Raw genomic sequence first — 115,343 nt, 5'->3', positions numbered from 1 at the left:
CTTTAGGTTTTGTACATGATCGCGGTGTGTGGCTAGGGTTGGCGCTTGGCGGCCGGTTTGCAGGGCGTGCAGCATGGTGTCGACTTCAGCCTCGCTGAATACCGGCTGCTGGAATGACTGGATGTAGCGGATAAAGCCACTGCCCTGGGTGACGTTGGCAGGCACTTCTGTTTTGAACGTGCCGCCGCCGACGAAGGTGATGACCGAGTGCAGATGCTCGGGACTGACGCCTAGGGTGGCTTCCAGAGCTTTGAGGTGCTTGTAGTTCTGCCGCAGCGGGTTCTGGAGTTTGAAGCTGCGCTTGTAGAGCTTCTGCGTCCACTGCGCCTGCTTCTCGCTGCCGAAGATCCAGCCGCTCATGTTCTTCGTTTCCAGTACGAAGATGCCGTAGGGCGAAAGGAATACGTGGTCGATCTGCGTGGTGCCGTCCGGCGTGTTCAGGGTGACGTTGTGCAGGCGGCGGTAGGTTTGCTTGTCCAACTGCCAATGGGTAAACAGGCGCACCAGCAGTTCGCCGATCTGCCCCTTGGCCCAAGGTGATTTGAGCAGGCCGATCAGCAGGGCTGCCGGGATGAACCAGGTCAGCATGCCCCAGACCTGGGCGACTATCGGGCTGTAATCCATTTTCTTCCTTGAGCAAAGCTGCTTGATGGCTGGGCGGGCAGGCGTGCCGAAATCCAGTTGACTGGCACTGGTCTGGATAATGGCTAATTGCTTTCAATCGCTCAAGGGGATCACGACCATTGTCCTATGGCGCGATGACGCACTAGAGGCTGACTAGCTCGGCTAGGGTGCTCAGCGTGCTATCTGGTAACGCGTGCTGCGCCCACCACCGGGAAGTCGCTCGATGCAGCCTTTTCCCAGCAGGTCGCTCAGATGACGGGTTGCGGTAGCTTTGGATACCTTGGCCACGGCTTGGTACTGCGCCGCGCTGATACCGTTCTCGAAACCGCGCTCGCCGCCATCGAGCAGGCGGTTAAGCACTTTGATCTGCTCCTTTGGCTGCGGTGTGCCTGCCAGAAGCGCGCCTTGACCAGCATACGGTTGATACGAGCAAGGGCTTGCTCCAGGTTATTAAGCGATGTTCTGAGAAACCACTGCAGCCAGGCGGTGATGTCCAGGGTACCTTTCTGGCTAGCTTCAAGGATGCGGTAATAACCAGCGTGATCATCAAGGATGCTCGCGGACATGGCATAGAAGCGAATAGCCTGCTGCTCGCCCTGAGCCAATGCCTGGTCGGTAATGGCGCGCGTGAGGCGGCAGTTGCCGTCATCGAAGTGGGTAGGGTAACGAACCAGAAATGGGCGATGCCGGCGCGCAGAAAGGGATCAAGGCTGGCATCGCTGCGGCTGCTCTCGAACCAGGCCAGAAAGTCCGCCAGTTGCGCTTTCAGCCCGGCGCGAGGAGGGGCTTCGAAATGTACGGTAGGGCGGTCGATACGTCCGGAAACGACTTGCATGGGCTCTTCGCCACGCAGTGCGCCGATTTGCAGTGGTCTGGCCAGCAGTTGGTCATCGCTGGGGAATAGCCAGTGGTGCCAGGTGATGAGTCGCTGTTCGTCTAGCAGTTTTTGGTGCAGGCGGGTGGCATCGAGCAGCAGTTCCGTCAGACCTTCGGAACGTGAGGTGGTGCGACCTTCTTCGCTCAGCCCCAAGCGCCGAGCCAGTGATGAGCGTACCGAACCGACATTCAACTGCTCACCCTCGATGGCTGAAGATGTGACGATGTTCTGCAGCATGGCATCCAGGCTGCTCTGCACTTAGCACCGAGCATCCCTAACAAACGTCCCTGAGCCTGGCTGCAGGCGCGCAGCAGCGGTGCAAGCGCTTCGGCTTGCCAACTGAACTGTTGCCAGTTGGGCTGCTGCCAGATCCAGAGCGGGTCATTCATAAGGGGTGTTCATCTATGAGCCGATTAGCGAGCCTATTCGGCTCACTGTCCAATTTCCAACCGGGCTGGCCTGGCTTGAGTGGCATGCCTAATCAGTGCTCCTGGTTCAACTCTTGAAGGCGCTTTAGTACTTCGTTTCGACACTGAGGATAGAAAATCCAATTCTTGTACTTGGGGTTGTACTCGCCTCCCAGCTCATTTCGCCAGGTTTTAAGCAGCTCAGTGATTTGTGGGTTGAATGACCAGGAGCGCACGGCAACTGAGCCTGTAGGCAGTATTCGGGCGGATAACCACATCCCCATAATCGTATAGCGGTGCTCGGTACATTTGGCTTGGGGATCAGCTGAAGGGAGCTTGGCTGCAATGGCTTGCCAGTCAATTGCCGGGTGCGCAGGTAATGGGGGCGGTTCGGGAAAGATCCAGGATTTGTTGCGTGTCTGCTCCAATACATGGGCTTTCACCTCTTCTGAGGGAATTGGCTGCTTGTTGAGCAATAGTTCACTGAGGTTAATCTCGACGGTGTTGATGCCGGCGCTTCTGATCCGCTCCAGTTTTTCGACGCCAATGAATGAGGTGACCGCTACCTCGATGAATAGCTGACTGCCATCTTTCAGGTGGGCGACCAGATCTGGCTGGAATCCTTGCTGTGGGACCTCCTCTGCCACCCTTTCGAAATCCCACCAGCTGCTTTTGTCTTCGCTGTCCGGCCAGACACCAGGCATAGGTGGCAGCTGCAGACCGAGCTGGTTGCGGATGACTTCTTTGGCGTACAGGTGCAGCAGGCTTTCGCGTTGGATGAAGCAGCTTTCCTTGTTCGAGTGGTGGGAGAAATGATGCTCACGGATCAGGCCTTTGCGAGCGACCACCGGCTCACCGCAGCATGCGCATGAGCAATTGCACGCAAGCCCACGCATGGCGTTTTCAATGGTTATCAGTTGGCCGTTTGGATTGAGTGCAACGAACATGCTCATGGGTTAAGCCTCTGGTGTTAAGACGGCTTCAAGAGTCATGATTCGAGCTGGTTAAAACCTCCCCCGAACCCTACATAAAGGGTTCGGGAGGGTTCATGGAGATGCTTAGGTCCCTTTATTTTCGGGGCATAGGGAGGGTTTGTGCTGAAAGTAATGCGTTGTCTGGATGAAGAGCTGCGGCAGTCGCCTGCACCAGATGTAAAAGCCTACAAGGTGATCCGAGTTTTGCTGGAGGCCAGCATTAATGCCCTGGAAAAGGGCAACCAGGACCCTCAGACGTTTGACCGCGCGACCTTGCTAGATATATGCGACCCGAAAGTGAAAGCGGCCGGGCGTGACCCTGCGCGTTGGCTGCCAACCACCGCGCTGGAAACATTCCTAGACTCCCGGATGAACTCGATTCGGAAACGTGCAGAGCAAATGGGCTTGAAGCATTTACCGGTGATCGCAAGCAGTGATGCGAAGGGCGGGGCAGGTAACCAGCGAGTCTACTGGCTTACAACTCAGCCGATTGAAAACAGTGATGGCGGCTTGCTTACAGGGCAGGCATTTCGACAGATCATCTACACCAGGACGGAAAATGGTGAGGTTAAGCCAGCCCTGTTTTTACGGCTTATTTTCCGCGAGGGTGTGCTGGAGAACCGCAGTTGGCGGGGTGTGATGATGCTACTCACAGTGCTGCTTGGTATGGGGTTTCTGTCGCTTTGGGTTTTTGCATCGCTATGGAGTCTTTCCGCAATTGATCAGGCGCTTACGCTACGGCAGCTCGTCATCAGCGTTTTAGTGGGCTTTCTGGCTTGGTGCATATGGCGTGGTGTACATCAACCATGGGTTGAGTTGGTAGACAACCGAGTCGTAAAGGCACCGGCTCCGTTGCTTTCATTCAAGGAGGATTCTGCCGAACTCGAAATGTACCGTGATGATGAGAAGAGGCCTTGGACAAGGTTCGTGCGCTTTTCAAGTGACTGTCCCTTCTGTGGTGGCCGGATTTTGTTAGCAGAAGGAAGGCCAGATCACCCAGTGCCTCTTGTTGGTAGGTGCGGTGAAAGTCCACACACGCACGTGTTCAGTTTTGATCGGGCCAGACTATCAGGGGTCTATATCGGCCCAAGGCTTCAGGCTTAGGTTTCAAGTTCCAAGCTGATCGCAATGAGGAGTGTTAGGCACGCGCCAAAGCCAGAACTGGCGGGCGTTTGCGTTGTGCACGGCACGCCTATGCATGCATTGAGTGCCGTCTCCAACCCCCGTGCAGACTGCTTTCCGGGCCAACGGAGTGCCGCCCCCTTTTATCTTGCCCTCCGCTTTTTCCGTGCTTTTGTGTTCCTGAGCAGGGCAAACAGGCAGGGTGATGTTAAGGATCTCGCAGCCGCTGGGCGGTAGCCGAGGGCAGAGGTATCCGCGGGTCCGCGGTGCTTGAATGCGCAGGCTGAGCACACGCTATCGACATCTAGAGCGACGCGATAATGGACAGCTTATCGACATGAGTCCGAGCACAAGAGCTGCGCCAGAACGATCATCCCGCCGACAGACAGCGGAAAGAAGTGGCGACTGTCGAATGACTTCGGGTTGATGCTGCTGAGCAGGAGCAATTCATCGCCAACCAGGCGTTGGTAGGTTCGCCAGGCTGGCAACGCGCGACCCTGTCGATCTCTGCGCAAGAGCCTGGCAACAATGACGCCATTGATGCGCGCCCACCTGGCCCTCTTGCATACACATGCGCTGCGGCACGATCGCCGCCGACAACGGTGCGTTCGTCAGCAGGTAGCCGTGTTGCGCAGCCATTGCATTGCCTCCGGTGGTAGGTGAACCACCATCAGATTGCTAGGAGCCGGTGCATTGGCCGGCGAAGTGCGATACAAGCCTGCAGACACGTTGTCGGACGTGTTGTAGACCAGCTGCGGTGGCGGCGTTGCGAGCGTTGCCCAACCCATGGCGAATATGCTGCCTGAGGGCAGTGTCAGCGGTCGCCATGCCTGGTGAGTCCCCGGCGTCATGACGTGGCCTGCTGCTTCAGCACTTCGCGCTGCATTTCCGCCGTGGTCACGCCGCGGTCGAAGGCCGCCAGCTTGATCCGTGTGCGCAGCGCCGGCGTCACGTCCAGCGTCAGCCGGGCGCTGTAGCGCTCGACCTTGCCGTGGTCGACTGCGCCTTGGCGTATCCAGGCTTCGGCCTGGGGATCTGCCAGTGGACGTGCACCGATACCGATGCGCTTGCTTCTCATGGCGACCACCTCAGCAACTCGTCGACCAGGCTGCTGACCTCGCGTGCAGCAGCGCTATCCGGTGCCAGTTCGCGTGCCAAGCGACCGGCTGCCACGCTCTCGGCGAAGACGATGCGTTGGCGCACTTCGGCCTGCAGTGCCGGTAGCGGTTGGTCGGCCAAGGCGCCGCGCGCTTCGCGGCCGATCACCGTGGTGCTGACGCGGCGGTTGATGGCAAATGCCGCGCGCAGCGTGGGCCTGAACACCTGCGCCTCGCGGATCAGGTTGACCATCTCCGCGCTGGCCCATAGGTCGTAGGGGCTGGGCTGCACCGGGATCAACACGCGATCTGCCGCCAGCAACGCGGAGCGGGCGAGGGCGGCGATGCGCAATGGCCCGTCAATGATCACGTGATCGGCGCGAAGAGCCAGCTCCGGGGCTTCCTGATGCAGCGTCTCGCGCGCCAGGCCGACGGCGCTGAACAATCTTGGCAAACCTTGCTGGCTGCGCCGCTGCGTCCAGTCCGGCGCCGAGCCCTGCGGGTCGGCATCGAGCAGGATGACGTTCTGCCCGCGCAGGGTCAGTTCGCCGGCGATATGGGTGGCCAGGGTGGTCTTGCCCACCCCGCCTTTCTGGTTGAGCAGGGCGACGATCATGGCCGGATCTCCCCGGCCAGACTGCCCCGACTAGCACCTGTTCACACACAGGCGCTGCCCCAATAACAAGTTAGAGTTTTTAAGTTAGTTAAGTTAAGGGAAGCTGGAAGCCCCGCCAGCCGTGGCCTGCAGCGGAGTTCATGCGCCTAATAGCACGAGGGTGATGCGCCTGATAGCACGTGCCGGCGTGCGCCTGATAGCACGACTGCATTCACAGCTTTTCCCAAAGTTATCCCCGTGCCGTTGACGGCACGCGCCGGAGATCCGGTCGCCTGGTGGGCAAGCGCTGCGATGTTTCAGCGGTTTCCGAGGCAGGAGAGGGCGTCGCTCCGAAGCTGGGCGCAGGCGGCTCCAGATAATCTCGCCGAGGGGATGCGTTGCGATCTGCGGCGCGTCGTCCTCTTGCTGGTGTTAGCGCCGATGGTCGCCCCCGGGTCTGTGCGCGTTTGCAGGGAACGGCCTAGGAGCGCGTTGAAACGCTTCAGATGACTTGGGGGGCGCAGATGGGGTAAAGCGGCTGGAGCGTTCTAAGGGGCTCTGGAGGCGTTTCTAGCCGCTGTCGGTAAGCGTAGCTCAAGGGTGAACAGGCGGGCCTCACTGGTAGACCCTGGCCTGTTCGTGTGCGAGCTCGCGTCTCGCAGTCTCGCCCAACGGGCGGCATATGGCGTGTGCGGCTGCAGTCTCCGAAGATGCGGTTCTACGGCTTTCTGCAAAACCGGAAAACCGCATCGGCGGATTTCCGTAGCTCCGTAAAAGCGCAGGCCCGCTTCCCCACCAATCCGTAAATCCGTGGATACGGACCGATGGATTTGGGCAAAACCGTAAGACCGTAACGGTCTCAATCAAATTGGCAGCACAACGTGGTTGCTCCAGGATGATCGCCGGGGGCGCGTCCCCGAGCATCAGCCTTACGGGTGGGGCGCGCGGGTGGCCGGCTGGACAGGGGCGCAAAAAGACACCGGGTCGCCCCGGTGCCTTCCGCTGTTAGCGATTCCAGAACACGTGCACCTGCTCGAAGCCGGTCTCCAGGGGGAACACGTCGCCGCCGTACTCCATGTCGCAGGCCATGGCGCGGTAGTCGATGTACATGGCCAGGTGCTGCGGAATGCTGGTGGTTTCCTCGGTCAGTTCCTGGGCGTAGTCGGCCAGCGAGCTGTAGCAGCCGCAGTAATCTTCTTCGGCTGCCTTACGTGCCTGCTCAAGGTTGCGGATTCCACGGTCATCTGGCCACCCATTCCATGAACATCTGACCACCGATTCCACGCTGATCCGGCCACCCATTCCACGCGCATCCGGCCACTGATTCCACGGCCATCCGGCCACTCAACCGGGCAGGCAGCTACGCAGGATTTCTTCACTACCATCGACCTCTTTTTCGAAGCAGAGAGGTCGTCGTGGAGCGTTTATCCATGCGTAAGATTCGCGAAGTACTACGTCTCAAGTTCGAGGTCGGACTATCAGCTCGCCAGATTGCGGTCAGCGTGCAGGTCGGTCGTGTCACCGTCGGCGACTACCTCAATCGTTTTGCCGCCAGTGGTCTCAGTTGGCCCTGTTCGTTGTCCGATGCCGAGTTGGAGCAGCAACTGTTCCCGCCGGCCCCGGCGGTTGCCAGCGAGAAGCGGCCTTTACCCGATTGGGCATGGGTGCATGCCGAACTGCGCCGCCCCGGGGTGACCCTGGCGCTGCTCTGGCAGGAGTACCGCCTGAGCCAGCCGCAGGGCTTTCAGTACAGCTGGTTCTGTGAGCATTACCGAGCCTGGCAGGGCAAGTTGGACGTGGTGATGCGTCAGGAGCACCGCGTCGGCGAGAAGCTGTTCGTCGACTATGCCGGCCAGACGGTGCCGGTTATCGATCGCCACAGCGGCGAGATCCGCCAGGCGCAGGTGTTCATCGCAGTGCTCGGCGCGTCCAGCTACACCTTCGCCGAAGCCACCTGGTCGCAGCACTGCCGGACTGGCTAGGCTCCCATGCCCGCTGCTTTGCCTTCCTCGGCGGCGTGCCGGAGATCGTGGTGCCGGACAACCTGCGCAGCGCGGTAAGCAAGGCCCATCGTTACGAGCCGGACATCAACCCCAGCTACCGCGACCTGGCCGAGCACTACGGAGTGGCGGTGGTGCCGGCGCGGGCACGCAAACCGCGCGACAAGGCCAAGGCCGAAGTCGGCGTGCAGGTGGTCGAGCGTTGGATCCTCGCGGCCCTGCGCAACCGTCAGTTCTTCTCCTTGGACGAACTCAACAGCGCCATCTCCGTGTTGCTGGAGCGGCTCAACCAACGCCCGTTCAAGAAGCTGCCGGGCTCGCGCCAGACGGCCTTCGACAGCCTGGATCGTCCGGCGCTGCGCCCCCTGCCGGTGCAACCCTACGTCTACGCCGAGTGGAAGAAGGCGCGGGTGCACATCGACTACCACGTCGAGGTCGATGGGCATTACTACTCGGTGCCGTATCAACTGGTGAAGAAGCACTGGAGGTGCGCCTGACGGCGCGCACCGTCGAGTGTTTCCACGCCAACCAGCGAGTGGCCAGCCACCTGCGCTCAATGCACAAGGGCAGGCACAGCACGCAGGCCGAGCACATGCCCAAGAGCCATCGCGAGCATGCCGAGTGGACGCCGCAGCGGCTGATCCGCTGGGCCGAGCAGACCGGGCCGAACACCGCCGGCGTGATCCGGCACATCCTCGAACGGCGCATCCATCCGCAGCAGGGCTACCGGGCCTGCCTGGGCATCCTGCGCCTGGGCAAGACTCATGGCGAAGTGCGCTTGGAGCTGGCCTGCCGACGCGCCCTCAGCCTCGGCGCGTGCAGCTACAAGAGCCTCGAATCGATCCTGTGCCAGGGCCTGGAAAGCCTGCCGCTGGCTCAAGCCAACCTGCCGCTGCTGCCGGACGACCACGCCAACCTGCGCGGCCCCGGCTACTACCACTGAACCCAAGGAAACTCACCATGCTGCCCCATCCGACCCTGGACAAGCTGCAAACCCTGCGCCTGCACGGCATGCTCAAGGCGCTGAACGAACAACTGAAAACCCCGGACATCGACAGCCTGAGCTTCGAGGAACGCCTCGGCCTGCTGGTCGACCGCGAGCTGACTGAACGCGACGATAAGCGCCTGAGCAGCCGCCTGCGCCAGGCCCGGCTCAAGCACAACGCCTGCCTCGAAGACATCGACTACCGCAGCCCGCGCGGGCTGGATAAGGCGCTGATCCTGCAACTGAGCGGCGGCCAGTGGCTACGCGACGGCCTCAACCTGATCATCGGCGGCCCCACCGGCGTGGGCAAAACCTGGCTGGCCTGCGCCCTGGCCCACCAGGCCTGCCGGGACGGCTACAGCGTGCGCTACCTGCGTCTGCCGCGCCTACTGGAAGAGTTGGGCTTGGCCCATGGCGACGGGCGCTTCGCCAAGCTGATGAGCAGCTACGCCAAGACCGACCTGCTGATCCTCGACGACTGGGGCCTGGCGCCGTTCACCGCCGAACAGCGCCGCGACATGCTGGAGCTACTGGACGACCGCTACGGCCAGCGCTCGACCCTCGTGACCAGCCAAATGCCCGTGGACAACTGGCACGAACTGATCGGCGATCCAACCCTGGCCGATGCCATCCTCGACCGCCTGGTGCACAACGCTTATCGGATCAATCTGAAGGGTGAATCAATGCGCAAACGGACGCAGAAATTGACGACGCCAGCCAACCCAGACTAACAATGCCACCCCTGCGTCGCTGCGCTCCGACTGCCCGGCCGGATGGCCGTGGAACAGGTGGCCAGATGGCCCTGGAATGCCTGGCCAGATGAGAGCGGACTGGGTGGCCGGATGGCGTGGAATCCGCACTCAAGGTCATTGAAATGAGCGAGCAGGGCGCCGCCGAACTCGGGGTACTCCTCAATGAAACACGCAATCTCATGGGCGTTTTCGAGACCCTCATATTCGCCGAGGCGGTAGCCGTCGAAGCTCTCGAAGTCGTGGATGGCGTATTCCTCTGCACTCTCGACCGGTGAGGCTGCCAGCATGGCACTGACCTGTGCCTGGATTTCGTCCAGCTCCAGGGTGGCATCGATCCAGACGCCATGCAGGTGACCGGCGTTGTAGGCGGCCAGGCCGGCAACGTAGATCCTCATGGCTTTCGCTCCTTCGTCTTCAGGGTTCTGCGCTTGCGCTGCGCATGAACCCCTGCCGACTAGGGCGACTAAGGCGGTCGTGAAAAAATCAGGAAAAATCGTGGAGGCTCCACCCAGCGCAGCGGCCGGGTGGAAACCGTCTATTTTTCTTGGTTTTGAGGGGGGCAAGAACCCCTGCTTTTACATGGGACAGAACATCTTCGATCCGGGTGTAAGTCCGGCGCTGGAGATGAGCCAGGCGTAATCATAACGCTGTAGAGAAGAATGGCCAGATTTGGCAGGCGCTAAATGACTATGTCACGAGCGAGGAGGGCATATCACTAACCTGCATCCAGAACACAAGACGCTAGAGAAGGAAATCTATCGATTGACCTTAAAGTTTGGGAAGTGGTTTTCGAAGTGAAACATAAAGGCTTCCTTGCAGCGTCGTTGTTAAAAAATGGGTTTATAAATAAGGGGCAGTGAGACGCAAATTTGATCCCAGCTGCCTCAAGCTGAAAAGTGTAATTAATATGCGCTAACTGCCTTTCTATACTTGGTCATTGCGTAATCGTTTTGATCAGATCCTTCTGTTACTTTTTTTAGAGCTTCAGAGCATGTGGCTGCCAGTTTCGACGATGAAGCGCTGTTTTCTTTTAAAAGGTCGTGCCAATCTAAATATGCGTATATTGGTACGTCTGAATGATTGGATTTAATTTCAAAGGTGTTTGCTTTGCAGGGTAAACCAGATCTCCGCAAGCTCTTTAGGATTGTGTGACTGACAATCATTTCAACTGTCGAGTAGTGATTGATCATGCAGAAGGCATTCAGGTAGCTATAGAGCAATCCTGTTGGGCTAGCGCCGTCGTTGTGGCAAGGGGATCTGAAAGCAGGATCTACCGCTAGGCGCGATACCTCGCATGAAGATCGGCCTTTACCCTCATAATCTGGGGGAAGCGCATCTGAAAAAACGGTACGGAGCATCCACTTCGACCACCAAGGGTGGATACGAAGATATGCAACCGCATGCGATTCTTTCTCCACGCAGAGATGCACAACGCCATCGTCGAAGACATCCATCTCTATCTGAGATTCAGGAGTGCCGACCCATCCCAGTTCGCGGCAGAAAACCTTGGCTCGTAGCTGGAAGGCTGAACGCAGTAGTGCGGGCGATGGTCTGCAGGTGATACGGAAACCAGAATGCTGTACGTCGAAGTGGAACGAGCTATTTAGCGAACGACTACACTTAATGGACATGAGTGACCCTTTAGGTTCCAGGAGGAAGCCTTAGGGTCATCTGCATAAATTGAAAATATCACCTATCCGGTCGGCTAGTTGAGCTTCTGCTTGTAATTTGTTAACGGTTAGGCGTAAAGCTAAAAATAGTAGAGTGAGGTCCTCATGCTCAAAGGATATGGCATGATCCGCATCCCGGATCTGTATTACAGACAACTCATTGAAGTGATCAATGATTGCATTTTGTACAGGGGTGTAGAATCGATTGAAAAAGCTTTAAGTTGGACGATGGAAATTACGGATTGCACAGGAATAGTTTATTGTGAAGTCGGTTCGTCGAATAGCGAGTTAAAGAGATTTGTGAATTGCTCTTATAGTGAGGATTGGGTTAAGGAATACTTTGGTCATGGTTTTCATCAGGTTGATCCAGTAATTAGCAAGGCGCAAAGTCGCTACGGATTACACTCCTGGCCTGGACAAACTGGCGAAATACCAATGGAGCAGAAAATTTTTCTTGAGGCAGCTCAAGATTATGGGTTAACAAGTGGGCTTGTATGTAGCGCGGCGCGCTCTGGAGAAGAGGATGAGAGATCATCTATCTGTTCGATGGCTATTAAGGATGATGGTAAAGAAACGCAGTTGAGTCAATTTGTTCTAGAAAATATCGTTCCGGCTTTACAGGTTGCTGCTGGAGAGATATTTGATGAGCCAGCGGAAGATTGTCCGTTATCACTGCGTGAGGTGGAGGTGCTTCGCTGGGTTGCTGCAGGGAAAACATCTTGGGAGGCTGGTGCTGTATTGAATATATCGGAAGCCACTATAAAATTTCATCTAAGTAACGTTTATCGTAAGTTAAATATAACGACTAGAGCGCAAGCAATTAGTCATGCGATACAAATGGGCTGGTTATGAGTATTTTGCTTGCGCCGATTGACTGTGCTAGCATCGGGGGCAAAGCTTTAGGTGTCTCGATGCTTAATCACATAAAGACTATGTTTCGATTTACTAAGCCCCAGCTAGGCAGGATTGCGCTTGGTTGGGGCTTTGTTTTGGGGTGTTAACTTTCAAAAAGTAAGTGGAATAGTCTTTATGAGACCAGATATCATTAATAGAATTGCTTCGGCGAAGAATGAAGAAGAGCTTCAGGGGATTAAGGTTGAGCTCTTGGGGAAAAATGGTTTTCTGCGTAGCGAGCTTGCTAAGCTGGGAAGTCTGCCTGTCGACGAGCGAAAAGCTAAAGGGCTTGAGCTGAATCGCGACAAAAAAAATATTGAAGAGAAAATTAAGCTCCGACAAGAGCAACTTGCATCTGTCGCGTTAGCAAAGGTTCTAGAGGTCGACCGCATTGATGTAACACTTCCCGGTACGCGGGCTGGGACAGGTGGACTTCATATACTTACGCAGACTATAAGCAGGCTTGTTGAAATATTTAAAGGTCAAGGCTATGAGCTTGTGACAGGGCCGGAACTTGAAACCGATGAGTTAAATTTTACTTCGCTGAACTTTCCTCCTGATCACCCAGCGAGGGATGCACAAGATACCTTTTGGACGACGGATGGCCGGCTATTGCGGACTCATACTAGTCCAATGCAGGTACGCTACATGCTTTCTCATCGTCCGCCATTTAAAGTTGTCGCTCCAGGCAAAGTATTTCGGAATGAGGCAACGGATATCACACATGAGGCCCAGTTCCATCAGTTGGAGGCTTTGGTTGTAGATCAGCGGATTACGATGGGTGATATGCGCGGTGCGATCGCATCCATGGCCAAGGAGCTATTCGGTGATGGAATAAAGACACGCTTGCAGCCGTCATATTTTCCTTTCGTTGAGCCGGGCGCTGAATTTGCCATCTGGTGGGAAAATCCACGCACAGGTCAGAGTGAATGGCTTGAACTCGGCGGTTGCGGGATGGTGCATCCTAACGTACTGCGGTCTGTTGGGTACACAGATGTCACCGGATTCGCTTTTGGGTTTGGTGTAGAGCGTTTGGCGATCATAACTCACGGTATACCGGACATACGTTATTTTCATCACAACGATATGCGTTTCCTTCGTCAGTTTACAGGGGGCGTCGTATGAAAATACTATATTCGTGGCTGTCGGACTGGTTAACTGAACTGCCAGAGATCGACGCGCTAAGTGAGATACTAACCAGTATTGGGCTTTCGGTTGAACGCGTCGAGAAAGTACCAGGCTGTGCTGTCACTGTGCGCTGCGTCGAGGTGGTTGAGACGGATGTCGATACTCAAAGAGCAGATACAGTTCATCTTACTATAAGCGATGGTTCCGTACCGCCGTTCATCGTTACCGAGCAGGGGTTTTTTAATGTTGGAGATAGGTTGGCCTATGATTTTTCGAGGTTTGGAGAGGCCGGTCGACAAAGAAGAATCTGTAAGTTTTCAGACCTTTGGAGTAACTTGCCAGATGAATTAATCCGGATAGGTGTAGATGTATCGATTGGATCGTCGTTAAAAGAAATATGGGTTGATGACTACCTAATAGAACTGGAACTGACCCCTAATCGTGCTGACGCGCTGTGTGTCTTGGGTGTCGCTAGAGACTTATCGGCGAAGCTAGGCAGTGAGGCGTCTTTCCAGCAGTGTCTAGAGAATTACAAGGCGGGCAACGCCAAGCTTCCAGAACTACTGTCGCTAGTTCCGATACATACTTCCCATTGCTCTGGCTGCATCGCAGCGACGGTACCGAAGATTGTGGTCGGACCATCAAAACTCTCGATGCAGAGAAGGCTGATGCTTTGTGGGTTCACGCCCATAAATAATGTTGTCGATGCCTCGAATCTAGTTATGTTAGAACTAGGGCAGCCTTCTCACTGCTATGATGCGTCTGGCGTCTCTGCTTTGACAATTCGCAACGCTACCAGCGGTGAACGGTTGGTAGTGCTTGGTGGAGATGAAATAACGCTGTCACCAGATGACATAGTAGTATCAACTTCTATGTGTGAGCGGCCGCTTTCATTGGCCGGGGTTATTGGCGGTGAAAAGACTAAGATTAATGTGGAAACGACCTCTGTTATTTTAGAGGTCGCGACATTTGACCCATCAACAATAAGGCGCATTGCGCGACGACACAAGATGGGGACTGATGCCAGCTATCGTTTTGAGCGTGGGGTCGATCCCAGCATTAAGCAAATAGCGCTGGCCCGTCTTGTTGCTTTGTTATCGAATGGCAGAGATGTTCCTATCAAGGTTTGGGGAGGCGGATCAACGGCAGAGTTCCTACGCGAGCCTATTCAGTTCCGACCTTCGCAGGTCGAATTCCTTGCTGGTTTCGATGTAAGTCTAAATACTCAAGCGCGATTATTAACCGCTCTAGGTTGCAATGTAGAGTCCACTTCTGAAACCTGGTTCGTCACGCCACCTTCGTGGCGATATGACTTGGAAATCGAAGCTGATCTTATTGAAGAGGTTTTGCGACTTGTTGGGTATGACAATATCCCTGAGACTCGGGCTTCTGTAGATTATGTGCCGGTTCAGAATGATTTGTTGCACGAAGGCTTAAAGCGCGCGCTCGCTGTTTTAGGGTTCCAAGAAGTTATAAACTATGTCTTTATTGCTCCCGATACTTTAGACCAAATGGGTGAGCAAGGGCCGTATGTAACGCTCGAGAGTGCTCTAAATACCCGTACTTCGTTGCGAACGACTTTGTTGCCGGGATTGATTGAGGTGGCGAAGCGGAATAAGGCTGAATCTAGCCTGGCGATATTCGAAGTTGGAAATGTTTTTGTTGGTGATAAAGAGGAGGAGCGCCTCGCCTTGCTCATTAGAGGGGGCTGGCTCGGTTCAACTTGGGGAGGGTATCATCAAGCCGATTTTTCTATTTTAAAAGGAGTTATAGAAACTCTCGCTACGCTCCAAGGGGTGAGAGCCGAGGTGGTGGCCTCAGTGAACGCTATTCCTGTGCTTCACCCTGGCGTTTCTGGTGAGATTCGATGGGGAGGTAATTGCATTGGCTGCATTGGACGTTTGCATCCTAAAATCGAAGGGCAGTATAAGACAGGCCCTCTTTATATCGCTGAGCTTCGTTTGCCACTACCCAAGCAGCAGTCTCTGTATCGGGAGTTTAGCCGCCAGCCAGCCATTGAAAGAGACCTAGCTATAATAACTCCAGCGAATGTGCCGTTTGCGGAGGTTGAGCGCCTTGTTCGCGATGCTTCTGGAGAAGACCTAGATCAGATCTTGCTATTTGATCGGTATGAAGGTGAGCAAATAGAATCTGGCAAGATTAGTCTTGGCTTGCGCTTGGTCTTCAGGCGACAAGACAGATCTATGCGTGATGATAGCGTTGATATTTTGGTTAACTCTATCGTTGCTGCGCTTTCGGCGTCAGGCCTTGAGCTTCGCTAGAACTGTAACCAATCGGTCGGGCCAGAGCACCTCTCTGAGGTCGACTCTGGCCATTTTGTTTCGGTTATATGCCAATTGGCAGGTTACTGGCGAGACTTGTGAAACGGACTCAGTGTTATTATTTTCAAATGACGTGCACCATTTTCATCCGTTATTTGCATTCGGGATGCGGACGGATCCACATCTGAGAGCCAATCAGTTTTTCACGGATGCGAAACGTTGGTTCGCCTCAAGGCACAAGCGTCAGTTCGTAGTAGTCACTGCAGACGGACAAGATGATGATCTGCGCTACTTATTAGGCCGCGCCGGCGCTAAGCAACTAGGCAGATCAGAGCGAATGCAGCTTTTGCAGAACCCATCATCGCTTACTCAACAGGGGGAACAACTGACTCTCTCTAATTTTGATGAGTTCTTAGCTGTTTGCGCTTCGGCGTTCGAATATAAACCGGAATATCTCGATGCCTTGTTCAAGGAGCGGTCACGCGTTATGAGTTCACTAGTGGCTGGTAGGCTTATCTATAAAGACAACACTCCTGTCGGTGCAGGGATTGCCATCAAAACAGGTTCTGCTATTACGCTAGACTGGATAGGAACAAGTCCGCTTTACCGAGGGCAGGGGATTGCATTGAACTGTGTTCGGAGTCTTTGTAGTGATGTTCTTTTCAGGGGGGCTAGCCCTATTGTTCTGAGTTCGACGCTGGCTGGAAGAGGTGTTTATGAAAAAGTTGGTTTTTCTGAGTTTGGGGATGTTCGCTTGCACCTTGTTTCTATAAGTACAGGTGCTTAAACTTGCGGGTCGGTTGAGGTCGGGCTTTGAGGTGAAAGTTTTTTAGGCTTTAGTTGGCTAAACCATAGCGAATGATAAAGGCCTTTAAGTGCTAATAGCTTGTTATGCTTTCCGCACTCAACGATACAGCCTTTCTCCATGACATAAATGATATCTGCATCAACGATAGTTGATAGGCGGTGTGCAATTGTCACTCTGGTGGTAACTTCGCTGAGATTCTCATTTAGAGAGCGAAGGACCTCCGCCTCGCTGACATTGTCCAATGAAGCGGTTGCTTCATCCAAGATTAATAGCCATGGTTTTTTAATCAAAGCCCGTGCAAGACCAACTCGTTGGCGTTCGCCACCTGATAGTAAGCAGCCCTGCTCGCCGATTGGTGTGTCTATCCCCAGGGGAAGCGAGGATACTAAATCTTTAAGGCCTGCTTGCTTGATAGCTTCAGCAATTTGCTCCCTTGAAGCCCCAGGTAATCCCAGCGCTATATTATCCGAGAGAGACATGTTAAATAGAGATATATCCTGAGTTACAATACCGATGCCGTTTCTGAGGGCGATAATGTCCAGGTCTCGTATATTCTGTCTATTAAGCTGAATGACTCCGTCCGTAGGATCGTGCGCTCTTACAAGCAATTTTGCAACGGTAGACTTTCCACTTCCGCTCGGGCCGACTATTGCGATGTGTTGACCTGCTGAGATGGACATGGTCAGGTTTTTTAGCAAGACTTTATCTTTTGTGTATTGAAAATTCACATTCAAAAATTGTATGCGGTTGAATGGAAAATCAGGCTTAATTGCTTCTTTTTTATTTTCTACTTGCTGTATTTCTTCGAAATAACTGTGCATTTGGTCAATGTCGGCCAAAGATTGTCTCATTTCTTTGTAAACAAAACCAAGTAGATTTAGTGGGGCAAATAATTGTGCGGTGAATACCGTCAGCATTATAAGTTCACCAGTTGACATGGTTTCTTGATTTACATCATGTGCTCCAAGCGCTAAAAGCGTGGTAATCGTTATGGCAATAATAATTGCCTGTAGCGAGGTTACTATTGCTAGGCTGCGACGATCGTTTACTCGTGCTTCTACCCATTCTTCTAACGTCGCATCGACCCTATTAATGGCCCAAGAAACTAGGTTGAAAAGGCTTATAGTTCGATGGTTTAGTATGCTCTCCGTAATATTTGCCCCTGCTTTTGAATTGTGCTTGTTTACGTTTTTGATATATTTTGAGCGCCATTCGTTTCCTTTATATGAGATTGAAAAGTAGATGCAGACCCCGGTCATCGCAATGATTGAGTATATGGGAGATAAAAGTGTGGCTGTCACTAAAAGAATGAGAGCAATTTCTAGTAGTGTCGGTATTCCACTAAATATAAGGTATCGAAGGGCAAAGCTAACGCCATTGGCGCCTCTATCGATATCTCTGGCAATTGCTCCTGGTGAGCGTGTGGAGTGAAATTCCTCGCCTAACCCAAGGATGTAACGGAAAACCTTTTTGCTGGTGTCTCGTGCAATATTTTCACTGGTTTTTGTAAATAATAAGTCACGAATCTCAGCGAATATCGGTGCGGAGGCGCGGAGAGCTCCATAGATTCCTATCAGGAGAATGACTAATTTGAAATCTGCTGGGTGAGAGTTGAGCGCATCGATAATCTCTTTCAGGCTCACAGCTATGAAAATGTTGGCAGACTTTTCTAGAAGCACGATTGAGGCTGCGATCACCAATAGTTTTGGTGATCGAGCCAATTCAGAGAGAAGCAGAAGTAAAATCTTAAAGGGATGCTTGCGGGCTTTTCTAGGCATATAGAATAGTGCTGCGCAGAGATTATCTAGATGCGTTGTTTATCTGCACTCCTGGGCACAAGAGGTCGATATGATAGCCAGTTACCGCATCCCCAATTGCGACGTGAATACCTTCTATTCCTTCGTTGATCTGAGAGTTAACTCTATAGTCAATTTCATCAGAAATCGATTGGTTTACACCTACCGCAAATTCCGTTAATTGGCTGCCTCGCTCCCCGCCGATCTTGCGCACAAAATCCACGCACTCCCGATTTTCAATTTTAAAGGAGACGATCTCATTGTTATCTGCAACCAAGTTGACTGTCTTCGCAGCAGCGATTTCCTTTAAAAAATTGCTCACATCGTCTCTTGAGCCTTGGTAGGGGTCTTTTCCTGTTGGGCGAAGAACTGAAAGTGCACCTGCAATTTGGAGTTCGCCTGATATATGGAAGGGGCATGGTTCGTTTTTCTTGATGTGAGCAAAATGCACTTCGAAAAATTCGGCCACAGAAGCCACGTAGGGGCTATTAATGTCTTTCCTGAGCGCGAAAGGCTTCGTCGTGCCGTCAAGCGTGACTGTACAATCAGCCCCATTACCGGATAACTGAATGTCCTGAGTCGTCTCAAGAAAAGAAATTACACCCTTCTGCTTGGCAAGAGCTGCTTTGAAATTACTTTTGCGCATGAGGTCGAGGCTGTAAATAGCACTTTCGATGCTGTCATCAAAAACATGAGCCGCACAGAATATCATTTTTGTATTAGGGTTTTGCGATGCTAGTACAAATGTTCGCCTTGCAGCATCGTCGGAGAAAGAGATCGATACGACTGTATCAGGAAAGGCCTCCATTGTGCGTATGTCTGCGCCGCTTATTCCTCGCTCAGATACTGCTCGTAAGAACTCTGAATTATCTCCTACGACAACAATGTCATCAGTATCGAATAGGCAACGAAGTTGTCCGAGATTGCTCATCTCCAGTCTCCGGATTAGACTTTTGGGGTACCGGGGGGGGGGGAGCCCCCCCGAGTACTTTCACACTTCAGGCGCCCAGACGAGAGGCGGATAGCTGAAGCCGGCTTCACTGGTCATATCGGGTTTTTGCTCGTTCATGGCGAATACTCCATTGACTTTAGTGAGGGCGGGAAGAATTTCGCCGCCACCATCAGACTCGCTTAGATAGATCTTGCAAGCAACTAACTGAACGGTTAGTGTCCGGTTGCTATCATGGTGTAATTTTTACAGTTGTATGTCTTGTTAACTGTTTCTTATCGCTGCATGCAATGTCAGCATTCCCTTACATCCTTATGTTTTTGATTTTTCGTCATTAACAGTTGATTGGTGCCGTAATTAGTCTCTGTCCATTGTCTAGTGGGTGGTCTGTCCCGAGCTGAGTGGACACTGACTTAAGGTGGATAATGCCCACCGCAAGGAGTGTTCATGACCCAGACCAGACGACGTTTTCCCGAATCCTTCAAACGCGAGGCGGTAGATCAGGTGCTTGCCGGTACACCGCTTCGTCATGTCGCTGAGACGCTCGGCATCGCTGAAGGCCTGCTGGGCAACTGGAAGCGCCAGTACGAACAGCAAGGTAACGATGCCTTTCCGGGCAATGGCAAGCAGCGCGGTGAGAGTGCGGAGCTGCGTCGGCTACGCCAGCAACTGGCTCAGGTCACCATGGAGCGCGATGTTTTAAAAAGGCGCTCGCCATCTTCTCGAAGCCCACGAAGTGAAGTTCCGCGCCATCGAGGCGTTGGCCGGTCGCTATCCCGTAGCGCCGATGTGCCGGCTGCTGCGTGTATCCCGCAGCGGCTTCTATGCCTGGCAGCAGCGGCCACCTTCGGCTAGAGAGATGGCGAATCGGCGTCTGAGCAAGGAGATCCGCACCATCCACCATGAGGTGAATGGGATCTATGGCCATCGCCGCATCAAGGCCGAGTTGGCGGCCATGGGGCATGCGTGTGGTCGACACCGGGTTGCTCGACTGATGCGCGAAGCCGGTCTGCGCGTTCGCTCGCGCAAGCGCTGGCGGCTGGTTTCCATCAGTCGTCATGCTCTGCCGATTGCCCCGAATCACGTGGATCGCCAGTTCGCCTCGGATCGCGCCAATCGGCACTGGGTCTCGGACATGACCTACGTGCGGACGCCCCAAGGCTGGCTGTATCTGGCCGTCGTGCTCGATCTCTATTCACGCGCCGTCGTCGGTTGGGCGATGCACCACCGGATGCAGCAGGCCTTGGTACATGCCGCGCTGGAGATGGCCGTGGCACGCCGACAGCCGAAAGAAGAGGTGCTGCTGCACTCGGATCGTGGCAGCCAATACTGCGCGTACGACTACCAGGCCTTGCTTCGGCACCATCGCATCATGGCCCAGCCATTCACGTCCGGGGAACTGCTGGGACAACGCCGCGATGGGGAGCTTTTTCCGTTCGCTGAAGGCCGAGCGGGTGTACCTGACGCGCTACGCCAGCTACCAGGAGGCAAAAACCGACCTGTTCGACTACATCCGCTTTTTACAATCACCGCCGACGCCACTCGACGTTGGGCTATCTCAGTCCGATGGAATTTGAGCGGCAAAATGCGAGCAGTAGCTCTTAACTACCTGTCCACCAGTTCCGGGGCAGACCAAATCATCCTTGCCCTCCCGTAGGCAGAGGACAAATCTATGAACACCATTGCTACCTAACCCAGAAACAACAAGGGCCGCAGTCGCGGCCCTACCGTGCAGCTTTAAGCTTACTGCAGCCAGCTCTCAACAGTCTCGGCGCCATACTGTTCTTTCCAAGCTTTCAGTACCTTGTGGTTGCCGCCTTTAGTTTCTACAACTTCACCGTTATTTGGGTTCTTGTAACGCTTCAGAACACGCTCACGACGAGCACCTTTCACCGGCGCTGCGGCGGTCTTGGCGGCATTCGGATCGAGGAGGGCGATAACGTTGCGCAGGGAGTAGTTGTAGTCGGCCAGCAGGGCGCGCAGTTTGGTTTCAAACTCGATTTCACGCTTGAGTTTCTCGTCGCCTTTCAGGGCTTCGAGGCGCTTTTGCTGCTCGGCGATTTGGGCTTCCAGAGCTTTGTATTCGGCAATGATTGACATTGATATTTCCCTAGTTTTTGGGGTGTGTCGAAGAGATATTAAGTAGCTACAGGGTATTAGAAACGACAGGTCGAAAGAAGCTTACATTGTGCCTGAATCGAACGCACAAATACGATAAAGCGCGCCGACTTTCCTAGTCTCTCGATGACTGTTTTTGGCCCAGGCTGTGTAAAAACGTGTCCAGCGACTTTGCTATGCTGCCGGCGGGCTTCATAGGTGGGTAACGTGTCCGACTACAAACACATGAGCGCTAAACTGAAGTCCTACCTGGAGGGTGGATCTGTGTAGCAGGCAAACCAGGGAAATGCTTGCTGCAGAGTATTAGTGGATATCTGAACGTTCCGAGGATGGATAGATGACTGCATTGACGAGTGAACGCGTATTGGAAATGGCAATGAGCAACCCGATCAGCCTGGAGCTGGCCCGGCGCCTGACCGAGCTGGATATTCCGGAGTGCATGTTGACCGCGGGTTGCCTTTTCCAGGCGGTGTGGAATCAGCGCGTCGGGCGTCCAGCAGGCTGAGGAGTGAAAGATTACGACGTCATTTACTTCGATCAAGACTTGTCTTGGGAAGCGGAAGATCGGGTTATCGATCAGGTGCAACAAGCATGTGGTGACCTGAATGCGAATATCGAAGTACGCAACCAGGCTCGGGTTCACCTCTGGTATCAGCAGAAGTTCGGACGGAGCTATCCTCAGCTTCAGTCAGTGACCGATGGCGTCGACCGATATCTCGTCACGGCGACCTGTCTCGGCATGGAGATTGCGACGGGCAGGTTGCACGCCTCATATGGTCTTGCCAAGCTGGAGGCTGGACTGCTGCGCATCAATCCCCTAAACCACCAGCCAGACCTATTCCTCCAGAAGGCTCTAAGCTACCAGGAACGCTGGCCGTGGTTGAGGCGAGTAGAGGGGTGAGCATAGCCCACGCCCTTGCTATGCTGCCGGCGGGTTTCATAGCAGGGGCATTCCATGAAGCGTTTCATCCAGGGCGAATGTCGAGGCCAAAGCACGCTACTTCCCGAGAGCCTGGATGACTACGTGGCGGACATCAACCCGGTGCGGGTGGTCGATGTTTTCGTCGATGAACGACCTTGGCCAGCTGGGTTTCGAGGGTATCGTCCCGGCTGAAACAGGTCGGCCCGCTTACGATCCTGCTGACCTCCTGAAGATCTACATCTACGGCTATCGTAATCGCATCCAGTCCAGCCCCCGTCTCGAACGTGAGGCTCAGCGCAACCTTGAGTTGATGTGGCTGACCGGGCGTTTGATGCCGGACTTCAAGACCATCGCTAACTTCCGCAAAGATAACGGCAAGGCAATCCGCCGCGTCTGTCGGCAGTTCGTGGTGCTGTGCCAGCAGCTTGGCCTGTTCTCTGAAGCACTTGTGGCCATCGATGGCAGCAAGTTCAAGGCGGTCAACAACCGCGACCGCAACTTCACCAGCGCCAAGCTTCAGCGGCGAATGGAGGAGATCGAGTCCAGCATCAATCGCTACCTGAGCGCACTGGATACCGCTGATCGTCAGGAACCTGCCGTGGCGCAGGTCAAAGCCGAACTCCTCCACGAAAAGATCGCGACCTTGAAAACCAAGATGCAGGAGCTCAAGGAAATCGAGGTTCAGCTCAACGAAACACCGGATAAGCAGATCTCCCTGAGCACCCGTTCGGCACGTTGAAGTCTTGGATGGGCGCCACCCGCTTCCTCACCAAGACTCTCGACCGAGTGAGTACCGAGATGAGCCTGCATGTGCTCGCCTACAATCTCAAACGCGTGTTGAACGTGCTGGGCAGCGGTGCCCTGATGGCAACGATGAAGGCCTGAGGCCTGTTTTACCATTCTTGCCGCCCTCCAGCAGTTGCACCGAAGCCGAAAGTGCCATAGCAACCAGAATCACCGACTGCGCCTGATTGAGCCCCCGAGGGCCTCCTGGACACTGAAAAAATCACTCAGCAGCTGATTGCCATCGCTTGCTGCGTTTTTACACCGTCTGGGCCGCTCTCGGCCTGTTCTAGGGCGCCTGCGTTATGGGTGCGGCCCAAAAAATTGACGACATGTGACCGTTAGCGCGAGCCGGTAGGCCGGCTCGCGAACATCCGCTTTACAGCTCCAAGGAAAGGGGGGCGGCCGACTGGCTGCAGCACCTGAGTGAGCATATGTGCTGGTGGACACGGCTGAGGAAGCCCACTTCGAAGGCCCTTCGTTCGATCGCGCATGGCAGTAAGTCGCGCTCGGCGATCATTACTGCCCAGAGCCAGCCGCTGCGGGCGTTGTCGAGCCAGGTCTGGGCCAGCTTCACGCCCTGATTGAACGCCTCCCTGCAGTCGGCAGCCCAGATGATCTCGACACCTGGATGGCCATCCTGAGGTGGCAGGCATGTCATAACACCCTTGCTCATCTGGCACCTCCTCGAACCTCGGAGAGGGCTCGGCGATAGAGCACGACCATCTCATCAAGCAGGTCCAGGGCTGAGTAAGCTGCAATTCGAACTCGCAGATCTGCCGGTTGCAAACCGTCGGGTTCAGCCAGTTGATCCAGCAGATTGCCGAGCATTACGCCGCGTAGTTCAGCCGCAGCTTCAGTGGGTAGAGGAGAGCGTTCAGATTCATGCAGCGGGCTTCGCTGCAGCGGAAAAGGTACAACGGAGGATTCGAGCTCAGCCATGGCACACCTCCAGATCAGAGGTGGACAGAAAGAATAGCAGCCCAAGGCGGAGCTCTCGGGTAAAAAAGGGGTAGCGCATTTTCCTTATGCTCCTTGGTTCGATTAAGGAGCCGCCACCAATCGTTGCTACACAATATGGAGGCGGACCGCACGGGGGTAGCAAACCGGGAACCAAGGGAACCGGCCAGGCAAAAGCCTGCCCCGTACGGCCCGCCATAGAGACGCGGTAACGCAGTGCCGAGGCACTGGCTACGCGCTATGGAGCTGCCGCATCTTGGTATCCCAGGTTGCTACACCCGGTCGTGGGATTGACCACGACGGGCGCACTCTAGCCCGAGGGTTTCAGGATGGCAACCAACTGTGGCGTAGTTCTAATTTACTATTGCTTGAGACTTCTGAGCTTCTTGCGTAAAGGAGAGTTGGCTCTGAGGTCAGAATCTTTGATACTGGCACTCGGCCTGTACTGAGCAGAGGGTAGTTTTGATGGCAAGGAAGCGCAGAGGAGGAGTCAAACCGAAGGCATCAGGAGGTCTTATCATCGGCGCCATTCTGCTAGGTTTGCTCGCCTCCATTCCAAAGCAGGCCTGGATGGTGATGATTGGAGTAGCGATTATCGGCTTTGGTGTATGGCTTATTGTAAGGTTCGCTGATAAACCCTCGGTTCCCTCCCCCACCAAGCCGCGGCACGCGGTAAAGTCTGTGAAGGCCGCACGGTCAGACTCTATCGGGGACCTCCCGTCCCGCGGTTTGACATTTTCTCTAGACGAGGTGGAGGTGGTTCCTTCGGAGCCGAGCTCTTCTACTCGCACTATGGGCGTTGCTTCGTATCAGGCCCCAGTGCCACTCCCTGACAAGGCAGACAGCTCTGGGCTCTTCACCGTAATGCTTGAGGTGACTCAACAGCCGTCTCATCGCATCCCGACCGCGCCTGCTGATTTGGCCGCTACGCACGCACGCTGGGTATCTCAGGGCGAATTCATCGAGGTAGCTGGAGAGAAAATCTCAGGCGGGATGGTTTATGTCGGCGAAGATCGGAACAGCCGCTATGGTTCCTCGGAACCGAGCCTGATCAACCCCAAACTTAAGGTGGCGCGAAGCGTTGTGGATATCGCTGAGCGCCTCACGTCCTATTGGCCGAGTTACGACAGCATTTCCCCTGAGGCGCGTCGCGCTTATCTTCAATGGCTGTCCAGCGGCCGCAAGGCTCCGAATGCCAACATCGGCTATGTCTTTTTATTCTTCTATGGTCTGGAGCGCAGGGCCTTTGTCGACGCAAAGAAGGATCAAACTGCGGTGGCCGAGATTCCTTCCATCATTGCTGAAGTTGAAAGGCTGCTCTCCATTTACGGTGGCAACCATTCCTTCAACAATTATGCGAGTCGCTTCGTGGATTTCCTCCGTCAGGGCACGGTGCCTGCTCGACGCTATCTGGCAACACCGCCAGCACCTTTGCCTTATGGCTATGAAATGCCTATCGAGTTGCGTATCGGTTTGGGGCAGTTGGCCGTCGATAAGCAGCCGCTACCGGCAAACTGGGCATTGGCCTGGGTGCTATCCGATCACAGTATCGGAAAGCGGACCCCTGTAACTCGCTGTGAGGATGCATTTGCCCGTTTGTTTCACATGCGCTACGAAGAGCGGTACGGTGCAGGAATAGTCCTCCCGCAGAACAAGACTCGGTTGAAGTTCCAGTACAACACCGCCTCTGCCGGGCTACCTTCCCAGGACCTGGGTGGTCTATCCGGGCTTCCGGATGTCACTGCCACTTCCGTTGCGCGGAAGAAACTGCAGCAACTGGTCGACGAATGTACGGTGCAGTTGGAGCCATACAGCCGCTATCTGGGGCGTAATCCCGGTGCGACAGATGCACTTGAGGGGCTCCTGCAGCTACCTATTAGCCTTTGGCCTGCGAGTGCCCGGCTGGAGCTTGATGAGTTGAAGCAACGCATCGGCGACGGCATGGTGGTCATGAGTTTTAGCGAGTTGGCGGGGCGGTTGAAAAGCGCAGGGGCCTTGTCGCGAGACAAAGTCCTCACGCTAGCTCGGGCTTTGGAGTCATTGCACATTGGTATGGAGCCGGATGTGCTGGCTGGCAGCAGAACGCCCAAGTCCGAGGACCACGTGGCGCTTTTCGCGACCACCGTTGAAGATGGTGATCTACGGTCTTCTCCGGCGTATAGCGCAGCGTCTGTGACGTTGGATTTAGCTTGCGCTGTGGCAGCCGCCGATGGTGACACTTCGCCGAAGGAAATCATGCTGCTATCCCAGCATGTCGACTCTTGGAGTCACTTGAGCGGTGCACATCGAAAGAGGCTGAAAGCCCATCTGCGTCTGCAGCTCAGCCAGCCTCCTACTTTGCAGAGTCTTAAGAAGAAGTTGGAGCCGCTGGCCGAATCGGCGAAGAAGGCAGTGGCATCGTTCCTAGCCCACTTGGCACAAGTGGATGGAGAGGTAAGCCCTGCAGAGGTGAAGCTGCTTGAGCGCGTCTATAAGGTTTTACAGTTAGATCCTCAATCGTTGTACAGCGACCTTCATATTGCTGCTAATGGCAGCCCTGTTGGCTCATCGCAGGTTGTCCCGGCTATTTCAATCGCGACCAAGTCCAGTGGTCCGGGCGGCTTTACTTTAGATCATGAGCGGATTGCCCAACTGCAGCGTGAAACCGAACAGGTTTCAGCGCTGTTGGCTCAAGTCTTTGTCGATGAGTCTGTTGAGCCGGATACTTCTCTGGAGGAGGCAGGCGAAGACTCCTCTGGCGTGTGCGGATTGGATGCCGACCTGTCCGCCTTCTTGCGCGTGCTTGTATCTCGTAATGAATGGACGCGAGACGAGCTTGAGGCGGTGGCGAGCGATATGGACCTCATGCTTGATGGGGCTCTCGAGCACATCAATGACATGGCCTTCGAACACTTCGATATGCCCGTTACCGAAGGTGAAGATCCTTTCGAAATCAACCCAGACATCATGGAAAAACTACCTCTATGAGCAGCATCAGAGCCAAGGATCGCGATGCGGTCATTCAATCCCTGCGAGCTGGCGTTGTTCCGCGGGCAGGTCAACACTTGATTCAGGTCGGGCGTGCCGGTGAGCTTGAAGCGCTCATTCGTGACGTTGAGCGTCTGGCCGAGAGCGGCTCTGCTTTTCGAGTGGTGATCGGTGAGTACGGTGCAGGGAAAACGTTCTTCCTGAACCTGGTGCGCTCTATTGCAATGGAACGCAAGCTCGTCACTATGCATGCTGACTTGAATCCGGATCGCCGTCTGCATGCAACCGGCGGACAAGCTCGTTCGCTTTATGCCGAGCTTGCGAAGAACATGGCTACTCGTACTAAGCCAGATGGCGGAGCCTTGCAGGGAATCGTCGAGAAGTTCATCTCCCAAGCTAAGACTGAGGCGAAGGCGTCCGGTAGAGATATTGAGGTAGTGATTCGTGATCATCTCGCCCAATTGACGGAGATGGTCAATGGCTACGATTTTGCCGAGGTGATCGCCGCTTACTACAAGGGCTTTGAAGAAGGCAACGAGCAGCTCAAGGCCGATGCGATTCGTTGGTTGCGTGGCGAGTTCACCACCAAAACCGATGCGAGATCTGCGCTGGGTGTGCGAACCATTGTCGACGATGCATCCGTCTACGATCAGCTCAAGCTGCTGGCTCGGTTCGTCCGATTGGCTGGTTTTAGTGGTCTGATGGTGTGCCTTGATGAGTTGGTCAATCTATACAAACTCTCGAATACTCAGGCTCGCAACGCCAACTATGAGCAGATCCTACGCATCCTCAACGACTCATTGCAGGGCTCTGCTGAAGGGTTAGGCTTTGTGCTGGGGGGGACGCCCGAGTTTTTGATGGATACCCGCCGTGGCCTATACAGCTATCCGGCCCTGCAGTCGCGTCTGGCTGAGAATAACTTCGCCAAGTCTGGGTTGGTGGATCTTTCCGGGCCGGTTATCCGGCTCGTCAGCCTGACACCCGAAGACTTTTACGTGCTGCTTCAAAAATTACGTCACGTTTATGCCGGGGGTGACAGTCAACGGTATTTGCTACCTGACGAGGCGTTGCCGCTGTTCATGGGGCACTGTAATCAGCGATTGGGAGAGGCATACTTTCGAACACCGAGAACGACTATCACAGCATTTATTAACCTCCTAGCGGTGCTGGAGCAGAACCCTGGTGCTGACTGGCGAAGCCTTCTCGGAGCTGTAGAAATTGCGCCGGATAGAGGCGGGGAAGCCGATACCCAAGTGGATGCTGATGATGAGCTTGCCACCTTCCAGCTCTGAGTCCGCTGGATTCATACTGCTTGAACCCAGAATCCAACGCTGGATTTGGTCTGAGGGCTGGACTTCCCTGAGAGATGCTCAGGAACGCGCTATTCCAGCCCTTCTCGGAGCTGATCAGGATGTAATCATCGCGGCCGCGACGGCCGCGGGGAAAACCGAAGCTGCTTTTCTGCCCATTCTAACTAACCTCCTGCAGGATCAGGACTCGCCCGGCGCAGTGCTGTATATCAGTCCGCTTAAGGCATTGATCAACGATCAATGGGATCGGCTGGAAAGGCTTTGCGATGAACTAGAGCTGCCTGTTATCGCTTGGCATGGAGACATATCTGCAAGCCGTAAACATCGGTTCCTAAAGTCTCCACAAGGTATTCTGCTGATCACTCCAGAGTCACTTGAGGCGTTATTCGTTAATAGGGGAACCAGCCTGGCGGGGCTATTTGCTAATCTGCGTTACCTAATAGTGGATGAGTTGCATGCCTTCATTGGTAGTGAACGAGGTAAGCAGCTGCAGTCGCTCATGCATCGCGTTGAGTTGGTCATCGATCGTCCTCTGCCCAGAGTAGGCCTTTCCGCGACACTAGGAGACATGACGCTAGCTGCGGGCTTCCTGCGACCCAGCGCGCCCCAGTATGTATCGGTGATTGAGTCGAAGGGGTCTAGCCAGGTACTGAAGGTTCAAATTAGAGGGTATGAGGAGACTCATCAGGACGTGTCTGGGGTGCCTGAGGGAGAAGAGGTATTTTCTGCAGATCATGCGATTGCAGAGCACCTCTTTCAGGTATTGCGGGGTAGTAACAACCTGATCTTTCCCAACAGCCGCTCTCAAGTGGAGTGGTTCGCTGATAACCTCCGGCGGCGTTGTGAGCAGGATGGCGTTCCTAACGAGTTCTGGCCGCATCACGGGAGCTTGGCCAAAGACATCCGTGAGGAAACCGAGAAAGCCCTGAAAGCAGGTGACCGCCCTGCTACTGCAGTTTGCACGACGACACTGGAACTTGGGGTGGATATTGGCAGCATCAAAACGGTAGCGCAGATTGGGCCACCGCCATCGGTTGCTAGCCTCCGTCAGCGTTTAGGACGATCTGGGCGACGCCCCGGTGAAGCGGCCATTCTCCGAAGCTATTGCAAGGAGCGGCAGTTAAAGGCTGGCTCGCCATTATCAGATCGATTGCGCCAGGGCCTGGTACAGAGCATCGCTATGATCAGGCTGCTGATGCAGGGTTGGTTTGAGCCACCTCGCGTTCAGGGCGTACATATGTCGACGCTTGTACAACAATGCCTCTCGGTGATCGCCCAGCGAGGAGGGGCAACGGCAGCAGAGCTATGGCGAGTGCTGGTTCGAAATGGCCCATTCAATGGGGTGGAGCAAGATGGCTTCCTCAGTTTGCTGCGGGCCCTAGGCGATCACGATTTAATTACTCAGGAGGCCTCGGGTCTCCTGCTGCCCGGTGTGCTAGGGGAGCGCCTAGTCAACCACTACGATTTTTATAGCGCTTTCGTAAGCAACGAGGAATTTCGGCTGGTTTGTGATGGCAAGCCGCTTGGAGCATTACCGGTATCCAGGCCTCTGACCATTGGCCAGCGCATCATCTTTGCGGGGCGTCGTTGGCGCGTCATGGACGTAGATAACGAGGCCAAGGTTATTGTTGTGAGGTCTGACCCTGGTGGCGCTCCACCGTCCTTCGATGGTCTTGGAGCTCGTGTACATGACCGTGTCAGGCAAGAGATGAAAGCAGTTCTACTTGAGACGGAGGCCTATCCATATCTCGATGTCCAAGCTCAAAAGCTATTGGCAGAGGCTCGTAGCTCATTTACAGAGCTTGGTTTAGCGAACTCGAGCATGGTCGAGAGTGCTGACAAGACGTACCTTTTCACCTGGCAAGGGGATTGGACGAATGATGCCTTAGCCATTTTGCTGACCCATCTAGGGCTTCCGAGTGAAAATACCGGCTTGGTCATTGAGATCCTAGGGGAGCGGATTGCACTTGAAGCGAAGCTGCAAGAGATAGCAGGCTGGTCTATTGATGATGCAAGCGTTTTGAGCAGCGTACAGAACATGGCCCAGGAAAAATGGGACTGGGCGCTTCCGCCTACGTTGCTCATGCTTTCGTACTCTACAATGCACTTGGACTTCGAGGGAGCTAAGACTCTTGCAAAGTCGCTGTCGGCTTGATGGGCACCGCGAAGTGTTTGCCCTTGATATTAGGGTTGGTCTTTGGCAAACCCAAGGGGGAAGATTCAGGTAGCATACCGATTCGGCGTGATGTCCACGTCGTCTCATGACCCTCTTAGTTAGAAGCAGCCGCTGACGGTAATGATGACGGTGTTGGCCAGTAATGTTCACGCAAAATTCTTTTGACCACTTGGGTTTAGGCGGCTTGTTGATGATCGAGTGGGAGTGATCCCGCTGCGGTAAATGAAAAAACCGGCTTCGGCCGGTTTTTTCATGGCTCGGATAAGTGGGCTCGCTTAGCGAGCCGAGCGCTGGCGCTCCCAGCAGCGATAGTGCTCGATCAGCGTCTGTTCGACCGGGCGATAGGTGATGCCCAGTTCGTCGATGCTGCGCTGGTTGTCGATGGCGAAGCGAATGCCCAGGTGCTTGCGCAGGTAGTCGCCATCCAGTCCGAAGAGCGGCCCGATCAGGCGGATCAGCCCGTTGGGCAGGCTGTAGGTGGGGAGCATCCAGGGACGGCGATGGTGCGGGCGAACGATCCTGGCCACCTCGGCGAAGGACAGCATGCGTTTTTCCGCCAGGATATAGCGCCCCTGCGCGTTGCGCTTGTTGGCCGCGGCGATGTGCGCCTGCGCCACTTCGCGCACGTCCACTGTGGTGATGCTCAGGTCGGGCATGCCATAGAAGAAATAGCCCCTGAACATCTCGTCCAGCAGGAACAGGCTGCCGGAATCCGAGGCAGGCGTCAGCGACGGGCCGAGGATCAGGCCGGGGTTGATCGTCACCAGTGTCCAGCGATCCTGGCGGGCGCAGATGGTCCAGGCTTCCTTTTCGGCTGCGGTCTTGGCGTAGTGGTAAGGATTGTTTTCCAGGGTGCTGCTGCTGTTGAAGTAGGCCTCCGAGAGGGTCTGGCGCTGCATCTGCATGACATCTATGTAGTCACCGAAGATCGCCCCGACGGTGGAGGTCATCACCACCCGTGTGACGCTGGGGGTTCTTTCCACGCTGCCCAACACGTTGCGAGTCCCTTGCAGGGCTGGTTCGAGCATCTGCCTGCGGCCATCCTTGATCTTCTCGGGGAGCAGAAATGGCGAGGCGACGTGGTGCACGACCGAGCAACCCCGCATGGCGCTATCGAAGGCCCCATTTGCCAGCAGGTCGGCCTCGAACAGATGCAGGCGCCCCGGAAATTCCTTCTGCAGATTCAGCAACGGCTGCAGCTTGGCTGCATTGCCAAGGCTGCGCACCGTGGCATGAACGCGGTTGCCGGCAGCGAGCAATTGCTGGATCAGGTGGCAGGCGACATAGCCGCTGCCACCAGTGACCAATACGGTATCAGCCATGGCGTAACTCCTCTTTGGCGCGGGTCGGTTCGCACAGCCATCGGCCCTGCGCGTGAGCGCGCGGGCTTTGGCCGCGATGGAGCGAGCGTCGTTATCAGGCAGCGCAATGCTGTGCCGGCTAGCTTATTCAGGCGCTGGCCAGGTCGATAAGGGGCGTAAGGGACGGAAAAGGGGGCTTAGACGGACAGCGAATTGGCGTTATCGGACTTCGCGTCGCGATATTCGGCTCTGCGCCCTGGGTTCTATGCTCGGTTTTGGGTCGTTTCCCCTGTTCTGGCACCAAACTTATTCATTGCTCATAATCATTTTTGTGCAGAAAAGGCGCTTTATATCTATTTTTTTTCTTGCCTAATCCTTATTAGGCTGGATGATCCTTCTATCATCATTTTTGAGCATGGACATGAGCGTGCTGAGAGTCGCCTTATGAATGACCTGCCCGCAGATCCTATCGGTGCCGCCTGGTTGGCTCAGGCGTATAAGGTGCTGCCGTTAGGGCAACTGCCAGTGATCAGTCAGGTGGGAGGGCGGCGCGCCACTCTGCTAAGCGAAGGCGTCCGTCTGGAAACCTATACCGAGTCCATGCGGCCGAATGCAGAGGCTGCTGCACACCTGCAGTTTCACCTGCGACATGAGGTTCCTCATCTGGAGTTTCTGACGCGTCTGTTCGAGCGGACTGGGCCAGGGGTCATCCAGACCTGGGTGACGGCTGAGCCCACCGGGCAGTACGCACGCCGTGCAGCCTTTCTCTATGAGTGGTTGACTGGAGATGCTCTTCAGGTGCCCGAGCGTTTGGGGGGCAATTACGTTGATGCCATCGACGCCGGGAAGCTGGTTGCAGCGAGCGCTGAGCGAGTGATCAAGGTGCAACGCTGGCGAGTGAACGACAACCTGCCCGGCACGCGCGCATTTTGTCCCATCGTGGTTAAGACCGAAGCGCTGGAGCAAGCGGCTGCGCTGGATATTCCGCGTTTGCTTGGAGAGTTGACGGACGAGTTCGGTGAAGAGCTGCTGCTGCGAGCGGCGGTATGGATGACCTTGCGCGAGAGCAAGGCCAGTTTCGCCATCGAAGGCGAGGGTGATCGGGTTGGCCGGGTGCAGCGCTTCGCTGATGTGATGGCGCGGCGTACCGGCCAGGGTGAGGTGCCATTGAGCGATGCGGCATTGGCTGCGTTGCAGCAGGAAATACTGGGAGATCGATCCGTCATTGCGCATTTCGGTATACGCCAGTCTCCCGTGTTCGTGGGCGAGACGTTGCGTTACCAGGAGGTTGTGCATTACGTCGCGCCCACGGCTTCTGAAGTCGGTGCGATGCTCGAAGGGCTGCGTGTGTTCCTCGAGCGAACCGAAGGGCAGTCGTCGGTGATGCGCAGTACCGTTGCCGCGTTCGGTTTCGTGTATATCCACCCGCTGGCTGATGGCAATGGCCGTGTGCATCGTTTTCTGGTCAACGACATTCTGCGGCGTGACGGCATAATCCCGGAGCCAATGATCCTGCCCATCTCGGCGGTGATCATGGACGATGCGGGCGAGCGGCGCAGTTATGACCGAGTGCTGGATGAAGTCTCCAGGCCTTTGATGCTGGCCGTGCGCGAGCATGTCGAGTTCGAGCTTACGCAAACCACCTACCCCGATGGTGTGGTGTCCAATTTCGTTTTTCACGCTGCCGACCAGGCCAGACCTCTGTGGCGATATCCCGATCTCGGGACGCATGTGATCTTTCTCGCCAACATCATCGCTCGGACGCTGAGTGAGCAGATGCGCGAAGAGTCCCGTTACCTGCGCAGCCATCTGCGGGCACGTGCGGCATTGAAAGAGGTGGTCGAAATGCCCGACCACCAGGCTGATCGCCTTCTGCGTTCCATCGAGCAGAACAGTGGCCAATTGAGCAACGTGCTGGCCAAAGAAATGCCGATCCTCACACGTCCGGGGATATGGGCCGAGATCATCGATGCCGTTTCTCAGGCATTTCAGGAGGATGGCGCTGATATGGCAGTGATCGATCTATATCGACCTGGCAAGCCCAGCGGCGGCTGATGGCGAGATTTGCGTCGCGCCAGCCCGCCTTAACCAGGCCCACCAGGTGCATGAGCAACTGGCCACAGCCCTGGTCGAGCAGGCCGTGGCTTAACCAACAGCCAGAAGTGCAGGGATGCTCCTTCGTGCCTTGCCTTCTGCAGAACTACCGACGGCTTGGTAAGCAGGGCTTACCGCGTCCGATTCGACAGCCAAAAGACTAAGGAACGATCTCATGGCGACATTTGATGAACGGCAACAGGCTTGGGAAGAATTTCTCCAGCGTTGGCCGCTGCAAGCGCTGAATAAGCTGAACTTGAGCACCTACAACAAGAGCGGTGACCACGATACCTTCACCTATTGGCTGGAGTTCGGCCCAGGCCGGCTGCTTGGCTCGATAAAAGGGGGCGACTCGTCCAAGCTGGGTGTGTACGAACGCAAGAATGAGCCCAAGGGGGCGCGTGCTCATGTGCAGGCCGGCGAAGTCTATTCCTGGAAAAAGAAATACGGCTCTTCTGTCGATGAGGCCTTTGCCACCATTCGTTCACGTCTCGTCGAGGTTGCCCGAGCAGCCAGCAAAGGCGATTTGCAGCGCATTCAAGCCATCGATCTGGAGCATGTGCTGAAGTGGAAGGTCGCGTTCATCTACCAGAATCCCGATGCCCCTTGCGTGCTGCCGATCTACAACCACAAGCGTCTTCTTGAAATTGCAGGCGAGACGGATAGGCAGGTGACTCAGGCCGAGCTTTATGCACGGCTGATGAAACGGCGCGGTGACACGCCGGTATTGGCTTATGGCTTCGATCTGTGGAAAGCCGCTGAGGTGGCAGAGCCTGACGATGAGGAGGTGGAGAGTTTGGCGGACGGGCGCGTGATCGAGGAGATGGGCAAACCACCCTTGAACCAGATTCTTTTTGGGCCGCCGGGTACGGGCAAGACCTACGCCACCATCGATCATGCCTTGCAGATCCTCGACCCGGTTTGCTTCGCCAGCAATCGAGGTGACGATGCGCAGGCGCGTAGGTGCTTGAAAGACCGCTTCGATGAGCTGGTCGAGGAAAAGCGCATTCGCTTCGTGACCTTTCATCAGAGCTTCAGTTATGAGGACTTCATCGAGGGCCTGCGTGCCAGCACGGAGAACGGGCAGATTCACTATCGCCCGGAAGATGGAGTGTTTAAACAGATCGTGGCGGATGCCCAGTCTGTCGACGGAACGCCCAGCCTGGACGAGTTGCTGCAGCAGTTCGTCGAGCAGGTGGCGGAAACCCCGATCACGCTGGAAACCTCTCGTGGCAAGCGCTTCTCGGTCGAGCATCGCTATGGCAACTCGACGCTGACCTGCATCCCCGAAGCCTCCAGATCCGAACGAGAGTTGCCCGCCAACATCGAGCATGTGCGCCAGTTACTCAATGGCGTACGGCCTGACAACCTCTATTGCGAAAGCTATGTCAGAGGCATCGCTGACCATATCAAGGCGGCGCTGCCGACAAGCCCGGCGGCGTCTTCCCATGGCCAGGCGCGCAAGCCTTACGTGTTGATCATCGATGAAATAAACCGGGGCAATGTGTCGCGTATCTTCGGTGAGCTGATCACCCTGATCGAACCCTCGAAACGCCAGGGGCACGAGGAGTGCCTGCCCATCGTTTTGCCCTACTCGCGTAAGCCATTCAGTGTGCCGGACAACCTTTACATCATCGGCACGATGAATACCTCCGACCGCTCCTTGGCAGGCCTGGACATTGCCCTGCGCCGGCGCTTCGTGTTCCGTGAGATGCCACCACGGCCCGAGCTGTTGCAGGGCGTCGAGGTGGCGGGGGTGGAGATCAGCGAACTGCTGTGGGTGATGAACCAGCGCATCGAGGTCTTGCTCGATCGCGAGCATTGCCTGGGGCATGCCTATTTCATGCCGCTGAAAGACAAGGACTTTACGGATGAGCAGGGGCTGGCCGCGCTCGCGCTGATCTTCCGCAACCAGATTCTGCCGCTGTTGCAGGAATACTTCTTCGAGGATTGGCAGCGCATCCAGTGGGTGCTCAACGACCATCGCAAGCCGCAGCAGGATCGTTTCGTCGTGCAGGGCGAGCAGAATATGGAGGCGCTGTTCGGCTCCATCAGCGTGCCGGCGCAAGGCCAGACGTGGCGAGTCAATGAGGCGGCGTTCGAGCGGCCTTCGGCCTATGCCGGGATCATCGGGGCCAAGGTTGGAGGCGAGATGCCGGCTGCCGAGCCTGTGGAGGCGGATGCGTGAATCCATGTGTCACGGTGCGTGAATATGCTCGCCTGACCACGGCACAGGTCGCTCACGGTGACCTCGATTGCGCGCAGATTTCTGACAGTGCATTTAAGTGGCTATGCGAGCAGAGTGCTCGCTTCAAGCGCAGTGGCGCCACGCTGCTGCAGGTTGAGGGGCGCTGCGATCTTCGCTGGGATTCCTACGTGGGTGTGCTGGAAACACCCTGCGGCACGAGGCTGGAGATTCTGCCCAAGCACCACGAGCAGGGCGATTGCGTGGGCAAGAGCCGCGCGTTGCTGCGTAAGCTCATCGCTCATGCCTTGCAGCTGAAACCGCGTGAAGCCTCGGTGGCGAGCCTGGAGTTGTTCGATGCACCGCTTAGTGAGTGGGTGATGGGACAGTTTCTGGCGGAGCTGGATCGGCTGGTCAAGCGCGGCATGCGCTTCGACTATCGGCGTATCGAAGAGGAACAGCGGTTTCTGCGGGGGCAGCTCGACGTGGTGGCGCAGATGCGTCAGCCGCCAGGGCGTCAGCATCATTTCCAGATTCGTCATGACGTATTCCTGCCGGATCGCGCCGAGAACCGCTTGCTCAAGCTGGCGCTGCAACAGGTGGCCAAGAGTACCCGCGATGCCGCCAACTGGCGCCTGGCTCACGAGTTGCGCGCCATGCTCGTCGAGGTGCCGGCCAGCCAGCAGGTCAGCGAGGATCTGCGTGCCTGGAGTCGTGACCGGCTGATGGCCCATTACCAGGCGGTCAAGCCCTGGTGCGAGTTGATCCTCAAACAGCAGATGCCGCTTGCCGTGAGCGGCCAGTGGCGTGGTGTGAGCCTGTTGTTTCCGATGGAAAAGCTGTTCGAGAAATACGTTGAGGGTTGGTTGGCGAAGGCATTGAAGCCCGGCGTGCAACTGCAGCCGCAAGCCAACGAGCAGCATCTGTGCGGGCACAGCAGCGGGCAGATGTTTCGCCTGAAACCGGACTTGCTGATCGATGCGCCCCGGCAACGCTGGATTCTCGATACCAAGTGGAAGCGTATCGATGCCGGCAAGCCGGAGAGGAACTACGAGCTGAGCCAGGGGGACTTCTACCAGTTGTTCGCCTATGGCCATAAATACCGCCGAGACGGCGAGGTGCCTGGTCTGGCCCTGATCTATCCCCGGTGGTCACGCTTCGAGCAGGCGCTACCGGTGTTCGACTATGGGGAGGGCATGGCGCTTTGGGTGCTACCGTTCGATCTGGACGCTGACTGTTTGCTGGGCAGCCTGTCAGCGGGGCTTCCTGTTACTGCACCAGTGGAGTTGATCGCATGAGCTCGTATCATCCGCCGCTGACCCTGACCGCGCCAATGCTGGCGCTGGTTGCCGAGATCAGCGAGCAGGTGGGGCGTCTGGCTGCGCAGCAACAAGCAGCGCTTACTCCGCAACTGCGTCGCGGTAATCGTATTCGTACCATCCAGGCGTCGTTGGCCATCGAGAACAACAGTTTGAGTGTCGAGCAGGTGACGGCGGTGCTTGAGGGCAAGCGGGTGCTGGGGCTACCGCGGGAGATTCAGGAAGTGCGCAATGCCTTCGCAGCCTATGACGCGATGCCGGGCTGGCAGCCGCATAGCCAGTCAGATCTGTTGACGGCTCATGGATTATTGATGCTGGGCCTGATTGACGATGCCGGGCGTTACCGTCGTGGCGGTGTCGGCATTTATCGTGAGGGGCGCTTGCTGCACATGGCGCCGCCGGCCAGTCGGGTGAACGTATTGATGCAGCGCCTACTGCGCTGGCTAGGTGCGAGTGACTGGCACCCGCTGATCGCTAGTTGTGTGTTCCATTACGAATTCGAGTTCATCCACCCCTTTGCCGATGGTAACGGGCGTATGGGGCGCTTGTGGCAGACCCTGATCCTCAGCCGGTGGCGACCGGTGCTGGCCTATCTGCCGGTGGAAACGGTGATCCGCGATCAGCAGGAGGCCTACTACGCTGCGTTGGCCGCTGCCGATCAGGCGGCTGAGGCCACGCCGTTCGTGGAGTTCATGCTGGCGGCGTTGCGCCAGGCACTAAGCGAGGCTGGTCAGAGCGATCAAGTAACCGATCAAGTAACCGATCAAGTAGCGCGTTTGCTGCAGGCTCTTCCGCCTGGTGTCGCGCTCAAATCCAGCGAGCTGATGCTGCGTCTGGGGTTATCACATCGTCCGACCTTTACTCGGAACTACCTTAATCCAGCCTTGGCCGCGGGGCTGATCGAAATGACCGACCCAGCATCACCCCGCAGCCCGACACAGCGATATCGGCGCAGACAAGCCTGAGGGCTCGCGTCCCGAGCCCTTGCCGATTTCAGGCAGTCGATGTCCTTACTCCGCCGCATACGCCGCCAGGCAGGTGTCGAGCATGCGGTTGGAGAAGCCCCATTCGTTGTCGTACCAGGCCAGCACCTTGACCAGGCGGCCGTTCACCTTGGTGTGGTTGGCGTCGAAGATCGACGACAGCGGGTTGTGGTTGAAGTCGCAGGACACCAGCGGCAGTGGGTTGTAGCCCAGTACCTTCGAGCCCTCGGCGGCGGCGCGCAGCAGGGTGTTGATCTCTTCGGTGCTGGTGTCGCGCTGCACCTGCACGGTCAGGTCTACCAGCGACACGTTGATCACCGGCACCCGCACCGCCATGCCGGTCAGGCGTCCGGCCAGTTCCGGTAGCACCAGGCCGACGGCTTCGGCAGCGCCGGTCTTGGTGGGGATCATCGACTGGGTGGCCGAGCGGGCGCGGAAGGGATCGCTGTGGTAGACGTCGGAGAGGTTCTGGTCGTTGGTGTAGGCATGGATGGTGGTCATCAGTCCGCTTTCGATGCCCAGTTCGCGCTGCAGCACCTGGGCCACCGGCGCCAGGCAGTTGGTGGTGCAGGAGGCGTTGGAGATGATCTGCTGATCGGCGCGCAGGCTGCCTTCATTGACGCCGTAGACGATGGTGGCATCGGCGCCCTTGGCCGGGGCGGAGATGATCACCTTGCTGGCGCCAGCGGCCAGGTGCGCGGCGGCCTTGTCACGCTCGGTAAACAGGCCGGTGCACTCGAATACCACATCCACCTCAAGCGCCTTCCACGGCAGTTCGGCTGGGTTGCGCACGGCACTGACAGCGATGACGTCGCCGTTGACGATCAGGCTCTGGCCGTCGACCTCGACCGATGCATCGAAAATGCCGTGTACGCTGTCGTACTTGAGCAGGTGGGCGTTGATCGCGCTGTCGCCCAGGTCGTTGATCGCGACGACCTGCAGTTTGTCGCGGTAGTTCTGGGTATAGAGTGCCCGGAGCACGTTGCGGCCGATGCGGCCGAAACCGTTGATGGCAATTCGTAGTGTCATGGTGATGATCTCGGTTTGTTGTTTTAAAACAAGATTATTCCCATGAGACTAGAAATCAAGCGCTTTGAATGTCAGTATTTTGATAAAAATACAATTTAATGGCTGTCCGATAGCCTGGAGTCGAAACCATGCATCCCCGCATTCTTGAGGTCACCGAGCGCCTCATTGCCCGTAGCTCTGCGACCCGCGCGCGTTACCTGGCGCAGATGGCTGCCGCCGACAGCCAGGGCCCGCACCGTGGCACCCTGCAGTGCGCCAACTTCGCCCACGGCGTGGCGGGCTGCAATTCCGCTGGCGACAAGCAGCGCCTGCGCCTGATGAACGAAGCCAACGTCGGCATCGTCACCGCCTACAACGACATGCTCTCGGCGCACCAGCCCTACGAGCACTACCCGCAGATGATCAAGCAGGCGCTGCGCGAGGTCGGCTCGGTCGGCCAGGTGGCCGGTGGCGTGCCGGCCATGTGCGATGGCGTGACCCAGGGCGAGCCGGGCATGGAGCTGAGCCTGGCCAGCCGCGAGGTGATCGCCATGTCCACCGCCGTGGCGCTGTCGCACAACATGTTCGATGCGGCGATGCTGCTGGGCATCTGCGACAAGATCGTGCCGGGGCTGATGATCGGCGCGCTGCGCTTCGGCCATCTGCCGATGATCTTCGTGCCGGGCGGGCCGATGCCGTCGGGCATTCCCAACAAGGAAAAGGCCGCCGTGCGCCAGCTCTACGCCGAGGGCAAGGCGAGCCGCGAAGAGCTGCTGGAATCGGAGATGAAGTCCTACCACAGCCCCGGCACCTGCACCTTCTACGGCACCGCCAACACCAATCAGGTGGTCATGGAAATCATGGGCCTGCACCTGCCGGGCTCGTCCTTCGTCAACCCCTACACGCCGCTGCGTGACGCGCTGACCGCCGAGGCCGCGCGCCAGGTGGTGCGTCTGACCCGCCAGGGCGGCGAGTACACGCCGCTGTGCCGGATCATTGATGAGAAGGCCATCGTCAACTCGGTGGTAGCGCTCAACGCCACGGGCGGCTCGACCAACCACACCCTGCATATCCCCGCGTTCGCCCGTGCTGCCGGTATTCACCTGACCTGGCAGGATATGGCGGATATCTCCGCCGTGACCCCGACCCTGGCCAAGGTCTACCCCAACGGCCAGGCCGACGTGAACCACTTCCATGCCAGCGGTGGCGTGCCCTTCATGGTGCGTACCCTGCTCGAAGCCGGCCTGCTGCACGAGGACGTGCATACCGTGGCCGGCCCCGGCCTGGTGCGCTACACCCAGGAACCCTTCCTCGATGATGGCCGCCTGGTCTGGCGCGAAGGCCCGGCGCAGAGCCTGGATCGCACTATCCTGCGCGGCGCGACCGAGGCCTTCTCGGCTGAAGGCGGGTTGCGCGTGTTGACGGGCAATCTGGGCAGCGGTGTGGCCAAGGTGTCGGCGGTGGCGCCGGAGCATCAGGTGGTCGAGGCGCCGGCGCGGGTGTTCGAGACTCAGGCCGAGCTGGCCGATGCCTTCAAGGCCGGTGAGCTGGAACGCGACTTCGTCGCCGTGGTGCGCTTCCAGGGGCCCAAGGCCAATGGCATGCCCGAGCTGCACAAGCTCACGCCTTACCTGGGCGTGCTGCAGGATCGAGGCTTTCAGGTGGCGCTGGTCACCGATGGGCGCATGTCCGGGGCATCGGGCAAGGTGCCGGCGGCCATTCACGTCAGCCCGGAAGCCTGGGACGGCGGGCCGCTGGCCAAGGTGCGCGACGGTGATCTGATTCGTGTCGATGGCGTGACCGGGCACCTGCAGGTGCTGGTGGATGAGACCGACTGGGCCGCCCGCGAGCTGGCACCGCGCCCGCAGGGCACCGGTGTCGGTTGCGGGCGTGAGCTGTTCGCCTTCATGCGCGCCGCCTTCAGCCCGGCTGAGCAGGGCGCCAGTGCCTTCACGGCGGAACTGGAGTCGCTGCGATGAGCCTGGTGCTGGTCGGCGATGTCGGCGGCACCAACGCGCGTTTCGCCCTGTGGCGCGATGGCCGTATCGAGGCCGTGAGGGTATCGGCCACGGCCGAGCATGCCACGCCGGAGCTGGCCGTGGCCGCCTACATGGCCGCCGTGGGGCTGGCGCCGGGTGAGGTACAGACCGTCTGCCTGGCCTGCGCCGGGCCAGTGGAGATCGATCCGTTTCGCTTTACCAACAATGCCTGGCGCATCAGTCGTGCGGCCTTCTGCGCCGAGCTGCAGGTGCGCGAGTTGCTGCTGATCAACGACTTTTCGGCCATGGCCCTGGGCATGACCTGTTTGCGCGACGATGAGCGCATCAGCGTCTGCCCGGGCGTGTCCGAGCCTGGTCGTCCGCGTGTGGTGATCGGTGCGGGCACCGGCCTGGGTGTCGGCACCCTGCTGGAGCTGCCGGGTGGCGGCTGGCATGCGCTACCGGGCGAGGGCGGGCATGTCGACCTGCCGGTGGGCTCAGCACGCGAGGCACAGATCTGGCAGGCGCTGCATGATCAGCTCGGGCATGTCAGCGCCGAGGCCGGCGCGCTCAGCGGCAATGGCCTGCTGGCGCTGTACCGCGCTACCTGCACGGTGGACGGCCAGCCGCCGCTGTTGCACAGTGCCGCGCAGATTACCGGCGCGGCTCTGGAGGGCGACGCGCTGGCAGCCAGCGTGCTGGAAACCTTCTGCTGCCTGCTGGGAAGGGTGGCCGGCAACAACGTGCTGACCCTGGGCGCGCGCGGTGGCGTGTATATCGCCGGCGGCATGGTGCCGCGCTTCGCCGAATTCTTCCTGGCCAGCGGCTTTTCCCGCTGCCTGCGCGACAAGGGCTGCATGAGCGATTATTTCGACGGCTTGCCGGTGTGGCTGGTGACGGCCGAGTATCCGGGGCTGATGGGCGCTGGTGTGGCGGCGGAGCAGCATCTGGCGCGCAGGCGATAGCCGCACGCGGCGTTGCATAACAACAAGATCAAGGACTATCGATGTGAGCCCGACCGGAAAATCCATCCTGCTGGTCGACGACGACCAGGAAATCCGCGAGCTGCTGCAAACCTACCTGGGCCGCGCCGGCCTGCAGGTGCGCAGCGTGGCCGATGGCGCCGGCTTTCGTCAGGCGCTGGAGGAGGGCGGCGCGGACTTGCTGATTCTCGATGTGATGCTGCCCGACGAAGACGGCTTCAGCCTGTGCCGTTGGACGCGCGCGCACGGGCGTTTCGCCCAGGTGCCGATCATCATGCTTACCGCCAGCTCCGACGAGGCCGACCGGGTGATCGGCCTGGAGCTGGGCGCCGATGATTACCTCGGCAAGCCCTTCAGCCCGCGTGAGCTACTGGCGCGGATCAAGGCCCTGCTGCGCCGGGTGCACTTCGCCCAGGAGCGCGCCCCCGAGGTGCTGGCCTTCGATGAGTGGCGCCTGGACATGGTCAGTCACCGCCTGTTCCACCTCGATGGCGAGGAGGTGTTGCTCTCCGGCGCCGACTTTGCCTTGCTCAAGCTGTTTCTCGATCATCCGCAACAGATTCTCGACCGCGACACCATCGGCAACGCCACTCGTGGCCGCGAGATGATGCCGCTGGAGCGCGTCGTCGACATGGCCGTCAGTCGCCTGCGCCAGCGTCTGCGCGACACCGACAAGCCCCCACGGTTGATCCGCACCGTACGCGGCAGTGGTTACCAGTTGGCCGCAACGGTCACCGCCCAGGCCGGCCATGCGCGCTGAGTGGCGGCGGCTGTTGCCGATTCCGCGTTCGCTGCTGGGGCGCATGCTGCTGCTGACCCTGCTCGCAGTGCTGGTGGCACAGGCGCTGTCCAGCGCCATCTGGCTGTCGCAGTTGCGCGCCACCCAGCTCGAAGGCCTGGTCACCGCTGCGCGCAGCCTGGCTCATTCGATGTCGGCCAGCGTGCGTTACTTCCGCTCGTTGCCGGTGGCCTATCGGCCGCTGGTGCTCGACCAGTTGCGCAGCATGGGCGGCACGCGCTTCGTGGTCAGCCTCAATGATCGTCCCCTGCAGATGAAGCTGCTGCCGGCCACGCCACGCAAGCAGGCGGTGACCGAGGCGGTGAGCGAGGTGCTGCACGCTTCGCTGGGCGGCAGTGCGGACATCTCGGTGAACTTCGTCAGCCCGGACGACCTGCTGATCTTCAATGGCGGTCTCAAGCTCGAAGAGCTACCACGCTCCTGGGCGCATTACGCGCTGACCCTGGAGCCGGTCAAACCGCCGGTGCTGGTCACCCAGATGCAGCTAGCCCCCGGCGAATGGCTGTATATCGCCTCGCTGCTGCCCGAGCCCTACACCAGTCTGGAGGAGCCGGTGCTGCCGGCCCAGCAACTCTGGTTCATGCTCTTCAGCAGCGCCTTCTTGCTGCTGTTCATCGGCCTGCTGGTGCATTGGCAGAGCCGCCCGCTCAAGCGTCTGGCGCGGGCGGCGCGGCACATGTCGCTGGGCGCCGAGGTGGAGCCGGTGGCCGAGGGCGGTGGGCGCGAGGTGGTGGAGGTGAGCCGCGCCTTCAATGCCATGCGCGAGCGCATCAGCCGTTATCTGACCGAGCGTGCGCAACTGTTCAGCGCCATTTCCCACGACCTGCGCACCCCCATCACGCGCCTGCGTCTGCGGGTCGAGCTGCTGGAGGACGAGGCGCTACAAGCCAAGTTCGGCCGCGATCTGGACGAGCTGGAACTGCTGGTCAAGGGCGCGCTGCAATGCGTCAAGGACACCGACATCCACGAGAACATCGAGCCGGTGGATCTCAACCAGTTGCTGCATTGCCTGGTCGAACCCTACCTGGCGCCAACGGGGACGGGCCAAGTGACGGTGCATGGCCAGGCCCAGGCTGCCTACCCGGGCAAGCCGCTGGCGCTACGGCGCTGCATCGGCAACCTGATCGACAACGCGCTCAAGTACGGCCACAGCGCCCACCTGCATGTCGAGGACGATGCCCAGGCCTATGTGCTGCACGTCGATGACGATGGCCCAGGGGTGCCCGAACAGCGCCTGGAGCAGGTGTTCGAGCCGCATTTCCGCCTGGCTGGGCAGCAGCAGGGCTACGGCCTGGGGCTGGGCATCGCACGCAATATCGCCCACAGCCATGGCGGCGAGGTGAGCCTGCAGAACCTGCGCGAAGGTGGTCTGCGGGTGACCCTGCAGTTGCCGCGTTCGGTGGAGTGACTGCCTGCAGCGGGTGTGGGCTTCGTTCGGGCGATACGTTGGCGCCAGTGGGTTCCCGGGTATCGCTGCGCTCAACCCAGGCTGCGGTGAGCGCAGGTGTCGTCGTTTCGTAGCCTGGGTTAGCCCAAGGCGTAACCCGGGTGTTTGCCATGAGTCTGGAGTCACTGCCATGAACCTGCCTGAACTGCCCGCCACGAGCTGGCTGAGCAAAGCCCGCCACCGGGCCTGGCTGGACGCCGAAGGCCAGCGCCTGCTGGCCTTCGCCAGGGCCGCGCGCGTCGAACAGGGCTTCGCCGCCCTCGATGAGCGCGGCAACTTGCCGGCCGACGCCTGCGCCGAGCTGATCCACACCACGCGCATGACCCATTGCTTCGCCTTGGCGCATATCCAGGGGCTGCCCGGCCATGCCCATCTGGTCGACCACGGCATCGCGGCGTTATGCGGGGCGCTGCGTGACGAGGTGCATGGCGGCTGGTTCGCCGATGCCCGCCGCAGCGGCGACAAGAGCGCCTACCTGCATGCTTTCGTCGCCCTGGCTGCCAGCTCCGCACGGGTGGCTCAGCGGCCTGGCGCCGAGGCGCTGTTGGCCGAGGCCATCGCAGTGCTCGAAGGGCATTTCTGGAGCGAGGAGGAGGGCACCCTGCGCGAAAGCTTCAGCCGCGATTGGACGCAGGAAGAGGCCTATCGCGGTGCCAACAGCAACATGCATGGCGTGGAGGCCTTTCTCGCCCTGGCCGATGTCACCGGCGATGCCCTGTGGCTGCAGCGCGCCCTGCGCATCGCCGAGCGGCTGATCCATGCTCATGCCGTGGCCAGCGGCCATGTGGTGGTCGAACATTTCGACCGCCACTGGCAGCCGTTGCCGGAATACAACGCCGACAACCGTGCCGACCCCTTCCGCCCCTACGGCAGCACGCCGGGCCACAGCTTCGAGTGGGCGCGCCTGCTGCTGCATCTGGAAGCGGCCTTGCTGCGCGCCGGGCTGGTCGCGCCCGATTGGCTGCTGACGGACGCCCGTGGCCTGTTCGCCAGCGCCAGTCGCGCTGCCTGGCAGGCCGACGGCACGCCGGGGCTGGTCTATAGCCTGGACTGGCAGGCGCGGCCTGTGGTGCGTGCGCGTCTGCACTGGGTGCAGGCCGAGGCCATCGCGGCGGCTGCGGCCTTGCTGCGACGCACCGGCGAGGCCGACTACGAGCGTTGGTATCGACAGTTGTGGGAGTTCGCCGCGCGCCACTTCATCGACCTGCAAGGCGGTAGCTGGCATCACGAGCTGGACAGCGACAACCGCCCGGCAGGGAGTATCTGGGCGGGCAAACCCGACCTCTATCACGCCTATCAGGCCGTGCTACTGCCGAATTTGTCATTGGCGCCGAGCCTGGCCAGTGCCCTGGCGGCTTTGTAACGGGCTGGTGACATTCGCGCGTCGCTTCGTTACCTGAGCGCCCTCGAAGGCTGATTACACTCCATCCAAACGCAAGCGCCATGACTTGCCGGATAACAACAAGAAAGGTATTTCCGATGAACTCGATTACGCGTATCTCCGCTGCCGTATCTCTCGTTTCCCTGATCCCGTTCTCCGCCCTGGCTGCCAACACCGAAGGTACGGTCGAGGTCGTGCATTGGTGGACCTCCGGTGGCGAGGCCGCCGCCGTCAAGGTGCTGCGTGAGCTGGTGGAGAAGGACGGCTACACCTGGAAGGACAGCGCCGTGGCTGGTGGTGCCGGCGCTGCCGCCATGACCGTACTCAAGACCCGGGTGATCTCCGGCAACCCGCCCGGTGCGGCGCAGATCAAGGGGCCGGATCTGCAGGAGTGGGGCGCGCTGGATCTGCTCGCGCCGCTGGATGACGTGGCCAAGGCCAACAACTGGGATGGCCTGCTCTCCAAGACCGTGGCCAACACCATGAAATACGACGGCCATTACGTCGCCGTGCCGGTGAACATCCACCGCGTCAACTGGCTGTGGATCAACCCGGAAGTGTTCAAGAAGGCCGGCATCGACAAGGCGCCGACCACCCTCGACGAGCTCTACGCCGCTGGTGACAAACTCAAGGCCGCCGGTTTCGTGCCCCTGGCCCATGGTGGCCAACCGTGGCAGGACAGCACCGTGTTCGAGGGCCTGGTGCTCGGCATCATGGGTGCCGACGGCTACCACAAGGCCTTCGTCGAGCATGACGAGGCGACCCTCACCAGCCCGCAGATGACCGAAGTGTTCACCGCGCTGAAGAAGCTCTCCACCTACATGGACGACAACCGTGCCGGACGCGACTGGAACCTGGCCACTGCGCAGGTGATCGAGGGCAAGGCCGGCATGCAGATCATGGGCGACTGGGCCAAGAGCGAGTGGACGGCCGCCGGCAAGGTGGCTGGCAAGGACTACCAGTGCGTGCCGATGCCAGGCACCGCTGGCAGCTACACCTACAACATCGACTCCCTGGCCATGTTCAAGCTCAAGGACGAAGGCGACATCGCCGCCCAGCGTGCCCTGGCGCGCATCGCCCTGGAGCCCGAGTTCCAGTACGTGTTCAACGAGAACAAGGGCTCGATCCCGGTGCGCCCCGATCTGGACATGAGCAAGTTCGACAGTTGCGCCCAGGCCTCCATGAAGGATTTCCAGGAGGCCGACAAGGCCGGCACGCTGGAGCCGAGCATGGCTCACAGCATGGCCACCAACCTGGCGGTGCAGGGGGCGATCTTCGATGTGGTCAGCAACTTCATGACCGACAAGAACGCCGACCCGAGCAAGGCGGGCGCGCAGATCTACGCGGCGATCAAGGCCGCGCAGTAAGGCGCTGCGGGCCTGCGCTGCAGGCCCGCTTCCCTATCCCATCACGAGCACGACAGGCCCTGGCGCTGTCGCGGGCAGCGCTCGGCCCGAATTCATCCACACACTGGTAATGCCCGATGAGTGTCACGACGCTAACCGCCAAGGCTTCACCCTTCGACGCGCTGCAACGCTGGCTGCCCAAGCTGGTGCTGGCGCCGAGCATGCTGGTGGTGCTGGTCGGTTTCTATGGCTACATCCTGTGGACGGCGCTGCTGTCGTTCACCAATTCCAGCTTCATGCCCAGCTACAAGTGGGTGGGCCTGCAGCAGTACGCACGGCTGCTGGACAACGACCGCTGGTGGGTGGCGAGCAAGAACCTGATGGTTTTCGGCGGCCTGTTCATCGGCATCAGCCTGGTAGTCGGCGTGCTGCTGGCGGTGCTGCTGGATCAGCGCATCCGTCGTGAAGGCTTCATCCGCACCATCTACCTGTACCCCATGGCGCTGTCGATGATCGTCACCGGCACCGCCTGGAAGTGGCTGCTCAACCCGGGCCTCGGCCTGGACAAGATGCTCCGCGACTGGGGCTGGGAAGGCTTTCGCCTGGACTGGCTGGTGGATCAGGATCGGGTCATCTACTGCCTGGTGATCGCCGCCGTGTGGCAGGCCTCGGGCTTCGTCATGGCGTTGTTCCTGGCCGGGCTGCGCAGCGTCGATCAGTCGATCATCCGCGCCGCCCAGGTGGACGGCGCGAGCCTGCCGACCATCTACCTGCGCATCGTGCTGCCGAGCCTGCGCCCGGTGTTCTTCAGCGCGGTGATGATCCTCGCTCATATCGCCATCAAGAGCTTCGACCTGGTGGCGGCGATGACCGCCGGTGGCCCCGGCTACGCCTCCGACCTGCCGGCGATGTTCATGTACAACTTCACCTTCAGCCGCGGCCAGATGGGCATTGGCTCGGCCAGCGCGATGCTGATGCTCGGCGCGATCCTGGCGATTCTGGTGCCCTATCTCTACTCGGAATTGCGAGGCAAGCGCCATGACTAGAGCCTTCAGCTTCAGCCGCGTGGCGATCTACGCCACCCTGTTGTTCGCCGCCGCACTGTACCTGGTGCCCCTGGTGGTGATGCTCCTGACCAGCTTCAAGACCCCCGAGGACGTGCGTACTGGCAACCTGCTGTCGCTGCCCGATGCCTTCACCCTGATCGGCTGGGTCAAGGCCTGGGACGTGGTCGGCGGTTACTTCTGGAACTCGGTGAAGATCGCCGTGCCGGGGGTGCTGATCTCCACTGCCATCGGTGCGCTCAATGGCTACGTGCTGTCGATGTGGCGCTTCCGCGGCTCGCAACTGTTCTTCGGCCTGCTGCTGTTCGGCTGCTTCCTGCCGTTTCAGACGGTGTTGCTGCCGGCCTCGTTCACCCTCGGCAAGCTGGGCCTGGCCAACACCACCACCGGCCTGGTGCTGGTGCACGTGGTCTACGGCATCGCCTTCACCACGCTGTTCTTCCGCAACTACTACGTCAGCGTGCCGGAGGCCCTGGTCAAGGCGGCGCGCCTGGATGGCGCCGGTTTCTTCACCATCTTCGGGCGCATCCTGCTGCCGATGTCGGTGCCGATCATCATGGTCTGCCTGATCTGGCAGTTCACCCAGATCTGGAACGACTTCCTCTTCGGCGTGGTGTTCGCCAGTGGCGACGCGCAGCCGATCACGGTGGCCCTGAACAACCTGGTCAACACCAGCACCGGAGCCAAGGAATACAACGTGGACATGGCCGCGGCGATGATCGCCGGGCTGCCGACCCTGCTGGTGTACATCCTGGCGGGCAAGTATTTCCTGCGTGGCCTCACGGCCGGCGCAGTCAAAGGTTGAAAGCTGCGCTGGCAGTAGTGGAGAAGTGAATGGCAACGCTCGAACTGCGTAACGTCAACAAGTCCTACGGCAGCGGCCTGGCGGACACCCTCAAGTGCATCGACCTGCAGATCGATGATGGCGAGTTCCTGATCCTGGTCGGCCCCTCGGGCTGCGGCAAATCCACCTTGATGAACTGCATCGCCGGGTTGGAGAACATCAGCCAGGGGGAGATCCTGGTCGACGGCGTGGACATCAGTGGCATGAGCCCCAAGGATCGCGACATCGCCATGGTGTTCCAGTCCTACGCGCTGTACCCGACCATGAGCGTGCGCGACAACATCGCCTTCGGCCTGAAGATGCGCAAGATGGCGCCAGCGGCCATAGACGAAGAAGTGACACGGGTGGCCAGGATGCTGCAGATCGAGCACCTGCTCAGCCGCAAGCCCGGCCAGCTTTCCGGTGGCCAGCAGCAGCGCGTGGCCATGGGCCGGGCGCTGGCGCGGCGGCCGAAGATCTACCTGTTCGACGAGCCGCTGTCGAACCTCGACGCCAAGTTGCGCGTGGAGATGCGCACCGAAATCAAGCTGATGCACCAGCGCCTGAAGACCACCACGGTGTACGTCACCCATGACCAGATCGAGGCCATGACCCTGGGTGACAAGGTGGCGGTGATGAAGGAGGGGGTGATCCAGCAGTTCGGCACGCCGCAGCAGATCTACAACGAGCCGGCCAACCTGTTCGTTGCCAGTTTCATGGGCTCGCCGCCGATGAACTTCGTGCCGGTGCAACTGCAGCAGCGTGACGGCCAGTTCTGGGCCCGCCTGGCGTCGTCGGTCGGGCATTGCGAGCTGCCGCTCGGGCAGTTGCCGGCGGGCAGTGAGCAGCGCCAGTTGCTACTCGGCATCCGCCCGGAGCAGGTGCAGCTCAGCGCCAGTGAAGCGCAAGGCGTGCTGGCGGCAGAGGTGGAAGTACTCGAGCCCACCGGCCCGGACACCCTGGTATTCGTCAGCGTCAACGACAGCAAGTTGTGCTGCCGCCTGGCCCCCGACCAGGCGCCGCCGGTTGGCCAGCGCCTGGAACTGCAGATCGATGCCGCGCGGGCCTTGCTCTTCGATGCCGAGACTGGTGAGCGCGTGCGCCCGCTGCAAGCACAGGCCGGCGCAGCCAGTGCAGCGAATGATCGTCACAAGGAGCCGGCTGCGTAGTCCTGATGCCGGTTTTGCAAAGCGGTAACAACAATAAAAACAGCAGGAGAGGATATGAAGCGAGCAACGGGTTTGGGCCTGGCCATGGCGCTGGGTTCCTTGGCACTGCCGATGACCGGCATGGCGTTGGAGTTCACCGGCTACGTGCGCAGTGGTGCCGGCACGGCCGATGGCAATGGCCGACAATCATGCTTCCAGTTGCCAGGGGCACAGTCCAAGTATCGCCTGGGCAACGAGTGCGAGCAGTACGCCGAGCTGGATCTGCGCCAGGATCTGTTTACCCTCGATGATGGCTCGGTGCTGAGCATTGAGGGCATGGCGCAGCTCTACAACCAATACGGCCATACGCCGAAATTCACCGGCGACTACGGCACCGCGCGGATGAACCAGATGTACGCCGAGTGGAGCAAGATGCCGGCGCTGGGTGGCGGTTCGCTGTGGGCCGGGCGGCGTTTCTACAAGCGTAACGACATCCACATCAGCGACTTCTACTACTGGAACCAGAGCGCCACCGGCTTCGGTATCGACGAGATGAAGATCGGTGATTACAAGTACAGCTATGTGTTCTCGCGCAAGGACAGCTATGACCAGAAGGAATACATCAACCGCCACGACTTCAACGTCGGCGGTTTCGTCACCAACCCGGGCGGCGAGGTCGAAGTGGGCGTCAGCTACATCGACAAGCCATCATCGGTGGATGACTCGCACAGCGGCTGGGCAGTGACCGGCCAGCACGTGCAGAAGAACTTCCTTGGCCTGGGCGGCGACAACAAGTTCGCCCTGCAATACGGCGAGGGCCCGGGCACGGGCCTGGGCTACACCGGCGACCCGACCCTGGATCGCAGCGCCAAGAGCTGGCGCATGGTCGAGTTCTTCGACTTTCAGATGACCCCGCGTCTCGGCGGCCAGGTGCAGTTGGTCTATCAGAAGGACAAGCGCTCCGACGGGGCGGATCAGAACTGGTTGTCGGTGGGTGGCCGCACCAGCTACGCCTTCACCGAACAGTTCAAGCTGGTGGGCGAGATCGGCCGCGACCAGGTCGATGCGCCCGGTGGCACGCGCAAGCTGACCAAGTTCACCATCGCGCCGACCTGGTCGCCCGCCGGCCCTGGCTTCTGGGCGCGCCCGGAGTTCCGCCTGTACTACACCTATGCCAGTTGGAACAAGGCCGCGCAGCAGGCGGCCAACCTGCTGGCCGAGGGCTCGGCCCTGTCCGACACCGGCGCCTTCGGCAGCTCGCGCAACGGCTCGAACTTCGGGGTGCAGGTGGAATATTGGTGGAAGTGAGCGGCAAGCCTCAAGCTGCAAGCAAGAGCAAGGGGCGGCTCCTCTTGCGGCTTGCAGCTTGAAGCTTGCGGCTGCTACATCGGTTCCTCGTCAGCCGGATAACGGCTGGCGTTGAGGCTTTCCTTGATCTTGCGCAGGTGCGGCTGGAAGTCCACGCCACGGCGCAGGGTCATGCCGGTGGCCAGTACGTCGAGCACGGTGAGCTGGATGATGCGCGAGGTCATCGGCATGTAGATGTCGGTGTCCTCGGGCAGCGGGATGTCCAGGCTCAGGCTGCTGGCCTGGGCCAGCGGCGAGCCGGCGGCGGTGAGGCCGAGCACCGAGGCGCCGTTTTCCCGCGCCAGGCGTGCCACCTCCACCAGCTCACGGGTGCGTCCGGTGTAGGAGATGATCACGAAGAGGTCGCCGGTGTGCGCCACCGAGGCCAGCATGCGCTGCATCAGCACGTCGGCATGAGCCGATACCGCCAGGTTGAAACGGAAGAACTTGTGCTGCGCGTCGAGCGCCACCGGGGCCGAGGCGCCGAGGCCGAAGAAGTGGATCTGCCGGGCCTGGATCAACATGTCCACGGCGCGGCTGATCAGGTTCGGATCGAGGCTCTGGCAGGCGCTGTCCAGCGAGGCAATGGCGCTGCCGAAGATCTTGCGCGTGTAAGCCTCGGGGCCGTCGTCGGCCTCCACCGCCTGGCTGACGTAGGCCGCGCCACTGGCCAGGCTCTGTGCCAATTGCATCTTCAACTCGGGGTAACCGTTGACGCCGAAGGAACGGCAGAAGCGGTTCACCGTGGGTTCGCTGACCTGAGCGGTCTGGGCCAGGGCGGCGATGCTCAGGCGGGTGGCCTGCTGCGGGTTGTGCAGTATCACTTCGGCGACCTTGCGTTCGGCCTTGTTCAGGCTTTCCAGGCGGCCCTGAATCTGCTCGAGAAGATTGCGCACGCGATCCATTGTTGTCCTTGTCAGATGAAATGCGGAGTCAATCCTAAGCCGGGGCTCGCTGGCTGGCTACCGCTACGCGATTTTCTGGTAAATGTTGTTTTTATTACTACATTGCGGTTGCAAGGCCCGGATTTAGCCGCTATCAATAACGCAACTTGATAGAAGAACAAAGATCATGCCTGTGATGCCCGTTGAACCCTGTACCTTTGCCCTGTTCGGCGCCCTGGGCGACCTGGCGCTGCGCAAGCTGTTCCCGGCGCTGTATCAGCTCGACCGTGCCGGCCTGCTGCATGCTGATACCCAGCTCCTGGCTCTGGCCCGTGAGACGGGCGATGCCGCCGTGCACCTGGGCGTGATCGAGCGTCACCTGCGCCGTTACCTGCCGGCCAACGAGCTGGATGAAGCCGTGCTGCAGCGCTTTCAGGCACGCCTGCGCTACCTGAGCATGGAATTCCTGCCGGCAGATGCGTATCCACAGCTTGCCGAGATGGTGGCGCGTGATTGCCCGTTGATTGCCTACTTCGCCACGCCTGCTTCGGTGTACGGCGGCATCTGCGCCAACCTGGCCGCCGTCGGTCTCGCCGCGAACACCCGGGTGGTGCTGGAAAAACCCATCGGCCATGACCTGCCATCCTCGCGCGCGGTCAACGATGCGGTGGCCGCCTACTTCCCGGAGAGCCAGGTCTATCGCATCGACCATTACCTGGGCAAGGAGACTGTGCAGAACCTGATCGCCCTGCGCTTCGCCAACAGCCTGTTCGAGACCCAGTGGAACCAGAACCACATCAGCCACGTGGAAATCACCGTGGCGGAGAAGGTCGGCATCGAGGGGCGCTGGGGCTATTTCGACAAGGCCGGGCAACTGCGCGACATGATCCAGAACCACCTGCTGCAACTGCTTTGCCTGATCGCCATGGACCCGCCGGGCGATCTCTCGGCCGACGCCATCCGCGACGAGAAGGTCAAGGTGCTGCGCGCACTGGAGCCGATTAGCGCCGAGCAGTTGTCGCAGCGCGTGGTGCGTGGCCAGTACGTGGCCGGCATCAGCGATGGCAAGCCGGTGCCGGGTTATCTGGAGGAGGAAAATGCCAACGCCCAGAGCAACACGGAGACCTTCGTCGCGCTACGTGCCGACATCCGCAACTGGCGCTGGGCGGGCGTGCCCTTCTACCTGCGCACCGGCAAGCGCATGGCGCAGAAGCTGTCGCAGATCGTCATTCACTTCAAGCAGCCGCCGCACTACATCTTCGCCCCCGAGCAGCGCCAGTTGATCGGCAACAAGCTGATCATCCGCCTGCAGCCGGACGAGAGCATCTCCCTGCAGGTGATGACCAAGGATCAGGGCCTGGACAAGGGCATGCAACTGCGCAGCGGCCCGCTGCAACTGAATTTCTCCGCCACCTACAAGAGCGCGCGGATTCCCGATGCCTACGAGCGGCTGTTGCTGGAAGTCATGCGGGGTAATCAGAACCTGTTCGTGCGCAAGGATGAAATCGAACATGCCTGGCACTGGTGCGATCAACTGATCGCCGGCTGGCAGAAACTCGGCGACTCACCCAAGCCTTACGTCGCCGGCACCTGGGGGCCAATGAGTTCCATTGCCCTGACCACTCGTGATGGATGGGCCTGGTATGGCGATCTCTGACCTGAAACTCCCTGCCGGCGTCGTGGCACAGGGCTTCGAGCGCCCGCAGCAACTGGCCAAGGCGCAGGCCGAACAGGTGGCTGCGGCCCTGCGCGAGGCAGTCGCCGAACGCGGGCATGCCACGTTGGTGGTGTCCGGCGGGCGCAGCCCGGTGGCTTTCTTCCAGGCGCTGTCGGCGCAGGCCCTGCCCTGGAGCAAGGTGCTGGTGAGCCTGGCCGACGAGCGCTGGGTGCCGGTCAGCCATGCAGACAGCAACGAGGCGCTGGTGCGCCGCCATCTGTTGCAAGGCTCGGCTGCCGAGGCGCAACTGCTCGGCCTCTACCGCAGTGCCGGCAGTCTGGAGCAGGCCGCCGAGCTAGCCGAGCAGGCCCTGCGCGAGCTGCCGCCGATCGACGTACTGGTATTGGGTATGGGCACCGACGGCCATACCGCTTCGCTGTTCCCTGGCAGCCCCAATCTGCCGCAGGCGTTGCAGGCTGATTGCCCGCGCCGCTGCCTGCCGATGCTGGCGCCGAGCGTGCCGCATCAGCGCCTGACCCTGACCCTGCCCGTGCTCAAGGCCGCGCGACTGCAAATCCTGGCGATAGAAGGCCAGGAAAAGCTGGCGGTACTGGAGCAGGCCTTGCAACAGCGCGATCTGCACAGCATGCCGATCAGCGCCTTCATCGACGCGCCCCTGAACATCTATTGGTGCCCGTAAGGAACGAATTTCATGACAGATGCCATCAGCCGCACGGTTCCCCGCATGGCCGAGAAGATCGCCAGCATCGACGCGCTCTGCGCCCGAGCACGGATCATGCCGGTGATCACCATTGCCCGCGAGGAGGACATCCTGCCGCTGGCCGACGCTCTGGATGCCGGTGGCCTGCAGGTGCTGGAAATCACCCTGCGCTCGCCTCACGGCCTGAGTGCCATCCGCCGCCTGCGCCAGGAGCGTCCGCACCTGTGCGTCGGCGCCGGCACGGTGCTGGATCGGCAGATGCTGGCGGCGGTGGAAGAGGCCGGCGCGCAGTTCGTGGTCAGCCCCGGCAGCTCCGACGAGCTGCTGCGCGCTGCCTTGGAAAGCCCGCTGCCGCTTCTGCCTGGCGTGGCCAGCGCTTCGGAAATCATGCTTGGCTATGCCCTGGGTTATCGTCGCTTCAAGCTGTTCCCGGCCGAGGTCTGTGGCGGTGTGGCCGCGCTCAAGGCCTTCGCCGGCCCCTTCGGTGACGTGCGTTTCTGCCCGACCGGCGGCGTCGGCCCGGCCAACCTGCGCAACTACATGGGCCTGCCCAACGTGATGTGCGTCGGCGGTAGCTGGATGCTGAACAGCGCACAGGGCTGGGATGCCGTGCGCCAGACCAGTGCCGAGGCGCTGGCGCTGCTGGATCGATAGCGCTGATGAGCCTGCGCATCAGCAAGGACACCCGTCTGTGCATGTCGTTGTCCGGGCGGCCGGGCAATTTCGGCACGCGCTTTCACAACTACCTGTATCAGGCCCTGGAGCTGGACTACCTGTACAAGGCCTTCACCACCAGGGATCTGCCGGCTGCGATCGGTGGCATCCGGGCTCTGGGCGTGCGTGGTTGTGCGGTATCGATGCCATTCAAGGAAGCCTGCATCCCCTATCTCGATGACCTGCACGACTCGGCGGCCACCTTGCAGTCGGTCAATACCATAGTCGCTGACGACGACCGGCTGACCGGTTACAACACCGATTACAGTGCCGTGGTGAAGTTGCTGGCGCAGCATGGTGTGCCGCGTGATATCCCCTATGCATTGCGCGGCAGCGGCGGCATGGCCAAGGCCGTGGGCTGCGCCTTGCGCGACAGCGGTTTTGTCCGCGGCTGCATCCTCGCCCGCAACGAACGCACGGGTAGAGCGCTGGCCGCCGAGTGTGGCGTGCCCTGGTACGAGAGCCTGGGCGGGCAGCCGGCCGGGCTGCTGGTCAATGTCACTCCGCTGGGCATGCGTGGTGACCAGGCTGAGCAACTGGCTTTCGACGAGGCCGCCGTCGCCGCTGCGCAATGGATCTTCGACGTGGTGGCCGTCCCCGTGGAAACGCCCTTGATCCGTTTGGCCCGGGCGCTGGGCAAGCCGGTCATCACCGGCGGCGAAGTCATCGTGCTGCAGGCGGTGGAGCAGTTCGTCCTCTATACCGGCGTGCGCCCCGATGCCGAGCTGATCGAGCGCGCCGCGCGTTTCGCGCTGAGCGATAACTGAAACCCTCTGCGTCGGCTGATGTGGCGATATGTCACTGCCTGACAGGGGCGATTCTGGGCAACACCCTTGCGATAATGAGAAGATATTGCAAATGAGTGAAGCGCACGAATCGTCGAGGTCGTAGATGGCATTTACCCGTAGACAGGTGCTGGCGGGGCTGGCTGGCCTGGGTGTGGTCGGCCTGGGTGCCGGTGGGGTGCGGTACTGGCTGGGGCGGCCGGAACATGTCGCCAGCCATGATTACGAGCTGATCGCTGCACCGCTGGATCTGGAACTGGTGCCTGGGCACCTGACGCCGGCCTGGGGCTATGGCGGGCAGGCGCCGGGTGTCGAGCTGCGCTGCCGCCAGGGTGAGCGTTTGCGGGTGCGCTTCATCAACAAGCTGGAGCAGCAGAGCACCATCCACTGGCATGGCATTCGTCTGCCATTGGCAATGGACGGTGTGCCCTACGTGTCGCAGGCGCCGGTGCTGCCAGGCGAATACTTCGACTACGACTTCATCTGCCCGGATGCCGGCAGCTACTGGTATCACCCCCATACCAGCAGCGCCGAGCAGCTCGGCCGTGGCCTGGTCGGCCCACTGATAGTCGAAGAACGCGAGCCCACGGGCTTCCTGCACGAGCGCACGCTGAGCCTGAAGACCTGGCATATCGACCAGCAAGGCGCCTTCACGCCCTTCACGGTGCCACGCCAGGCGGCGCGCGAAGGCACGCGCGGGCGGCTGGATACCATCAACGGCGTGCCCAAACCGACCCTGGAACTGCCGGCCGGACAGGTGGTGCGCCTGCGCCTGATCAACCTCGACAATACCGTCACCTACCGCCTCAACCTGCCGGACGGCGAGGCGCGCATCTATGCGTTGGATGGCAACCCGGTGCAGCCCAGGCCGCTGGGCAAGGAGTACTGGCTGGGGCCGGGCATGCGCCTGGATCTGGCCTTGAAGGTGCCGGCTGCCGGCCAGGAACTGTCCCTGCGCAACGGGCCGCTGCGCCTGGCGACCATCAAGAGCGTGGCCAGTAGCCAGGTGCCGGGTGACTGGCCGCCAGCGCTGCCGGCCAACCCGGTGGCCGAGCCGGACCTGGCCAAGGCCGAGACCCTGCGCTTCAACTTCGAGTGGGCGGCGGCGCTGGCCTCACCGGCCGATGAGGCGGCTGGGCGTTACAAGTACTGGCAGATCAACGGCCAGGCCTGGGACATCAACGACAAGACCTGCGCCGACCGCCCCATCGCCACGCTCAAGCGCGGTGGGCACTACATCTTCGTGCTGCGCAACATGGCTCAGTACCAGCATCCGATCCATCTGCACGGCATGTCGTTCAAGGTGCTCGACTCCGACCGCAAACGGATCATCCCTTACTTCACCGACACCTACCTGCTGGGCAAGAACGAGACGGCGCGCATCGCCTTGGTCGCCGATAACCCAGGGGTGTGGATGTTCCATTGCCACGTGATCGACCATATGGAAACGGGGCTGATGGCCGCCATCGAGGTGGCCTGAGGCCGTGTTGCTGGCCCGCGCACCGCGAACCTTGTGGTAAGGTGCGCGCCCCGTTCGCGGCCAGCCCCAGGTCGGTGGCGTGCGGGACGTCCTCCGGGCAGTCGCCGGGCGGGGCCTGGATGTCCGTTTCGTTTGCGCAATGCCCGTTCACCGTTCAGAACAAAGGCCGTGGCAGTTCGGTTCAGGCCCTCCTGATACGTTGATTTCGTTGTAGAGGTGTTGTGATGAGTGAAACGCAGATCCGCTCCGTGGCGGGGCAAGCCGGTGCCGAGCCGGTCGCCGCATCTGGGCTGGAGGTCAAGCGCCTGAGCTTCCTCGAAGCCGTGGCGATGATCGTGGGCACCAATATCGGTGCCGGTGTGCTGTCGATGGCCTATGCCAGTCGCAAGGCTGGTTTCGCGCCCCTGCTGCTCTGGTTGGCAGTGGCCGGCATCTTCACCACCATCACCATGCTCTACGTCTCCGAAACCGCGCTGCGCACCCGTGCGCACAGCCAGCTCAGTGGCCTGGCCAAGCGCTACGTCGGCTCGTTCGGTTCCTGGGCGATCTTCCTCTCGGTAGCGGTCAACAGCATCGGTGCGCTGATCGCCTACATGAGCGGCAGCGGCAAGATTCTCTCGGCGTTCCTCGGTATCAGTCCGGCGCTGGGCAGCCTGCTGTTCTTCGCTCCGGCGGCACTGGTGCTGTATCTGGGCCTGAGTGCCATCGGCAAGGGCGAGAAGTTCATCAGCATCGGCATGGTCAGCATGATCCTGATCCTGGTGGTCGCGACGCTGATCAACGAGAACACCGATGCGGCGCGCCTGCTCGACGGCGACTGGGTCTACATGGTGCCGGTGTTCAACATCGCCGTGTTCTGCTTCTCGGCGCAGTACATCGTGCCGGAAATGGCCCGTGGCTTCGCCGACCGCCCGCAACTGCTGCCGCGTGCGGTGATCACCGGTATGATCAGCACCTTCGTCCTGCTGGCCATCGTGCCGGCTTCGGTGATCGCCCTGACCGGCCTGGAGAATCAGTCCGAGGTGGCCACCCTGGCCTGGGGCGAGGCGCTGGGGCAGTGGGCGTTCTACACCGCCAACACCTTCGCCCTGTGCGCGATGATGACCTCGTACTGGGGCCTCGGCGGTAGCTTCCTGACCAACATCTTCGACAAGTTCCAGTCGCTTGGCGCCGAGTCGCAGCCCAAGACCCGTCTGATGGTGCTCGGCCTAGTGTGCGTGCCACCGTTCGTGCTGGCGTACAGCGGCATGGTCGGCTTCGTCAACGCGCTGTACTTCGCCGGTGCCTTCAGTGGTGTGATCCTCTCGATCATGCCGATCCTGATGCTGCGCCAGGCGCGCCGCAGTGGTGATCTGCAGCCGGCCTGGCAATGCGGCTGGATCGCTCATCCGGCGCTGCAGGTGATGATCGTGCTGATCTACCTGGCCAGCGCTGTGTACGCCGTGCTCAGTGCTCTGCAGCTATTGCCGTCCGGTTGGTAAGGCGGGGCTTTCTTTCCACGCCGTTGTCTGTACATTGCGCACAGGCAACGGCACCCGCCAGCGTTCTCGAAGCCACCTGACTGAGCCATGAACAGACCGCACATCATCGACCGATCCCTCGACGAGCCTTTCATGCAGGCGGCGCTGGCGCTGGCACGCCAGGGTGCCGAACTGGGCGAGGTGCCGGTGGGCGCGGTGCTGGTGCAGGAGGGTGAAATCATCGGCCGTGGCTTCAATTGTCCGATTTCGCGCCACGACCCCAGTGCCCATGCCGAGATGGTGGCCATCCGCGCGGCCGCAGAGCGCGTGCAGAACTACCGTCTGCCGGGCAGCACCCTGTATGTCACCCTGGAGCCGTGCAGCATGTGCGCCGGGCTGATCGTGCATGCACGTATCGCCCGTGTGGTGTTTGCCGCCAGCGAGCCGCGCGCGGGCATGGCGGTCAGTCAGGGGCGTTTCTTCGAGCAGGGCTTTCTCAATCACCGGGTGATGGTGGAGGGCGGGCTGCTGGCCGAGGAGAGTGGTGCGCTGCTCAAGGCGTTCTTCAAGGCGCGGCGCGGCTGAGCGCCGGCCCCTTCACAACGGCGGGGCGTCTTCGTCCGGCTTGCGCTTGTCGATGCCGGGCATGTGGATGCCACTCTCGGCGATTTCCGTGCCTTCCAGTTGCGGCTGGGTCACCCAGGTGAGGATGTCGTAGTAGCGACGGATGTTGCGCACGAAGTGCACCGGCTCACCGCCACGGGCATAGCCGTAACGGGTCTTGCTGTACCACTGCTTCTGCGCCAGGCGCGGCAGGATCTTCTGGACGTCGGCCCACTTGTCTGGATCCAGCCCTTCGGCTTCGGTCAGGCGGCGGGCGTCTTCCAGGTGACCACCGCCGACGTTGTAGGCGGCCAGGGCGAACCAGGTGCGATCCGGCTCGGCGATGCTCTCCGGCAGTTGTTCGTGCATCTTCAGGAAGTAGCGGGCGCCGCCGTCGATGCTCTGCTTGGGGTCGAGGCGGTTGGACACACCGACCGATTGCGCGGTGCGCTGGGTCAACATCATCAGGCCGCGCACGCCGGTCTTGGAGGTGGCGTTGGGTTGCCACAGCGATTCCTGGTAGCCGATGGCGGCCAGCAGGCGCCAATCCACCTGATGGCTGCGCGAGGCATGGCGGAACATTTGTTCGTAGCGTGGCAGACGCTGCTGCAGATGTTGGGCGAAGGTATAGGCACCGACATAACCCAGCACGTCGACATGGCCGTAGTAGCGTTCCTTGAGGCGCTGCAGGGTGCCGTTGCTCTCGGCGCGTTTGAGGAAGGCGTCGATTTCCTGCAGCAGGCTGTCGTCGTCCCCGGCGGCCACGGCCCAGCGCATGCGGTTGGTATCGCCGAGGTCGAAGGCGACGCGCACGTTGGGGAAGTACACCTGGTTCATCGCCAGTTCGTTGGAGTCCACCAGGGTCAGGTCGATCTGCCCTTCATCCACCATGCGCAACAGGTCGACCACCTCAACCGCGTCGGACACCTCGAACTGCAACTCCGGTAGTTGCTGCTTGAGCGCGGCCAGTTGTTCGGCGTGGCTGCTGCCGGCCATGACCATGATGCGCTTGCCGACCAGGTCTTCGGCCTTGGTCGGGCGAGTATCGCCTTGGCGATAGACGACCTGCGGGGTGACTTCCAGATAGGGGATGGAGAAGCGCACCTGGCGCTTGCGTTGCGGCGTGTCGATCAATCCGGCGGCGGCCAACACCGGGCCGTCCTTGCTGCCGAGGCTGGCAAACAGGCTGTCGAGGTTGTCGGCGGTTTCCACCTTCAGCTCCACGCCGAGATCCTTGGCGAAGCGCTTGGCCAGTTCGTACTCGAAGCCGGTGGCGCCGTTGCGATCCTGGAAGTAGGTCGATGGGCTGTTTCGGGTGACCACGCGCAGCTCACCCGCCGCCTTTACCTGCTCGAGTACGCTGGGCTTGTGATCTTCGCCACAGCCAGCAAGCATCAGGAGGGTTCCAATCGCCAACAGCCTTGTGGCGCAACGCATGCGTATCGCAGGTCGTGCAAACATCGGCGCAGTATACGCAAAGCGCAGGTCGTGCCATATCTCGACAGCGAGGCGCTTCTCTGCTAGTGCTCGCTTGTCTTCAAAGCTCCTGGCACGGGTGCTGTACGCGCGGCTTTAGGCTAGAATGCACGGCCTCTAAGCACACCCCCTTCTCCAGAGGCTGTCCCGACGATGTTGATTCTGCGCGGCGCTCCCGCTCTTTCCGCTTTCCGCCATGGCAAATTGCTCGAGCAACTGACCAGCAAGGTGCCGGCCGTGACCGGGCTGTACGCCGAGTTCGCACACTTCGCCGATGTCACCGGCGTTCTGACTGCCGATGAAGAGCAGGTGCTGGCCCGCCTGCTCAAGTACGGCCCGAGCGTGCCGGTACAGGAGCCCAGCGGCAAGCTGTTTCTGACCATTCCGCGTTTCGGCACCATCTCGCCCTGGTCGAGCAAGGCCAGCGACATCGCCCGCAACTGTGGCCTGAGCAAGATCCAGCGCCTGGAGCGCGGTATCGCCTACTACGTCAGTGGTGAGCTGAGCGAGGCCGACAGCGCCGCCGTCGCCAGCCTGCTGCACGACCGCATGACCCAGCTCGTGCTGGGCGCGATGGAGGACGCTGGTGCGCTGTTCAGCCACGCCGAGCCCAAGCCGCTGACCGCCGTCGACGTGCTCGGCGGTGGCCGCGCCGCGCTGGAGCAGGCCAACCAGGACCTCGGCCTGGCCCTGGCCGAGGACGAAATCGACTACCTGGTGAAAAGCTTCAATGACCTGGGGCGCAACCCGCACGACATTGAACTGATGATGTTCGCCCAGGCCAACTCCGAGCACTGCCGCCACAAGATCTTCAATGCCAGCTGGGACATCGACGGCGAGAGCCAGGACAAGTCGCTGTTCGGCATGATCAAGAACACCTACCAGATGCACAGCGAAGGCGTGCTGAGCGCCTACAAGGACAACGCCTCGGTCATTGTCGGCCACACCGCTGGGCGTTTCTTCCCCAATCCGGATACCCGCGAGTACGGTGCTAGCGTCGAGCCCGTGCATATCCTGATGAAGGTGGAAACCCACAACCACCCGACCGCCATTGCCCCGTTCCCCGGCGCTTCCACCGGCTCCGGCGGCGAGATTCGCGACGAGGGCGCCACCGGCCGTGGCGCCAAGCCGAAGGCCGGCCTGACCGGCTTCTCGGTCTCCAACCTGAACATCCCCGACTTCCTCCAGCCCTGGGAAAAGCCCTACGGCAAGCCCGAGCGCATCGTCAGCGCGCTGGACATCATGATCGAAGGCCCGCTGGGCGGCGCCGCGTTCAATAACGAGTTCGGTCGCCCGGCCCTCAACGGCTACTTCCGTACTTTCGAGCAGGCGGTCAGCAGCCCGCGTGGCGAGGAAGTGCGCGGTTATCACAAGCCGATCATGCTCGCCGGCGGCCTCGGCAACATCCGTGAGAACCACGTGCAGAAGGGCGAGATCTCGGTCGGCGCCAAGCTGATCGTGCTCGGCGGCCCGGCCATGCTCATCGGCCTGGGCGGCGGCGCCGCGTCGTCGATGGCCACCGGTGCCAGCTCGGCCGATCTGGACTTCGCCTCGGTACAGCGCGAGAACCCGGAAATGGAGCGCCGCTGCCAGGAGGTCATCGACCGCTGCTGGCAGTTGGGCGAAGCCAACCCGATCAAGTTCATCCACGACGTCGGTGCTGGTGGTATCTCCAATGCTCTGCCGGAGCTGATCAACGACGGTGGCCGTGGCGGTCGCTTCGAGCTGCGCAACGTGCCCAACGACGAGCCGGGCATGGCCCCGCACGAAATCTGGTGCAACGAGTCGCAGGAACGTTACGTGCTGAGCGTGGACGCCGCCGACTTCGAGCGCTTCCAGGCCATCTGCGAGCGTGAGCGCTGCCCCTTCGCTGTTGTGGGCGAGGCGACTGCCGAGCCCCACCTGACCGTCACCGACAGCCATTTCAGCAACACCCCGGTGGACATGCCGCTCAACGTGCTGCTGGGCAAGCCACCGCGCATGCATCGCAGCGTCAGCCGCGAAGCGGAGCAGGGCGATGACTTCGACGCTGCTGGTGTGGATCTGCAGGACGCGGTATCGCGCGTGCTGCGTCACCCAGCCGTGGCCAGCAAGAGCTTTTTGATCACCATTGGCGACCGCACCATCACTGGCCTGGTAGCGCGCGACCAGATGGTCGGCCCCTGGCAGGTGCCGGTTGCCGATTGCGCCGTGACCGCCACCAGCTTCGATGTCTACACCGGCGAAGCCATGGCCATGGGCGAGCGCACCCCACTGGCGCTGCTCGATGCCCCGGCTTCCGGGCGCATGGCGGTGGGTGAAACCATCACCAACCTGGCCGCCGCGCGCATCGAAAAACTCTCCGACATCAAACTGTCGGCCAACTGGATGGCCGCCGCTGGTCATCCAGGTGAAGACGCGCGTCTGTACGACACCGTCAAGGCCGTGGGTATGGAACTGTGTCCGGCGCTGGGTATCACCATCCCGGTGGGCAAGGACTCCATGTCGATGAAGACCCGCTGGCAGGACGAAGACGGCGAGAAGAGCGTGACCTCGCCGCTGTCGCTGGTGATTTCCGGTTTCGCCCCGGTACAGGACGTGCGTCAGACCCTGACCCCAGAACTGCGCATGGACAAAGGCGAGACCGACCTGATCCTGATCGACCTCGGCCGTGGGCAGAATCGTCTGGGTGGCTCGATCCTGGCGCAGACCCATGCGCAGATCGGCCAGAGCGTGCCGGACGTCGACGATGCCGAAGACCTCAAGGCCTTCTTCGCCGTGGTGCAGGGCCTGAATGCCGATGGCCACATCCTTTCCTACCATGACCGTTCCGACGGTGGCCTGCTGACCACCGTGCTGGAAATGGCCTTTGCCGGTCACTGTGGTCTGGCCCTGAGCCTCGATGCTCTGGCCGATGCCGTGACGGAGCTGCCGGCTGTGCTGTTCAACGAAGAGCTCGGCGCGGTGATCCAGGTGCGCCAGGATGCTACCGCCGAAGTGCTGGCGCAGTTCAGCGCTGCTGGTCTCGATGACTGCGTGGCGGTGATCGGCCAGCCGGTCAACAACGGCGAAATCGTCATCAGCTTCCAGGGTGAAGCGGTGTTCACCGGCGAGCGTCGCCTGCTGCAGCGTCAGTGGGCGGAAACCAGCTATCGCATCCAGCGCCTGCGCGACAACGCCCAGTGCGCCGATCAGGAATTCGATCTGCTGCTGGAAGAGGACAATCCCGGTCTGTCGGTCAAGCTTGGCTATGACGTCAACCATGACATCGCTGCGCCCTACATCAAGAAGGGTGTGCGTCCGCAGGTGGCGATCCTGCGTGAGCAGGGCGTCAACGGTCAGGTGGAAATGGCGGCAGCCTTCGACCGCGCCGGCTTCTCCGCCATCGACGTACACATGAGCGATATCCTCGCCGGCCGTGTCAGCCTGGAGCAGTTCAAAGGCCTGGTGGCCTGTGGCGGCTTCTCCTACGGTGACGTGCTCGGTGCTGGTGAGGGCTGGGCCAAGTCCATCCTGTTCAACGCCCGTGCCCGCGAAGGCTTCCAGGCTTTCTTCGAGCGCAAGGACAGCTTCGCCCTCGGTGTGTGCAACGGCTGCCAGATGATGAGCAACCTGCACGAGCTGATCCCTGGCACCGAGTTCTGGCCGCACTTCGTGCGCAACCGCTCCGAACAGTTCGAGGCGCGTGTGGCCATGGTGCAGGTGCAGGAGTCGGCGTCGATTTTCCTACAGGGCATGGCTGGTTCGCGCATGCCCATCGCTATCGCCCATGGCGAAGGCCATGCCGAGTTCGAGAGCGAGGAAGCTCTACTCGAGGCCGATCTGTCCGGCACCGTGGCGCTGCGCTTCGTCGACAACCACGGCAAGGTCACCGAGACCTACCCGGCCAACCCCAATGGTTCGCCCCGTGGGATCACCGGCCTGACCAGCCGCGACGGTCGCGTCACCATCATGATGCCGCACCCCGAGCGTGTGTTCCGCGCCGTGCAGAACTCCTGGCGCCCGGACGAGTGGCAGGAAGACGGCGGCTGGATGCGTATGTTCCGCAACGCCCGCGTCTGGGTGGACTAATAGCGGCCGCGCAGCGGCCTTCTGATGACCCTCTCCCATTTATGGGAGAGGGTGCCCGAAGGGCGGGAGAGGGTGCTGTGCCCCGCGCCGAACTCTCTCCCCCAGCCCCCGCTCCACGCCCCAGCCCTTCGCAGAGCTCAGGGCGCTCAAGCCAGAGAGGGGGGCAGGGCGCGTAGCCCGGATGCAATCCGGGAATGATCCCTGCCAAACTCCCCGGATTTCATCCGGGCTACGCTGCCATGGCCGAAGACGCTTGCTCCATCCTCCCCGAAGTGCGCCTGGTCAAACCCGGTGAAAGCCATCGCCTGTGCCGCTGTGGGCATTCGCCCGAGATGCCGGACTGCACGCCCGATTGCCAACAGTCTCTAGAGCTGCGCCCTACGCGTGAGCAGCATCTACTTCTTTGTCGCTGCGGCCGTTCCGCTGAGCTGCCTTATTGCGATGGCAGCCATAGCCCTCCGGCGCCTGGTTGGCGTGGCAAGTGGCGGCGATTTCTCCGGGGCGAGTGAACAGGCCGGGCCAGGTTGCGGTCGAAAAAAGCAGAATGCGGCAACGCGTCAGTCATTTTTGAAAGGCAGTCTCTGTATTAGATCTAGGCAAAATGCCACTATTCGGACATTTATCTAGCGTGGCTGTGGTTTGTGAAGAGCTTGATGTACAAACTGTGTTTCTCGATTTTTCGGTAAAATCGTTATAAATCAATAAATTGTATTGGTTTCTTCTCTCTGGTCTTACCCAGAAATTCTACCCAAATGCTCTACCTTGATAGATCGACGGCAAGGTCTATCCTGCTGGGTTGGCCTGTGTGGATATCCAGTAATATGGCAATCTTGCACCCGTAGCATTGGTGGGAGGTAGGCGGTTGTCAGCGGGGCAGAGTGTTTTTTGCTTACTCTGCGCTCTGTGCAATTTGGCTGGCCATTGCTGTTACGATTGAAGAGTTTGATTAACGGGGAATGCCATGGGACACCAGCAAAGAGTTGTAAAGCTTGAGCTACACGCTGAGAGTGACGACCACCTAGACAGGCTTCTTGAGCTTGCGATTTTCGAACTTGGAGAGATTCGAAAAAGCTCGTGGAACAAAGACGCAGGAGAGATCAAGAGCGCCGTGATGGAAGGAAGCGCAGGGAGCTACAAACTCGATTACATGATTTCGTCGGCTGAGGTAAAAAACATCATCGATGACCTGCTGGGTAAGGGTTACGAGCGTACCCCGAGCACGGATTTCTATGGGAACCCGTGCTTACAACACCCGGAGACGCAAGAGATATTGGCCGTTGTGTCTGATCCCCCAGGAGTGGAAAAGCACGAGGCTGGTAATTTCTAATCAAAGTCGTGTAGCGATTGGTTCAGAACTGACTGCCGGGGAAGTGGGTCAGTGTGAGGTATTCGTCGTCATACGTGAGGTTATTGTATTTCAGTCGCTTGACTGCTCCCTCAAACCGAACTACACCCGCCGTGCACCATCTGAATTTCCATTCTCTGTTGCACGGGTAAATCAGGGGGGGATGAATCCTTCCGTCCTCTGATGATACAGCCCACTCCCAGCGTGCAGGAGAGTCGTCAGCTTCCCATGCTGGCTTGTCCCACAATTCAAAGCAGTGCTCCCCGAACTGTACTGCGGCAGGTTGTGGGTGAAGGGGGCGGTAGAGCTTCAGCCTTTCGTAGAAGTAGTGGTTGGTGTCGACTCCCTCGGGAATGTCCAAGAAGCCGAGTTTTCGCCAGAAATAATGAGACTCCCATGGCACGCACTCAACCTCAGCAGCCACGCTTCCTTTGGATAATTGGTGGTTGATGAACTCTTCGACTAGCAGGCGGCCAGCGCCTTTTCCCCTATGTCCGGGGTGTACCTCGACGGTATCCAGTCGGACTACAGCGCTCCAGTCATTGTAAGAGACGAAGCCAATACACTCGCCATCCGCAATCAGGCAAGACAGGCGACCTTCTGCGTAGGCTTTCTGGATAATGTTCAGATTGCAGTAGAAGCCCCTGCTGACACCTTGATGCTCTGTTGCAATCCACTCGGCCTTCAGCCACTCAGTAAACTGGGCAAGGTGCTGCTCTGTGGCTTCTGCTACAAATTCCATTCGTGCCGACCTCCAGAAAACGCTAAGTGCTACATGCGATGGCCGGATGCTACCAGTGCGGGCGGGAATCTGGGAGACTGTCTAAGTCAAACTCGTGGGGTGCACTATGGGTGATATAGACTCAAAAGATTTAGACAATCTTCAGCGGTTTGTGAAGCGGGCTGAACGTTTGGTCAACAGCACGTTTTGGGGGTGGATGCAAACAAGGCGGGGTGCATCCGATATGGAAAGAATCTTTAAGGGGGAGTGGCTTGCTCACGACGGATTAAATCAGGAGGCTTTCGAATCGTTTTGCTTAAACCTGAGGCAGATGGTTCAAAACACCGACGGTTATTCAATGAAACTTGTTGGAGACATAGCCGAAAAGTGGGCGGAAGAACACCATGATCTGAGGAATGAGGTTCGAGAAGCTAGAGCAATACTTTCTCAGAGGCTGGATGAACCATGTCTTGTACGGATACATGATAACCGGAGAACTACAAATCGCGAATTATTCGATGTGGTATTTTACGGTGGGGTAGTCCATGAGAATGTGGGGAAAAGAGATGAGTTCGATAGAATCATAGGTTCGGGTGTTTTCAGCTATTTCGTATTCCAAGCGTTTCTAGGGATTCTCTTCTACTATCGAAACTGTATCCTTCGGATGGCTGTACATGTAGAAAAATACTTGATTCGAGAGAGACTTATCCCTGCTGATTGAGGCAAATCATTCTCCGCACAAGGCCCACTGCCCCCCCCCTCATAAACGCTGGGCTGTGCGGAAAATAATCCCCCATTTCCCGCCTGCTAGAAAAACAGCGCTCTTTCCGGGCCATTAAGCTGGAACGGCGGATATTCAAGCCAAATATCTGCGCGCCTCTAGAAGCCTCTCAGACGCGTTTACAGCACGTAGCCCGGATGCAATCCGGGAATGATCCCTGCCACACTCCCCGGATTTCATCCGGGCTACGCTGCCATGGCCGAAGACGCTCGCCCCATCCTCCCCGAAGTCCGCCTGGTCAAACCCGGTGAAACTCATTGCCTGTGCCGCTGCGGTCATTCTCCCGAGCTGCCGGACTGCACACCCGATTGCTGCCAGTCCCTGATCCTGCGACCTGAGCGCGAGCAGCGCCTGCTGTTATGTCGCTGCGGCCGCTCCGCCGACCTGCCTTATTGCGACGGCAGCCATAGCCCTCCGGCGCCTGGTTGGCGCGGTAAGTGGCGGCGATTTCTCCGCGGCGAGTGAACAGGCCAGGCCAGGTTGCGGTCGAAAAAAACAGAATGCGGCAACGCGTCAGTCATTTTTAGAAGGCGGTCTCTGTATTAGGGTGAGGCAAAATGCCATCATCTTGGCGTCAAAGAGTGCCTGTGGTTTGCGGAGAGCCTGATGTACAAACTGTGTTTCTACGTACCGGAAGCCCATCTGGATCCGGTGAAAAAAGCGGTATTTGCCGCCGGTGGTGGGCGTGTCGGTGATTATGACCACTGCTGCTGGCAGGTTCTGGGGCGAGGTCAGTTCCGTGCGCTGGAGGGCAGTCAGCCATTCATCGGCCAGGTTGGCAGAATCGAGGAGGTCGCGGAGTGGAAGGTGGAAATGGTCGTCGCCGACGAGCTGATCCACGATGCGGTCAAGGCCCTGAAGAAGAGTCACCCGTACGAGACGCCTGCCTTCGATGTCTGGCGCCTGTCCGACCTGCAGTTCTGAGTCGATCCCCAAGAGGCGGCAGCAGCGCGATGCCGTCTCTGCTCCTACCGGCCTTTGATCTCAGGGCCTTATCTCGATCAGCGTGCCATCCCTGACCAGGCTCCACACCTCGCGTATGTCGTCGTTCTTCATGGCGATGCAGCCTTCGGTCCAGTCCAGGGTGTGGAAGAACCATTCCGGATATTCCTCGTCCAGTGGCGTGCCGTGAATCATGATCATGCTGCCTGGAGGCACGCCGGCTTGCTTGGCTTTGGCCAGGTCGCGGGCGTTGGGGTAGGAGATGTGCAGCGATAGTTGGTACTTGTCGCTGGGCTTGCGCCAGTCGATCCAGTAGAAGCCTTCCGGGGTGCGCAGGTCGCCTTCGCGTTGCTTGGCGCCACTGGGCTGCTTGCCCAGGGAGATGCGATAGCTCTTGATGGTCTCGCCGCGTTGCTGCAGGTAGAGCTTGCGCTCGGATTTCATCACCAGCACCTTGTCCACCGTGCGGCTGCCGTCGACGACGGGGCTGCTGGCCAGGGTGTTGAGGCTGAGGGTCAGGCAAAACAGGGTGAGCAGCCAACGCATCGAAGGTATCCGCAAAGGTCAACGGGGTGTGGAGTGGGCACGCAGCGGCGCCAGCGGCTCGTTGCGCACCGGAAAGACGTTCTGTCGCCGGTCGGCGAAGAAGCATTCTAAGGTACGGCCTATGGTGGGGAAAGCCAGCTCTGACCAGGGGATCTCGTTTTCGTCGAACAGGCGCACTTCCAGGCTTTCTTCGCCGGCGGCGAAGTCCAGATCCACCAGTTCGGCACGGAACAGCATGTACACCTGGCTGATATGTGGCAGATCGAACAGGGTGTAGAGGTTGAGGGCGCGCACCCGTGCGCAGGCTTCTTCCAGGGTTTCGCGGGCGGCGGCCTGCTCGATGGTCTCGCCGTTTTCCATGAAGCCGGCCGGCAGCGTCCAGTAGCCGCGACGGGGTTCGATGGCGCGGCGGCACAGCAGCACCTGCTCGCCCCATACCGGCAGGCAGCCGGCGACGATGCGTGGGTTCTCGTAGTGCACGGTGCTGCAGTGGCCGCAGACATGGCGCAGACGGTTATCGCCGGGCGGGATCATATGGGTGACGGGGTTGCCGCACTGGCTGCAGAATTTCATGCGCTGTCCTCTTTCCTGGCGCTATCTTGGCGGCCTGCGTGGTGGCCGGCAAGGCCGCCATCGGGGCTGAATCGTCCTGTCGTCGGGGTTGGGTGGTTGGCTGCTTTCATGCCATGATGCCTGGCAAAACAAGATTCCGAGTATGCCCATGCTGGACGAGTTGCTCCATCGCCTGCGCGGCTACAGCCCGCGCCTTCTGGAGACCGAGCGCAGCTTCCCCGAGGCGGCGGTGCTGGTTCCGATCACTCGCAGTGATGAACCCGAGCTGGTGCTGACGCTACGCGCCAGTGGCCTGTCTACCCACGGTGGCGAAGTGGCGTTCCCCGGTGGCCGGCGAGATCCCGAGGACGTCGACCTGATCCATACCGCGCTGCGCGAAAGCGAGGAGGAGATCGGTCTGCCACCCGGCCTGGTGGAAGTGCTCGGGCCGCTCAGCCCACTGGTTTCGCGCCATGGTATACGGGTCACGCCCTATGTCGGGCTGGTGCCCGACTACGTCGAGTACAAGGCCAACGACGCCGAGATCGCCGCGGTGTTTTCCGTGCCACTGGAGTTCTTCCGCAGCGACCCGCGCGAGGTCACCCATCGCATCGATTATCTCGGGCAGAGTTGGTACGTGCCGTCCTATACCTACGACGAGTACCGCATCTGGGGCCTGACCGCGATCATGGTGGTGGAGCTGGTCAACCTGCTTTTCGACGACGCACAGATTTCCCTGCACCAGTCGCCTGAACATTTCATCCATCTGCGCTGAGGACTGACGCTCATGAAATATCGCCTGGGAAACTCTCGTGTCGAGGCTCACCCCGAGAGCTGGATAGCACCGAGCGCCGACCTGATCGGCAAGGTGCGTCTGGAGGCCGGTGCCAGCGTCTGGTTCGGCGCCGTGCTGCGTGGTGACAACGAGTTGATCCATATTGGCGAGAACAGCAATGTGCAGGACGGCAGCGTCATGCATACCGACATGGGTTTTCCGCTGACCCTGGGCAAGGGCGTCACCGTCGGCCACAACGTCATGATGCATGGCTGTACGGTGGACGATTACAGCCTCATCGGCATCAATGCGGTGATTCTCAACGGCGTGAAGATCGGCAAGTACTGCATCATCGGCGCCAACAGCCTGATTCCCGAGGGCAAGGTGATTCCCGATGGCAGTCTGGTGATGGGCAGCCCCGGCAAGGTGGTGCGCGAGCTGACCGAGCAGCAGAAGAAGATGCTGGAGGCCAGCGCCGCCCATTACGTTCATAATGCGCAGCGCTTTGCCCGCGACCTGGTACTGGACGATGAGTGACGAGAAACCCGTGCGTTCGCCCTGCGTGCAGGTCTGTGCCCTGGACGAGCAGGATATCTGCATCGGCTGCCAGCGCACGGCGGATGAAATCACTCGCTGGGGCCGCATGGACAACGTCGAGCGCCGCGTGGTGCTGCAACACTGCCTGGAGCGCGCGCGTGCTTCCGGCCTCTTAATGACTTCCTGATTCACTGTTCGAGGAACACTCATGCCCCGTATTGGAACCCCCCTGTCTTCTTCCGCAACCCGTGTACTGCTGTGTGGCTGCGGTGAGCTTGGCAAGGAAGTGGTGATCGAGCTGCAGCGTCTGGGCTGCGAAGTCATCGGCGTGGATCGCTACGCCAATGCGCCGGCCATGCAGGTGGCTCATCGCAGTCACGTCATCGACATGCTCGACGGTGCGGCTCTGCGTGCGGTGATCGAGCAGGAGCAACCGCACTACATCGTTCCGGAGATCGAGGCCATCGCCACTGCCACCCTCGTCGAGCTGGAGGCCGAAGGTTTCAACGTGGTGCCGACCGCGCGTGCTGCGCAGTTGACCATGAATCGTGAGGGCATCCGCCGTTTGGCAGCCGAGGAGCTAGGCCTGCCCACTTCGCCCTACCACTTTTCCGACAACTTCGAGGACTACGTGGCGGCAGTGAAGTCCGTCGGCTATCCCTGCGTGGTGAAACCGATCATGAGCTCCTCCGGCAAGGGCCAGAGCGTGCTGAAAAGCGACGCCGACCTGCAGAAGTCCTGGGACTATGCTCAGGAAGGTGGGCGTGCCGGCAAGGGCCGGGTGATAGTCGAGGGTTTCATCGACTTCGACTATGAAATCACCCTGCTCACCGTGCGTCACGCCGGTGGCACCAGCTTCTGCGCACCGATCGGCCACCGCCAGGAGAATGGCGACTATCAGGAGTCCTGGCAGCCGCAGCCGATGAGCGCGAAGGCGCTGGCCGAGTCCGAACGCGTTGCCCTGGCGGTGACCGAAGCGCTGGGCGGCCGTGGCCTGTTCGGCGTCGAGCTGTTCGTCAAGGGCGATCAGGTGTGGTTCAGCGAGGTATCGCCGCGCCCGCACGATACCGGCCTGGTGACGCTGATCTCCCAGGATCTGTCCGAATTCGCCCTGCATGCCCGCGCCATTCTCGGCCTGCCGATTCCGGCGATCCGCCAGATGGGCCCGTCGGCTTCGGCGGTGATTCTGGTCGAAGGCAACTCGCAGCAGGCCAGCTTCGCCAATCTCGGCGAGGCCCTGTGTGAGCCGGATACTGCCTTGCGTCTGTTCGGCAAGCCTGAGGTTAAGGGCCAGCGGCGCATGGGCGTGGCGCTGGCGCGTGACGAGTCCATCGAAGCCGCGCGCGCGAAAGCGCTGCGCAGCGCTCAGGCGGTTCGCGTCCAGTTGTGAGTCGGCAGGCGCTGTGGTGGCTGGCGGCGGTGCCGCTGCTGCCCTTGGCGCTGCCTCTGGCCTTGCACACCCGGCGCACGGCGTTGCGCCTGCCGGTTGCGCAGGGCGAGCCGAATGGCGTCGCTGCCGCGCATCTGCCGGGTGAGCCCTTGCGCCTGCTGCTGGTCGGTGAATCGACCGTGGCGGGTGTCGGCGTCACACACTTCGAGCAGTCCCTGGCCGCCTGCCTGGCGGCAGCCCTCGCCGAGCACCTGGGGCGCCCCGTGCGCTGGCGCGCCTGCGGCGAGAACGGCATCACCGCGGCTCAGGCTCATGAGCGTCTGTTGCCGCAGGCGCTGAGCGAGCCGGCCGATCTGGCGCTGCTGGTATTCGGCGTCAACGACACCACTCACCTCACGCCGAGCAAAGTCTGGATGCAAGCGCTGGCCGGGATGGCCCGTGCGTTGGGCGGGCAGGGCTGCCGCGTGGCGTTCAGTGCAGTGCCGCCGCTGCAGCACTTCAGCGCCTTGCCCTGGTTGTTGCAGCAACTGATGGGCTGGCGGGCGCGCATGCTCGATCAGGAGCTGCAGCGGGTGGCGCGGGATTTGGGAGCGCTGCATTGCGCCCTGGATCTGCCGTTCGAGGCGCGCTACCTGGCCGAGGATGGCTACCATCCTTCGGCGCTGGGCTATCAGTGCTGGGGCGAGGGGCTGGCGCTGCGTGTCAGTCCGCTGCTGGCGTCTGCGGCCTGAGCTTTTCCGCCTGCCAGACGCGCACGCTCTTCACCCGATTTTCCGCTGCCTGGAGGATTTCCAGGCGGTAGGGGCCGATCTTCAGGCACACGGCGCTGTCGGGAATGCTCTCCAGGGCCTCGGTGATCAGGCCGTTGAGGGTCTTGGGGCCGTCGCTGGGCAGGTGCCAGCCGAGCGCCTTGTTCACCTCGCGGATGTAGGCGGCGCCATCGATTACCTGGGTGCCGTCGTCCTGCGGGTGGATGTCGGGGCTGCGCAGGCTGTCCTGATTGCTGAAGTCGCCAACGATTTCTTCGAGGATGTCTTCCAGGGTGACGATGCCGATGACTTCGCCATATTCGTCGACGACGATGCCGATGCGGCGTTTTTCCTTCTGGAAGTTGATCAGTTGGGTCGCCAGCGGGGTGTTTTCGGGGATGAAGTAAGGCTCGTTGCAGGCTGCCAGCAGGGATTCCTTGCTCAACTGGTCATGGCTGAGCAGGCGGGCGATCTGGCGCATGTGCACCACGCCCTCGATCTGGTTGATGTCGCTGCGATACACCGGAAGACGGGTGTGATGGGTGGTGCGTAGCTGCTCGATGATGCTTTCCAGATCGTCCTCGAGGTCGATGCCGGCCACCTCGTTGCGCGGGATCATGATGTCATCCACGGTGACCCGTTCCAGGTCGAGAATGCTCAGCAGCATGCTCTGGCGATTGGCTGACATCTGCGGGCCGGACTCGCGCACCACGCTGCGCAGCTCCTCGGTGGACAGGCTATCGCTGGCGCGCTGCGACGGATCGACCCCAACCAGGCGCAGCAGCAGGTTGCTGATGGCGCTGGTCAGCCACACCACCGGATAGAGCAGGCTCTGCAGCAGGCTGAGCACGCGGCTGGCGGGGAAGGCCACCATTTCCGGGCGCAGCGCGGCCAGGGTCTTGGGGGTGATTTCACCGAAGATCAGCACGATGATGGTGAGGCCGGCCGTGGCGATGGCGATACCCGCTTCGCCCCAGATTTCCACCGCCAGTACCGTGGCGATGGAGGCGGCGAGGATGTTGACCACGTTGTTGCCCACCAGAATGGTGCCGAGCATGCGATCGGGGTGTTCTAGCAGGCGCGCAACGCGCTTGGCGCCCTTGTGCCCTTCCTTGCTCAGGTGCTTGAGCCGATAACGGTTGATGCTGAGCATGCCGGTCTCGGAGCTGGAGAAGAAGGCCGAGCAGAGGATCAGGAAGATCAGCAGGCCGATCAGGTGGCTCGAATGGGGGGCGTCCATGACGGCTTTCTCAGATGTGCAGGATGAATTCGCGCACCAGCTTGCTGCCGAAATAGGCCAGCATCAGCAGGCAGAAGCCGGCCAGCGTCCAGCGGATGGCCTTGTGCCCACGCCAACCCAGTTGATGACGCCCCCACAGGAGCACGGCGAATACCACCCAGGCGAAACAGGAAAGGATGGTCTTGTGCGCCAGGTGCTGGGCGAACAGATCATCGATGTACAGGGCCCCGGAGAGCAGCGACAGCGACAGCAGCAGCCAGCCGGCGAAAAGGAAGCCGAATAGCAGGCTCTCCATGGTCTGCAGCGGTGGGAAGTTCTTGATCAGCCCGGAGGGGTGCTTGTGCTTGAGCTGATGGTCTTGCAGCAGCAACAGGATTGACTGGAAAACGGCGATGGTGAGCATGCCGTAGGCCAGGATCGACAGCAGGATATGGGCAAGGATGCCGGGGTGCTCGTCGATCGGATCGATCGTGCCGCTGGGCATGAACTCTGCCGCCAGCACCGTCAGGGTGCCCAGGGGGAAGAGCAACAGCAGCAGGTTTTCCACCGGAATGCGCAGACAGGCCAAGAGAATCAGGGCGATCACCGCCCAGGCGATGAGGCTGGCGGCGTTGAAGAAGTCCAGGTTCAGGCCGTGCACGTCAAATAACTGGTAGAACAGGCTGACCCCGTGGAAGCACAGGGCGAGCACGCCGAGCAGCGCCAGCAGGCGTTTGTCGGCGACGCTGCGCTGGGTCAGGCGCAGACCTTGATAGGCGGTGGCGCCGGCATAGAGGAGGGCGGCGGCGAGGCTGGGCAACAGAGGGTGCATAAATCCGTGTAGGGCGAGCCCGAAAAGCGCTGAGTGTGGCACAGATGCCTGCCTGCACGAAAGACCGCCGGCGGTGTCGATGAGGCGGCGACTTGGCTATAATCGGCCGCCTGTCGCACCCCCGGGTTGCCGGGTCGCACCCCATTCGTAAGGAACGTGCATGTTCGAGAATCTCACCGACCGCCTTTCCCAGACGCTGCGTAGCGTCACCGGCAAGGCCAAGCTGACCGAAGACAACATCAAGGACACCCTGCGCGAAGTGCGCATGGCCTTGCTCGAGGCCGACGTGGCCTTGCCAGTGGTCAAGGACTTCGTCGGCAAGGTCAAGGAGCGCGCCGTTGGCACCGAGGTGTCCAAGAGCCTGACCCCGGGCCAGGCCTTCGTGAAGATCGTGCGCGCCGAGCTGGAAGAGCTGATGGGCGCGGCCAACGAGGATCTGGCACTCAACGCCGCGCCGCCTGCCGTGGTGCTGATGGCCGGCCTGCAGGGTGCGGGCAAGACCACCACCGCCGGCAAACTGGCCAAGTTCCTCAAGGAGCGCAAGAAGAAGTCGGTGCTGCTGGTCTCTGCCGACGTCTATCGCCCGGCGGCGATCAAGCAACTGGAAACCCTGGCCGGCGACCTGGGTGTTACCTTCTTCCCCTCCGATGCCAGCCAGAAGCCGGTGGACATCGCCAATGCGGCGATCCGCGAAGCCAAGCTGAAGTTCATCGATGTGGTCATCCTCGATACCGCCGGTCGTCTGGCCGTGGATGCCGAGATGATGGCCGAGATTCAGGCGTTGCACGCGGCGGTCAAGCCGGTCGAGACCCTGTTCGTGGTCGACGCCATGACTGGCCAGGATGCCGCCAACACGGCCAAGGCATTCGGCGAGGCGCTGCCGCTGACCGGCGTGGTGCTGACCAAGGTCGACGGCGACGCCCGTGGCGGTGCGGCGCTGTCGGTACGGCATATCACCGGCAAGCCGATCAAGTTCATCGGTATGGGCGAGAAGAGCGATGCGCTCGAGCCCTTCCACCCGGATCGCATCGCGTCGCGCATCCTCGGCATGGGCGACGTGCTCAGTCTGATCGAGCAGGCCGAGCAGACCCTCGATCGCGAAAAGGCGGAGAAGCTCACCAAAAAGCTGAAGAAGGGCAAGGGCTTCGACCTCGAAGACTTCCGCGACCAACTGCAACAGATGAAGAATATGGGTGGCCTCGGCGGCCTGATGGACAAGCTGCCGTCCATCGGTGGCGTCAACCTCTCGCAGATGGGCAACGCCCAGGGCGCGGCCGAGAAGCAGTTCAAGCAGATGGAGGCGATCATCAACTCCATGACTCCGGCCGAGCGTCGCGACCCGGACATCATCAGCGGCTCGCGCAAGCGTCGTATCGCGATGGGCTCCGGCACCCAGGTGCAGGACATCGGGCGCTTGATCAAGCAGCACAAGCAGATGCAGAAGATGATGAAGAAATTCACCGCCAAAGGTGGCATGGCCAAGATGATGCGCGGCATGGGCGGTATGCTGCCCGGCGGCGGTGGGATGCCGAAGTTCTAGGGCCTGTTGACGTTTCGACGTGAGCCGCGTTGCTGCGCCAAATTGCGCCAGGCTAGGCGCGGGATGCAGGTAATGGTCGTTCCCTTGCCTAATCCCGCAACGACGCATGGCGCAATTTGCCGCGCAACCCGAAGGGACGGGCCAGTTTTTGCGTGGTGCGTTGTTGCTCGACGGCTCATTTGGGCGACCAAACTTCGCGTCTCGCGCCTAGCTCCACGCAAAAACTGGCTCCGTCGCGGCCACGAGCGAAACGTCAACAGGCCCTAGGAAAGCAGCCGCAAGCGACGAGCTGCAAGCCGCAAGAAAGAGCCGCAGTCTGGAAATCTGCTTTTACTTGTAGCTTGTGGCTTGAAGCTTGCCGCTTTTGCTCATAGAATATGCGGCCTTTCGGGCCTAGGCCCATTTTTGATGTGTGCCTCAAGTTAGCACCGACAACAGGAACGATGTTCTCATGGTAACTATTCGTCTCGCTCGTGGCGGCTCCAAAAAGCGCCCCTTCTACCACCTGACCGTGACCAACAGCCGCAATGCGCGCGACGGTCGCTTCGTGGAGCGTATCGGTTTCTTCAACCCGATCGCCTCGGGTGCCGAAGTCAAGCTGTCCGTCAATCAAGAGCGCGCTACCTACTGGCTGAGCCAGGGTGCCCAGCCGTCTGAGCGCGTTGCTCAGCTGCTCAAGGAAGCTGCCAAGGCTGCTGCCTAAGCACGCTCATGAGTACGACGCCGGCCGTAGCCGAGGATCTGGTGGTTCTCGGCAAGATTGTTTCGGTGCACGGCGTCAGGGGTGAAGTGAAGGTCTATTCCTTTACCGATCCCATCGATAACGTGCTCGATTACCCGCGCTGGACGCTCAGGCGTACAGGCGAGGTGAAACACGTGGAACTGGCCAGCGGCCGCCTGCAAGGCAAGGTGCTGGTGGCCAAATTGAAGGGTCTGGATGATCGCGAAATCGCGCGTACCTACGCCGACTTCGAGATCTGCGTGCCTCGCAGCGAGCTGCCAGACCTGGATGATGGCGAGTTCTACTGGTACCAGTTGCAAGGATTGAAGGTCATCGATCAGGCAGGGCAGTTGCTCGGTGTGGTCGACCATCTGTTCGAGACTGGTGCCAATGATGTGATGGTGGTCAAGCCCTGCGCGGGCAGCCTGGATGATCGCGAGCGCCTGTTGCCCTATACGGAGCAATGCGTGCTGGTGGTGGATCTGGCAGCCGGCGAGATGCGGGTCGACTGGGATGCGGATTTCTAAGGCTCATGCGCGTAGAAGTCATCACCCTGTTCCCGGAAATGTTTGCCGCTATTGGCGAGTACGGTATCACCAGTCGCGCGGTGAAGCAGGAACTGCTCCAGCTCAATTGCTGGAACCCGCGAGACTACACGACGGATCGACATCATACGGTGGATGATCGCCCCTTCGGCGGTGGCCCTGGCATGGTGATGAAGATCAAGCCTCTGGAAGACGCTCTGGCCAGTGCCAGGCAGGCTGCAGGGGAGACGGCGAAGGTGATCTACCTCTCGCCGCAAGGCCGCCAGCTCAACCAGGCTGCGGTGCGCGAACTGGCGCAGGAGCAGGCTCTGATCCTGATTGCCGGTCGCTACGAAGGAATCGACGAGCGCTTCATCGAAGCGCATGTGGATGAGGAATTGTCGATTGGCGACTACGTCCTGTCCGGCGGTGAGCTGCCGGCCATGGTGCTGATCGACGCGGTAACGCGCCTTTTGCCTGGTGCATTGGGTCATGCCGATTCGGCCGAGGAGGACTCCTTTACGGATGGCCTGCTCGACTGCCCGCACTACACCCGCCCGGAGGTGTATGCGGATAAACGTGTTCCTGAAGTGTTGCTTAGTGGCAACCACGAACACATCCGGCGCTGGCGTTTGCAGCAGTCCCTTGGTCGGACCTGGGAACGCCGCGCCGATCTTCTGGATAGCCGCTCGCTTTCTGGAGAAGAGAAGAAGCTGCTGGAGGAATACATCCGCCAGCGGGACGATAGTTAACGTATCGATGGCAGGCCGGGAGGCTTGTCTTAGGAGCGCAGCATGACCAACAAGATTATCCAGATGCTCGAAGCCGAGCAGATGAACAAAGAAATCCCGACCTTCGCCCCGGGTGACACCGTAGTGGTTCAGGTGAAGGTGAAGGAAGGCGACCGTCAGCGTCTGCAGGCCTTCGAGGGCGTGGTGATCGCCAAGCGTAACCGTGGCCTGAACAGTGCCTTCACCGTGCGCAAGATCTCCAGCGGTGTGGGCGTCGAGCGTACCTTCCAGACCTACTCGCCGCTGGTCGACAGTCTGAGCGTCAAGCGCCGCGGTGACGTGCGCAAGGCCAAGCTGTACTACCTGCGCGACCTGTCCGGCAAGGCCGCACGCATCAAGGAAAAGCTGTCCTAAGTTCGGACGCTTCTCGCAAAAAAAAAGCAGCCTTCGGGCTGCTTTTTTCGTTATTGCGTGGCTGTTTTCAGGGGCGCAGGCTGATCTTCAGGCTGGCCTGCGACAGGTCGATGTCGTTCAGTTGCAGGCTGCCGAGGCTCTGGCTCTGCGGGGCGCCCTTGACGCGAATGTTGTCGAAGCGCATCTCGCCGATGGAACTGGGCAGGTTGACGTTGATCGAGCCGTCGGCATTCATGGTCGAGCGCAGCTTGCTGGTGTCGTAATGCACGTCGCTCATGCTGTTTTCCGCTTCCAGGCTTTCCAGCGCCGGCATGACCAGCTTGGCCAGTTGCTTGACGGTGCCGATGCCATCGCCGCTCTCGGCTTGCAGCAGCAGGCCTTGCAGGGCGTTGTCCAGGCCCTGGGCGCTGACGTCGCTCATTTCGCTGTCGCTGAGGCTCTGCATGCCGCGCGGCAGTTCCTGGCGACTGATGCTGCTGCTCGGTTGCATGCGTTGGATGTCCGCGCTGGCCATCTGGAAGGGGCTGAGCAGGGCAGCGACCAGGGTGGCGGTGAGGCGCAGGTTGGTCTGCTTCTTCAGCGCTTTGGCCAGTTGTTTCTCGGTCAGCAGGCCTTGCTCGACCAGGACTTCACCCAGGCGTTTACGGCTGACCAGTTGTATCTGGATGGCCGCATCCAGCTGTTTGGAGGTGATCAGGCCCTTGTTGATCAGGATCTGACCCAGACGAGATTGGGTGTGATTGGACATGGCTAGGCTACCGGGCGAGGTGATGGCGTGTTGAAATCATGCGCTTGGTGTGCCTATCCGTCACCCAACCAAAGATAGGCTGCCCTATGTTTCATGCTGTGACTTCAGGTTCTTCCTGCTCGGATGAGCGGGTGGGCGTTTCCTCTGTTTCGATCAGTGCCGTCAGTGTCCAGCCAATACCCGGAGTGAAGTCCAGAGGGTTCGTGGCCACATGCAGCCAGCCGCTCGGATCGCGGGCCAGGATCAGTGTGGCACGTTTGCCGTGCAGCGCCTGATAGGCGTCCCAGTCGAAGGTCTGTGTCAGGGTGGTGCTGCGTACTTCGTCGCCACGCGCCAGTTGGCTGGCGAAGCGTGGATAGCTCGAGGCCTGGCTGCCCAGCGGTAGGCCGCGTACCTCGTCGCTGCTGCGATGCTTGTCGCTGCGCTTGCCGTCCGCGCCCGCGGGTAGGGTGAAGCGGCGGTTGCCGGGAAAATCATGGCGAAAGTGCATGCAGGCCAGAGCGTTGAGTTCCGCTGAAGGGGACAGCGCCAGCAGGTGGCCAAGTCCCACCAGATCCAGGTGGGCTTCGGCGTGCTGCGAGGTCGGATTACCGAAGTAGGTGGGCAGCCCGGCCATGCGTGCGGCGCGGATGTTCTCCCAGCTCGAATCGGTCAGCAGCACCTGGTTGCCGAGGCTCTGGATGGCCTTGCCCAGGGCGCGCGCCACCGGGTTGGCGCCGATGATCAGAAAGCCGCTCGGTGAAGGTTCGGTCGCTTTCAGCAGGCGCGCCAACGGACGCGCGGTGGCGCTCTGGATGACCACGGTACCGATGATCACCATGAAGGTCAGTGGCACCAGCAACTGGGCTTGGGGGTTGCCCTGCTGCTCCAGGCGCAGGGCGAAGATGGCCGAGACGGCGGCAGCGACTATGCCGCGCGGGGCGATCCAGGCCAACAGGGCGCGTTCGCGCCAGTTCAGGGCAGAGCCGAGGGTGCAGGCCAGGATGTTCAGGGGGCGGGCGACGAACTGGATCACCGCCAGCAGGATCAGGGTCACCGGGCCGAGCGCCAGCAGGGCGTGCAGATCCAGGCGGGCGGCGAGGATGATGAACAGGCCGGAGATCAGCAGGACGCTGAGGTTTTCCTTGAAATGCAGGATCGGGCGGATATCCACGCCGCGCATGTTGGCCAGCCACATGCCCATCACGGTGACGGCCAGCAGCCCCGACTCGTGTTCGATCAGGTTGGCGGCGATGAACACGCCGAGCACAGCGGTCAGAGCGGCGAAGGTGTGCAGGTATTCGGGCAGCCAGCGGCGCCGCAAAACGATGCCGAAGGCCCAGCCGGCGGCTGCGCCGAGCAGGCTGCCGCAGGCGATCACCGCGGCGAAGGTGCTCAGACTTTCGCTCCAGGCATTGCCTTCTGCATAGCTGACGATGAAGGCGAAGGTGACCACCGCCAGCAGGGCGCCGATGGGGTCGATGACGATGCCTTCCCAGCGCAGGATGTTGGCCACGGCGGAGGTGGGGCGTACCACGCGCAGCATGGGGGCGATCACCGTCGGTCCGGTGACCAGGGTGAGGGTGCCGAACAGCAACGCCAGATCCCAGGAGAAATCCAGCAGATAGTGGCTGGCCAGGCTGATCACTGCCCAGGTCAGCAGGGCGCCGAGGGTGACCAGGCGCTGCACTACCTTGCCGATCTCGCGCCACTCCGACAGGTGCAGGGTCAGGCTGCCCTCGAACAGGATCAGCGCCACGGCCAGGGAGATGAAGGGAAACAGCAGCGGGCCGAACAGCTCCTGGGGGTCGAGCAGGCCCAGTAGTGGGCCGGCCAGGATGCCACCGAACAACAGGAAGAGAATCGCCGGCAGGCGGATGCGCCAGGCCAGCCACTGGCTGGCCAGTGCCAGCAGGCCGATACCGCCCAGGCTCAGCAGGATCTGTGTTTCGCTCATCGGATCTCCCTATCGCCGTTGGGCTGTGGAACACTAGGCGACTAACTTGTGCGTGAGTCTTCGATGGCAACATTACCCGATCCGCTGATCGAGCGCTTTCTCGAGGCGCTGTGGCTGGAAAAGGGCCTCTCTGCCCATACCCAGGCCGCCTATCGCAGCGACCTGGAGCATTTCAATGCCTGGCTCGACGGGCGCGGCTTGGTCCTGCAGCATGCGGGGCGTGATGCCATCCTCGATCACCTGGCCTGGCGCCTGGAGCAGGGTTACCAGGCCCGCTCCACGGCGCGTTTCCTGTCCGGGGTGCGCGGTTTCTACCGGTTTCTCCTGCGTGAGGCGCTGATCGCCGAGGATCCCACCTTGCAGGTGGAACTGCCGCAGATCGGCAAGCCCTTGCCCAAGTCGCTGTCCGAGGCGGACGTCGAGGCCCTGCTGCAGGCGCCGGATCTGGACGATCCCGTCGGCCTGCGTGATCGCGCCATGCTCGAGGTGCTCTATGCCTGTGGCTTGCGCGTCAGCGAGCTGGTCGGGCTGACCCTGGAGCAGGTCAACCTGCGTCAGGGGGTGTTGCGAGTGTTCGGCAAGGGCAGCAAGGAACGCCTGGTTCCGCTGGGCGAGGAGGCCATCGCCTGGATCGAGCGTTACAGTCGCGAGGCGCGCCCGTTGCTGCTCGGCGGCAAGCCCAGTGATGTGCTGTTTCCCAGCCTGCGTGGTGAACAGATGACCCGGCAGACCTTCTGGCATCGGATCAAGCACCAGGCCCGTGTCGCGGGTATTGCCAAGGCCCTATCGCCGCATACCCTGCGTCATGCCTTCGCCACCCACCTGCTCAACCATGGTGCCGACCTGCGCGTGGTGCAGATGCTGCTGGGCCACAGTGACCTGTCCACCACGCAGATCTATACCCATATCGCCCGCGCCCGCTTGCAGGAGTTGCATGCCCAGCACCATCCCAGGGGCTGAGGGGGAACATCCCATGCGCGGCGGACTCGAAGAGAACGATCCGTCTGCCCGTTCACACCGCTGGCGCAGCGTCTCGCTGCCGGAGGGTGCTTATGTGGTAGGCTGTGCCGATTTCGCCGCTCGTCGTTCGACAGGAGTTTTCATGTCCCCGATTCGTCTTTCCGTCGCCCTGGCTCTGGCACTGGGTAGCAGCATCAGCCTGGCCGCCGATCCGGATCAGGCCATTCGTCAGAGCCTGAAGTCGTTGGACGCCGACCTGCCGATCGAAGCCATCGCCGAGAGCCCGATGTCGGGTATCTACCAGGTGCAGCTCAAGGGCGGTCGCCAGCTCTATACCAGCGCCGACGGTCAGTTCCTGATTCAGGGCTATCTGTTCCAGGTCAAGGACGGCAAGGCAGTCAACCTCACCGAAATCGAGGAAAGCCGCTCGGTCGCCAAGGAGATCAACGCCATTCCCGCCAAGGAAATGGTGGTCTTCGCGCCCAAGGCGCCGAAAACCCATATCACCGTGTTCACCGATACCGACTGCGGCTACTGCCAGAAGCTGCACAGCGAAGTGCCGGAGCTCAACCGTCTGGGCGTCGAAGTGCGTTACGTGGCTTTCCCGCGTCAGGGCCTGAACAGCCCGGCGGCCAAGGAGTTGGCCAGCGTCTGGTGTGCCAAGGATCGCCAGGCGGCGATGAATCTCGCCAAGACCCGCCAGAGCGTGCCGGAGGCCGATTGTGACAATCCGGTGGCCAAGCAATACCACCTCGGGCAAATGATAGGTGTGAACGGTACGCCGGCCATCGTGCTGGCCAACGGCAAGATGATTCCGGGCTATCAGCCGGCGCCGCAGTTGGCCAAGATTGCCCTGGAGTCGAACGACTGAGTTGGATTGACTAACAAACAGCCGCTTCGTAAGGTGCGGCTCTTTATCTGCGGCCGGAGCATGCTCCGGCCGTTTCGTGCAGTGCTGATGGGGAATTGAGTGTGAAGCCGGTCAAAGTGGGCATCTGTGGGTTGGGCACCGTCGGTGGCGGTACTTTGAATGTACTCAAGCGCAACGCCGAGGAGATTACTCGGCGTGCCGGTCGCGGCATCGAGATTGCCCAGATCGCCATTCGTTCGCCCAAGCCGCAGTACGACACCACCGGCATTGCCATGACCCGCGATGTGTTCGAGCTGGTCAACAACCCCGAGATCGATATCGTCATCGAGCTGATCGGTGGTTATACCTTGGCCAAGGAGCTGGTGCTCAAGGCCATCGACAACGGCAAGCATGTGGTCACCGCCAACAAGGCGCTGATCGCCGTGCACGGTAACGAGATCTTCGCCAAGGCGCGCGAGAAGGGCGTGATCGTTGCCTTCGAGGCCGCCGTGGCCGGTGGTATCCCTGTGATCAAGGCGATCCGCGAAGGCCTGGCGGCCAACCGCATCAACTGGTTGGCCGGCATCATCAACGGCACCGGCAACTTCATTCTTACCGAGATGCGCGAGAAGGGTCGTGCCTTCGACGACGTGCTCAAGGAAGCGCAGGCGCTGGGTTATGCCGAAGCCGATCCGACCTTCGACGTCGAAGGCATCGATGCCGCGCACAAGCTGACCATCCTGGCGTCCATCGCATTCGGCATCCCGCTGCAGTTCGACAAGGCCTACACCGAAGGCATCACCAAGCTGACCACGGCCGACGTGAACTACGCCGAGGCGCTGGGCTATCGCATCAAGCACCTGGGTGTCGCGCGTCGCACCGATGCCGGTATCGAGCTGCGCGTACACCCGACGCTGATTCCGGCTGACCGTCTGATCGCTAACGTCAACGGTGTGATGAACGCGGTGATGGTCAACGGCGATGCGGTTGGCAGCACCCTCTATTACGGTGCCGGTGCTGGCATGGAGCCGACCGCTTCGGCGGTGGTGGCCGACCTGGTGGACGTGGTGCGTGCGCTGACCACCGATCCGACCAACCGCGTGCCGCACCTGGCCTTCCAGCCGGATTCGCTGTCCGATCACCCGATCCTGCCCATCGAGGAGTGCGAGAGCGCCTACTACCTGCGCATCCAGGCCAAGGATCACCCGGGCGTGCTGGCCCAGGTGGCGAGCATCCTCTCCGAGCGTGGCATCAACATCGAGTCGATCATGCAGAAGGAAGCCGAGGAGCAGGACGGCCTGGTGCCGATGATCCTGGTGACCCATCGCGTGGTCGAGGCGCGTATCATCGAAGCCATCGCCGCCATGGAAGCGCTGGATGGCGTGACCTCGCCGGTCATGCGCCTGCGCGTCGAGCAGCTCAATTAACAGTAGCTGCAAGCCTCAAGCCCCAAGCTGCAAGCGGAGCGCTGCTTCACTTGTAGCTTGTAGCCTGTAGCTTGCGGCTCGAACCGAAGGTTTGAAAGTCATGCGTTATATCAGTACCCGCGGCCAGGCGCCGGCCCTGAATTTTGAAGACGTGCTGCTGGCAGGCCTGGCCAGCGATGGCGGCCTCTACGTGCCGGAGAATCTGCCGCGTTTCACCGTCGAGGAAATCGCTTCCTGGGCGGGCCTGCCCTATCACGAACTGGCCTTCCGGGTGATGCGCCCGTTCGTTGCCGGTTCCATCGCCGATGCCGACTTCAAGAAGATCCTCGAAGAAACCTACGGCGTGTTCGAGCACAATGCTGTCGCGCCGCTGCGTCAGCTCAACGGCAACGAGTGGGTGCTGGAGCTGTTCCATGGTCCGACCCTGGCGTTCAAGGACTTCGCCCTGCAACTGCTCGGCCGCCTGCTCGATCATGTGCTGGCCAAGCGCGGCGAACGCGTGGTGATCATGGGCGCTACTTCCGGCGATACCGGCTCGGCGGCCATCGAAGGCTGCAAGGCCTGCGATAACGTCGACATCTTCATCATGCACCCGCACAACCGTGTGTCCGAGGTGCAGCGCCGGCAGATGACCACCATCCTCGGCGACAACATCCACAACATTGCCATCGAAGGCAACTTCGACGACTGCCAGGAGATGGTCAAGGCCAGCTTCGCCGACCAGGGTTTCCTCAAGGGCACCCGCCTGGTGGCAGTCAACTCGATCAACTGGGCGCGAATCATGGCCCAGATCGTCTACTACTTCCACGCTGCGCTGCAGCTCGGTGCGCCGGCGCGTTCCATCGCCTTCTCGGTGCCCACCGGCAACTTCGGCGACATCTTCGCCGGCTACCTAGCGCGCAACATGGGCCTGCCCGTCAGCCAGCTAATCGTTGCCACCAATCGCAACGACATCCTGCACCGCTTCATGAGCGGCAATCAGTACGTCAAGGAAACCCTGCACCCGACCCTGTCGCCGTCGATGGACATCATGGTCTCGTCCAACTTCGAGCGCCTGCTGTTCGACCTGCACGGGCGTAACGGGGCGGCCATCGCTGGCCTGATGGACAGCTTCAAGCAGGGCGGCGGTTTCAGCGTCGAGGAAGATCGCTGGACCGAGGCGCGCAAGCTGTTCGATTCGCTGGCGGTAAATGACGAGCAGACCTGCGAGACCATCACCGAGGTGTATCAGGAGTGCGGCGAGCTGCTCGATCCGCACACTGCCATCGGTGTGCGCGCAGCGCGTGAGTGCCGTCGCAGTCTGGCCACACCCATGGTGGTGCTGGGTACCGCGCACCCGGTCAAGTTCCCCGAAGCGGTGGAGAAGGCCGGTATCGATGCGGTGCCGACGTTGCCTGCGCACCTGACCGATCTGTTCCAGCGCGAAGAGCGTTGCACGGTGCTGGCCAATGACCTCAAGGCCGTGCAGCAGTTCGTTGCCGCTCATGGTAATCGTGGCAAGCCTCTGTAAGGTTTTTGCGTAACCGAGCCGGCGCCCTTGTGGCGCCGGTTTCGTTTGTGCACTGCTCAGTGTGCGAATAGCAGACCCAGCAGCGCCATCAGTATGATCAGTGTCAGCCAGATCAGGGCGTTGGCTCGACTGGCGCGAACGATGGCTGCGCCGCGCGGGCGCAGCGGAGGATTGTCTTCCAGGTACTGGTCGACTCGCCGTTCGGCTTCGTCCGCTGAGAGTCCATGAGCATCGCGTAGCAAGGTGATGGCGGCTTGGCGTCGGTCGACGTGCAATAGCTGACGCACGTCTTCTGGTAGTTCCTGCATGGCATGAAGCCTGTTCGGGTGATGGGCCGGTTCTGCGACCTGGTTGGCGCTTTTGCCTGTGCGCGGTCGGCAGCTTTGCGCTTTAATGCGAACTCCTCTGTAGGGAAGCACTGGTGTTGGACATGGATGATCCTATCGCGATTCTCTTTTTTCTTGCCTGTCCACCTTCGTGTCGCCTGCTCGGGGCGGCGGCGGATGCCTGCGCGCGCGTCTGACGAACGATGTCACATTTATCACATGTAATGACTTTACGTTTTACATGTGAGGGTCTAGGCTGCGTTTCATGGACAGCAAATCATCCGCTCATTACCAGCGTCTTTACCGTCAGCGTCTGCGTGAGCAGGGGTTGGTCAAGAAGGAAGTCTGGATCTTGCCCGAGCATGCGCCGCTGTTGCTCGCGCTCGAGCGCAAACTGCGCCAGCCACAGTCGCTGCTGGCTTCGATGGAAAAGGAGGAGGGTATGAACATGCCTCAGGTTTGGACTGCCAAGGCGCTGCACGAAGCCCTGGCGGCAACGGAACTGTTCCAGAGCGGCCAGGCTGGCATCGAGCTGATCGACGGCGCCGACGCCAGCCTGCATATCAGCATGCGCGAATACGGCGATCTGCCGCTGTTCGTCGCCGTGTTCGGCGAGCAGATCATCGTCGAGGCGCTGCTCTGGCCGGCCAGCGACGTGCGCGATGCCGCTGCGTTCAACGAAGAAGTGCTGCGCACCCACAAGCTGTTCCCGCTGTCGTCCATCGGCCTGGAAAAAATGGCCGACGGGCGCGACTGCTACACCATGTTTGGCGCGCTGAGTTCGTCCTCGAGCCTGTCCGACGTGGTGTTCGAGATCGAACTGCTGGCGGACAACGTGATCAAGGCCACCGAAGCCTACGAAGGCTTCCTCAAGTCTGGCGCCTGAGAGGAGAAACGCGATGAATGTCTGGAGCAAATTGCTGACCGCGCTGCGTGGCGGCGCCAACGAGATGGGGGAGGCTGTGGTCGATAGCCAGGCCCTGCGCATCCTCGATCAGGAAATCCGCGACGCCGATGTCGAGCTGCGCAAGTCCAAGGAAGCGCTGGCCGAGATCATGGCCAAGCACAAGTTGGCCAGCGACAAGGTGGCCAAGAGCGCGGCGAGCATCGCCGAGTACGAACAGTACGCCCTCAAGGCCCTGGAAGCCGGCAACGAGACCCTGGCCAAGGAGGTGGCCGAGAAGATCGCCAATCTGGAAGTCGAGCAGGCCAGCGAGCGCGAGCAGGCCGAAGGTTTCGCCGCCAGCGTGGCGCAACTGCGCAAGGCCGTGAGCCAGGCCGAGGGCAATATCAAACGCCTCAAGCAGCAGGTGGATACGGTCAAGGCCACCGAAAGCGTGCAGAAGGCGCAGATGGCCGTGGCGCAGCGCTACGGTGGCTCCCAGGCCAAACTGCAGACCGCGGTGGAGTCGCTTGAGCGCATCAAGCAGCAGCAGGCCGAGCGTGCGGCGAAGATGGAGGCTTCGGCCGAACTGGCCGCTACCAGCGCGCCGGACGATTCGCTGGAAGCCAAGCTGCGTGCCGCCGGCATCAAGGCCGACAACGCCAGCGCCGACAGCGTGCTGGCACGCCTGAAGGACAAGTCCAAGGCTTGATCCTGGTGTGAAAGACATGGGGCGTTCGCGCCCCGTTTCCCTGGTTCGGGAAAGGAAAAAATGGAACTCTTCCTGCAGACTTCGCTGTCATTCCCTACCGTCATCTACAGCTTCCTGCTGTGCGTGGCGGTCATCTACTGGCTGGTGGTCGCCGCCGGCCTGCTCGAGGTCGATCTGCTCGACATCGAGGCCGATTCGGTGATGGAAGGCAGCGGCCAGACCGAAGGCCTCGCCGGCCTGCTGTACAAGTTCAAGCTCGACGGCGTGCCGGTCACCCTGGTGCTGACGCTGTTGTTCTTCTTCGCCTGGTTCATCTGTTACTTCATCGAGCTGTGGCTACTGCGCCATCTGCCGCTGGGCATTCTGCGCTACCCGCTGGGGCTGGTGGTCATCGCCGGCGCCCTGGTCGTTGCTGCGCCGCTGTGCGCGGCGATCTGCCGGCCGCTACGGCCGTTGTTCCACAAGGTGGAGGCGATCAGCAGCAAGTCGGTGCTGGGCCAGGTGGCAGTGGTGCGCAGTGGTCGCGTCACCGCCAGCCATGGCGAGGCCGTGCTGGAGGATGGCGGCGCCGGGTTGATCCTGCGCGTGCGCGCCGACGAGGCATTGGGCTTCAAGCGTGGCGACCGCGTGGTACTGCTGGAGTACCTGGCGGCCGAGCACGCCTATCGCATCATTACCGAAGAAGAGTTTCGCGGCGTCTAGCCGACAATCCCCACGTAACAGAGGGCTGGCAGCCTAGGCGTGGCCGAATCTGCCTGCACAATTCGCAAAGGAGTGAAGCTGTAATGGAAAACCTCATCCCCTTCATCATCGGGGCCGGGCTGGTCGTCCTCTTCCTGGTCGCCCTGATCGCCCTGTTCAAGGCCTTCTACATCAAGGTTCCGCAGGGCACCGCGCTGATCGTCAATGACATGAGCTCGACGCCCAAGGTGCACTTCACCGGTTCCCTGGTGTATCCGGTGATCCACCTCAAGGAGTTCATGAAGATCTCCCTGATCACCCTGGAAGTGGACCGTCGTGGCAAGGATGGTCTGATCTGCCGCGACAACCTGCGTGCCGACATCACCGTGGCCTTCTACCTGCGCGTCAACGAGACCCAGGAGGACGTGCTCAAGGTGGCCAAGGCCATCGGTGTGGATCGAGCCTCCGACCGTGGTGCGGTGAACGAGCTGTTCAACGCCAAGTTCTCCGAGGCCCTGAAGACCGTCGGCAAGCAGTTCGACTTCGTCCAGCTATTCGAGAATCGGCAGGACTTCCGCGACCGCATCGTCGAGGTCATCGGTAACGACCTCAACGGTTACGTGCTGGAAGACGTGGCCATCGACTACCTGGAGCAGACCTCCAAGGCTTCGCTGGATCCGAGCAACATCCTCGACGCCGAGGGTATCCGCAAGATCACCGAGCTGACCGCTGCGCAGAACGTCATCACCAACGAACTGGAGCGCAACGAAGAGCTGGCGATCAAGAAGAAGAACGTCGAGACCCGCGAGGCCACCCTGGCCCTGGAGCGCCAGCAGGCCGACGCCGAGGCGCGGCAGAAGCGCGAGATCGAGACCATCCGCGCCCGCGAGGAAGCGGAAACCCTCAAGGTGCGCGAAGAAGAGCGCCTGAAGGCCGAACAGGCGCGTATCCAGACCCAGCAGGAGCTGGACATCCGCGCCGAGAACCACCAGCGCGAAGTGGAAGTGGCGCAGCAGAACCGCCAGCGTGCCGTGGTCATCGAGGTGGAGAAGGTCACCCGCGCCAAGGATCTGGAAGTGGTCGCCCGCGAGCGCGAGGTCGAGCTGCAGCGCATCGAGAAGGAAAAGGCGCTGGAAGAAGAGCGCAAGAATATCGCTGGGGTGATCCGCGAGCGGGTGGCGGTGGAAAAGACCGTGGCGCAGGAAGAAGAACGCATCAAGGAAGTGCGCGAGGTTTCCGAGGCCGAGCGCCTCAAGCAGGTCGCCGTGCTCAATGCCCAGGCCGAAGCCGAGCAGGAGCTGGTGCGCCAGGTCAAGCAGGCCGAGGCCGACGAGACTCGCTCCAAGCACAAGGCCGTGGAAATCAACAATCTGGCCCAGGCCGAGCTGGAGGCTGCAGCCAAAAGCGCCGAGGCCAAGAAGAAACTGGCCGAAGGCATCGAAGCTGAGCGCGCTGCGCCCGGTCTGGCCGACGCCAAGGTACGTGAAGTCACCGCTGCGGCGAAGGAGAAGGAAGGCCTGGCCGAAGCTCGCGTGGAAGCCGAGCGCCTGATTGCCGAAGCCAAAGGCGAGCAGGAAAAGGGGCTGGCCGAAGCCCGTGTGCTGGAAGCCCAGGCGGCTGCCAAGGAAAAGGATGGTCTGGCCGAAGCCAAGGTGCTGGAAGAAAAACTCAGCGCCCAGGCGCGCGGCGAAGAACAACTGGGCCTGGCCAAGGCCAAGGCGACCAAGGAACAGGGTTCAGCAGAAGCCTCGATCCTGCTGGAGCGCCTGAGCGCCGAAGCCGAAGGTCTGGGCAAGAAGTTCGGCGCGCTGGACTCGCTCAGCGACACTGCCCGCGCCCACGAAGAGTTCCGCATGCAACTGGAGAAGAGCTTCGAGGAGGCCATGGCCGCCATCGCCGCCAACAAGGACATCGCCAAGGACCAGGCCGAGGTGCTGGCCGCCGCCATGGCCAAGGCGAAGATCGAGATCGTCGGCGGCGAGGGCGACTTCTTCAACTCCTTCGCCAAGTCGCTGTCGGTGGGCAAGGCCATCGAAGGTGTGGTCGGCAAGAGCCCGGTGGTGCAGGACGTGATCTCCCGCCTGCTGGCTGGCAAGGCAGCGCCCGCCGCGCCGGTGGTCGCGCCGAGCGCCGGTTCGGAGCAGGCCTGAGCGACCTGCCTGTAGGGTGGACAACGCGTAGCTTGTCCACCGCTCTGCGTCGCCAATGGTGGACAAAAAGAGCGTTGTCCACCCTACCGGCCACAGCATGCCGAGCCTTGTGGGAGGGGCTTCAGCCGCGAACCTCCCACGCATTTTCCAGCCCCCTTGCCTGGCTGACCGGGCGAGGGGGCTCGATGCCGAATATCCAGGAAGAACACGATGTCGGACGCACAAGCACAGGATGTATTGGACAAGGCCGTCGCCGAGGGCGGCGCCTATGAGGTGTTGCACAAGCGCCTGCAGGAGCAGGGCCAGCGCCTGCGTGCGCTGACCGAAGCACTCAACGGCCAGCGCCTGGCCGAGTTCGGCAGCAGCGCCATGGAGGCCATTGGCCGAGTGCGCATCCGCACCGAGAACAACTGCATTGCTCGCGATATCGTCCAGGTCGGTGACTGCCTGCTGTTCGGCTACAACGTGTTCATCGGCCTGAAGAAGGAAACCAGCGTCGCCGACGTGTTCTCCCTCTACCGCCTGGTCGAGGGCGCCGAGGGCTATGAGGCCGAGCCGGTGCCGCTGGAGGGTTCGTTCCTGTCTCAGGCCAGTTTCGTCGCCGACTTCAACGAGCTGTACACCTACTACAAGAACACCCGTCTGCTGCAACTGGCCATCCGTGATGGCAAGCTGCTGGCGAGCTTCCAGATCGGCGAGCGGGTCAGCGACATCCGCGTGTTCCGCTGGTCGATCTCGGTCGATGGGCGCGAAGTGCGCTACATCGACAACCGTGGTGAGCGCGATATCGCGCTGCCGGCGCCGTTCGACTTCGAGTGGCAGAAGACCACCCGCGAGATGGTGGTCATGGGCCGCCATCCGCACCTGAACATCCTCGATACCGTTTTCGTCGAGACCGTTGGCGGCGATCTGACCATCAAGGTGGAGAACAACACCCAGGATGGCCTGGGCATCTACCGCGAGTCGGTGGTGGACAAGACCCAGTCGCTGGACGACGCGCAGATCGAATATGCCCGTCTGGGCAGCCTGATACTGCTGAAGATCCTGCCGTACCGCGAGGAGCAGTGGCGCTACCTGGTGTTCAACAGCCTGACCAGCAAGGTCGAGCGCATCGATGCCATCGGCCTGGCCTGCGTGCAGCTACCGGAAGACCACGGCATCATCTTCCCCGGTGGCTACTACCTGCAGAGCGGTGAGTACAAGACATTCGAGCAGCCCATGGGCGGCATGCGCTTCAAGCGCTCGGTGCGTTCGCCCAACGGCGAGGACGTGCAGTACATCTTCTACCACCCGGAAGAAGGCCGCGCGGCGCTGTTCACCTACAACATGATCAACCGCCAGTTGCACAACCCGATCTTCGGCCACGGCTACGCGCGCCTGGAAGACGGGCGCATGGTGATCTTCTCCGCCGAGGGCAGCGAGCCGACCCGCATCCACCCGATGCAGATCTGGCAGACGCCGTTCGAGAGCGACGACTACGCCGCCCGCCAGCCGACGCGCAGCGGCTTCTTCGGGCGTATCGGCAATGCCGAGCTGGTGCGTGGCGTGTCCGACCTGCTCAACCTCAGCCGCGAGATCGACAGCCGCGAAGTGTCGGTGGCGCGCTACACCCAGCTGTGCCAGAACACTCGCCGTCTGTTCGACCTCTACCACTGGCTGGGCGACGCCCAGTGCGCCGAGCTGGCGCCGCTGCTGCGCGAGATCGCCGCTACCGGCGAGTTGGTGCTCGATGAGTTCGAGAAGGTCGAGAGCATTCGCCAGCAGTCCGCCCGCGCCATGGCCGAGGCCGAAACGCGGCAGAAGACTCTGCTCTCCGGCCTGCTGGTGGACAGTTGGGACGAGGTGCAGCACTTCGTCGAAGCGCTCAACGCGATCAATGCCCAACGCGGCCAGTTGCTGACCATCCGTGACTACCGCTACATCGACGTGGCGCGCATCGACGCCATGGAAGCCGAACTGCTGGAAGCGCAGGAGCGCGTGGCCACCGCCACCTCCGCCTTCCTCGCCAGCGACGCCGCGCTGCAACCCTACGTGCAGCGCCTCGGTGAGCTGGACGGCCTGGCGCAGAAGGCCGAAAGCGTCACCCAGCTAAACGAGCCGCTGGCCGAGATGCAGGCCATGGCCGGCAATCTGGACATGCTCTCCAGCCTGATGGCCTCGTTGAAGATCGACGATGCCACCCAGCGCACCGCCATCGTCGAGTCGATTTCCGAGGTTTACGCCCACCTCAACCAGGCCAAGGCGCGTGCCGAACAGCGGCGCAAGGGCCTTGGCTCGGCCGAGACCGTGGCGCAGTTCGGCGCCCAGTTCAAACTGTTCAGCCAGGGCATCACCAACGCCCTGGCGCTGGCGCAAGACCCGGAGAAGTGCGACGAGCAGTTGTCGCGCCTGCTGGTGCAGCTCGAAGAGCTGGAAAGTCAGTTTGGCGATCACGAGGAGTTCCTCAGCGACATCCTCGGCAAGCGCGAAGAGCTGCTGGAGACCTTCGAGTCGCACAAGCAGAGCTTGCTCGACGACCGCCAGCGCCGCGCCCAGGGTGTGCTCGATGCTGCCCAGCGGATTCTCGACAGCCTGGGCCGGCGCACCGCGCGCCTGACCCAGATGGAGGAGCTCAACGCCTTCTTCGCCGCCGACCCGCTGATTCTCAAGCTGCGCGAGATGGCCGAGCGCCTACGCGAGCTGAAAGACAGCGTCAAGGCCGATGACGTCGAGGCGCGCCTCAAGGCCGCCCGTGACCAGGCGGTGCGCGCCCTGCGCGACAAGAGCGAGCTGTTCGAGGAGGGCGGCAACGTCATCAAGCTCGGCCCGCGCCATCGCTTCAGCGTCAACACCCAGGAGCTCGACCTGACCCTGATGCCGCGCGGTGATCAGCTCTATCTGCACCTGACCGGCACCGATTTCCTCGAACCGTTGCATGACGAGACGCTGGAAGGCCTGCGCGACTACTGGCAGGTGTCGCTGGAGTCCGAGTCGCCTGCGCTGTACCGCGCCGAATACCTCGCCGGCCTGGTGCTCGACGCCGCCGTGGCCGGCCGTGAAGGTCTGAGCCTGGATCTGCTCAAGACCCACCTGGCGCAGCCGGAAACCCTGACCAGGCTGATTCGTGACTTCGCCGCACCGCGCTACAAGGATGCCTTTGAAAAGGGCATCCACGATCATGATGCGGCGCTGATCCTCAGCCAGTTGCTGCCGCTGCGCGAAAGCGCCGGGCTGCTGCGTTACGCGCCGGCGGCGAGGGGCTTCGCCGCGCTGTTCTGGAACCGCTGGGGGCAGGACATCGAGGCCGAGCTGTGGCCGGAGCGGGCGCGCAGCAGCCTGCACCTGCGGCAGTTGTTCGGCAGCGAGGATGGCGTGCAGCGCCTGCGCGAAGAGATCGACGCGGCCATGCAGCGTTTTCTCGGCCTGCATCCGTTACCGGTGGGTGCGGCGCAGCGCCAGGCGGCTGCGGCCTATCTGGTGGAGGAGTTGGCAGCCAAGCCGGTCGAATTCAGCTTCAGCAAGTACGCCCGGCAACTGCTCGACAGCCTGCAGCAACGCATGCAGGCCAGCCATGTCTGGGACGACTACCGCGCCGCGCTGGACAACCTGCGTGGCCGCCCGGTGCAGCGCTGGTCGCTGGCGCAGACCTGGTTCGACGGCCTGTGTGCGCAGGACGCCGCCATGGCCGAGCTGGCCGACTACGTTCCCGAGGCGATTGCGGTGAGCCTGCTGGATGACGAATTCCCGCGGCGTTTCACCGAGGTCGATCTGCGTTTCACCGTCAGCGGCCTGCTCGGCGATCATCCGCGACTGCAGAATGGCAGCCTGGTGCTGGCCATCGACGATTACTTCGCGCGCCTGCAGCAGCACCTGGATCACTTCGTACCGCAGTTGCAGCGCTACCAGGCGCTGCGCCAGGAGGTGATCAACCGTGAGCGCCAGGCCCTGCGCCTGTCCGAATTCAAGCCGCGGCCGCTGTCGTCCTTCGTGCGTAACAAGCTGATCAACGACGTGTACCTGGGCTTTATCGGCGACAACCTGGCCAAGCAGATGGGCACCGCCGGCGAGAACAAGCGCACCGACCTGATGGGCCTGCTGATGCTGATTTCGCCGCCCGGCTACGGCAAGACCACACTGATGGAATACGTGGCGCACCGCCTGGGCCTGATCTTCATGAAGATCAACGGCCCCGCTCTCGGCCATGAAGTGCGCTCCATCGACCCGGCGCAGGCGCCGGACGCCACCTCGCGCCAGGAGCTGGAAAAGCTCAACCTGGCGCTGGAGATGGGCAACAACGTGATGCTCTATGTCGACGACATCCAGCACACCCACCCCGAGTTCCTGCAGAAATTCATCTCGCTCTGTGACGGCACGCGGCGCATCGAAGGCGTGTGGAAGGGCAAGACCAAGACCTACGACATGCGCGGCAAGAAGTTCTGCGTGGTGATGAGCGGCAACCCGTACACCGAGTCCGGCGATGTGTTCAAGATCCCCGACATGCTCGCCAACCGCGCCGACATCTACAACCTCGGCGACACCTTGGGCGGCATGCAGGAAGCCTTCGCGCTGAGCTACATCGAGAACAGCCTGACCTCCAACCCGGTGCTGGCGCCCTTGGCCACCCGCGATATGGCCGATGTCTATCGTTTCGTCGCCAAGGCCGAGGGCAAGCCGTTCTCGGCCAACGAGCTGAGCCACACCTACAGCGCCGCCGAGATCAACGAGATCACCTCGACCCTGCAGCGCCTGATGCAGATTCGCGATGTGGTCGGCCGGGTCAACCAGCAGTACATCGTCAGCGCCGCGCAGGCCGACAGCTACCGTACCGAGCCGCCGTTCAAGCTGCAGGGCAGCTACCGCAACATGAACAAGATGGCCGAGAAGATCAGTGCGGTGATGAACGACGCCGAGCTGCTGCAACTGATCGCCGACCACTACCAGGGTGAGTCGCAACTGCTCACCACCGGTGCCGAGGAGAACCTGCTCAAGCTCGCCGAGCTGCGCGGCAACATGACGCCCGAGCAGGCCGAACGCTGGGCGCAGATCAAGCGCGACTTCATGCGCAACAAGGCCATGGGCGGCAGCGATACGGACGTTGGCGGCCGCGTGGTGGCGCAGCTCAATGATCTGGTCGAGAGCGTGCGTGGCCTGGGGGCCGGCGGCAAGCCGGCCAGCGAGGCGCCGAGCATTCCCTGGGAGCAATTGCTGGCTGGATTGGACAACCTCGGCAAGCTGCGACCACAGGTGGAGGTGGTTGCGCCGCCGCAGCCGGGTACGCAAAAATTGCTCGAAAGCCTGGCCGATAGCCTGGAGAACAGCTTCCTGCCGCTGATCAAGGCGATGGACAAGAAAATCGACATCGATTTGCGTACCCACAACCGCATGCTGGAAATCTCCACCCAATTGCGTGATCTCGGCACGCTGCTCGGCCAGGAGCAGCGCAGCGATGCCGCGGACGACGAGGCGCCGTGAGGCGAGGTTGGCTGATCGAGCTACGTCCGCTGCTGCTGATCAGCGGCGCGATGCTGCTGGTGCAGCTGGTCAATGGCGCCCTTGGCGGCGCCTTGAACGTCTGGGGGCTGGTGCCCCGGCATATCGAGGCGCTGCCGGGCATTCTTCTCGCCCCCTGGCTGCATGGCAGTTGGGCGCATCTGCTCAGCAACCTCAGTGGCTTGCTGGTGCTCGGCAGCCTGGTGCTGCTGCGCTCGCGTCGTGATTTCTTCTTCGCCAGCGCCTTCATCATCATTGGTAGCGGGGCGCTGGTCTGGCTGTTCGGCCGCACCGGCCTGCACGTCGGGGCCAGTGGCTGGCTGTTCGGTTTCTGGGGGCTGCTGCTGGCGCGGGCCTGGTTCGAGCGCAGCCTGCTCGACCTGCTGCTGGCGGTGCTGGTGTTCTTCCTCTACGGCGGCTGGTTCTTCGGCCTGCTGCCGCGTGCCGGCGTTTCTTTTGAATACCACCTGGCGGGGGCTTGCTGTGGCGTTCTCTATGCCGCCTTGTCTCGCCGTCGCCGCAATTATCGATAAAAGGGATTTTCCATGGACTTCAACCGCCTCGACCAGCAACTGCGTGACAGCCTCGCCGATCTGCGCCTGAGCAACGAGGAGCGCGACGAGCTGCGCCAACTGGGTAGTGAACTGAGCAGCGATCAGGTGCGCTTCATGCGCAACCGCGCGTTTGGCCTTGCTCGCGAGCTGATGCGCGAGCCTGAGAACGTCGAGCCAGCGCTGAAATGGCTGGAGCAAGTCATCAAGACCCTCGACAGCGTTGGCAGCGCGCCACGCGTCGAGCATGCCACGGCGCACTTCAGCCCCGGTGAGAGCTGCCGGCGCAAGATCCGCGAGCTGTGCCGCCAGGCGCGCAAGAGTGTGGAGATCTGCGTCTACACCATCTCCGATGATCAGCTCAGCGAGGAAGTTCTCGCCTGCCATCAACGCGGCATCGCCGTGCGGGTGATCACCGACAACGAAAAACAGTTCGATGTCGGCAGCGATATCCAGTGGTTGCGCGACAAGGGCGTGCCGCTGCGCATCGACGCCGGCCCCTTTCACATGCACCACAAGTTCGCCCTGTTCGACGGCCGTCTGCTGCTCAACGGCAGCTTCAACTGGACGCGCAGTGCCAGCACCAGCAACGAGGAAAACCTCTTGGTCATCGACCACCCGCAACTGGTGGCGGCCTACAGTCGTGAGTTCGAGTCGCTCTGGGCGCGTTATGCAGGCAACTGAGTAAAACCTGGCTTGTGACTTAGCGGCGTTGCTCAACCGAGATGGTTCGGTCGCCAGAGGGCGCGAAAGCTGATTGCCACACTGCTTTGAACTGACGGTTGTGGCTATCTGCCATAATCTCGAATCGCATCATGCCTTGATCGAGTTCCATTGATGTTCCAGTTTCACCTGCCCTCGCTGCTGGTCGCCAATACCTCGGTCATCACCTTGTGTGGCCTGCTTCTGCTGTTCAGTTGGCTGCGAGGCCGCGAGCAGCGCTTGCTGCTGTGGGCAGGCATCATGCTGCTGCTGGCCAGCGCGGGACTGATCCTCAATGCCTTGCGTGGCATGGGAATGGACTGGCTGCCGGTCATCGTTGGCAACATGCTGCTGTTGCTCTGTGGCGCGATGAACTGGACCGCCATGCGCCTGTTCTGTGGGCGCAGCCCCCGTTATGCATGGGTGCTTGCCGGTGCTCTACTGTGGTTGGCGGCTTGCTTCTGGCCGCCGTTCCAGAGCCTGCAGGCTCGTGTGTTGTTCAATACCTTGCTGATGGGGGCGTACCTGCTGGCTGCGCTGCTGGAATTGTGGCGAGCACGTTCGCAGCTGGATGTTTCGCCACTCCCCGCCATGATCCTGATCGCTTTTCACCTCGCCTTCATGACCATGCGGGCACTGTTGAGCTTCGATGAGTCGGCAGGTGCGCTACAGAACAGCCCACTGTTCGGTTATCTGTTGATCGAAAGCTTGCTCTACGCGGTGGGCATGGCCTTCGTCATGCTGTCGATGGTCAAGGAGCGTGCCGAGCAGGGGCTGCGCCTGGCGGCCTATCGTGACGTGCTGACCGGTGTCGCCAATCGGCGTGGATTTCTCGAAAGTGGTGAGCGCCTGTTGGCGCTGTGCCGGCGCCAGCAACGGCCGCTGGCGCTGTTGCTGTTCGACCTCGACCATTTCAAACGGATCAACGATGGCTTCGGTCATGCCGCCGGGGATCAGGTGCTGGTCGACTTTGCCAAGCTGGTGCAGGGCCAGATGCGCAAGGAAGACATCTTCGCGCGGATTGGCGGTGAGGAGTTCGCTTGCCTGATCGTGGCTGATCGGCAGCAGGCCATGACGATGGCGGAACGCATTCGCGCTGACTTCTTTACCCTCGAAAGCAACGGCCTGACGCGCAGCGTCAGCATTGGCGTCTCTTTCTGTGCGGATGCTGAGTGTGATCTGCAATGGCTGCTGGCGCAGGCCGATCAGGCCCTGTACAGCGCCAAGCATCAGGGGCGCAACCGCGTGCGGTGCCTGCCGACCGGCGATTGGCTGCTGGTAGCAGAGCCGGCGCGTTAGCCCCACGGCATGGCGCTGTTTCCTTGACAGGCTTGGTGATCTTGGCGTACGCCTTTGTCAGACCATCGAAGACGCCGGGGGGCTCATGACGCTGCGCAATGCCGTTCAACTGATCACCTATCCCGACCGCCTGGGGCGTAACCTGGGGGAACTTTACCAATTCCTCGATCGGCACCTGGGCGATGCCTTGGGCGGCGTGCATATCCTGCCGCTGTACCCCTCCAACGCCGATGGTGGCTTCTCGCCGCTCACCCATATGGAGGTGGATCCACGCTACGGCGACTGGGCGGATGTCGAGCGGATCTCCGCGCGTTTCGACCTGTGCGTCGACCTGGTGATCAGCCATATCGCCGACGAGTCGCCGGAGTTCCTGGACTTCCTCGCCCATGGCCAGAATTCGCGCTATGCGGATCTCTTCGTGCAGGTCGACAGCCTTGGCGAGATCACTCACGACGACCTGGCCAAGATCCATATCCGCAAGGAAAAGGAACCGTTTCGCGAGGTGCGTCTGGCCAGTGGCGAGACCTGTCGGGTCTGGTGCACCTTCACCGAGCGGCAGATAGACCTCAATTACGATTCGCCGCAGACCTACCAGTTGATGGAGCAGTACATGGCCTTTCTCGCCGCGCGCGGGGTCAAGCTGTTCCGTCTGGATGCCTTCGGTTACACCACCAAGCGTATCGGTACCAGTTGCTTCCTGGTGGAGCCGAACGTTTACCGCATCCTCGAGTGGTTCCGCGAAACCGGGGCCAAGTACGATGCCGAGATGATGCCGGAAGTGCATGATCACATCAGCTACCAGTACGCCATCTCGCGGCGGCAGATGCGCCCCTACGGTTTCGCTCTACCGCCGCTGGTGCTGCATGCCTTGCTCAGTGGCAGCAGCCGCTACCTGAAGAACTGGCTGCGCATGTGCCCGCGCAACCAGGTCACCGTGCTCGATACCCATGACGGCATCTGCATCCCGGATGTTGAAGGCATGCTGCCCGAGGCGCAGATTCAGTACCTGATCGACGAAGTCTCGACCCGCAGCGCCGACCCCATCCTGCGTCGCTCGGCGGTGAACGTGCACAGCGTCGGCGCCATCTACCAACTCACCTGCACCTTCTACGAGGCCTTGATGCGCAATGACGAGGCCTATATCGCTGCCCGCGCCATCCAGTTCTTCGTGCCCGGTATCCCCCAGGTGTACTACGTCGGCCTGCTGTGCGGCTGCAACGACTTCGACCTGCTCGAGCAGACCGGCGAGGCGCGTGACGTCAATCGCCATTACTACAGCCTGGAGGAGGCCGAGCAGGCCTTGCAGCAGCCGCTGGTGCAGCGCCTGCTGGCGCTGATGCGCTTTCGTTGCCAGCACCCGGCCTTCGAGGGGCGCTTCGAGCTGAACTATTCGACGGATGATCAACTGCTGCTGGCCTGGCGCCATGGTGAGCATTACTGCCGCCTGCACCTCGATCTGAACAGCCTACAGGCGATCATCGATTACACCGACGAGCAGTTGCGGATCACCCGCATGACCTGTTGATGGTCGGCGGGGCCATGCTTTCGCGGTAGACTGGCGTTCTTTCGACCAGCCAAGAAGCCCGCCATGGCCCTGCCATCGACCACCTACAAGATCGAACTGAACCTCACCGACATGGATCGCAGCGTCTACGAGAACCTGCGCTTCACCGTCGCCCGCCACCCCTCGGAAACCGAAGAGCGCCTGGCCGCGCGGTTGATCGCCTATGCACTGTTCTATCACGAGCAACTGGCCTTCGGTCGTGGCCTGTCGGACGTCGACGAACCGGCGCTGTGGGAAAAGAGCCTGGACGATCGCGTGTTGCACTGGATCGAAGTCGGTCAGCCCGATAGCGAGCGCATCACCTGGTGCTCGCGGCGTACCGAAAAGTTCAGCCTGGTGGCCTATGGCAACCTGCGCGTGTGGCAGGGCAAGTGCCTCGACCCGGTGCGCAGCCTGAAGAACATCAACGTGGTCGCTCTGGGCCAGGAGGCGCTGGCCGACCTGGCGCTGGACATGCCGCGTTCGCTGTCCTGGAGCGTGATGATCAGCGATGGCGAGCTGTTCGTCACCGACGAGCGTGGCCAGCATGAAATCCCGCTGGAGTGGTTGGCTGGCCAGCGTTGAAACCGTAGCCGGATGCAGTTCCCTCTCCCCTCGGGGAGAGGGCTAGGGAGAGGGGGATTTCGGCGGCTCGGTGTTGCTGGATTGGCCCTCTCCCCAGCCCCTCTCCCATAAATGGGAGAGGGGAGAAAAAACCGTACCATCTTGAAAAAGCGACACCTCGCCCATGCGTATCGAAGCCCGTCCCCTACCTGCACAACTGCCTGACCTGGGCAACCTGCCGCCGCTGCTCACCCGTCTCTACGCCGCCCGTGGCGTGCAGTCCGCCGAGGAACTGGACAAGGGCCTGGCACGGCTGATCCCGTACCAGCAGCTCAAGGGTATCGATGCAGCGGTCGAACTGCTGGTCGAGGCGCTGGCGCAGCGCCAGCGCATCCTGATCGTCGGTGACTTCGACGCTGACGGCGCCACGGCCAGTACGGTCGGTGTGCTCGGTCTGCGCCTGCTTGGTGCGGCGCATGTCGACTATCTGGTGCCGAATCGCTTCGAGTACGGCTATGGCCTGACGCCGGAAATCGTCGCCGTGGCGCTGCAGCGCCAGCCCGATCTGTTGCTGACCGTGGACAACGGCATCTCCAGCGTCGATGGCGTAGCCGCAGCCAAGGCCGCCGGGCTCAAGGTGCTGGTCACCGATCACCATCTGCCGGGGCCGGAACTGCCGGCCGCCGATGCCATCGTCAATCCCAACCAGCCGGGCTGTAGCTTCCCCAGCAAGGCCATGGCAGGCGTCGGGGTGATGTTCTACGTGCTGCTGGCATTGCGTGCGCGCCTGCGTGAAAGCGGCTGGTTCGCCAGCCGTGCGGAGCCGAATCTGGGTGAGCTGCTCGATCTGGTGGCCTTGGGCAGCGTGGCCGACGTGGTGCCGCTGGATGCCAACAACCGCATCCTGGTGCACCAGGGCCTGGCGCGCATTCGTGCCGGGCGGGCGCGGCCGGGCCTGCGGGCGATCCTCGAAGTGGCCGGACGCGATCATCGGCGCATCACCTCCACCGACCTGGGCTTTATCCTCGGCCCACGACTGAACGCGGCCGGGCGCCTGGACGACATGAGCCTGGGGATCGAATGCCTGCTCTGCGACGACGAGGCCCTGGCCCGCGACATGGCGGTGCAACTCGACCAGCTCAATCAGGATCGCAAGGCCATCGAGCAGGGCATGCAGCGCGAGGCGCTGGCCCAGCTCAAGGATCTGTCCCTGGACGACATGCCGTTCGGCCTGTGCCTGTTCGAGCCGGACTGGCATCAGGGGGTGATCGGCATTCTCGCCTCGCGTCTGAAGGAGCGTTACCACCGCCCGGCCATCGCTTTCGCCGACGCCGGTGAGGGCATGCTCAAGGGCTCTGCGCGTTCGGTGCCGGGGCTGCATATTCGTGATGCTTTGGACGCCGTGGCCGCAAGGCATCCGGGGCTGATCAGCAAGTTCGGCGGGCATGCCATGGCCGCAGGCCTGTCGCTGCCGCAGGCCAACTTCGGCGCCTTCGCCGCCGCCTTCGACGCCGAAGTGCGCCGTCAGCTCAGCGAGGACGACCTGACCGGGCGCCTGCTCTCCGATGGCCAGCTCGACGCCACCGAATTCCATCTGGAACTGGCCCGTGCCCTGCGCAATGCCGGGCCCTGGGGCCAGCATTTCCCCGAGCCGCTGTTCCATGGTGTGTTCCAGGTCGTCAATCAGCGCATCGTCGGCGAACGCCATCTGAAGCTGGTACTCAAGACCGAATGCGGCAGCGTGCAGCTCGATGGCATCGCCTTCAACATCGACCGCGAGGTCTGGCCCAATCCCACGCTGCGCTGGGCCGAACTGGCCTACAAGCTCGACCTCAACGAGTTCCGTGGCAACGAGAGCGTGCAGTTGATGGTGGCGCATATCGCTCCACGCTGAGTCCGCTGCCGATCCGCGCGCAATATCCTGACGCAATCTCGAACCGACGTCAGCGTGGCTTCGCAGTAGATTCAGGGCTTTCAACTCTCGGAGAGCCTCCATGAACACGCGCGGCCTGCTCGACCAATTATTGAAATCCGGCCAAGACATGCTGCAGCAGCAGGGCGGTGGTGCTTCCTCGTCCGGCCTGGGTGGCGCCTTGGGCGGTCTGCTTGGGGGCAAGTCCGGCAAGGGCGGTGGCAGCGATCTCGGCTCGATGCTCAAGGGCGCCGGTGGTGGTGCGGCGCTGGCCATGCTGCTGGGCAACAAGCGGGTACGCAAGGTCGGTGGCAAGGTGGCGATCTATGGCGGCCTGGCCGCGCTGGGCGTGCTGGCCTACAAGGCCTACGGCAACTGGCAGGCGCAACAGGCCCAGCAGGGTGGCACGCAGCCGGTCGAACCGCAGACCCTGGATCGTTTGCCGGCGCCGCAGGCCGAGCAACACAGCCATGCGATTCTCAAGGCGCTGGTGGCTGCGGCCAAGGCCGACGGCCATGTCGACGAGCGTGAGCGGCAATTGATCGAGGAGGAGCTGGGCAAGCTGGCGCAGGATGCCGAGCTGCAGGCCTGGCTGCATGCCGAGCTGAACAAGCCACTGGATCCGGCCGACGTCGCGCGCGCCGCCAGCACGCCGGAAATGGCCGCGGAAATGTACCTGGCCAGCGTGCTGATGGTGGACGAGGAGCACTTCATGGAGCGCGCCTACCTGGAAGAGCTGGCGCGCCAGCTACAGCTACCGCCAGCGCTCAAGGGTGAGCTGGAGGCGCAGGTGCGAGCCGAGCTGCAGCACGTCTGAGAGCTGTGCTCTCAGACCAAAAGATCATTCATCCTCGCGCTGTGCTTGTTTTAGGCTGTGGGCCAACGACAAGAACGACACGCGAGGATGCCCATGTCGCAAGCACCCCTGGATGCCTATGACTACCTGATCGTCGGCGCCGGCCCCGCCGGTTGCCTGCTGGCCAACCGGCTTTCCGCCGACCCGGGCGTCAGCGTGCTGCTGATCGAGGCAGGCGGGCGCGACAACTACCCCTGGATTCACATTCCCGTCGGTTACCTCTACTGCATCGGCAACCCGCGCACGGACTGGTGCTATGCCACCGAGGCCGATCCCGGCCTGCACGGGCGCAGCCTCAAGTACCCGCGTGGTCGCGTGCTCGGCGGCTGCTCGTCGATCAACGGCATGATCTACATGCGCGGCCAGGCTGCCGACTACGATGCCTGGGCCGCAGCGGGCAATCCGGGGTGGGCCTGGAACGAGGTGCTGCCGCTGTTCAAACGCACGGAGGATCACTTCGCCGGCAACAGTGCGCTGCACGGCGGCGATGGCGAGTGGCGGGTGGAGCGTCAGCGCCTGTCCTGGGAGATTCTCGAAGCCTTTCGCGAGGCTGCGGCGCAGAGCGGTATCGCCAGCATCGAGGACTTCAACGGCGGCGACAACGAAGGCTGCAGCTACTTCCAGGTCAATCAGAAAGGCGGTGTGCGCTGGAATGCCTCCAAGGCCTTTCTGCGTGGCATTCGCCAGCGCCCGAACCTGCACGTGCTGACGGATGCCGAGGCCGAGCGGGTGGAGCTGGATGCAGCCAGGGCGCAGGCCTTGTCGCTGCGCTGGCAGGGGCGCCAGGTGCGCGTGGCGGCGCGCCGTGAAGTGTTGCTGTGCGCCGGTGCCATCGGTTCGCCCGCGTTGTTGCAACGCTCCGGCATCGGCCCGCGGCCCTTGCTCGAGCGGCTTGGTATCGGGGTGAAGCACGAACTGCCTGGTGTCGGCGAGAACCTGCAGGATCATTTGCAGCTACGCCTGATCTATCGGGTCGAGGGGGTGAAGACGCTCAACCGCATCGCCGCCACGCCCTGGGGCAAGCTGGGCATGGGGCTGGAATACCTGCTCAAGCGTAGCGGCCCGTTGTCCATGGCGCCCAGCCAGCTTGGCGCCTTCGCCAAGTCCGATCCTGGCCAGGCGCGCGCCAATCTGCAGTATCACGTGCAGCCGCTGTCGCTGGATCGTTTCGGCGAGCCGCTGCACGATTTCCCGGCTTTCACCGCCTCGGTATGCAACCTGCGCCCATACAGCCGGGGGCGTGTCGAGATCGCTTCGGCGCAGCTCGAGGATGCGCCCCGTATCAGCCCGCATTACCTGAGCGATGCCCGCGACCTGCAGGTGGCGGCCGCTGCCATTCGCCTGACCCGGCGCATCGTCGCTGCACCGGCACTGGCACCTTACCGGCCGCAGGAATACAAGCCGGGGGCGGGCTACGACAGCGAAGAGGATTTGCAGCGTGCGGCGGGGGAGATCGGCACCACCATCTTCCATCCTGCCGGCACCTGCGCCATGGGGCAGGGGCGTGACGCCGTGGTCGATGCGCGCCTGCGCGTGCACGGCATCGGCGGCTTGCGTGTGGTCGATGCCTCGATCATGCCGACCATCGTTTCCGGCAATACCTGCTCGCCGGTGCTGATGATCGCCGAGAAGGCCGCGCAGATGATCGTGGCCGACGCCCCGGGATCATGAGATCGTGATCGCGCCGTCCTGGAACTGGGCGCGGTTGCGCCCTTCCTGTTTGGCCCGATAGAGGGCCTGGTCGGCCAGCTCCAGCGCCTCGCCGAGGTCGGCGTGATCCAGCGGCCAGATGGCACCGCCGATGCTGCAGCCGATGCGCACTTGGCCCTCTTCCAGTTGCACGGGCTGGCCGAGGCTAGCGATGGCGCGTTCGGCCACCTGGCGCGCCTGCTGGCGGGCATCCGCCTCGTTGACCAGCATGATCATGAGGAATTCGTCACCGCCCAGGCGTGCCACCATGTCGCCGTCGCGCAGGTTGCTCTTGAGACGTTGTGCCAGCTCACGCAACAGGTGGTCGCCGGCGCTGTGACCATAGGTATCATTGATCGGCTTGAAGTCATCGAGATCGAGGTAGAGCAGGGTCAGGCACTGCTGCTGCGCCTGACAACGTTGCTGCGCCCGGGGCAGGTACTTCTCCAGGGCCACACGGTTTGGCAGGCCAGTCAGCGGGTCGTGGTGGGCCAGGGTTTCCATGGCGCCGAGAGCGCGTTTCTGCAGGGTCAGGCTTTCCACCAGATGGCGGATGGACTGGCTTAGCTGGGTGATCTCGCGGCTGCCCTGCATCTCTGGAATCTCGCTGACCTCGCCAGCGCTGAGGCGGTCGGCAGCCTCGGCGATCTCCTGCAGCGGCCGGGTGAAGTAACCGCTGATCAACCAGCCGAAGAAGGCGAAGGCCAGGGCCAGGGCACTGCCCCAGATGAGAATGTTCAGCAGCATACGCTGGGCGGGGGCATAGGCCTGCTCCACCGATTGCCGTGCCACCACCGTCCAGCCCAGGCCGGGATAGTCCTGATAACCCTGGCTGCGAGTCATGCCGGTGAGGTATTCGTTGCCGTCCGGCCAGCGTTGCACCGCCCATTGGCTGCTACCCGGTTGCAGGTCGGCGAGCTTGGGTAGCTCCAGGGGGTGGCCGAGCATCTCGCGTGGGCCGAGCAGTATCGAACCCTCCTTGCCGATGACGAAGAACTCGACGTTGCGCCGTTCCTGTATCGGTTCGAGCAGCGAGCGGCGCACCTCGTAGGCCCAAGCCCAGGACAGGTGCGAGGCCAGTATGCCGACCAGTTCGCCATTGCTGCCCTTGATCGGCAGGCTGATGTCGACGAACTTCATTGCCTCGCCCGAGGGGTTCGACAGCAACTTGGCCAGCAGTACCGCCTCGTGCACGTCGCCGATGAAGATGTTCTTCTGGGCCTCCAGGAAAACCGGGCGTTGCGCGACGCTGGCGCCTTCGAGCAGGCCGTTGCTGGAGGCCAGCACTGTGCCCTGAGGGTCGACGAAGCCAATCCAGGCGATGCTGGGTATCTCTTTCTGCAGATTGTCGAGCAACTGGCGGACTTCATCGAGATCGTCCGGTTGGCGCAGGGCCTGCAAGCTGCCCAGGACTCGTAGCACTGCCGCACGGCTGGCCATGTCACGGTCTAGGCGATCGGCCATGCTGTAGGACAGCTCGGCCAGGTTGCGGCCGGTATCCTCGCGAAACTGCTGGCTGCTGTATTGGCCGATCAATGTCCCCAGCATCCAGCTAAGGGCGCCCACCAGCAGGGCAATGACGAGGGCGAAGCGACTGCGCAGGCTGTAGGAGAGAGGCATCGAGACGATTCATCCGTAGGGAGCATGGGGCCAAGTATAGAGAGCCGCTGATCCCGCGTCTGGAGAATCCTTAGCGCAGGCGGGCTGCCAGGCGCGTTCGCGCTCAGGTATACTCTGCGGCTTTTCCGTCCGATTTGCCGCGAGTGCCTACTACCATGGAAATCAATCCGATCCTCAACGCCATCAAGGATCTGTCCGAACGCACCCAGACCATTCGGGGGTATCTTTGACTACGATCAAAAGCATGATCGTTTGGTCGAAGTAAACCGCGAGCTGGAAGACGCCAGCGTCTGGAACAAGCCAGAGTACGCGCAAGCCCTGGGCCGTGAGCGCGCCATGCTGGCGCAGATCGTCGAAACCATCGACGACCTCACCGGCAGCCTGAGTGACTCCCGCGACCTGTTGGAAATGGCTGCCGAAGAGAACGACGAAGGTGCGGTGAAGGATATCGTCGCCGAAGTCGAGCGCCTGCGCGAGATCCTCGAGAAGCTGGAATTCCGCCGCATGTTCAGCGGCGAGATGGATCCGAACAACTGCTATCTGGACATCCAGGCCGGCTCCGGCGGCACCGAGGCCCAGGACTGGGCCAACATCCTGCTGCGCATGTACCTGCGCTGGGCCGACAAGCGCGGCTTCAGTGCCGAGATCGTCGAACTGTCCGAGGGCGAAGTCGCCGGCATCAAGGGTGCCACCGTGCACATCAAGGGTGAGTACGCCTTCGGCTGGCTGCGCACCGAGATCGGCGTGCACCGCCTGGTGCGCAAGAGCCCGTTCGACTCTGGTGCTCGTCGCCACACCTCGTTCTCGGCGGTGTTCGTCTCTCCCGAGATCGACGACAAGGTGGAGATCGAGATCAACCCGTCCGACCTGCGCATCGACACCTACCGCTCCTCCGGTGCCGGTGGTCAGCACGTCAACACCACCGACTCGGCGGTGCGGATTACCCACGTGCCGACCAACACCGTGGTGGCCTGCCAGAACGAACGCTCCCAGCACGCCAACAAGGACACCGCCATGAAGATGCTGCGGGCCAAGTTGTACGAGCTGGAGATGCAGAAGCGCAACGCCGCCTCGCAGGCGCTGGAGGACAGCAAGTCGGACATCGGCTGGGGCCACCAGATCCGTTCCTACGTGCTCGATGACTCGCGTATCAAGGACCTGCGTACCGGCGTCGAGCGCAGCGACTGCCAGAAGGTGCTCGACGGCGACCTCGACGGCTACCTCGAAGCCAGCCTCAAGCAGGGGCTTTGAGAGCAGTCGCAAGCTTCAAGCTACAAGCCGCAAGTGAAGCGGATGAGCCTCTGAGGAGGCATTCGTTTCAACCTGCAGCGATCTTTCCAGAATGATGATTTGACCGGGACGACCCGCAATGAGCGACCAACAACTCGACCACAACGAACTGCAACAGGAAGAAAACAAGCTGATTGCCCAGCGCAAGGAAAAGCTTGCTGCCGTCCGTGAGCAGGGCATTGCCTTCCCCAACGATTTCCGCCGCGACAGCCTGTGCGCCGACCTGCAGAAACAGTACGAGGGCAAGAGCAAGGAAGAGCTGGAAGCCGCTGCCATCCCGGTGAAGATCGCCGGTCGCATCATGCTCAACCGTGGCGCCTTCATGGTGCTGCAGGACACCTCCGGTCGCCTGCAGGTCTATGTCGACCGCAAGGGCCTGCCGGCCGAAACCCTGGAAGCGATCAAGACCTGGGATCTGGGCGACATCATCGCCGCCGAAGGCACCCTGGCGCGCTCCGGCAAGGGCGACCTGTACGTGCACATGACCAACGTGCGTCTGCTGACCAAGTCGCTTCGCCCGCTGCCGGACAAGCACCACGGCCTCACCGACACCGAGCAGCGCTACCGCCAGCGCTACGTCGACCTGATCGTCAACGAGGAAACTCGCCACACCTTCCGAGTGCGCTCGCAGGTGATCGCCCACATCCGTCGTTTCCTCAACGAGCGCGGTTTCCTCGAGGTGGAAACGCCGATGCTGCAGACCATTCCCGGTGGCGCGGCGGCCAAGCCATTCGAGACTCACCACAATGCGCTGGACATGCCCATGTTCCTGCGTATCGCCCCGGAGCTGTACCTCAAGCGCCTGGTGGTTGGTGGCTTCGAGAAGGTCTTCGAGATCAACCGCAACTTCCGTAACGAAGGTGTTTCGACCCGGCACAACCCCGAGTTCACCATGCTCGAGTTCTACCAGGCCTACGCCGACTACCGCGACAACATGGACCTGACCGAGGAGCTGTTCCGCGAACTGGCCCTGGCCGTGCTGGGCAGCACCGACGTGCCCTATGGCGACAAGGTGTTCCACTTCGGTGAGCCGTTCGTGCGCCTGTCGGTGTACGACTCGATCCTCAAGTACAACCCGGACATCAGCGAAGCTGACCTGAACGACGTCGAGAAGGCCCGCGCCATCGCCAAGAAGGCCGGCGCCAAGGTGCTTGGCCACGAAGGCCTGGGCAAGCTGCAGGTGATGATTTTCGAGGAGCTGGTGGAGAGCAAGCTGGAGCAGCCGCACTTCATCACCGAGTATCCGTTCGAGGTCTCGCCGCTGGCCCGTCGCAACGACCAGAATCCGGCTGTGACCGACCGCTTCGAGCTGTTCATCGGTGGCCGCGAGATCGCCAACGCCTACTCCGAGCTCAACGATGCCGAAGACCAGGCCGAGCGCTTCCTCGCCCAGGTGGCGGAGAAGGATGCCGGTGACGACGAGGCCATGCACTACGACGCCGACTTCGTCCGTGCCCTGGAGTACGGCATGCCGCCCACCGCCGGTGAAGGCATCGGCATCGACCGCCTGGTGATGCTGCTGACCAACTCGCCATCGATCCGCGACGTCATCCTCTTCCCGCACATGCGCCCACAGGCTTGATGCCTTGGCAGGGGCTCACTGTGAACCCTGCTAATGATTCGTAGAAAAGAACGCCGCATCCGGTAACGGAGTGCGGCGTTTTTTTTCGGTTCTTCGCGGAATCTCGAGGAAATCAGTATTAACACCGGACTGGCAAGTTTGTGTGTTGGTTTCGGTGTTCTAGCTACTTATCAGTGTTTAGCTGATGCCTCCCGTTTCGCCCCCCGGCGACCTTCTTTTGTCAAACGCTACAAAAGAAGGCATGGGCTTTTGTCGGGCCGGCCATCCGGGGCAAAAGTGACTCGCCTGGGAGGGCGAAACAAAAAAAATCAACAAAAACGCGGCAATCCGGAACAAACACCCGAACAAACAACAAGCACTCACACAAAATTGCCAGTCCGGTGTCAACCAGGCATTCCCCCTGAAAATGCGATGAACCTTTTTCGGTGTTCGAGCGGCTTGTGGGGTTCGGCTGGCAGGTGACTTGCTCCTACACCTTGGTCGGTGCGCATCGGAGCACCTTTTATTCGCCTTTTAGCCGCTTTTTTCCGGTCAATTCCGGCCAAATTCAACATTCGCCATCAAAATAGCATCATTCCGCGCAGCGGAATCTTTTGGTCGTCCCGCTAAGCCATTACTCTCCAGGCATGATTTGTACCCAGAGGGTTGCCTTGTCGTGAACCATATACCGTTCCCCCCGAGTGCCGCCGAGGCGGCCAACGCAGTCGCAGAAAGCGTTCAGTACCAGGGTCGCAAGACCAGCCGCAAGGGCAGCGAGCAGCGCCGCCAGGCCATCCTCGACGCCTCCATGCGCATCATCGTCCGCGATGGCGTGCGCGCGGTGCGTCATCGTGCGGTGGCGAGCGAGGCGAATGTGCCGCTCTCGGCTACCACCTACTATTTCAAAGACATCAACGATCTCATTACCGACACCTTCGCCCAGTTCGTCGAACGTAGCGCAGAGTACATGGCCGAATTCTGGCAAAGCATGCAAGCCGTCGTGGTGGCACTGGCTGCTCGACTCGATGGCAGCGCCGAGGCTCGCCAGCAGGTGGTGGACGAACTTGCCGAACTCGCCATGCAGTACATCCACAACCAGTTGCAGGAGCGGCGCGAGCATCTGATCGCCGAACGAGCCTTTTTCCTCGAGTCACTGCTCAACCCACGTCTGTATGGCCTGGCGCAGGCGCATCGGTGGATACTTTTGCAGGGTGTCACGCACTTCTTTGAAATACTGGGCTCCAGTCAGCCGCAAGAGGATGGAGAACTGTTGACGGCCCTCATCCTGCAGATGGAGTATCGAGGCTTGCTCGAAGGTATCGAGCAACAGGACAGGCAGGCGATGCTGGCCATATTCAAACGTTATATCGATCTGGCTCTGGGGCGCTGACGCGGTCCTGCTGGGGCGGTGCACAAGGAGAGCGAAATGAAAGCCTGGCGCGTACTGGCCGCCTTGTCCTTTCTGTTGTTGAGTGGTTGCCTGGTCACCTTCAGGGAACCGATCCCGGCCAACGAGGCGGCGCCGATTCCTCTGCTGGGGCAGTGGACGCGCGAGGACGAATGGGGCGAACGGCTCTTTCTGGAAATTACCCGTGCTGGCGCCAATCTGTACGAGGCACGCCTGTACGAGGACAGCCCGGACAGCCTCGATAACCTCGAGCAGTTCGGCTTCACCGTGGCTCATCATGGCCGGCGCTGGTATCTTTCCGCCGGATTGCCCAAGAGCCTGGGCGCCAACTTCGCCATTGCCGGCTTCGAGTTGACCCGTGGCAACGAGCTAGTGATCTTCAACCTCGACAGCGAACACCTGCTCGCCGATATGCAGAAGGGCCTGCTGGAAGGCCACCCCATCGACATGCCGGAGGGAGAGGGCGTGCTGATCACCAGCCCGCTGGACAAGGTGCTGGCCTACCTCGATGACCCGGCTAATGCCGACCTGTTCGTCGAGGTGGCGCGTTATCAGCGGGTGGCCGAATAGGAAGTGCAATGAACAGCCAGCAGAAACTGGACGACTATCAACTCTGCATTCGCGCCTTGAGCGACCGTATCGTCGAGGCGCAGACGCCGATCCGCGTGCTGGATGCGGTGAAGTGGGACGATGGCATCCGCGACGCCTTCCTCAAGGCCAAGGGCAAGGTATTGCCCGCCGTGGATCGCGACTATTACCTGAGCCGACCACTGGCCTTCGATGCCCAGGCCAAGAAGCTGGAATTCCAGAACATCGAGCGCGACATCACCCGCCAGCTCGGCCAGTTCAACCCGGTCGGGCAGATCATGCGGCGCATGTGCAAGGAATACCGCATGGTCATCCGCATGCTCGAAGCGCGCGGCACCGAAGACTTCGGCCTGATCAGCCAGGAACTCTACGGCGCAGCCTCCGATGCCTTCCATGCCGGTGATCCAACCCTGGCTGACCTCGGTCTGATGCTCTCGGACTACCTCAACAACATCGCCACCCGTGGCGATCTGGAAGACGAGCCCAAGACCCTCGGTGCGGGCGATGCGGTGAACATCCTGCAGCAGCGCCTGGCTGGGGTGTTCGGCGACGATACCGTGCGCGTGCTGGAGTCCGACGGCATTCTCGCCGATGCCGCGGCGGGCGCCGATTACATCAAGATCCGCAGCGACGCGCGCTTCAACGAGCGTGACGTCAAGGCCCTGGAAGTGCATGAAGGGCTGGTGCACGTCGGCACCACGCTCAATGGCCTCAATCAGCCGATCTGCACCTTCCTGGCCAAGGGGCCGCCTTCGTCCACCGTGACCCAGGAAGGCCTGGCCATCCTCATGGAAGTGATCGCCTTCGCCTCCTACCCGACGCGCCTGCGCAAGCTGACCAACCGCACCCGTGCCATCCACATGGCGGAGGAGGGCGCGGATTTCATCGAGGTATTCGAGTTCTTCCGCGAGCAGGGTTATGGGCAGGAGGGCAGCTACAGCAACGCCAGCCGGGTATTCCGTGGCGCCTTGCCCAACGGTTTGCCCTTCACCAAGGACCTGTCCTATCTCAAGGGCTTCATCCTGATTTACAACTACATTCAGTTGGCGGTGCGCAAGGGCAAGCTGGAGCAGATTCCGCTGCTGTTCTGCGGCAAGACCACCCTGGAAGACATGCGCACCCTGCGCAAACTGGTGGATGAGGGCCTGGTGCTGCCGCCCAAGTATCTGCCGCCGCAGTTCCAGGACATGAACGCGCTGTCGGCCTGGATGTGCTTCTCCAACTTCCTCAACCATTTGAGCCTGGATCGCATCGAAGCGGACTACGCCAATATTCTTTAAAGCTGCAAGCTGCAAGCTGCAAGCTGCAAGCGGCAGGCGGTTTGCTCGATCAACTTGCCGCTTGTGGCTTGAAGCTTGCCGCTAACCGAAGGTTCCCCATGCCCAGCCATCAACTCGAATACGAAATTCTCGGCAGCTCCGCCCAATCGGTGGAGATCATTCTCGACCCTGACGAGACGGTGGTCGCCGAAGCCGGGGCGATGAACTACATGACCGAGGGCGTGCGCTTCGAGACGCGCATGGGCGATGGCTCGTCCAGCGGCCTGCTCGGCAAGCTGTGGAGTGCCGGCAAGCGCATGCTAACCGGCGAGTCGCTGTTCATGACCCACTTCAGCAATGCCGGCAAGACGCAGGCGCGGGTCGCCTTCGCCGCGCCTTATCCCGGCACCGTGGTGCCCATCGACCTGGCCCAGGTTGGCGGCCGGCTGATCTGCCAGAAGGACGCCTTTCTCTGCGCCGCCTATGGCACGCGCATCGGCATCAGCTTCGCCAAGCGCATCGGCGCCGGTTTCTTCGGCGGCGAAGGCTTCATCCTGCAGAAGCTCGAAGGCGATGGCCTGGCCTTCGTGCATGCCGGCGGCACGGTGATCCGCAAGGAGCTGAACGGCGAGACTCTGCGTCTGGATACCGGCTGCCTGGTGGCCTTCAGCGACGGTCTCGATTACGACATCGCTCTGGCCGGTGGCCTCCGCAGCATGCTCTTTGGTGGGGAGGGCCTGCTGCTGGCCACGCTCAAGGGCACGGGTACGGTGTGGATCCAGAGCCTGCCTTTCTCGCGCCTGGCCGAGCGGGTCTACGCGGCAACCGTGCAAGCCCGCGAAGAGGTGCGTGCGGGTGGCAAGTAGGCTGCGCGCACTGAGCCTGCTGATCGTCAGCCTATGGCTGGGCGGGTGTAGCGGGCTGCTGTTCTACCCCGAGCCAGGGCTGCCTTTCACTCCCGAGCGGGCTGGCCTGGAGTATCGCGATATCGAACTGCGCGCCGCCGATGGCACGCGTCTGCATGCCTGGTGGTTGCCGGCCAAGCCGGGTGTGGCCGTCAAAGGCACCGTGCTGCATCTGCATGGCAATGGCGGCAATCTGGCCTGGCACCTGGGCGGCACCTACTGGCTACCGGAGCAGGGCTATCAGGTGCTGATGCTCGATTACCGGGGTTATGGCCTGTCCGAAGGGGTGCCGCGCCTGCCGGCGGTGTATCAGGATATCGACGCCGCGTTCGCCTGGCTGGATCAGGCGCCCGAGACGCAGGGTAAACCCTTGACGCTGCTCGGGCAGAGCC

General features: G+C 61.0%; 95 protein-coding genes and 6 pseudogenes (2 of these 101 cut by a window edge). 75 read left to right on the top strand and 26 right to left on the bottom strand.

Going from position 1 to position 115,343, the window contains the following annotated elements:
• The 3 genes and pseudogenes from PVE35_RS19430 to PVE35_RS19420 form a co-directional block, all read right to left on the bottom strand.
• Positions 1 to 624, bottom strand: a pseudogene (locus PVE35_RS19430) (nuclease-related domain-containing protein); it reaches 185 nt to the left of the window's first position.
• Positions 625 to 795: 171 nt separating this feature from the next.
• A pseudogene (locus tag PVE35_RS19425) lies at positions 796 to 1,890 on the bottom strand (Fic family protein).
• Positions 1,891 to 1,982: 92 nt separating this feature from the next.
• Positions 1,983 to 2,861 (bottom strand): competence protein CoiA family protein, encoded by an 879-nt coding sequence (locus tag PVE35_RS19420; RefSeq protein WP_150606163.1) that lies wholly within the window; start codon positions 2,859 to 2,861, stop codon positions 1,983 to 1,985.
• Positions 2,862 to 3,002: 141 nt separating this feature from the next.
• On the opposite strand from PVE35_RS19420, the gene PVE35_RS19415 reads away from it, so the two are divergent.
• Positions 3,003 to 3,986, top strand: coding sequence for a hypothetical protein (locus PVE35_RS19415; protein ID WP_150606161.1), 984 nt, complete (start codon positions 3,003 to 3,005; stop codon positions 3,984 to 3,986).
• A gap of 865 nt (positions 3,987 to 4,851) precedes the next feature.
• Here PVE35_RS19415 and PVE35_RS19410 read toward each other — a convergent pair.
• The 3 genes and pseudogenes from PVE35_RS19410 to PVE35_RS19400 form a co-directional block, all read right to left on the bottom strand.
• Positions 4,852 to 5,082 (bottom strand): hypothetical protein, encoded by a 231-nt coding sequence (locus PVE35_RS19410; protein ID WP_150606159.1) that lies wholly within the window; start codon positions 5,080 to 5,082, stop codon positions 4,852 to 4,854.
• Positions 5,079 to 5,717: a ParA family partition ATPase gene (parA, locus tag PVE35_RS19405; RefSeq protein WP_150606157.1), complete on the bottom strand. Its 639-nt coding sequence runs from the start codon at positions 5,715 to 5,717 to the stop codon at positions 5,079 to 5,081. The genes PVE35_RS19410 and parA overlap by 4 nt, the downstream gene beginning before the upstream one ends.
• A gap of 984 nt (positions 5,718 to 6,701) precedes the next feature.
• A pseudogene (locus PVE35_RS19400) lies at positions 6,702 to 6,923 on the bottom strand (antirestriction protein ArdA); the annotation flags it as partial.
• Positions 6,924 to 7,126: 203 nt separating this feature from the next.
• On the opposite strand from PVE35_RS19400, the pseudogene istA reads away from it, so the two are divergent.
• Positions 7,127 to 8,639, top strand: a pseudogene (gene istA, locus PVE35_RS19395) (IS21 family transposase).
• A 17-nt stretch (positions 8,640 to 8,656) separates the two neighbouring features.
• A complete protein-coding gene (gene istB, locus PVE35_RS19390; protein ID WP_230927319.1) occupies positions 8,657 to 9,412 on the top strand; it encodes an IS21-like element ISPpu7 family helper ATPase IstB in 756 nt (251 codons plus the stop codon).
• On the opposite strand, the gene PVE35_RS19385 is transcribed toward istB, so the two are convergent.
• A complete protein-coding gene (locus PVE35_RS19385; RefSeq protein ID WP_277372715.1) occupies positions 9,409 to 9,828 on the bottom strand; it encodes an antirestriction protein ArdA in 420 nt (139 codons plus the stop codon). The genes istB and PVE35_RS19385 overlap by 4 nt on opposite strands.
• A gap of 1,398 nt (positions 9,829 to 11,226) precedes the next feature.
• Between PVE35_RS19385 and PVE35_RS19380 the strand changes: the two genes are divergently transcribed.
• From PVE35_RS19380 to PVE35_RS19365, 4 genes are all read left to right on the top strand, one after another.
• Positions 11,227 to 11,955, top strand: coding sequence for a LuxR family transcriptional regulator (locus tag PVE35_RS19380; protein WP_167519184.1), 729 nt, complete (start codon positions 11,227 to 11,229; stop codon positions 11,953 to 11,955).
• Positions 11,956 to 12,132: 177 nt separating this feature from the next.
• Positions 12,133 to 13,122, top strand: coding sequence for a phenylalanine--tRNA ligase subunit alpha (gene pheS / locus PVE35_RS19375; protein WP_150606149.1), 990 nt, complete (start codon positions 12,133 to 12,135; stop codon positions 13,120 to 13,122).
• Positions 13,119 to 15,407, top strand: a complete 2,289-nt coding sequence (gene pheT, locus PVE35_RS19370; protein ID WP_150606147.1) for a phenylalanine--tRNA ligase subunit beta — start codon at positions 13,119 to 13,121, stop codon at positions 15,405 to 15,407. The genes pheS and pheT overlap by 4 nt, the downstream gene beginning before the upstream one ends.
• Before the next feature lie 337 nt (positions 15,408 to 15,744).
• The gene (locus tag PVE35_RS19365) at positions 15,745 to 16,194 is read left to right on the top strand and encodes a GNAT family N-acetyltransferase (RefSeq protein WP_277372714.1); all 450 of its coding nucleotides are present in this window, start codon (positions 15,745 to 15,747) and stop codon (positions 16,192 to 16,194) included.
• On the opposite strand, the gene PVE35_RS19360 is transcribed toward PVE35_RS19365, so the two are convergent.
• Positions 16,191 to 17,993: an ATP-binding cassette domain-containing protein gene (locus tag PVE35_RS19360; RefSeq protein WP_150606143.1), complete on the bottom strand. Its 1,803-nt coding sequence runs from the start codon at positions 17,991 to 17,993 to the stop codon at positions 16,191 to 16,193. The genes PVE35_RS19365 and PVE35_RS19360 overlap by 4 nt on opposite strands.
• A 22-nt stretch (positions 17,994 to 18,015) precedes the next feature.
• The gene (locus PVE35_RS19355) at positions 18,016 to 18,942 is read right to left on the bottom strand and encodes a hypothetical protein (RefSeq protein ID WP_150606141.1); all 927 of its coding nucleotides are present in this window, start codon (positions 18,940 to 18,942) and stop codon (positions 18,016 to 18,018) included.
• 465 nt (positions 18,943 to 19,407) lie between these two features.
• Here PVE35_RS19355 and PVE35_RS19350 point away from each other — a divergent pair, with 465 nt between their 5' ends.
• Positions 19,408 to 19,815, top strand: coding sequence for a transposase (locus tag PVE35_RS19350; protein ID WP_150606139.1), 408 nt, complete (start codon positions 19,408 to 19,410; stop codon positions 19,813 to 19,815).
• Positions 19,697 to 20,617, top strand: a complete 921-nt coding sequence (locus tag PVE35_RS19345) for an IS3 family transposase (protein ID WP_150606137.1) — start codon at positions 19,697 to 19,699, stop codon at positions 20,615 to 20,617. The genes PVE35_RS19350 and PVE35_RS19345 overlap by 119 nt, the downstream gene beginning before the upstream one ends.
• A gap of 86 nt (positions 20,618 to 20,703) precedes the next feature.
• On the opposite strand, the gene PVE35_RS19340 is transcribed toward PVE35_RS19345, so the two are convergent.
• Complete coding sequence (locus PVE35_RS19340) at positions 20,704 to 21,060, bottom strand: histone-like nucleoid-structuring protein, MvaT/MvaU family (protein WP_150606135.1); 357 nt, start codon at positions 21,058 to 21,060, stop codon at positions 20,704 to 20,706.
• A gap of 355 nt (positions 21,061 to 21,415) precedes the next feature.
• Here PVE35_RS19340 and PVE35_RS19335 point away from each other — a divergent pair.
• Both PVE35_RS19335 and PVE35_RS19330 read left to right on the top strand, forming a co-directional pair.
• Positions 21,416 to 21,979, top strand: a pseudogene (locus PVE35_RS19335) (nucleotidyltransferase family protein).
• Between the two features lie 54 nt (positions 21,980 to 22,033).
• Positions 22,034 to 22,885, top strand: a pseudogene (locus PVE35_RS19330) (transposase).
• A 277-nt stretch (positions 22,886 to 23,162) separates the two neighbouring features.
• Here PVE35_RS19330 and PVE35_RS19325 read toward each other — a convergent pair.
• Together PVE35_RS19325 and PVE35_RS19320 are read right to left on the bottom strand one after the other, a co-directional pair.
• The gene (locus PVE35_RS19325) at positions 23,163 to 23,459 is read right to left on the bottom strand and encodes a LasR-specific antiactivator QslA (protein WP_150606133.1); all 297 of its coding nucleotides are present in this window, start codon (positions 23,457 to 23,459) and stop codon (positions 23,163 to 23,165) included.
• Positions 23,456 to 23,725, bottom strand: a complete 270-nt coding sequence (locus PVE35_RS19320; protein ID WP_150606131.1) for a hypothetical protein — start codon at positions 23,723 to 23,725, stop codon at positions 23,456 to 23,458. The genes PVE35_RS19325 and PVE35_RS19320 overlap by 4 nt, the downstream gene beginning before the upstream one ends.
• A 483-nt stretch (positions 23,726 to 24,208) precedes the next feature.
• Between PVE35_RS19320 and PVE35_RS19315 the strand changes: the two genes are divergently transcribed.
• The 3 genes from PVE35_RS19315 to PVE35_RS19305 are packed head-to-tail and all read left to right on the top strand — an operon-like array spanning position 24,209 to position 30,175.
• The gene (locus tag PVE35_RS19315; RefSeq protein WP_150606129.1) at positions 24,209 to 26,710 is read left to right on the top strand and encodes a TerB N-terminal domain-containing protein; all 2,502 of its coding nucleotides are present in this window, start codon (positions 24,209 to 24,211) and stop codon (positions 26,708 to 26,710) included.
• The gene (locus PVE35_RS19310; RefSeq protein WP_277372712.1) at positions 26,707 to 28,002 is read left to right on the top strand and encodes an ATP-binding protein; all 1,296 of its coding nucleotides are present in this window, start codon (positions 26,707 to 26,709) and stop codon (positions 28,000 to 28,002) included. The genes PVE35_RS19315 and PVE35_RS19310 overlap by 4 nt, the downstream gene beginning before the upstream one ends.
• Positions 27,977 to 30,175, top strand: coding sequence for a DEAD/DEAH box helicase (locus PVE35_RS19305; protein WP_150606127.1), 2,199 nt, complete (start codon positions 27,977 to 27,979; stop codon positions 30,173 to 30,175). The genes PVE35_RS19310 and PVE35_RS19305 overlap by 26 nt, the downstream gene beginning before the upstream one ends.
• Positions 30,176 to 30,471: 296 nt before the next feature.
• Here the strand turns inward: PVE35_RS19305 and PVE35_RS19300 are convergent, their stop codons facing one another.
• On the bottom strand, positions 30,472 to 31,518 hold the full coding sequence (locus PVE35_RS19300; protein ID WP_277372711.1) for an NAD-dependent epimerase/dehydratase family protein: 1,047 nt from the start codon (positions 31,516 to 31,518) through the stop codon (positions 30,472 to 30,474).
• Between the two features lie 423 nt (positions 31,519 to 31,941).
• Here PVE35_RS19300 and PVE35_RS19295 point away from each other — a divergent pair, with 423 nt between their 5' ends.
• The 4 genes from PVE35_RS19295 to PVE35_RS19280 all read left to right on the top strand — a co-directional run bounded on the left by PVE35_RS19295 (position 31,942) and on the right by PVE35_RS19280 (position 38,060).
• Complete coding sequence (locus PVE35_RS19295) at positions 31,942 to 33,552, top strand: Fic family protein (protein WP_277372710.1); 1,611 nt, start codon at positions 31,942 to 31,944, stop codon at positions 33,550 to 33,552.
• A gap of 448 nt (positions 33,553 to 34,000) precedes the next feature.
• On the top strand, positions 34,001 to 35,779 hold the full coding sequence (locus tag PVE35_RS19290; protein ID WP_277372709.1) for an AAA family ATPase: 1,779 nt from the start codon (positions 34,001 to 34,003) through the stop codon (positions 35,777 to 35,779).
• The gene (locus tag PVE35_RS19285) at positions 35,776 to 37,074 is read left to right on the top strand and encodes an McrC family protein (RefSeq protein ID WP_277372708.1); all 1,299 of its coding nucleotides are present in this window, start codon (positions 35,776 to 35,778) and stop codon (positions 37,072 to 37,074) included. The genes PVE35_RS19290 and PVE35_RS19285 overlap by 4 nt, the downstream gene beginning before the upstream one ends.
• Positions 37,071 to 38,060 carry a Fic family protein gene (locus PVE35_RS19280; RefSeq protein ID WP_277372707.1) on the top strand — a complete coding sequence of 330 codons (990 nt, stop codon included), beginning with the start codon at positions 37,071 to 37,073 and terminating at the stop codon, positions 38,058 to 38,060. The genes PVE35_RS19285 and PVE35_RS19280 overlap by 4 nt, the downstream gene beginning before the upstream one ends.
• A 45-nt stretch (positions 38,061 to 38,105) precedes the next feature.
• Here the strand turns inward: PVE35_RS19280 and gap are convergent, their stop codons facing one another.
• Positions 38,106 to 39,107, bottom strand: a complete 1,002-nt coding sequence (gene gap / locus PVE35_RS19275) for a type I glyceraldehyde-3-phosphate dehydrogenase (RefSeq protein ID WP_277372706.1) — start codon at positions 39,105 to 39,107, stop codon at positions 38,106 to 38,108.
• A gap of 128 nt (positions 39,108 to 39,235) precedes the next feature.
• Between gap and edd the strand changes: the two genes are divergently transcribed.
• From edd to PVE35_RS19225, 10 genes are all read left to right on the top strand, one after another.
• Complete coding sequence (edd, locus tag PVE35_RS19270) at positions 39,236 to 41,065, top strand: phosphogluconate dehydratase (RefSeq protein ID WP_277372705.1); 1,830 nt, start codon at positions 39,236 to 39,238, stop codon at positions 41,063 to 41,065.
• Positions 41,062 to 42,030, top strand: a complete 969-nt coding sequence (locus tag PVE35_RS19265; protein ID WP_277372704.1) for a glucokinase — start codon at positions 41,062 to 41,064, stop codon at positions 42,028 to 42,030. Before edd ends, PVE35_RS19265 begins: the two co-directional genes overlap by 4 nt.
• 43 nt (positions 42,031 to 42,073) lie before the next feature.
• Positions 42,074 to 42,808 carry a response regulator gene (locus PVE35_RS19260; RefSeq protein ID WP_268178732.1) on the top strand — a complete coding sequence of 245 codons (735 nt, stop codon included), beginning with the start codon at positions 42,074 to 42,076 and terminating at the stop codon, positions 42,806 to 42,808.
• Positions 42,798 to 44,255, top strand: coding sequence for an ATP-binding protein (locus tag PVE35_RS19255; protein WP_277372703.1), 1,458 nt, complete (start codon positions 42,798 to 42,800; stop codon positions 44,253 to 44,255). The genes PVE35_RS19260 and PVE35_RS19255 overlap by 11 nt, the downstream gene beginning before the upstream one ends.
• Positions 44,256 to 44,424: 169 nt before the next feature.
• Entirely contained in the window at positions 44,425 to 45,657 is a 1,233-nt protein-coding gene (locus PVE35_RS19250; RefSeq protein WP_277372701.1) for an AGE family epimerase/isomerase, read from the top strand.
• A 116-nt stretch (positions 45,658 to 45,773) separates the two neighbouring features.
• Entirely contained in the window at positions 45,774 to 47,042 is a 1,269-nt protein-coding gene (locus PVE35_RS19245) for an ABC transporter substrate-binding protein (RefSeq protein ID WP_268178730.1), read from the top strand.
• Between the two features lie 116 nt (positions 47,043 to 47,158).
• Positions 47,159 to 48,067, top strand: a complete 909-nt coding sequence (locus PVE35_RS19240; protein ID WP_268178729.1) for a sugar ABC transporter permease — start codon at positions 47,159 to 47,161, stop codon at positions 48,065 to 48,067.
• Positions 48,060 to 48,890 carry a carbohydrate ABC transporter permease gene (locus tag PVE35_RS19235; RefSeq protein WP_268178728.1) on the top strand — a complete coding sequence of 277 codons (831 nt, stop codon included), beginning with the start codon at positions 48,060 to 48,062 and terminating at the stop codon, positions 48,888 to 48,890. Before PVE35_RS19240 ends, PVE35_RS19235 begins: the two co-directional genes overlap by 8 nt.
• A gap of 29 nt (positions 48,891 to 48,919) precedes the next feature.
• On the top strand, positions 48,920 to 50,077 hold the full coding sequence (ugpC, locus tag PVE35_RS19230; RefSeq protein ID WP_268178727.1) for a sn-glycerol-3-phosphate ABC transporter ATP-binding protein UgpC: 1,158 nt from the start codon (positions 48,920 to 48,922) through the stop codon (positions 50,075 to 50,077).
• Between the two features lie 54 nt (positions 50,078 to 50,131).
• Entirely contained in the window at positions 50,132 to 51,364 is a 1,233-nt protein-coding gene (locus tag PVE35_RS19225; RefSeq protein ID WP_268178726.1) for a carbohydrate porin, read from the top strand.
• Positions 51,365 to 51,438: 74 nt separating this feature from the next.
• Here PVE35_RS19225 and PVE35_RS19220 read toward each other — a convergent pair whose 3' ends face one another.
• Positions 51,439 to 52,299 carry a MurR/RpiR family transcriptional regulator gene (locus PVE35_RS19220; RefSeq protein ID WP_268178725.1) on the bottom strand — a complete coding sequence of 287 codons (861 nt, stop codon included), beginning with the start codon at positions 52,297 to 52,299 and terminating at the stop codon, positions 51,439 to 51,441.
• Between the two features lie 175 nt (positions 52,300 to 52,474).
• On the opposite strand from PVE35_RS19220, the gene zwf reads away from it, so the two are divergent.
• From zwf to tadA, 7 genes are all read left to right on the top strand, one after another.
• Entirely contained in the window at positions 52,475 to 53,944 is a 1,470-nt protein-coding gene (zwf, locus tag PVE35_RS19215) for a glucose-6-phosphate dehydrogenase (protein WP_277372700.1), read from the top strand.
• The gene (gene pgl, locus PVE35_RS19210) at positions 53,931 to 54,644 is read left to right on the top strand and encodes a 6-phosphogluconolactonase (RefSeq protein WP_277372699.1); all 714 of its coding nucleotides are present in this window, start codon (positions 53,931 to 53,933) and stop codon (positions 54,642 to 54,644) included. The genes zwf and pgl overlap by 14 nt, the downstream gene beginning before the upstream one ends.
• 12 nt (positions 54,645 to 54,656) lie before the next feature.
• The gene (locus PVE35_RS19205) at positions 54,657 to 55,319 is read left to right on the top strand and encodes a bifunctional 4-hydroxy-2-oxoglutarate aldolase/2-dehydro-3-deoxy-phosphogluconate aldolase (protein ID WP_277372698.1); all 663 of its coding nucleotides are present in this window, start codon (positions 54,657 to 54,659) and stop codon (positions 55,317 to 55,319) included.
• A 5-nt stretch (positions 55,320 to 55,324) separates the two neighbouring features.
• Complete coding sequence (locus PVE35_RS19200) at positions 55,325 to 56,146, top strand: shikimate 5-dehydrogenase (protein WP_277372697.1); 822 nt, start codon at positions 55,325 to 55,327, stop codon at positions 56,144 to 56,146.
• 124 nt (positions 56,147 to 56,270) lie between these two features.
• Entirely contained in the window at positions 56,271 to 57,644 is a 1,374-nt protein-coding gene (locus PVE35_RS19195) for a multicopper oxidase family protein (RefSeq protein ID WP_268178719.1), read from the top strand.
• A 224-nt stretch (positions 57,645 to 57,868) separates the two neighbouring features.
• Positions 57,869 to 59,125, top strand: a complete 1,257-nt coding sequence (locus tag PVE35_RS19190; protein WP_268178718.1) for an amino acid permease — start codon at positions 57,869 to 57,871, stop codon at positions 59,123 to 59,125.
• Between the two features lie 87 nt (positions 59,126 to 59,212).
• Positions 59,213 to 59,689 carry a tRNA adenosine(34) deaminase TadA gene (tadA, locus tag PVE35_RS19185; protein ID WP_277372696.1) on the top strand — a complete coding sequence of 159 codons (477 nt, stop codon included), beginning with the start codon at positions 59,213 to 59,215 and terminating at the stop codon, positions 59,687 to 59,689.
• 12 nt (positions 59,690 to 59,701) lie between these two features.
• Here the strand turns inward: tadA and mltF are convergent, their stop codons facing one another.
• The gene (mltF, locus tag PVE35_RS19180) at positions 59,702 to 61,168 is read right to left on the bottom strand and encodes a membrane-bound lytic murein transglycosylase MltF (RefSeq protein WP_268178715.1); all 1,467 of its coding nucleotides are present in this window, start codon (positions 61,166 to 61,168) and stop codon (positions 59,702 to 59,704) included.
• Positions 61,169 to 61,336: 168 nt separating this feature from the next.
• On the opposite strand from mltF, the gene purL reads away from it, so the two are divergent.
• The 3 genes from purL (at position 61,337) to PVE35_RS19165 (ending at position 66,560) form a co-directional block, all read left to right on the top strand.
• Positions 61,337 to 65,233 carry a phosphoribosylformylglycinamidine synthase gene (gene purL / locus PVE35_RS19175; protein ID WP_268178714.1) on the top strand — a complete coding sequence of 1,299 codons (3,897 nt, stop codon included), beginning with the start codon at positions 61,337 to 61,339 and terminating at the stop codon, positions 65,231 to 65,233.
• A 194-nt stretch (positions 65,234 to 65,427) separates the two neighbouring features.
• Positions 65,428 to 65,742 (top strand): CDGSH iron-sulfur domain-containing protein, encoded by a 315-nt coding sequence (locus PVE35_RS25480; protein WP_346772059.1) that lies wholly within the window; start codon positions 65,428 to 65,430, stop codon positions 65,740 to 65,742.
• Positions 65,743 to 66,194: 452 nt separating this feature from the next.
• Complete coding sequence (locus tag PVE35_RS19165) at positions 66,195 to 66,560, top strand: hypothetical protein (RefSeq protein WP_277372695.1); 366 nt, start codon at positions 66,195 to 66,197, stop codon at positions 66,558 to 66,560.
• 22 nt (positions 66,561 to 66,582) lie between these two features.
• On the opposite strand, the gene PVE35_RS19160 is transcribed toward PVE35_RS19165, so the two are convergent.
• Complete coding sequence (locus PVE35_RS19160) at positions 66,583 to 67,320, bottom strand: GNAT family N-acetyltransferase (RefSeq protein ID WP_277372694.1); 738 nt, start codon at positions 67,318 to 67,320, stop codon at positions 66,583 to 66,585.
• Between the two features lie 223 nt (positions 67,321 to 67,543).
• Between PVE35_RS19160 and PVE35_RS19155 the strand changes: the two genes are divergently transcribed.
• The 3 genes from PVE35_RS19155 (at position 67,544) to PVE35_RS19145 (ending at position 69,004) form a co-directional block, all read left to right on the top strand.
• Positions 67,544 to 68,020: a hypothetical protein gene (locus PVE35_RS19155; RefSeq protein WP_277372693.1), complete on the top strand. Its 477-nt coding sequence runs from the start codon at positions 67,544 to 67,546 to the stop codon at positions 68,018 to 68,020.
• Between the two features lie 210 nt (positions 68,021 to 68,230).
• Entirely contained in the window at positions 68,231 to 68,545 is a 315-nt protein-coding gene (locus PVE35_RS19150) for a CDGSH iron-sulfur domain-containing protein (RefSeq protein ID WP_346772058.1), read from the top strand.
• A 141-nt stretch (positions 68,546 to 68,686) separates the two neighbouring features.
• Complete coding sequence (locus tag PVE35_RS19145) at positions 68,687 to 69,004, top strand: YqfO family protein (RefSeq protein WP_268178712.1); 318 nt, start codon at positions 68,687 to 68,689, stop codon at positions 69,002 to 69,004.
• A gap of 60 nt (positions 69,005 to 69,064) precedes the next feature.
• On the opposite strand, the gene PVE35_RS19140 is transcribed toward PVE35_RS19145, so the two are convergent.
• Together PVE35_RS19140 and PVE35_RS19135 are read right to left on the bottom strand one after the other, a co-directional pair.
• Positions 69,065 to 69,568 (bottom strand): L,D-transpeptidase family protein, encoded by a 504-nt coding sequence (locus PVE35_RS19140; protein ID WP_268178711.1) that lies wholly within the window; start codon positions 69,566 to 69,568, stop codon positions 69,065 to 69,067.
• An 18-nt stretch (positions 69,569 to 69,586) separates the two neighbouring features.
• On the bottom strand, positions 69,587 to 70,141 hold the full coding sequence (locus tag PVE35_RS19135; RefSeq protein WP_268178710.1) for an NUDIX hydrolase: 555 nt from the start codon (positions 70,139 to 70,141) through the stop codon (positions 69,587 to 69,589).
• Between the two features lie 148 nt (positions 70,142 to 70,289).
• Between PVE35_RS19135 and PVE35_RS19130 the strand changes: the two genes are divergently transcribed.
• Genes PVE35_RS19130 through PVE35_RS19110 form a run of 5 tightly spaced genes read left to right on the top strand, consistent with a single transcriptional unit; the run spans position 70,290 to position 73,553 of the window.
• Positions 70,290 to 70,895 (top strand): CoA pyrophosphatase, encoded by a 606-nt coding sequence (locus PVE35_RS19130; RefSeq protein WP_277374909.1) that lies wholly within the window; start codon positions 70,290 to 70,292, stop codon positions 70,893 to 70,895.
• 12 nt (positions 70,896 to 70,907) lie between these two features.
• A complete protein-coding gene (locus PVE35_RS19125) occupies positions 70,908 to 71,432 on the top strand; it encodes a gamma carbonic anhydrase family protein (protein ID WP_268178709.1) in 525 nt (174 codons plus the stop codon).
• Positions 71,425 to 71,619 carry a DUF1289 domain-containing protein gene (locus PVE35_RS19120; RefSeq protein ID WP_268178708.1) on the top strand — a complete coding sequence of 65 codons (195 nt, stop codon included), beginning with the start codon at positions 71,425 to 71,427 and terminating at the stop codon, positions 71,617 to 71,619. The genes PVE35_RS19125 and PVE35_RS19120 overlap by 8 nt, the downstream gene beginning before the upstream one ends.
• Before the next feature lie 21 nt (positions 71,620 to 71,640).
• Positions 71,641 to 72,822: a formate-dependent phosphoribosylglycinamide formyltransferase gene (purT, locus tag PVE35_RS19115; RefSeq protein ID WP_268178707.1), complete on the top strand. Its 1,182-nt coding sequence runs from the start codon at positions 71,641 to 71,643 to the stop codon at positions 72,820 to 72,822.
• Positions 72,819 to 73,553: an SGNH/GDSL hydrolase family protein gene (locus PVE35_RS19110; RefSeq protein ID WP_277372691.1), complete on the top strand. Its 735-nt coding sequence runs from the start codon at positions 72,819 to 72,821 to the stop codon at positions 73,551 to 73,553. The genes purT and PVE35_RS19110 overlap by 4 nt, the downstream gene beginning before the upstream one ends.
• Here the strand turns inward: PVE35_RS19110 and PVE35_RS19105 are convergent.
• Both PVE35_RS19105 and ccsA read right to left on the bottom strand, forming a co-directional pair.
• Positions 73,525 to 74,811, bottom strand: coding sequence for an HlyC/CorC family transporter (locus tag PVE35_RS19105; RefSeq protein WP_268178705.1), 1,287 nt, complete (start codon positions 74,809 to 74,811; stop codon positions 73,525 to 73,527). The two genes, PVE35_RS19110 and PVE35_RS19105, sit on opposite strands and share 29 nt — an antisense overlap.
• Before the next feature lie 10 nt (positions 74,812 to 74,821).
• A complete protein-coding gene (gene ccsA, locus PVE35_RS19100) occupies positions 74,822 to 75,622 on the bottom strand; it encodes a cytochrome c biogenesis protein CcsA (protein WP_268178704.1) in 801 nt (266 codons plus the stop codon).
• A gap of 160 nt (positions 75,623 to 75,782) precedes the next feature.
• Between ccsA and ffh the strand changes: the two genes are divergently transcribed.
• The 5 genes from ffh to rplS all read left to right on the top strand — a co-directional run bounded on the left by ffh (position 75,783) and on the right by rplS (position 79,552).
• Positions 75,783 to 77,162, top strand: coding sequence for a signal recognition particle protein (gene ffh, locus PVE35_RS19095; protein ID WP_268178702.1), 1,380 nt, complete (start codon positions 75,783 to 75,785; stop codon positions 77,160 to 77,162).
• A gap of 451 nt (positions 77,163 to 77,613) precedes the next feature.
• Complete coding sequence (gene rpsP, locus PVE35_RS19090; protein ID WP_009403592.1) at positions 77,614 to 77,865, top strand: 30S ribosomal protein S16; 252 nt, start codon at positions 77,614 to 77,616, stop codon at positions 77,863 to 77,865.
• Between the two features lie 8 nt (positions 77,866 to 77,873).
• Positions 77,874 to 78,410 (top strand): ribosome maturation factor RimM, encoded by a 537-nt coding sequence (gene rimM, locus PVE35_RS19085; RefSeq protein WP_268178700.1) that lies wholly within the window; start codon positions 77,874 to 77,876, stop codon positions 78,408 to 78,410.
• Positions 78,411 to 78,415: 5 nt separating this feature from the next.
• Entirely contained in the window at positions 78,416 to 79,159 is a 744-nt protein-coding gene (gene trmD / locus PVE35_RS19080; RefSeq protein WP_277372690.1) for a tRNA (guanosine(37)-N1)-methyltransferase TrmD, read from the top strand.
• Positions 79,160 to 79,201: 42 nt separating this feature from the next.
• A complete protein-coding gene (rplS, locus tag PVE35_RS19075; protein WP_003246155.1) occupies positions 79,202 to 79,552 on the top strand; it encodes a 50S ribosomal protein L19 in 351 nt (116 codons plus the stop codon).
• A gap of 67 nt (positions 79,553 to 79,619) precedes the next feature.
• Here rplS and PVE35_RS19070 read toward each other — a convergent pair whose 3' ends face one another.
• Both PVE35_RS19070 and PVE35_RS19065 read right to left on the bottom strand, forming a co-directional pair.
• Positions 79,620 to 80,300 (bottom strand): hypothetical protein, encoded by a 681-nt coding sequence (locus PVE35_RS19070; protein ID WP_268178697.1) that lies wholly within the window; start codon positions 80,298 to 80,300, stop codon positions 79,620 to 79,622.
• Positions 80,301 to 80,391: 91 nt separating this feature from the next.
• Positions 80,392 to 82,236, bottom strand: a complete 1,845-nt coding sequence (locus tag PVE35_RS19065) for a sodium:proton antiporter (protein WP_277372689.1) — start codon at positions 82,234 to 82,236, stop codon at positions 80,392 to 80,394.
• A 63-nt stretch (positions 82,237 to 82,299) separates the two neighbouring features.
• Between PVE35_RS19065 and xerD the strand changes: the two genes are divergently transcribed.
• The 4 genes from xerD to thrC all read left to right on the top strand — a co-directional run bounded on the left by xerD (position 82,300) and on the right by thrC (position 86,983).
• A complete protein-coding gene (xerD, locus tag PVE35_RS19060; protein ID WP_277372688.1) occupies positions 82,300 to 83,196 on the top strand; it encodes a site-specific tyrosine recombinase XerD in 897 nt (298 codons plus the stop codon).
• 142 nt (positions 83,197 to 83,338) lie between these two features.
• Positions 83,339 to 84,067 carry a thioredoxin fold domain-containing protein gene (locus tag PVE35_RS19055; protein WP_277372687.1) on the top strand — a complete coding sequence of 243 codons (729 nt, stop codon included), beginning with the start codon at positions 83,339 to 83,341 and terminating at the stop codon, positions 84,065 to 84,067.
• Positions 84,068 to 84,168: 101 nt separating this feature from the next.
• Entirely contained in the window at positions 84,169 to 85,473 is a 1,305-nt protein-coding gene (locus tag PVE35_RS19050) for a homoserine dehydrogenase (RefSeq protein WP_268178693.1), read from the top strand.
• 100 nt (positions 85,474 to 85,573) lie between these two features.
• The gene (gene thrC, locus PVE35_RS19045) at positions 85,574 to 86,983 is read left to right on the top strand and encodes a threonine synthase (RefSeq protein WP_277372686.1); all 1,410 of its coding nucleotides are present in this window, start codon (positions 85,574 to 85,576) and stop codon (positions 86,981 to 86,983) included.
• 56 nt (positions 86,984 to 87,039) lie between these two features.
• Here the strand turns inward: thrC and PVE35_RS19040 are convergent, their stop codons facing one another.
• Positions 87,040 to 87,291 carry a hypothetical protein gene (locus tag PVE35_RS19040; protein ID WP_277372685.1) on the bottom strand — a complete coding sequence of 84 codons (252 nt, stop codon included), beginning with the start codon at positions 87,289 to 87,291 and terminating at the stop codon, positions 87,040 to 87,042.
• 283 nt (positions 87,292 to 87,574) lie between these two features.
• Between PVE35_RS19040 and PVE35_RS19035 the strand changes: the two genes are divergently transcribed.
• The 7 genes from PVE35_RS19035 to PVE35_RS19005 all read left to right on the top strand — a co-directional run bounded on the left by PVE35_RS19035 (position 87,575) and on the right by PVE35_RS19005 (position 98,439).
• Complete coding sequence (locus PVE35_RS19035) at positions 87,575 to 88,195, top strand: YjfI family protein (protein ID WP_268178690.1); 621 nt, start codon at positions 87,575 to 87,577, stop codon at positions 88,193 to 88,195.
• Positions 88,196 to 88,208: 13 nt separating this feature from the next.
• The gene (locus PVE35_RS19030; RefSeq protein ID WP_268178689.1) at positions 88,209 to 88,904 is read left to right on the top strand and encodes a PspA/IM30 family protein; all 696 of its coding nucleotides are present in this window, start codon (positions 88,209 to 88,211) and stop codon (positions 88,902 to 88,904) included.
• Positions 88,905 to 88,964: 60 nt separating this feature from the next.
• On the top strand, positions 88,965 to 89,606 hold the full coding sequence (locus PVE35_RS19025) for an OB-fold-containig protein (RefSeq protein WP_268178687.1): 642 nt from the start codon (positions 88,965 to 88,967) through the stop codon (positions 89,604 to 89,606).
• Positions 89,607 to 89,689: 83 nt separating this feature from the next.
• Positions 89,690 to 91,735, top strand: a complete 2,046-nt coding sequence (locus PVE35_RS19020) for a flotillin family protein (RefSeq protein WP_268178685.1) — start codon at positions 89,690 to 89,692, stop codon at positions 91,733 to 91,735.
• 210 nt (positions 91,736 to 91,945) lie between these two features.
• Complete coding sequence (locus PVE35_RS19015) at positions 91,946 to 97,186, top strand: DNA repair ATPase (RefSeq protein ID WP_277372684.1); 5,241 nt, start codon at positions 91,946 to 91,948, stop codon at positions 97,184 to 97,186.
• On the top strand, positions 97,183 to 97,737 hold the full coding sequence (locus PVE35_RS19010; protein ID WP_277372683.1) for a rhomboid family intramembrane serine protease: 555 nt from the start codon (positions 97,183 to 97,185) through the stop codon (positions 97,735 to 97,737). The genes PVE35_RS19015 and PVE35_RS19010 overlap by 4 nt, the downstream gene beginning before the upstream one ends.
• 12 nt (positions 97,738 to 97,749) lie before the next feature.
• Complete coding sequence (locus PVE35_RS19005) at positions 97,750 to 98,439, top strand: phospholipase D-like domain-containing protein (RefSeq protein WP_268178680.1); 690 nt, start codon at positions 97,750 to 97,752, stop codon at positions 98,437 to 98,439.
• A gap of 19 nt (positions 98,440 to 98,458) precedes the next feature.
• On the opposite strand, the gene PVE35_RS19000 is transcribed toward PVE35_RS19005, so the two are convergent.
• On the bottom strand, positions 98,459 to 98,590 hold the full coding sequence (locus PVE35_RS19000) for a hypothetical protein (protein ID WP_277372682.1): 132 nt from the start codon (positions 98,588 to 98,590) through the stop codon (positions 98,459 to 98,461).
• Between the two features lie 2 nt (positions 98,591 to 98,592).
• On the opposite strand from PVE35_RS19000, the gene PVE35_RS18995 reads away from it, so the two are divergent.
• The 6 genes from PVE35_RS18995 to PVE35_RS18970 all read left to right on the top strand — a co-directional run bounded on the left by PVE35_RS18995 (position 98,593) and on the right by PVE35_RS18970 (position 106,302).
• Positions 98,593 to 99,756, top strand: a complete 1,164-nt coding sequence (locus tag PVE35_RS18995; RefSeq protein WP_277372681.1) for a GGDEF domain-containing protein — start codon at positions 98,593 to 98,595, stop codon at positions 99,754 to 99,756.
• Positions 99,757 to 99,841: 85 nt separating this feature from the next.
• The gene (gene gtfA / locus PVE35_RS18990; RefSeq protein WP_277372680.1) at positions 99,842 to 101,281 is read left to right on the top strand and encodes a sucrose phosphorylase; all 1,440 of its coding nucleotides are present in this window, start codon (positions 99,842 to 99,844) and stop codon (positions 101,279 to 101,281) included.
• Between the two features lie 63 nt (positions 101,282 to 101,344).
• Positions 101,345 to 101,884, top strand: a complete 540-nt coding sequence (locus PVE35_RS18985; protein ID WP_268178675.1) for a YaeQ family protein — start codon at positions 101,345 to 101,347, stop codon at positions 101,882 to 101,884.
• 163 nt (positions 101,885 to 102,047) lie between these two features.
• Entirely contained in the window at positions 102,048 to 103,757 is a 1,710-nt protein-coding gene (gene recJ, locus PVE35_RS18980) for a single-stranded-DNA-specific exonuclease RecJ (RefSeq protein WP_277372679.1), read from the top strand.
• Positions 103,758 to 103,857: 100 nt separating this feature from the next.
• The gene (locus tag PVE35_RS18975) at positions 103,858 to 104,592 is read left to right on the top strand and encodes a tellurite resistance TerB family protein (RefSeq protein ID WP_268178673.1); all 735 of its coding nucleotides are present in this window, start codon (positions 103,858 to 103,860) and stop codon (positions 104,590 to 104,592) included.
• A gap of 93 nt (positions 104,593 to 104,685) precedes the next feature.
• Positions 104,686 to 106,302, top strand: coding sequence for a GMC family oxidoreductase (locus PVE35_RS18970; protein WP_277372678.1), 1,617 nt, complete (start codon positions 104,686 to 104,688; stop codon positions 106,300 to 106,302).
• On the opposite strand, the gene PVE35_RS18965 is transcribed toward PVE35_RS18970, so the two are convergent.
• Entirely contained in the window at positions 106,297 to 107,940 is a 1,644-nt protein-coding gene (locus PVE35_RS18965; protein ID WP_277372677.1) for a GGDEF domain-containing protein, read from the bottom strand. The two genes, PVE35_RS18970 and PVE35_RS18965, sit on opposite strands and share 6 nt — an antisense overlap.
• Before the next feature lie 155 nt (positions 107,941 to 108,095).
• On the opposite strand from PVE35_RS18965, the gene prfB reads away from it, so the two are divergent.
• The 7 genes from prfB to PVE35_RS18930 form a co-directional block, all read left to right on the top strand.
• Positions 108,096 to 109,191 (top strand): peptide chain release factor 2 gene (gene prfB / locus PVE35_RS18960; RefSeq protein ID WP_268178670.1). Its coding sequence is split into 2 segments (ribosomal slippage): positions 108,096 to 108,167 and positions 108,169 to 109,191, totalling 1,095 coding nucleotides; the frame shifts between segments, so codons are not numbered across the junction.
• A 118-nt stretch (positions 109,192 to 109,309) separates the two neighbouring features.
• Complete coding sequence (gene lysS, locus PVE35_RS18955; protein ID WP_277372676.1) at positions 109,310 to 110,812, top strand: lysine--tRNA ligase; 1,503 nt, start codon at positions 109,310 to 109,312, stop codon at positions 110,810 to 110,812.
• 655 nt (positions 110,813 to 111,467) lie between these two features.
• On the top strand, positions 111,468 to 112,181 hold the full coding sequence (locus PVE35_RS18950) for a TetR family transcriptional regulator (RefSeq protein WP_268184367.1): 714 nt from the start codon (positions 111,468 to 111,470) through the stop codon (positions 112,179 to 112,181).
• A 36-nt stretch (positions 112,182 to 112,217) separates the two neighbouring features.
• Positions 112,218 to 112,769, top strand: a complete 552-nt coding sequence (locus PVE35_RS18945) for a hypothetical protein (RefSeq protein ID WP_277372675.1) — start codon at positions 112,218 to 112,220, stop codon at positions 112,767 to 112,769.
• Positions 112,770 to 112,777: 8 nt separating this feature from the next.
• A complete protein-coding gene (locus PVE35_RS18940; protein WP_268178667.1) occupies positions 112,778 to 114,067 on the top strand; it encodes a flavohemoglobin expression-modulating QEGLA motif protein in 1,290 nt (429 codons plus the stop codon).
• 98 nt (positions 114,068 to 114,165) lie between these two features.
• A complete protein-coding gene (locus PVE35_RS18935) occupies positions 114,166 to 114,912 on the top strand; it encodes a TIGR00266 family protein (protein ID WP_277372674.1) in 747 nt (248 codons plus the stop codon).
• Positions 114,902 to 115,343, top strand: partial view of an alpha/beta hydrolase gene (locus tag PVE35_RS18930; RefSeq protein ID WP_268178665.1) — the 5' end (the start) only. It continues 449 nt past the right edge of the window; 442 of the gene's 891 nt are visible here — the first part of the coding sequence; its start codon is at positions 114,902 to 114,904; its stop codon lies off the right edge, out of view. Before PVE35_RS18935 ends, PVE35_RS18930 begins: the two co-directional genes overlap by 11 nt.

This window comes from Pseudomonas sp. AA-38, from assembly GCF_029457475.1.
Taxonomy (GTDB): Bacteria; Pseudomonadota; Gammaproteobacteria; order Pseudomonadales; family Pseudomonadaceae; genus Aquipseudomonas.
The sequence above is the reverse complement of the archived record's forward strand: the minus strand, read 5'-3'. Positions and strand labels throughout refer to the sequence as shown.

Bases quoted from the DNA above. Each gene is read 5' to 3' on its own strand.
- PVE35_RS19420 (WP_150606163.1), bottom strand. From the start codon at position 2,861: ATGAGCATGTTCGTTGCACTCAATCCAAACGGCCAACTGATAACCATT.
- PVE35_RS19410 (WP_150606159.1), bottom strand. From the start codon at position 5,082: ATGAGAAGCAAGCGCATCGGTATCGGTGCACGTCCACTGGCAGATCCC.
- parA (WP_150606157.1), bottom strand. From the start codon at position 5,717: ATGATCGTCGCCCTGCTCAACCAGAAAGGCGGGGTGGGCAAGACCACC.
- istB (WP_230927319.1), top strand. From the start codon at position 8,657: ATGCTGCCCCATCCGACCCTGGACAAGCTGCAAACCCTGCGCCTGCAC.
- PVE35_RS19385 (WP_277372715.1), bottom strand. From the start codon at position 9,828: ATGAGGATCTACGTTGCCGGCCTGGCCGCCTACAACGCCGGTCACCTG.
- PVE35_RS19380 (WP_167519184.1), top strand. From the start codon at position 11,227: ATGATCCGCATCCCGGATCTGTATTACAGACAACTCATTGAAGTGATC.
- pheS (WP_150606149.1), top strand. From the start codon at position 12,133: ATGAGACCAGATATCATTAATAGAATTGCTTCGGCGAAGAATGAAGAA.
- pheT (WP_150606147.1), top strand. From the start codon at position 13,119: ATGAAAATACTATATTCGTGGCTGTCGGACTGGTTAACTGAACTGCCA.
- PVE35_RS19365 (WP_277372714.1), top strand. From the start codon at position 15,745: ATGCAGCTTTTGCAGAACCCATCATCGCTTACTCAACAGGGGGAACAA.
- PVE35_RS19360 (WP_150606143.1), bottom strand. From the start codon at position 17,993: ATGCCTAGAAAAGCCCGCAAGCATCCCTTTAAGATTTTACTTCTGCTT.
- PVE35_RS19355 (WP_150606141.1), bottom strand. From the start codon at position 18,942: ATGAGCAATCTCGGACAACTTCGTTGCCTATTCGATACTGATGACATT.
- PVE35_RS19350 (WP_150606139.1), top strand. From the start codon at position 19,408: ATGACCCAGACCAGACGACGTTTTCCCGAATCCTTCAAACGCGAGGCG.
- PVE35_RS19340 (WP_150606135.1), bottom strand. From the start codon at position 21,060: ATGTCAATCATTGCCGAATACAAAGCTCTGGAAGCCCAAATCGCCGAG.
- PVE35_RS19325 (WP_150606133.1), bottom strand. From the start codon at position 23,459: ATGAGCAAGGGTGTTATGACATGCCTGCCACCTCAGGATGGCCATCCA.
- PVE35_RS19320 (WP_150606131.1), bottom strand. From the start codon at position 23,725: ATGGCTGAGCTCGAATCCTCCGTTGTACCTTTTCCGCTGCAGCGAAGC.
- PVE35_RS19315 (WP_150606129.1), top strand. From the start codon at position 24,209: ATGGCAAGGAAGCGCAGAGGAGGAGTCAAACCGAAGGCATCAGGAGGT.
- PVE35_RS19310 (WP_277372712.1), top strand. From the start codon at position 26,707: ATGAGCAGCATCAGAGCCAAGGATCGCGATGCGGTCATTCAATCCCTG.
- PVE35_RS19305 (WP_150606127.1), top strand. From the start codon at position 27,977: ATGAGCTTGCCACCTTCCAGCTCTGAGTCCGCTGGATTCATACTGCTT.
- PVE35_RS19300 (WP_277372711.1), bottom strand. From the start codon at position 31,518: ATGGCTGATACCGTATTGGTCACTGGTGGCAGCGGCTATGTCGCCTGC.
- PVE35_RS19295 (WP_277372710.1), top strand. From the start codon at position 31,942: ATGAATGACCTGCCCGCAGATCCTATCGGTGCCGCCTGGTTGGCTCAG.
- PVE35_RS19280 (WP_277372707.1), top strand. From the start codon at position 37,071: ATGAGCTCGTATCATCCGCCGCTGACCCTGACCGCGCCAATGCTGGCG.
- gap (WP_277372706.1), bottom strand. From the start codon at position 39,107: ATGACACTACGAATTGCCATCAACGGTTTCGGCCGCATCGGCCGCAAC.
- edd (WP_277372705.1), top strand. From the start codon at position 39,236: ATGCATCCCCGCATTCTTGAGGTCACCGAGCGCCTCATTGCCCGTAGC.
- PVE35_RS19265 (WP_277372704.1), top strand. From the start codon at position 41,062: ATGAGCCTGGTGCTGGTCGGCGATGTCGGCGGCACCAACGCGCGTTTC.
- PVE35_RS19255 (WP_277372703.1), top strand. From the start codon at position 42,798: ATGCGCGCTGAGTGGCGGCGGCTGTTGCCGATTCCGCGTTCGCTGCTG.
- PVE35_RS19250 (WP_277372701.1), top strand. From the start codon at position 44,425: ATGAACCTGCCTGAACTGCCCGCCACGAGCTGGCTGAGCAAAGCCCGC.
- PVE35_RS19245 (WP_268178730.1), top strand. From the start codon at position 45,774: ATGAACTCGATTACGCGTATCTCCGCTGCCGTATCTCTCGTTTCCCTG.
- PVE35_RS19240 (WP_268178729.1), top strand. From the start codon at position 47,159: ATGAGTGTCACGACGCTAACCGCCAAGGCTTCACCCTTCGACGCGCTG.
- PVE35_RS19235 (WP_268178728.1), top strand. From the start codon at position 48,060: ATGACTAGAGCCTTCAGCTTCAGCCGCGTGGCGATCTACGCCACCCTG.
- ugpC (WP_268178727.1), top strand. From the start codon at position 48,920: ATGGCAACGCTCGAACTGCGTAACGTCAACAAGTCCTACGGCAGCGGC.
- PVE35_RS19225 (WP_268178726.1), top strand. From the start codon at position 50,132: ATGAAGCGAGCAACGGGTTTGGGCCTGGCCATGGCGCTGGGTTCCTTG.
- zwf (WP_277372700.1), top strand. From the start codon at position 52,475: ATGCCTGTGATGCCCGTTGAACCCTGTACCTTTGCCCTGTTCGGCGCC.
- pgl (WP_277372699.1), top strand. From the start codon at position 53,931: ATGGCGATCTCTGACCTGAAACTCCCTGCCGGCGTCGTGGCACAGGGC.
- PVE35_RS19205 (WP_277372698.1), top strand. From the start codon at position 54,657: ATGACAGATGCCATCAGCCGCACGGTTCCCCGCATGGCCGAGAAGATC.
- PVE35_RS19200 (WP_277372697.1), top strand. From the start codon at position 55,325: ATGAGCCTGCGCATCAGCAAGGACACCCGTCTGTGCATGTCGTTGTCC.
- PVE35_RS19195 (WP_268178719.1), top strand. From the start codon at position 56,271: ATGGCATTTACCCGTAGACAGGTGCTGGCGGGGCTGGCTGGCCTGGGT.
- PVE35_RS19190 (WP_268178718.1), top strand. From the start codon at position 57,869: ATGAGTGAAACGCAGATCCGCTCCGTGGCGGGGCAAGCCGGTGCCGAG.
- tadA (WP_277372696.1), top strand. From the start codon at position 59,213: ATGAACAGACCGCACATCATCGACCGATCCCTCGACGAGCCTTTCATG.
- mltF (WP_268178715.1), bottom strand. From the start codon at position 61,168: ATGTTTGCACGACCTGCGATACGCATGCGTTGCGCCACAAGGCTGTTG.
- purL (WP_268178714.1), top strand. From the start codon at position 61,337: ATGTTGATTCTGCGCGGCGCTCCCGCTCTTTCCGCTTTCCGCCATGGC.
- PVE35_RS25480 (WP_346772059.1), top strand. From the start codon at position 65,428: ATGATCCCTGCCAAACTCCCCGGATTTCATCCGGGCTACGCTGCCATG.
- PVE35_RS19165 (WP_277372695.1), top strand. From the start codon at position 66,195: ATGGGACACCAGCAAAGAGTTGTAAAGCTTGAGCTACACGCTGAGAGT.
- PVE35_RS19160 (WP_277372694.1), bottom strand. From the start codon at position 67,320: ATGGAATTTGTAGCAGAAGCCACAGAGCAGCACCTTGCCCAGTTTACT.
- PVE35_RS19155 (WP_277372693.1), top strand. From the start codon at position 67,544: ATGGAAAGAATCTTTAAGGGGGAGTGGCTTGCTCACGACGGATTAAAT.
- PVE35_RS19150 (WP_346772058.1), top strand. From the start codon at position 68,231: ATGATCCCTGCCACACTCCCCGGATTTCATCCGGGCTACGCTGCCATG.
- PVE35_RS19145 (WP_268178712.1), top strand. From the start codon at position 68,687: ATGTACAAACTGTGTTTCTACGTACCGGAAGCCCATCTGGATCCGGTG.
- PVE35_RS19140 (WP_268178711.1), bottom strand. From the start codon at position 69,568: ATGCGTTGGCTGCTCACCCTGTTTTGCCTGACCCTCAGCCTCAACACC.
- PVE35_RS19135 (WP_268178710.1), bottom strand. From the start codon at position 70,141: ATGAAATTCTGCAGCCAGTGCGGCAACCCCGTCACCCATATGATCCCG.
- PVE35_RS19130 (WP_277374909.1), top strand. From the start codon at position 70,290: ATGCTGGACGAGTTGCTCCATCGCCTGCGCGGCTACAGCCCGCGCCTT.
- PVE35_RS19125 (WP_268178709.1), top strand. From the start codon at position 70,908: ATGAAATATCGCCTGGGAAACTCTCGTGTCGAGGCTCACCCCGAGAGC.
- PVE35_RS19120 (WP_268178708.1), top strand. From the start codon at position 71,425: ATGAGTGACGAGAAACCCGTGCGTTCGCCCTGCGTGCAGGTCTGTGCC.
- purT (WP_268178707.1), top strand. From the start codon at position 71,641: ATGCCCCGTATTGGAACCCCCCTGTCTTCTTCCGCAACCCGTGTACTG.
- PVE35_RS19105 (WP_268178705.1), bottom strand. From the start codon at position 74,811: ATGGACGCCCCCCATTCGAGCCACCTGATCGGCCTGCTGATCTTCCTG.
- ccsA (WP_268178704.1), bottom strand. From the start codon at position 75,622: ATGCACCCTCTGTTGCCCAGCCTCGCCGCCGCCCTCCTCTATGCCGGC.
- ffh (WP_268178702.1), top strand. From the start codon at position 75,783: ATGTTCGAGAATCTCACCGACCGCCTTTCCCAGACGCTGCGTAGCGTC.
- rpsP (WP_009403592.1), top strand. From the start codon at position 77,614: ATGGTAACTATTCGTCTCGCTCGTGGCGGCTCCAAAAAGCGCCCCTTC.
- rimM (WP_268178700.1), top strand. From the start codon at position 77,874: ATGAGTACGACGCCGGCCGTAGCCGAGGATCTGGTGGTTCTCGGCAAG.
- trmD (WP_277372690.1), top strand. From the start codon at position 78,416: ATGCGCGTAGAAGTCATCACCCTGTTCCCGGAAATGTTTGCCGCTATT.
- rplS (WP_003246155.1), top strand. From the start codon at position 79,202: ATGACCAACAAGATTATCCAGATGCTCGAAGCCGAGCAGATGAACAAA.
- PVE35_RS19070 (WP_268178697.1), bottom strand. From the start codon at position 80,300: ATGTCCAATCACACCCAATCTCGTCTGGGTCAGATCCTGATCAACAAG.
- PVE35_RS19065 (WP_277372689.1), bottom strand. From the start codon at position 82,236: ATGAGCGAAACACAGATCCTGCTGAGCCTGGGCGGTATCGGCCTGCTG.
- xerD (WP_277372688.1), top strand. From the start codon at position 82,300: ATGGCAACATTACCCGATCCGCTGATCGAGCGCTTTCTCGAGGCGCTG.
- PVE35_RS19055 (WP_277372687.1), top strand. From the start codon at position 83,339: ATGTCCCCGATTCGTCTTTCCGTCGCCCTGGCTCTGGCACTGGGTAGC.
- thrC (WP_277372686.1), top strand. From the start codon at position 85,574: ATGCGTTATATCAGTACCCGCGGCCAGGCGCCGGCCCTGAATTTTGAA.
- PVE35_RS19040 (WP_277372685.1), bottom strand. From the start codon at position 87,291: ATGCAGGAACTACCAGAAGACGTGCGTCAGCTATTGCACGTCGACCGA.
- PVE35_RS19035 (WP_268178690.1), top strand. From the start codon at position 87,575: ATGGACAGCAAATCATCCGCTCATTACCAGCGTCTTTACCGTCAGCGT.
- PVE35_RS19030 (WP_268178689.1), top strand. From the start codon at position 88,209: ATGAATGTCTGGAGCAAATTGCTGACCGCGCTGCGTGGCGGCGCCAAC.
- PVE35_RS19025 (WP_268178687.1), top strand. From the start codon at position 88,965: ATGGAACTCTTCCTGCAGACTTCGCTGTCATTCCCTACCGTCATCTAC.
- PVE35_RS19020 (WP_268178685.1), top strand. From the start codon at position 89,690: ATGGAAAACCTCATCCCCTTCATCATCGGGGCCGGGCTGGTCGTCCTC.
- PVE35_RS19015 (WP_277372684.1), top strand. From the start codon at position 91,946: ATGTCGGACGCACAAGCACAGGATGTATTGGACAAGGCCGTCGCCGAG.
- PVE35_RS19005 (WP_268178680.1), top strand. From the start codon at position 97,750: ATGGACTTCAACCGCCTCGACCAGCAACTGCGTGACAGCCTCGCCGAT.
- PVE35_RS19000 (WP_277372682.1), bottom strand. From the start codon at position 98,590: ATGGAACTCGATCAAGGCATGATGCGATTCGAGATTATGGCAGATAGC.
- PVE35_RS18995 (WP_277372681.1), top strand. From the start codon at position 98,593: ATGTTCCAGTTTCACCTGCCCTCGCTGCTGGTCGCCAATACCTCGGTC.
- gtfA (WP_277372680.1), top strand. From the start codon at position 99,842: ATGACGCTGCGCAATGCCGTTCAACTGATCACCTATCCCGACCGCCTG.
- PVE35_RS18985 (WP_268178675.1), top strand. From the start codon at position 101,345: ATGGCCCTGCCATCGACCACCTACAAGATCGAACTGAACCTCACCGAC.
- recJ (WP_277372679.1), top strand. From the start codon at position 102,048: ATGCGTATCGAAGCCCGTCCCCTACCTGCACAACTGCCTGACCTGGGC.
- PVE35_RS18975 (WP_268178673.1), top strand. From the start codon at position 103,858: ATGAACACGCGCGGCCTGCTCGACCAATTATTGAAATCCGGCCAAGAC.
- PVE35_RS18970 (WP_277372678.1), top strand. From the start codon at position 104,686: ATGTCGCAAGCACCCCTGGATGCCTATGACTACCTGATCGTCGGCGCC.
- PVE35_RS18965 (WP_277372677.1), bottom strand. From the start codon at position 107,940: ATGCCTCTCTCCTACAGCCTGCGCAGTCGCTTCGCCCTCGTCATTGCC.
- lysS (WP_277372676.1), top strand. From the start codon at position 109,310: ATGAGCGACCAACAACTCGACCACAACGAACTGCAACAGGAAGAAAAC.
- PVE35_RS18945 (WP_277372675.1), top strand. From the start codon at position 112,218: ATGAAAGCCTGGCGCGTACTGGCCGCCTTGTCCTTTCTGTTGTTGAGT.
- PVE35_RS18940 (WP_268178667.1), top strand. From the start codon at position 112,778: ATGAACAGCCAGCAGAAACTGGACGACTATCAACTCTGCATTCGCGCC.
- PVE35_RS18935 (WP_277372674.1), top strand. From the start codon at position 114,166: ATGCCCAGCCATCAACTCGAATACGAAATTCTCGGCAGCTCCGCCCAA.